Origin of the sequence: Urechidicola vernalis (assembly GCF_031846385.1) — a bacterium.
Lineage (GTDB): Bacteria > Bacteroidota > Bacteroidia > Flavobacteriales > Flavobacteriaceae > Urechidicola > Urechidicola vernalis.
In genome coordinates, this window is sequence record NZ_JAVRHV010000004.1 from 57,672 (window position 1) to 173,014 (window position 115,343).

The window sequence follows — 115,343 nt, forward strand, 5'->3', positions numbered from 1 at the left end:
AGCTAACGGATAAGACAAGATTCGGAATGTATTTTTCAATTGTTGGAGCAGTTGTAACCATTGCTATAAACTTCTTGTTTTTAGAAAAAATCGGAATAATGGCGGCAGCTTGGGCCACATTAGCGGCCTATGCAATAATGGCTGTTCTATCGTATTTTATAGGTAGAAAGTATTATCCAATAGCCTATAATTTAAAAAAGATGGCAATCTATTTAGTTGTTTCTGTGGGTATTTGTTTTTTGTCATTTACACAGTTCAGAGAAAATTATTGGGTATCAACGGCACTTATAGCCGTATTTGCAAGCATTATATATTGGAATGAAAGAAAAGAAATTCTTCAAATAATAAAATCAAAATGAAAATAAATATAATTAACAAATCAAAACACGACTTACCTAGTTACGAAACAATTGCTTCAGCAGGGATGGACTTAAGGGCTAATTTAAGCGAACCAATTGTTTTAAAACCGTTAGAGCGAACAATTGTAAAAACAGGTTTATTTATTGCTTTGCCAGTGGGAGCGGAAGCACAGGTTAGACCAAGAAGTGGTTTGGCTGCTAAAAAGGGAATTACTGTGCTAAATGCACCTGGAACTGTAGATGCTGATTACCGAGGAGAAATTGGTGTGATATTGGTGAACCTTTCTAATGATGATTTTACCATTAACGATGGAGAACGTATAGCCCAATTAGTTATTGCAAAACACGAAAGAGCAGAGTGGGAAGTAGTTGAAAATTTAGATGAAACTGAACGTGGTGCCGGAGGATTTGGCAGTACTGGAGTATAAAATGAAGTCGTCTGAAAAGTGTCATTCTGAATGAGAATGAAGAATCTTTTAGCATTCAAACGCATTTAAAATTAAAAGTTTGAGATTTTTCGACTTCGCTCAAAATGACAATTATTAAACTTGTCCAACAACCATTATTTTTTAAAGCAAAAAAGCCAGTATTTAAAATACTGACTTTTTGTTTTTCTGATGTCCTAAATTAAATTTCGAAACCTAATTTAACACCTAACTTGCTGGCAATCAACTTTGTGATTCGTGTTTTTAATTCTGGAATTTTAATTTTTTCTACTACTTCATTTCCAAAAGCGTATAATAACAAAGCCTTCGCCTCTTTTTCAGGAATACCACGAGACTGCATATAGAACATAGCACTTTCATCTAATTGCCCAATGGTACATCCATGAGAACATTTAACGTCATCAGCAAATATTTCTAATTGAGGTTTTGCATTGATAGTTGCTTTGTCTCCAATTAAAATGTTGTTGTTTTGTTGAAATGCATTGGTCTTTTGTGCTTCTTGGTCAACAATTACCTTTCCGTTAAAAACACCTGTAGAACTCTCGTCAAAAATACCTTTGTACAATTCAAAACTTTCGCAATTTGGAAATTTGTGATGAATTAAAGTATGATTATCTACGTGTTGTTTTTTATCCAATATAGAAATACCATTGATATGAGACTCAATATGTTCTCCTTCATGGAAAAACTCAACATTGTTTCGAGTCAATTTCCCTCCAAATGAGTAGGTATTTACAGAAACTATACTGTTTGCTTTTTGTTGTACGTACGTACTATCAATCATAGAAGCATTATCATTATCATTCTGAATTTTGTAATGATCTACAATGGCTCTTTTGTTTGCGAAGATTTCTGTAACAGCATTGGTTAATACAACGTTGTCGCTTAAACTTTGGTGGCGCTCAATAATTTGAACATGAGAATTCTCTCCAACAACAACCAAATTTCTCGGTTGTAATAGAATGTCCTTTTCACTTCCTGTGTAAAAGTTTACAATCTGTATCGGTTTAGGAAGCACTTTATTTTTACCAATATTAATATAGGCACCTTCCATTGTAAAGGCTGTATTTAAATTGGTGATACTATTATCTTTATCTGCTATGGTATTGAAATAATTATCTAATACCATTTTATATTTTGGCTTTTTTAAGGCAGCAGACATTAAACAAATGTCATATCCATCATGCGTAGTTTCCGATAAAAACGAACTATAAACACCGTCAATAAAAACAATTTTATAGGTCTCAATTTCGTGAACAAAGTATTTTTTAACTTCTTTAAATTCAACGGCTGCTTCAGATTTTGGAAAAATACTGTAGTCGTGTTTTAATACACTGTTTAATGAGGTGTATTTCCACTCTTCGTCTTTTTTGGTAGGGAACCCTTGAGATTCAAAAGCATTAATTGCTTCAGAGCGCATTTGATGAAATCCAGAATCTAGGTCTACTTTTCCTCGATTCTCCATCACCATAAATGACGATATTAAATTATCTTTTAATGACATAGTTTCTTACTTAATCCAGTCGTATCCTTTTGCTTCTAATTCTAACGCTAATTCTTTTCCTCCCGATTTTACAATTTTACCATCATGTAAAACGTGCACAAAATCTGGTACGATATAATCTAACAAACGTTGGTAGTGTGTAATTACGATTACGGCATTTTCTTTAGTACGTAATTTATTTACACCATTCGCTACAATTTTTAAGGCATCAATATCCAAACCAGAATCTGTTTCATCTAGAATGGCTAATTTTGGCTCTAGCATTGCCATTTGAAAAATTTCATTACGTTTTTTCTCACCACCTGAAAATCCTTCATTTAAGGAACGCGATAAAAATTTACGATCCATTTCTAACAAAGCAGATTTTTCACGAATTAATTTTAACATGTCTTTTGCAGGAAGTTCTTCTTCACCATTGGCTTTTCTTTTTTCATTAATAGCCGTTTTGATAAAGTTTGTAGTACTCACCCCAGGAATTTCAATTGGGTATTGAAAACTCATGAAAACACCTTTATGTGCTCTTTCGTCAGGCGATAATTCTAAAACTGATTCATCTTCTAAAATAACATCTCCGTCGGTTACTTCAAACGCTTCATTTCCAGAAATTACAGATGATAGCGTACTTTTACCAGACCCGTTTGGTCCCATAATAGCATGTACTTCTCCTGCTTTTACCTCAAGGTTAATTCCTTTAAGTATTCCTTTATCTTCTACTCCTGCGTGTAAATTTTCTATTTTAAGCATGTGCTTTAATATTTATGTGTTGGTTCTTAACCAACAGATCCTTCTAAACTAATTTCTAATAATTTTTGTGCTTCTACAGCAAATTCCATAGGTAACTTATTCAATACTTCCTTACTGAATCCATTTACAATTAAGGCGATTGCTTTTTCGGTATCAATACCACGTTGGTTACAATAGAACAATTGATCCTCACCAATTTTACTTGTTGTTGCTTCGTGTTCTATTTGTGCCGACTTATTTTTTGATTCTATGTATGGAAAAGTATGCGCTCCACATTTGTTACCCATCAATAATGAGTCACATTGAGAGAAGTTCCGAGCATTTTCGGCCCTACCATTAATCTGAACAAGTCCTCTATAAGAGTTTTGAGATTTACCTGCGGAAATACCTTTTGATATGATGGTACTCTTGGTGTTTTTTCCAAGGTGTATCATTTTTGTACCAGTATCTGCTTGCTGATAGTTATTTGTAACAGCAATAGAATAAAATTCACCAACTGAATTATCACCTTTTAATACACAACTTGGATATTTCCAAGTTACGGCGCTTCCAGTTTCAACTTGTGTCCAAGAAATTTTTGAATTGGTATGGCAAATTCCTCTTTTAGTCACAAAGTTAAATACACCACCTTTTCCGTCTTTATCACCGGGAAACCAGTTTTGAACTGTAGAATATTTTATTTCCGCATCGTCTAATGCAATTAGTTCTACAACTGCAGCATGCAATTGATTTTCGTCACGTGCTGGTGCTGTACAGCCCTCAAGGTAACTTACATAACTGCTTTCATCTGCTACTACTAAAGTACGTTCGAATTGTCCAGTACCTCCTTCATTAATTCTAAAGTAGGTCGATAATTCCATTGGACATTTTACACCTTTCGGAATGTAACAAAATGAACCATCAGTAAATACTGCAGAATTTAATGCAGCATAAAAATTATCAGTTTTAGGAACTACAGTTCCCATATATTTTTTTACCAATTCTGGGTATTCCTGTATTGCTTCTGAAATTGGCATAAAAATAATGCCTTTTTCAGCCAAGGTTTCTTTAAAAGTTGTTGCTACAGAAACAGAATCTACAACAATGTCAACTGCAACTCCTTGTAATTTCTTTTGCTCATCTATAGAAATCCCTAATTTCTTATACATCTCTAATAATTCAGGATCTACATCATCCAAAGACTTATTAGGATCTGCTTTTTTAGGTGCAGAATAATAACTGATGGCTTGGAAATCTGGTTTTGGATAATTTACATTAGCCCATTCAGGCTCTTCCATTTGTTCCCAAATTCGAAAGGCATCTAAACGCCAATCGGTCATCCATTCGGGTTCATTTTTCTTAGCCGAAATAGCACGAATAATATCTTCATTCAATCCTTTAGGAAAGGTTTCCGCATCTAAATCGGTATAGAAACCATACTCATATTCTTGAGTTTCGAGTTCTTCCCGTAAATCGTCTTCTGTATATTTTGACATGATAATAAATTAAAGTGAAAACGACTCGCCACAGCCACAAGTCCTATTGGCATTAGGGTTTTGAAAAACAAACCCGGTACCATTTAGACCACCTGAATACTCTAATGTGGTTCCAATTAGATATAAAAAACTTTTCTTGTCAACAACAATATGAATACCATTGTCTTCAAAAACCTTATCTTCTTCTAATTGCTCTTTGTCGAATTTTAAATCGTAAGAAAGTCCAGAGCATCCTCCGCTTTTTACACCAACACGAACAAAATCATTTGTTGCATCAAAGCCGTCTTCAGTCATTAATTCAACGACTTTCTTTTTCGCTATGTCTGATACTTTTATCATAATTATTAAAGTATAGATTAATTCTAAATTGGCTGCAAATATAGTGACAAAAAATGATATTTATCATATACTGTCAATCGAATAAATAGATGTACTAATAGACGTTTTTAATAGTAATGTTCTTACATTTTTAAGCAAGAAACTCTGTTTAATTCGGATTTTGAAAGTCTGGGTTGTTAATGAAAGTAGGGTCTGACAGCGAAAGCAGGAAGGCTTTTAAATCTGATTTGTCAGATTCTGATAATTGTACCCCGCCATTTTCAACGGCTTTCATTAAAGGGTCGATGGTAGATGAGTGTTGTAATCCTTCAGAATAATGAATGATAACTTCTTCCAAGGTAGCAAAACGACCATCGTGCATAAATGGTGCGGTAAAGGCTAAATTTCTAAGAGAAGGAGATCTAAATTTCCCGTTGTCTGCAGGGTCTCCAGTTTTGGCTCCTAAGCCTAAATCCGTAAATGTTGCGTCTAAACCGTTGTTGTGAAAAATATTATCGGTCCATAACGGATTATTAGCATTTCCATGACAATGAAAACAGTCTCCTTTCGATTCATCCATAAAAATATTGAAACCATTCAATTCTTGAGGAGTCAAAGTTGTTGTGCCGAGTAAATGTTGATCAAATCTTGAGTTTGCGGAAATTAAAGTTCGTTGAAATTGAGCAATAGCCTTTGTTACTAGAGTCGAGTCTATTTTTACATTGCCAAAGGCTTGGTAAAACAACTCAGTATATTCAGCATGATTCGCTAATTTCTCGGCATTAATTTTCCAATCGCTGTGCATTTCAATAGGGTTTACAACGGGTTCTAATGCTTGGTTTTCTAAACTAAAAGCGCGACCATCCCAAAAAAAGTTTTCGTCGTAATTCCAAGCCAAGTTAAAAATAGGCATGGAGTTTCGTGTACCTAAATCACCGTTTATACCTTCAGAAAAGCGATCGGCATCTGAAAAAGCATTTTCTGGTGCATGACAGTCTGCACAAGATTGACTATTGTCGCCAGATAAAATTGGGTCAAAAAATAATTTTCTACCCAAATTCACTCCTTCAACCGTTTGAGGATTGTCAAAAGGAATTACTGGATCAATAATATTGTCAGAGAATAATTTAGGAATTTCTAAAGGTAATGGAGTCGGTTCGTATGGAGCATAGGTTGTTATTCCGTCTTCATCACAACTCCATAAAAACAGTAAAACAGAAGTAATAAGTAATATGTTTTTAATTGATTTCATCTAAGCTAAACACGGATTTTCCATTTACATTCATTAGTTTTTGCGCATGGTAATTCATCATTAAATCTATATCGTAGGTTTCTAAATCCCAATCGTATGGATTTGTAAACCATTCTGCTATATTCATTCGAATATTTATGGTTGATTCTTGTGTGAAATTGAATCCATCCAGTGCTACATTGAAATAATTTTGTTCAAATTCTCCGGGGTTTTTTCTAGCGGTACCCATGTGATATGCGTACGGGTTTTCTGTTCCTCCACTTTCATATTTTCCTTCTAATTGCATAAAGTGATAACCGCCACCTAACATGGTTGGCCAATTCCAAGATGCTGAATTTAAGTCAGGGTAGGCACCATCTAAATTGTCGTTTTCATCAAATCCAAAAGTAAATGACATACCGGTGTAATTGTTAAATGGAATGTTCGGAGCATAAGCAATTAGGTTTGATTCGTTTAAATCTACTAAAATATATCCGTCAATTGGAATTGAAGTATTATCCGGAAGGTGTAAAACGATATCAGAAATTAGATAGCGCAATTTTGTTATACTCAATTCTTGACCAAAAGCATTTGTACAGTTCTGTTCATTAAATTTTATTTCTTTTCCGTTCCAATTATGATTAAATTGAATTGAAAGTTCACCCGATGTTGGTTGGATTGTATCATCATCACTGCAAGAAATAAAAACGAATAAAAATAATAGGACTATAAGTTTTAAAAATTTCATTCTACGTTGATCTTTATAATTAATACATCAGAAAAACCTTTGTTTTCCATAATATCTCCACTATTACTAAATGTTTCACCGACAGCAATAATGCTGCCATCTTGCAATTGGGAAATTCCGTAAGCAAAATCTATCTCACCACCTCCAATACTTTTTTGCCATTCTAAATTGCCTGATTCGTCAATTTTTAAAATCCAGGCATCATTTTGTCCTTGGTTTAGAATAAGATCACCATCTCTACTTCTAGAACTTCCTGCTAAAAGAAATCCACCATCTTGTGCAGGACTTATATGCCTTCCTACATCGAAACTAGAACCACCGTAGGATTTCTCCCAAAGTAAGTCACCATTTTCTGAAATTTTTACAAGCCAAACATCAGCCGCACCCTTGGGTTTGGATATATCTTGGTCATTACTTCTGCTATCACCTAAAATTAAAACGTCACCTTCTTTAGATTTAGCAATACTTTTAGCTTCATCAATTTGAGTCCCTCCATAGGATTTTTCCCATTCTAAAATGCCATTTGCATCAATTTTTACAACCCAAAAATCATATTCTCCTTTATTGTCGGAAATATCAACGTCATTGCTGTCTGAAGAGCCAATTAGAATGAACCCATTATCGTTTGTTTCAATCGCATCAAAAGCAGTTTCAGTAAAGGTTCCGCCAAAATAGCGCCGCCATTCTTTGTTGCCGTTTGAATCTAATTTTATTGCCCAATAATCTCCACCTGCATGCTTTTTATTTGCGTATTTGTCATTGCCATTACCTCCAGATGCAGACACATCTATTACACCGGAAACAATAAACCCATTATCTGATGATTCAATAATAGATAACGCTTGATCAATTCCTGAAAATCCGTGAGATTTTTCCCATAATATATTTCCTATTGCATCCAGTTTTAATATCCAAATGTCTGATAGTCCGTTGTTTTCTGAAACGTCTCCATCATGACTATCTGTATAACCTGCAATAGCAAAACCATTATCTGAAGTCTGAATTATTTTGAAAGCCTTTTCGGTAGCTGAACCGCCAAATGATTTAGACCATTTTAATTCATCAGAATTGTTAAACTTCAACAACCAAAAATCAAAGTCTGTACCTGTTTTCGCTGAGACATCACCATCGTTGCTTTGTGTAAACCCAGCTACTATATAGCCACCATCATTGGTGTTAATTACGTCATTTGCAACGTCGTTCAAACTTCCTCCATATGTGTTTACAAATTTTATTTGTGGTACAACAGGTTCAGGAGTTAGAGAATCGTCTTTGTCTGAACAATTGAAAAAGAAAAAAGAGATGAATAGTATGAAGCCTATTTTTCTCATTATTACGTGCCGCTTTTTCGAACTATATAAAAACCACCTTCTATATCGTTAACAATAATATTTCCGCTTTCAAAATATGGATAAACATTCCATACACCATTAAAACTTGCGTTATCATTTGCAGGGTAAGTATCAAAAAAGCCCTCTTCTGATATGTTTCCGCTTTCAATATTTGTGATATCAATAAATCTTATGCCTGCAGTATAATTTGCAATATAATAGGTGTTTCCTTTTACATAGCCATTGTGGTCTATTGCCATTGTTGGCCCGATATATGATGCATGTTCAGTCGGGTTGTCTAAGTCGGTTAAATCAAAAATTAATGTTCTTGTATTAAATCCAAAATCAATTTCATCTAATTCGTCTCCGACTATAAAATACTTCATGTCTTCAGTAAACCATCCTTGATGTGTGTATCCTTGTTGTGAATAGGTAATTTTTTTAATAATTGTAGGATTTGATTTGTCTGTAACATCGGCAATAACAACTTCATTTACGCCAAATCGTTCTCCATTACTTCCAATTAATATTTCTTTTCCTGTATAATCTAAATCTGGGCCGTTATAGGTTACAACTTGAGCATCGTGGCTATATCCTCCATCTGAAATTCCTCCGGCTGCAATCGGGTTTTTTGGGCTTTGCACATTGATAAAATGAGCACCACCACCAAATGTCTTAGTACCAACGGCATACGCAAATCCAGATTCTTCATTAATAACAATATTATGCGCGTTTCCAAAACCGGTATAATGAGCATCCACTGCAAATGTTTCCGGAGCGTTTACAACATTTCGTAATCTAGTTAAATCGAATACTTGCATACCATGGTCCTGCGCTTCACTTACAATAAACGCGTGATTATTGAACACTTTAATATCTCTCCAAGAACTATTTACCGTAGCAGTAGGCAATGTTCCTAGTATAATCGGATTCTGAGCATCGGTTATATCAATAAAAACAGTTCCTTTATTAATTCCGACTAAGGCATATTCGTTTCCAGTGGTGCGATCCGTCCATCCCCAAGAATCGTTCCCCTCTGTATTTGGCCCTCCGAGTTCTTCTGTACTAACATGTGCCATTAAATCGTAACCGTTGCAAGGGTATTCTCCAGCCATTCCGTTAATACATTCAAATAATGCTTTTGAAGGAGGATTGGTAGGAGTTTCAATAGAATCATCCGAGCAGGAATTAACAATAAACCCTAAAAGAATTAGCACGCTAAATATACAGTGGTTTAGGGGGGTATTTTTTTTCATAATGTAATTTGATTGAATTGAGCAATAAATCACAAAAATCATGCTAATGTGATAAAAATTATAGAATTTTGCACTCTGAACAAATGTATCAAAATTTAAATCAATAAAATATTTGGACCATGTTAAAAGATAAGAATGAGCAGAGAACGTCTATTTCAGAACTGGGTGAATTCGGTTTGATAAAACATTTAACAAAGTATTTTAAAATTCAGCAAGAATCGACTGAAAAAGCGATTGGCGATGACGCTGCGGTTTTAGAATTTTCTGATAAGCAGACATTGGTTACAACGGATTTATTGGTTGAAGGAGTTCATTTTGATTTGGCTTATATGCCTCTGAAGCATTTGGGATATAAGGCAGTAATGGTAAATTTATCTGATGTGTACGCAATGAATGGAACTGCCACTCAGATTACAGTTTCCATAGCACTATCAAATAGGTTTCCTTTAGAAGCGGTAGAAGAATTATATGCAGGTATACAATTGGCTTGTGATACTTATAAAGTCGATTTGATTGGAGGAGATACGACTTCTTCTACTACAGGTTTGTTAATAAGCGTTACTGCATTAGGAGAAGTGACAGAACAAGATGTTGTGTACAGAAATGGAGCCAAACCAAATGATTTATTAGTTGTTTCAGGAGATATAGGAGGAGCCTATCTTGGATTACAAGTTTTGGAAAGAGAAAAACAAGTTTTTGCGGCGAACCCAAATTCACAGCCAGATTTAGAGCAATATTCTTATATAGTTGAAAGGCAATTAAAGCCTGAAGCAAGAAAGGACATAATAAAATTATTGAAGGACTTAGAAGTGAAACCAACTTCTATGATTGATATCTCGGATGGGTTATCTTCAGAAATTCTACATTTATCGACACAGTCTGAAGTTGGATGTAACTTGTATGAGGATAAAATACCATTAGATCCTCAAGTAATTTCAACTTGCGAAGAGTTTGAAATTGATGCTACTACGATTGCATTAAGTGGGGGTGAGGATTATGAATTGTTATTTACAATTAAACAAGAAGACTTTCCAAAAATTAAAGCAAATCCACATCTAACTGTAATAGGTCACATGACGGATGAAAGTGAAGGAATAAATTTAGTTACGCGCGCAAATCAGAAAATAGAACTTACTGCACAGGGCTGGAATTCGTTCAAAAAGGACTAATTAACCGTTGGTGTTGATTCAATTATTCCATCATAAACCATTCTTGATCTTAGATTACTTACAACCTGTAAATTGGTTCTGCCATTTCTATAGATTGCCATATTAAAAGTGAATGTTTCTGTTTTGTGAACAACTTCAAAATTAATTTTAATTTTTTGCTTATTATCGTTATAGATTACCTCAAATATAGTGTCGTCTGTTGAAAATTCAATATTAGACTTATTACTTGGGGTATAGCCCGCTTGGAAGTTTCCAACAAATGGCAAGTTTACATGTAAAAAATTTTCTTCTATTAAGACTCCATCTCCAACAACTTGAGTATTAGATCCTTTGTAAGGTGTTAAGTTTGCAACTTTAAAAACAACCCTTCCGTCCTCAATCATTTTTTTAGTAGCGTTGTATTCTTCAAGTTTCTGCTTGTTTTTAGTTTCCTTTTTTGATTGTGAAAAACTATTTTGACCAATGAATAAGGTAATTGTCAGAATTAATAAGTACTTGAATTTCATTTTATATAAAGTTTAGTTGGTGATCAATTTAATTCAATGTCTAAAGTTAATTAAATTCTTGAATTAAAAAGATTTAATTGTCTTTTTTGTCTTCCAAGAGAGTAACTTTTCCATTATAAGAAATACTGTTTCTCGAACTACTCGAAATTCGAACAGTTGCGTTTCCATTACTAAACACTTCCATATGAATATCAAATGTTTCCGATTTTTCTGTAGCTTTGAATTTAATAATGATTTTGGATTTTTTATCATTAAATTCGGTACTGAATTCTGTATTAGAGTTTGTAAAAACAATTCCACCATTACCACTATAATGTGCCGTTTGAGAAACACCAAAAAAAGGTAAGTCGGATGTTGACTTTTTTCCTTCAATTTTTAATGTGTTTCCATCTCCGGTAATATTGACTCTTCTTCCTTTTTGCGTATTTACCCAGTCTGGAACAAACACAAAATTCCCACTTTCAATGATTTCTTTCGTTGCGCTGTATTCTTTCTCCTTTTGTTGTTGCTTTAATTCTTTTTTAGATTGCGCATTTATAGTTTGTATTCCAAATACCGAAAAAGATAATAGTATTAAAAAAACTTTTTTCATGATTATTATTTTTTAATTAGTCCTATAAAAGGAAATATACTTGCAAAATTAGCAGAAAGTAGATAATATATTAACGACATCATTGGTCGTCTCTATGTGAGACATATGTCCATCCCTTAGTTCTATAAATTTAGTAGTCGTATTTTTAACTTGATTTTTGTGAATTCTAATGTCTAAAACAGTGTCATTTATACCTAAAATCAGCATTTTTTTAAATGTTTCATTTTGAAGCAATTCAATTCTTTCTTCTCTTATTTTCATCCCCTCTAAAGACGCTATAATTCCTTGCTTCGAAGTTTTTAACGCTTCTGAAGTTACTTCGTTAATTTGTTTTTTTAAATGTCTTCTGTTATGCTTAGAAAACAACATTGGAATAGATACTCTAATAAATGTTTTGTGATTTTCTTTTACAGCTTTAATGGCTCTTTCCCTACTTACTTTTTTTGCGCTAGAATCAGCAAAAGCGGTTGAGTTAAGTAAACAAAATCCTTTTGTGTTTTTTGGATATAAATCTGCAAAAGCCAATGCAATATACCCTCCCATGGAATGGCCAATAAGAGTTGCTTTTCTAATATTTAAACTTTTAAGCAATTCCCTTATAAGTTTTGCATGATCTTCCATAGTGTGTACATAGCCTAAATTACCAGTCTTACCATGTCCTAACAAGTCAATAGAAATTACTTTATTTTTCTTTGAGATTTGTGGAATTAAAAATTCCCACATACCTAGATTTTCTAAAAAGCCATGCAAAAGAACAATTGCTGGTCCTTTACCCGTAGATTCATATTGAACCTGTATGTTGTTGTACTCAAAAAAACGAGACATAATTTAACTTTTTAGTCTCTTAATTACCGAAAAAGCCTTGTCGACTAAGTAGTCTTCTACTAGAATCGTAAATTCATTGGTGGTAGAAACGACTTCGTAAAGAGAGATTCCTTCCCAGGCCAAGCGCTTAAATATTTGATAGTATAAGCCCGTAATTTTTGAGTTGTTTGCAGGTAAACTGATGCTTATGGCGGAAAGGTTTTCTTGAAGGCCTATTTGGGATTCATTCTTAAAGCAATCTGTCACAATTTTCTTTTCGGAACTTGAAATAATAATGTTACTTTCATGAATTCCACGGGTAAAAGCGTAGAATATTGAAGTATTGGTCCCTAAATGTTCTAAGATTTTAGAATGACTGTCAATAATTGTACGTGAATTTTGAAAAGTAAAATCACTTAAATTAGAACGAACAGTTATGTCTCCTAAATTTTGTAGAACGCGTCGAAGTTTTAACGAACTTCCTAAATCTTTCGGAGGGTTATATCTTCTTAAAGCCATCATTATTGCTCCAGATTTTACCGGTTTATGAAGCATTACACTGACAGGACGTTGCAGTTCCTCTGCAAGGGCAGAGTAATTGATAATATTTCTAGATAGGGCTTCCTCTAAAAATGGTTGTGCAACTAAAATTTCTTCAACACAAGATGCTATTGTTCTCATTTGTTAATTATTTAACAATCTGTACAAAAATAGTATAAATATTTTATTTTTATGGGTTTAGACAGCATTAGATATACTTTTGATGGTGAAAATAAAATATAGGATATGTTAGTTTTAAAATTTGGAGGTACTTCTGTTGGTTCTGTAGAGAATATGATTAATGTTAAGAACATTATTAAAGCGGGCGGAAAGAAAGTTGTAGTTCTTTCGGCAATGTCTGGTACCACAAACGCTTTAGTTGCACTTTCAGAAATCATTAAGAATGGCGAAACAAAAGAAGGATTGACGAGTTTGGAAACCCTTTATAAAAAATATGTATCAACTATAGATGAGTTGTTTCATCAATCTGAATTAAAGCAAGAAGTCGGAAATTATATTGATGGTGTTTTTGACTTTTTGAAGGATAGTTTAAATGAGCAGTTTTCAGAATTAGTATATAATCAGGTCGTTTCTCAAGGAGAATTATTGTCAACCTATATTTTTACACATTATTTAACGCAAGAAGGTTTAAGTGCCCGATTATTACCAGCGCTAGATTTTATGAGAATTGACAGAAACAAGGAGCCGGATAACTTTTATATTCGCCAGAATTTAAATAGGGTTATAGACGAAATGATTCCCGCTGAAATATACATAACGCAAGGTTTTATTTGTTTAGATGCTGATGGAAATATTGCAAATTTACAACGTGGGGGTAGCGATTATACAGCCACAATTATTGGTTCTGTAATGAGTGCTGATGAGGTTCAAATTTGGACAGATATAGACGGTTTCCATAACAACGACCCTCGATTTGTTGATAATACGCATGCTATTTCTGATTTATCTTTTGATGAAGCCGCCGAGTTGGCTTATTTCGGTGCAAAAATTTTGCATCCACAAACGGTAATGCCAGTTAGAGAATTTGATATTCCTGTTCGTTTAAAAAATACGATGTCTCCAGCCGCATATGGTACTTTAATTACAAGTGAGATTCACGGAGAAGGAATTAAGGCTATAGCGGCGAAAGATAACATTACTGCAATAAAAATAAAGTCAGCAAGAATGTTAAATGCACATGGGTTTTTAAAGAAAGTTTTTGAAATATTTGAGAAATACGAAACAGCAATTGATATGATTACAACATCTGAAATTGCAGTTTCACTAACAATTGATGACGCTTCAAATCTAGAAGGAATTGTAGAGGAACTTAATAAGTTTGCAATAGTTGAGGTAGATCAAAATCAGAGTATTGTTTGTTTGGTAGGGCATTCGGTTATTTATCATCAAGACACCCATAAACTGTTTCAGGTATTACAAGATGTTAATGTTAGAATGATTTCTTATGGTGGAAGCAACAACAATATTTCATTGTTGGTAAATACTGACGATAAGGTGGAGACTTTAAAACAAGTTCATTCTTACGTTTTTGAATAAAGTATCGTACTTAAATTATGATTTGGTTATATATAAAAAAGGAGCGTTTAAAACGCTCCTTTTTTCTTTATGAATTCATTAATTTCTCAATTTCATCAATTTCTAACGGAATATCTGCCATTAGATTTAGTGGTTCTCCATTTTCTTGAATCACATAATCATCTTCCAATCGAATGCCTAAATTTTCATCAGGAATATAAATTCCAGGCTCAACAGTAAAAACCATTCCGGCTACCATAGGCTCTGTCAAAATTCCATAATCATGTGTATCTAATCCTATATGGTGTGATGTTCCATGCATAAAATATTTTTTATAAGCAGGCCATTTTGGGTCTTCATTTTTTACATCATCTATTGTAATTAGTCCAAGGTCAATTAATTCTTTGGTCATAATTTTTCCAACTTCTACATGGTAATCTGCCCAAATGGTACCAGGTACTAACATTTTTGCCGCTGCTTTTTTAACACGTAATACAGCATTGTAAACATCTTTTTGTCGTTCAGTAAATTTTCCTGATACTGGCACACAACGTGTCATATCACTTGCATAATTACCATAAGAAGCTCCAACATCCATTAAAATAACATCTCCGGTTTTACATTGTTGGTTATTCTCTATATAATGTAGTACATTGGCGTTGAAACCACTTGCAATAATTGGTGTGTAGGCAAAACCTCCAGATCTATTTTTTAAGAATTCATGCGCAAATTCAGCTTCCAATTCAAACTCCCATACGTCGGGTTTGGTAGCTTTTAATATTCTTCTAAACCCTTTATTTGTGATGTCACACGCTTGTTGAATCAAAGTAATTTCTTCAGGTTCTTTTACCGAACGTAATCTTTGCAAAATTGGCTGACTTCTTAAATACGTATGAGCCGAATATTTTTCTTTACACCATTTTACAAAACGTGCTTCGCGAGTTTCTGTTTCTATATTTGCTCTGTAATGTTCATTTGTGTTTATATAAACATTTTGTGTTTGCGTCATTAATTCAAATAATACTTTCTCTAAATCTTGTAGCCAATACACGGTTTTAATACCAGATGTTTCTAATGCTTTTTCTTTTGTAAGTTTTTCACCCTCCCAAATAGCAATATGCTCATTTGTTTCCTTTAGGAATAGGATTTCTTTATGTTCTTCCTTAGGAGCATCAGGAAAAATAACAAGTATGCTTTCTTCTTGGTCAACACCGCTCAAATAGAAAATATCTCTGTGCTGCGCAAAAGGCAAAGTGCTATCTGCACTTATAGGGTAAATATCGTTTGAGTTAAAAATGGCCAAAGAATTAGACTTCATTTTAGAGGCAAATTTTTGACGATTCTTTATAAAAAGATTATTGCTTATTGGATGATATTTCATATTGATTCAAAATTTAATCAGATTGTAAAATTATATAATTGTAATTAAATGAATGGTTTTATGACCAATAAAAAAGTTACTAGAATATTTTATTAATATGAGAAAAACGATAAATCAAAAAATTACATATACATTTCTATTTCTCGTATTAATTACACCTCAAATTATTGCCCAACAATTAATGTATGAGGTTCCGATATCGCAGCAGGTAAAAAACGCTTCGCTAATTATAGAGGGGGAAGTAATTGGTAAAAGATCATATTGGAATGCAGATAATACAAAAATCTTTACGATTAATACCGTTGAGGTATTTAAGGTATTTAAAGGGGAGCCAATGAAATTAGTTGAGGTAATAACCAAAGGAGGAACCATTGGGTTGAATTCGCATAGTGTAAATCCAAGCCTTAAGTTAAGAATAGGAGATGTTGGAGTTTTTATGTTAGAAACGCATTCAGTTTCTTTTAAATCAAGTAAAGGTTTTGGAGTTCCATCGTTTCAACCATATAGTTCTAAGCAAGGTTTTTATAAATATAGTTTAGAGGAGAACTTAGTTGTTAATCCATTTAGAATTCGTAAAAATATTAGTGGGGCCTTTTACAAAGAATTAAAAAATTTAACCAAAACTAACTTTGATGAGGTTAAAAAGTATGATATCGATGTTGAAATTTTTGAAAAAAATTCGAAACCATCAAAAATATTGGCAACTACAATAACAGGTTTTAGTCCTACAATTAGCACAGCAGGAACTAAATCTGTTCTAACAATCACTGGGACAGAGTTTGGTACTGAACAAGGAACAGGTGTTGTTGAGTTTAAAAACTCCGATGATGGAGGTGCTACTTTCATAGAAGCTCTCGCAACAGAAGTTTTAAATTGGAGTGACACTGAAATTACGGTCGAAATACCATCTGATGCTGGTACTGGTGTTATAAGAGTAGATCCTGATGGAAATGCTGGGCCTGTTGCATCTCAATTTACATTAACAATTTCTTACGCTCAGATCAATGTAACTTCGGATGCCGTAGATTCGGAGGTCGAAGTAGCATATCAAACTCAGCACACAAATTTACATGCGCCAACTGGTGGAATAGAGTGGAATATGAATACAGATTTTAATGAAGATGTCAATTTTCCAGGCGCTAAGGCCTCTTTCGAAAAAGCTATGGAAACTTGGCGTTGTGAAACAGGAGTTAATTGGACAATATCTAATAATCCAGTGCCGAATGATTCAGCTGAAAGTGATGACGTTAATATAATAACCTTTAGCAACGGAGATACTGGAAATTTAGGAGCTTGTACAAGTTACTTTTCTGGGTGTTTTATTAATGGGGGAACGGATGTTCAATGGTATGTTAATGAAATAGATATCGTTTTTAATAGTGCGGTAAGTTGGTATACTGGAACAGAAACTCCTGGAGGGTCTGAACATGATTTTGAATCGGTAGCAGTTCATGAGTTAGGACATGGACATCAATTGGGACATGTTATAGCCCCTGGAACTGCAATTATGCATTACGCATTTGATAAAGGAGACGCTTTTCGAATGCTAAGTTCAGATGATATAGATGGAGCTAATGATGTGCATAGTAGAAGTACTTCAATAGATGTTTGCAGTACAATTAGGTCGGAAGGTGTTATGGCTGATTACGCTGGCGTCTGCCCAACAGCAAGTTTAGATAACCATTTATTAGATGAGGGTATTTCAATATACCCAAATCCCACGGAATTAGAATTTAGAATTGAGAATTCGACACAATTGAACTTACAAAACGCTGAAGTATATGATGCCACCGGACGATTATTAATCCAAAAAGAATTGAATGGTTTAAGTGGAAGTGCTCCTTTTGACGTAACTTATTTATCACAAGGGCTCTATTTTGTAAAAATCATTGCAGATGAGGGTTCTACCACAAAAAGATTTTTGAAAAAGTAAGATATAAATTAAATTGAAATGTAAGGATTAGCCGTTTTTTAAATTCAATCTAAATAATTTAAAAAACGGTTATTTATTTTTAAGAGCAGCGCCTAAGTATTATCTTTGTTGTTCTTAATAAACAACTAGATATAAAATGAGCGGATTACTATCTTCCTCGATTGCTAGAAAAGTGTCCATGGCACTTTCAGCATTTTTCTTAATGTTTTTCCTTTTACAACATTTTGCTATTAATATTACTTCTGTTTTTAGTGAAAGTGCTTTTAATGAAATTTCACAATTTATGGGTGCAAACCCAGCAGTACAATTTGTGTTGCAACCAATCTTAATTTTTGGTGTGGTTTTTCATTTTGTCATGGGATTCATTTTAGAAATAAAGAATAAAAAAGCGCAAGGCGTAAAGTATGCGATGAACAATGGAAATGCTAACTCGACATGGGTAAGTAGAAACATGATTTATAGCGGACTTGCAATTTTAATTTTTATCATTATTCACTTTATCGACTTCTGGTTTCCAGAAATAAACACCAAGTTTATTCAAGGAGATTGGTCTGGAATGCATAATGGTGAATTACGTTTTTATCATGAGTTGCAAGAAAAGTTTGTTCCGTTATGGAGAGTGGCTTTATACAGCATTGCATTTGTGTTTTTATCATTACACTTATTACACGGATTCAATTCTGCTTTCCAGTCTATGGGAGCAAATAATAAATACACCAATGGATTAAAAACATTTGGAAAATGGTATGCAATACTTATTCCGGCTGGTTTTATTTTCATTGCAATTTTTCATCACTTAACACATTCATAAGGTATGTCTACATTAAATTCAAAAGTACCTAAAGGCGCCATTGGCGAAAAGTGGTCAAAATATAAAGAACATATTGACTTAGTAAACCCAGCAAATAAGCGTTTGATAGACGTGATTGTTGTTGGAACAGGTTTGGCTGGGGGTTCAGCTGCTGCTACTTTGGCAGAGTTAGGATATAACGTAAAAGCATTTTGCTATCAAGATTCTCCGCGTAGAGCACATTCAATTGCAGCGCAAGGAGGTATTAATGCGGCAAAGAATTATATGGGCGATGGTGATTCTAATTACCGTTTATTTTACGATACCGTAAAAGGAGGTGATTACCGTTCTCGTGAGGCAAACGTACATCGTTTGGCTGAGGTTTCTGGAAACATTATTGATCAATGTGTTGCACAAGGAGTTCCTTTTGCACGCGATTACGGTGGTTTGTTAGATAACCGTTCATTTGGTGGAGTGTTGGTTTCTCGTACGTTTTATGCGAAAGGCCAAACAGGTCAGCAATTATTACTAGGAGCATATTCTGCAATGAATCGTCAGATTGCTCGTGGTAAGATTCAAATGTACAACAGACATGAAATGTTAGATGTTGTAAAAGTTGATGGAAAAGCAAGAGGTATTATTGCGCGTAATTTAATTACTGGTGAAATTGAAAGACATTCTGCACATGCTGTTGTCATTGCAACAGGTGGTTACGGAAATGTTTATTTCTTGTCAACCAATGCAATGGGTTCTAATGCCACTGCAGCATGGAAAATTCATAAGAAGGGAGCTTATTTTGCGAATCCTTGTTATACGCAAATTCATCCAACTTGTATTCCACGCTCAGGAGATTATCAGTCTAAATTAACATTGATGTCTGAGTCTTTGCGTAATGATGGACGAATTTGGGTTCCAAAGAATATGGAAGATGTAATGGCAATTAGAGAAGGGAAATTAAAACCGACCGAAATTGCTGAAGAGAACAGAGATTACTACTTAGAAAGAAGGTATCCAGCCTTTGGTAACTTGGTGCCTCGTGATGTAGCGTCAAGAGCGGCTAAAGAGCGTTGTGATGCTGGTTATGGTGTTAACGCAACAGGAGAAGCGGTATACTTAGATTTTGCTGCAGCTATTGAAAGATATGGAAAAGAGCAAGCCTTAATTCATGGTGTTGAGAATCCATCAAAAGAAAAAATCACGGAATTAGGAACTGGAATAGTGAAAGCCAAATACGGTAATTTATTCCAGATGTATGAGAAAATTGTTGATGACAATCCATATGAAACTCCTATGATGATTTACCCGGCGACGCATTATACAATGGGTGGAGTTTGGGTTGATTATAACTTAATGACAACGGTTGAAGGACTGTATTGTATAGGTGAAGCGAATTTCTCCGATCACGGAGCAAACAGATTAGGAGCGTCGGCATTAATGCAAGGATTAGCCGACGGTTACTTTGTATTGCCTTATACAATTGGAGATTATTTGGCCGATGATATTAGAACTGGACCTATCGCAACAAATTCACCTGAGTTTGATGCAGCGGAGAAAGAAGTAAATGATCGCATCGATTTCTTTATGAATAATGAAGGAACACATTCTGTAGACTATTACCACAAGAAACTTGGTAAGATCATGTGGGATAAATGTGGAATGGCTCGTAATAAAAAAGACTTGGAAGCAGCGATTAAAGAAATAAAAGAGGTTCGTGAAGATTTCTGGAAGAATGTTAAAGTTCCTGGAGAGGCGAATGAATTAAATCCTGAATTAGAGAAAGCGGGTAGAGTTGCCGATTTCTTGGAATTAGGAGAGTTATTTGCTAAAGATGCTTTGAATAGAGAAGAGTCTTGTGGAGGTCATTTTAGAGAAGAGCATGTTACTGAAGACGGAGAAGCAAAACGTGATGATAAGAACTTTGCGTATGTTGCTGCTTGGGAATATAAAGGAGAGCCAAGTGATGCTGTTTTACATAAGGAGCAGTTAGAGTTTAATGATATTGAGTTGAAAACTAGAAGTTATAAATAAGATGAATTTAACACTAAAAATATGGCGTCAGAAAAACGCTAACGATAAAGGAAAAATGGTCGACTATAAAGTGACTGATATTTCTGAACACATGTCTTTTTTAGAAATGTTAGATGTGTTAAATGAACAATTGGTAAATTCTGGTGATGAACCTGTAGCTTTCGATCATGATTGTAGAGAGGGGATTTGTGGTATGTGTTCATTATATATTAATGGAGAAGCACATGGACCAGATAGAGAAATTACGACATGTCAATTACACATGCGTTCGTTTAATGATGGTGACACTATTTATATAGAACCATTTAGAGCGGCAGCGTTTCCTGTAATTAAAGATTTGGTTGTTGATAGAACTTCATTTGATAGAATTCAACAAGCTGGAGGTTATATTTCTGTAAACACTTCTGGTAATACACAAGATGCAAATTCATTACCAATTGCTAAAGCGGATGCAGATGAGGCTATGGATGCGGCAACATGTATTGGATGCGGTGCTTGTGTAGCAACATGTAAGAATTCCAGTGCAATGCTATTTGTTGGTGCTAAAGTATCACAATATGCATTATTACCACAAGGCCAGGTTGAGGCAGCAGATCGTGTTATGAACATGGTTGCGCAAATGGATGCTGAAGGATTTGGTAACTGTACCAATACAGGTGCTTGTGAAGTTGAATGCCCAAAAGGTATTTCATTAGAGAACATTGCAAGAATGAATAGAGAATATTTAAAGGCAACTTCAAAAGGGTAAACCTTTTATAATATTTAATAAAAGCTCATCAGAAATGATGGGCTTTTTTTGTGTATTAATCAATCAGTTATAGTCGTGCTAAGGCTTAGGATTTTCAGTGTTTAAAGAATATTATAGAACTTGCTTATACTGAAAACCTTAATAGATCACTGGAAAATTATGACATAAAAAAACCGCCCAATGGGCGGTTTTAATTTTATAATAGAATAGATTTAGAATACAAATCTTAAAGATGTACTCCAAGTTCTTCCCCAACCATAATAAACACGGTTAGAAGTGTTAATTCCATTCCAAGTAGCGTCATTACCTCTATCACCAACATGGTAGTTAGTATCTGATTCAGAAATATACTTATGGTCACCTAAGTTACTAGCATTAAAACTTAAGAAGATAGAACGAGAGTTTTTCAAGTCAAATCTATAAGAAGCACCAGCATCCATTAAAGAATAACCAGGTAATTGTAATGATCCTTTATGATCTTCATCATTGAAACTAGCAGCATCAATATTTGCATATAAATTATCGAAATACTGTTGACTAAGTCTGAATTTTAAGTTGTCTGTTGCTTTCCAAGTTAAGCCAATTCTAGCCGAAACTTGTGCAGCATCTCCTACTTTTACTCCATCTAAATATAATACTTCGTCATCAGCACCAGGAATTGGGTTTTGATTTTCATCAAAATAACTAGCAGTTACATTTCCATCATATTCCCAGTTACCTACAGATCCCATAATGTCAACAATAAAGTTTCCGAAGTTCATAGAGCCTTCTAATTCAAGTCCAGTATGTACTTGTGTAATTCCGTATAAGTTTGCAACACCTCTTACTTCAACACCACCTACATCAAATGTTTGTGAAGCGCTATCAAATCTATCTTTCCAAGAAGTTCTATATGCATTAAAGTTTAATCTGAATTTTTCAGCTCTAAATCCATATCCAAGTTCAAAAGCAGTTACTTTTTCGTTTTGGATGTCAGGATTTAAGTTGTTACCAAAGTTTAAGTAAACTGCATCAAAGTTTGGTTGTCTAGAATAGTAACCTAAGTTACCAAATACATTGTGTTGTTCGTCAATGTTCCAGTTAATACCACCTTTAATGTTTCCACCAGCAATATTTTCCCAATCAGTTTCTTGATCTCCAGGAACTTCATTAAAGTATTCAATTCTTTTGAAACTTTGGTTAGAGTAAGCCCCTTGAATAAATGCAGAAACGATATCATTACTATATTCTAATTGACCAAATACACCAGCCCAGTTTACTAAACCGTCGTTGTTGTAATCAATTTTTTCTTGATCTGTAATGTTAGCAAATGGATTCCAATCTGGAGATGCTTCAACATAATCAGAAGGATTAATTAAGTTTCCAGATGCAGGCTCATTTCTGTTGTCATAATCAATATAGTTATCTCCTCCTAAGTCATCATTTACAACTCTATAGTGATATCCTTTATATGTTCTTAAATCAACACCAGCATCCATTGTTAATGTTTCGCTTAATTCGTTGTTATAGTTAATTACAGAACCAAACCAGTTGTGAGAGTTCATAGAAGCTCTACGAGAAATTCCATTGTCTCCTCCATATCTTCCTTGCCCACCTTGGCTAGTCGGATGTCCGTTGTTACCAGTATTTGAATAAGCTCCATTAAACATTTGTCTATCACTTCCGAAATCAGCAACAGTTTCTCCTCTGTTCCATCTTTGAATTTCAGCTACACGAACAATTCCTTGTGCGTTTTTGAATTTAGAAGAGTATTGACGAGATCCATTGATACGTCCAATTTCTCCAGTTCCACCTCCACGACCCCAAGAGGCGTAAACTACAGTAGACAAAGATGAGTTATCGTTAATTCTCCAATCCCAGTTTAAAGAAGCAACTGGTTTGTGGTAAAAGTTTCTTCTAAAAGAAAAAGCCTCACCATTTTCATCATAACCCCAATCACTATTGTATCTGATATCTGGTTCACCATCTTCTCCATACTTTAAGTAATCAGAAACTGGGTTTGCCCAACTTCTTTGGTGGTGCCATTGAGGTGCTCCAGTAAAGGTGAACATTAAATCGTGCTTGTCATTAATTTTTTGACCTAAACTTAAAAAGTAGTTGTGTCCTTCAAATTGAGTTCCATCAACATATCCTTCACCTGTAGTTCTACTGAATAAGAAAGATGCAGAAAACCCGCTATCCATTAAACCAGTATTGTAAGAACCTACAAATTTTTGGTATTCGTCGTTTCCAAAAGTAGTAGAAACTGAACCTCCTTCAGATCTATCTGAAGATCTTGTTACAACGTTAATAGTACCTCCTACAGAAGAAATAGCTAATTTAGAAGACCCTAATCCTCTTTGTACTTGCATAGCACTTGTTACGTCAGATAAACCTGCCCAGTTAGACCAGTATACCCATCCGTTTTCCATATCGTTAACTGGCATTCCGTTAATCATAACTGCCACGTTACGTTGGTCGAATCCACGAATGTTAATACGTGCATCTCCCCATCCACCACCTTGCTTAGTAGCATATACAGACGGCGTAGAGTTTAATAATTCAGGAAATTCTTTCGTTCCTAAAGTTTCAATAATTTCAGCAGATCTAATTGTAGATACAGCAACAGGTGTTTGTCTGTCTTTTGCGATATCAACAACTCCGGTAACTACAATCTCGTTTAAAGATTCTGCAGATTCCGTTAACTGAATTGTTCCTAAATCAGTAGTTGCTCCTGCTCCTACAGTATAGGCTAAAGTAACATCGTTAAACCCGATAAAAGAAACAGTTACAGTACCGCTACCAGCATCAACATCGAAAGAGAACTTTCCGTTGAAATCGGTAGATGCACCTTTTGTAGAACCAACTACAATTACATCTGCTCCAGGTAGCGGTGTGTTATCACCATCTACAACTGTACCAGTTAAAGTTTGACCATACATTGCAGCAGATGCTATAAACATTACTGCAAACAATAATTTTGTAATTCTTTTCATAAATAAAAAATTTGTTTTCAAAAGTTATGCAAATATATGTCATATTTTAGGTTCTAAATTAACGAAAAAGTATAATTTTTAACAAAAAATTGTGACTATCTCAAATGTAGAAATATTTACGCTTTATATTGAAAACTAGCACATTAGTTATTAACAAGGTTATGAAAAGGAAAGGAGCAATGTTAAGTAAACATTAACAAATGTTAAAGATTAGCGATTTGCGTAAATTTTATGCGCTAATTCCTTCCCAAGTTCCACTCCAAATTGATCGTAGCTAAAAATATTCCAAATAATTCCTTGAACAAAAATCTTGTGCTCATACATGGAAATTAAACTCCCTAAATTAGAGGGTGTCAATTTTTTAATTAAAATAGTATTGGAAGGTTTATTACCTTCAAAAACTTTAAACGGCATTAGTTTTTCAATGCTATCAAATTTTCCATCAAGTTTTAAGTCTAAGTGGACTTCATCTTTTGTTTTACCTTCCGCTAAAGCTTGTGATTGGGCATAGAAGTTAGCCATCAATTTTTCGTGATGCTCTTGATTTCCGTACAATGATTCTTCAAATCCAATAAAATCAGCAGGAATCATTTTAGTGCCTTGGTGTACTAATTGCATATAGGCGTGTTGTGAGTTGGTCCCTGCACTTCCCCATACAATGCTTCCAGTTTGGTAATCGATTTTATCTCCATTTCTGTCAACCGATTTTCCATTACTTTCCATGATGGCTTGTTGTAAATAAGCTGATAATTTGTTTAGATATTGTGAATACGGAAGAATGACCTCAGTTTCAGAACCAAAGAAGTTATTATACCAAATACCAATTAAAGCCAATTGAACAGGAATATTATTTTCGAAAGCTTCATTTTTGAAGTGTTCATCCATTTCAAAAGCACCGGTAAGTAAACTGTTAAAGTTTTCGAATCCTACGGCTAAACTAATTGATAAACCAACTGTGCTCCAAAGAGAAAAACGACCTCCAACCCAATTCCACATCGGAAAAATATTGCTGTTGTCAATTCCAAATTCAGCAACTGATTTTAAATTGGTAGAAACCGCTACAAAATGTTTTGCGATGGCCGCTTCGTTGGCTGTTTGTAAAAACCATTTTCTAATGGTTTGTGCATTGGTTAATGTTTCTTGTGTTGTAAAAGTTTTAGAAACAATCACAAACAATGTGGTCTCCGGATTAAGGTTTTTAATCACTTCTTGAACATGGTCTCCATCAATATTTGAAACGAAATGTACATTTAAATGATTCTTGTAATATTTTAAGGCATCCACCACCATATCTGGACCTAAATCAGAGCCTCCAATACCAATATTTACGACATCGGTAATAGATTTATTTGTGTAGCCTTTCCAGTTTCCAGAAACTACTTCATTTGTAAAACTTTCAATTTTAGAAAGTGTTTCTCTAATCTCAGGCATTACATTTTGCTCATCAACTAAAACAGGATTGTTAGATTTATTTCTTAAAGCCGTATGTAACACAGCTCGTCCTTCAGTTTCGTTAATTTCGTCTCCTCCGAAATATTTAGAAATAGCATCCTTCAATTCAGTTTCTTCAGCCAAACTAATAAGGTGTGAAATCGTTTCTTTTGTAATTCTGTTCTTAGAAAAATCAACAGAAAAGTCATTAAATTTTAAGGTAAATTCTTCTTTTCTTGAAGGATTGTCGTTAAAAAGTGATCTTAAATGAGTTGCTTGAATATTTTGAAAGTGTGTATCTAATTTTTTCCAAGCCTCGGTTTGAGTAGGATTTATATTTTTTAACGCCATGTTTTTTTTGTTGTGTTTGTTATCGGGCGGCAATTTCGGAAGAATTTTCAGTAAAAACAATTCCATCGAGTGTTGATTTTACGTCTTTAATAGCCTCTAAATAAATTGGCTTCAAATCTTCTTTCATAGGTTTAGCTGCTGGTAATTTTTGTTTTAAGGGATCTACTTGTCTACCGTTTTTCCAGAAACGATAACATACGTGTGGTCCACCAGTGTTACCGGTCATACCAACATAACCAATAATATCACCTTGTTTTACAACTTCACCTTTATTTACCGCTCTTCTACTCATATGCAAGTATTGCGTACTATAGGTTCCGTTGTGTTTTATTTTTACATATTTTCCGTTTCCACCTTTTTGTCTAGACTCCGTTACAATACCATTTGCAGTAGCAATAATCGGGGTTCCAACTCTAGCTGCAAAATCCGTTCCTTTATGTGCTCTTACTTTATTACCGTAATAGGCAATCCGTCTTTTTAGATTATAGCGTGAAGAGATTCTATAATCAAATTGAATCGGAGCTTTTAAGAATTGACGACGGAGAACATTGGTTTCTTCATCGTAATAATCTTCAATCATATTAATTGAGTCTGCTGTAAATTTAAAAGCATAGAATGGTTTTCCTCCATGCTCAAAATAAGCGGCTTTTATTTTTCCAATTCCAGCTGAAATAGTATCGTCGATAAATTTTTCTTCGTAGACAATCTTAAATTTATCATTGGGCATAATTCTAAAGAAATCAATTGTCCAAGCATAAATGGTAGATAACTCTGTAGTTATAACCGAACTTAATCCTTGTTCATCTAGAGTTTCTGATAAGGAACTTGTAATAATACCAGCTGCCGTTTTTTCAACAATCTTGATAGGTTTTCTAACTTTATTAGCCTGAATAGAGTCTGAAAAATCGACTACAGTATATTCAATTTTATTGTGTTGATAAATAAAAACTTGTGCTTGTTCTGTGGAATCTTTTTTTGCTAAAACAGTATACGGTTTTCCTGCACGAAGGTGTCGTACATCCAGAGAGTCTTTTATTTCAGTCGCAATTTTATAAATAGTCGGATATTCAACATGATTTCTGTCTAAAATCTCTCCAAAACTTTCACCATCTTTAAGGGTGTCTTGCACCACGTGGTAATCATCAAAATTGTACCCAAACAGCACGGTTGGTTCTATTTTTTCGACAATACTGGCGGCAATTAAAGAATCGGATGGCTTATCTTCTCCACATGCCACAAATAAAAGTACACCAATAAAAAGTGCAAAATAATTTTTCAAAAGAAATACAGTTTAGGGTTCCCTGTTATACAACGTGGCAAAAGTACAATTTATTTCTCGAAGATTATGTTAAAGGAATTAGCCAAACCTTTAAATTCATCAAGGTCGGCTTTTAATGATCCAACTGCTAAATCGGCTTTAATTCTAATTGGAATCTTATTTAGATCTGCTGTGACCCAAACGGTTAAGCTTTCTTCTGCTTCAAACACACGTCCCGATTGTACCAAAGGTCTAAATTTATGGCACTTTATTTTTCCAAATTTTGAATCGATAACTTCATCACCTAAATAACGCATTCGAAAATCGTAGGTTTCGGAATCGAAGAACATCATTAATTTTAATTCGTCTCCTATTTCAAGATTTGAAATGTCATGATTTCTTAATTTGTAAAATGAAGATATCATATCCTGAACATTATCAATTTCAAAGGTTTTTTCTGTTTTACGTTTGTGATCTTTTACCAAAGCAGTTTTTGCATTTTGGTCAAAATAGATATCTCGTGATTTGTAATGACCGCCCTCGCTAATTCTTCTTCTAAAATGATATGGTAATTCGGTATCTTTATTAAACCATGTTTGGTAATCGTCTTCAACAGGGAAAAAGAATTTTGTAATACCCGTTGTCCATCCCAAACCTGTAACGTGATATGCATTCGCATCTTCATCTACATCTTTGATTTCGATAGATGCATAACCGGCATTAATCAATCCATAATGCATTCGAAATTTTAACCATTCACCACTTTGATATGCTTTTTTTTGTGCTTCAGATTTTAAAAAAACACATAGGAAAATTAATATGAAGAGGGCTTTTTTACTCATAGCGTATTAGTCTGTATGAATTATTTTTGTTTACAACTTTTAGAAGAAACAATTATTGTTCCAAAATTAAGTAAAATGCAAAGGAAATTACGTTAAGTAATGTTTAAAAATGCTCAAATATGAATTAATGCTGGTGGTAAGGTTCAGGATTAAAACTATTAAATTGAACTATAAACTTATAACAACTATATGCCAACCAAATAACCACTATCTTTGCAAAAATTTATAGCAATGAGCACATTTCAAGATTTAAACCTTAGTAAACAATTACATTATGCAATTGATGATTTAGGGTTCAAAAATCCAACACCGATACAAGAGAAATCTTTATCGGTAATTCTTTCAGGAAAGGATATGGTTGGTATTGCCCAAACCGGGACTGGAAAAACGTTTGCTTATATGCTGCCAATATTACGAGAATTAAAATTTTCGAAACAAATAAATCCTAGAGTTTTAATTTTAGTGCCTACGCGTGAATTGGTATTACAAGTTGTTGAGGAGATTGAAAAATTAGCGAAATATATCAATGTTAGGGTACAAGGCGTATACGGAGGTACTAATATTAACACGCAAAAAATGGCCATTGCCCAAGGATGTGATATTGTGGTAGCAACTCCTGGACGCTTATATGATTTGGCCTTGAGCCGCGCCTTAAAAATGAAAGCGATTCAGAAGTTGGTGATCGATGAGGTTGACGTAATGCTAGATTTAGGTTTTCGATTTCAGTTGATGAATATATTTGAATTGTTGCCAGAACGTAGGCAAAACATTATGTTTTCGGCGACTATGACCGATGATGTAGATGCTTTGATATCAGATTACTTCACGGCTCCAAAGAAAATTTCGATTGCTGTAAGTGGAACACCATTAGATAATATTGTACAATCATCTTACAACGTTGTCAATTTTTATACGAAACTAAATCTGCTTAAGCATCTATTAAATGATAGAGAGGAGTTTACCAAAGTTTTAGTTTTTGTTGCGAATAAAAGAAGTGCCGATCGTGTATTTGAGTCGTTAGATGAAAATTTCAACTCGGAATTATGTGTTATTCATTCTAACAAAACACAGAACTATAGAATTAGATCTATCAATCAGTTCGATGAAGGGATTAACAGGATTTTGGTGGCTACCGATGTAATGGCTCGTGGATTGGATTTTGAAGGAGTAAGTCATGTCATCAATTTTGACACCCCAAATTTTCCAGAAAATTATATGCACAGAATTGGTAGAACGGGTAGGGCAGAAAAGAAAGGGAATACGATACTGTTTTCTACGGAAAAAGAACAAGCAGATAAATTAACAATAGAGGTATTAATGGATCAAGAAATTCCTCTTATAGAATTTCCGTCCGAAGTTGAAATTTCAGAACAATTAACTCCAGAGGAAAAGCCAAAAGAAGTAGAAAGAAATAATCCTCATAAACGAAAAAACAGAGAAACTTTTGGTGAAGCTTTTCACGAGAAGAGCGAAAAGAATAGTAAAACCAACCAAGGAGGTTCATATAGAAGAGAGATTGCCAAAAAATACAAGAAACCTAGAACAAAGGGAGATAAAAATTACAACAGAAGAAATAAGAAGAAGTAATATGAGCAGAGAATTGACCAAACAAGAGTTGCATTATTTAGCAATGAATATTGTTGGAAAAGATTTAGAAAAAAGAGGTTTTGAATTTATTGCAATAGAAAGTAATTTAAGAAAGCAGCCTCAGTTTGTTTGTATTGATAAAAAGAATCAGCGTTATTTTGTAATAGCCAAAGCCATTTTATTACCTAATGACCCACATACATTCGATGTAATTAAAATGGAAACATTTAAAGCACATGCTCGCGAACATGATGCTAAAGTATTGTATGCAGGAGTTGGTTTAGGAAATCCAGAAGGAGATCATTTACCAATTATAAAAGACGAGGAATATTTATTAGAATATGCTGGAATTCAGTTTTTGGATGTAGAACATAATTAACTAAATCGGGCAACTGTTTAAAAAACAAATAGTTGTAGAATAAATTTGTATATTTGGAAGACTAACTAAACTTTTAAATTAAATGCATTAGCAGATAAACAGGCATGAAGTTCAACTTTATAGGCTGTTTTTTTTGCATTTTTTTACTAACCAAAATCCAAACTTATGAAATTGAAAAAGTCATTTTTCATAGCCTTGCTCTTGAGTGTAATTGCATTAGGTTATTGGGAATACCATTTACGATCACAGGGTTATATTGCTGTGATAGACGATAACAAAGCTCTTTGGGCAGAGACCTATAAAAAAGTGCAAAAAGCCTCATCTGAAGATGTGGTTTTATTAGGCTCTTCTCGTGTTCATTTTGACATTCAAGTAGATACTTGGGAAAAGAGGGCAGGAATAAAACCTATTATGTTGGCTAGTGATGGTACAACACCAACTCCTGTCTTTAAGGATATTGTAAATAACACAGACTATAATGGTTTGGTAGTAATTGGAATTGCACCTGGATTATTTTTTACACCGAATTCAAGAGATGTGTTTTTTTGGAATAGGGCGGCGGTTAGATTAGAGCATTATTATGAAGGGACTTATGCACAATATTTAAATCATAAAGTTTCGATTCCATTAGAGAATTCATTTGCTTTTTTAAATGGTAATGAAGAGGACTGGAATGATGATGTTGATTTAAAAACGATGTTAGAACAAATTAGAATAGGAGAAAGAGCACAAAGTCCTATACCTCCTTTTTACAATTTTGCGAAAGTAGATTTAGATAGAAATGTTACAATGTTTGAAAAAACAGAAACGGATACTGCATTTGCAAATACTATAATTAAAGTGTGGCATTTTTTAGGAAAAGGAGCACCTCCAGCAATTAAGGAACCAGTGATAGAGTTATACAATGAGCTCATTCCTAGGTTCGAAGCAAGAGGTGGAAGAGTCGTTTTTTTAAGAAATCCGTCAACGGGTGGAACCAGATTTGGAGAAAATATGGCAATTCCACGTAAAGATTTCTACGATGAATTTTTGAAACAGACAAATAGCAAGGGTTATCACTTTGAGGACTATGAGCAATTGAATCAATTCGATTGTCCAGAAGAATCGCATTTGTATACACCTGATGCTAAAACTTTTACTGCTGAGTTGGTAAAAATAATGATGAATGATGGATTATTAACAAATACTAAAACCAACTAATTATGTTATTTAATTCACTCAGTTTTGTTGTGTTTCTTATTTTAGTAATGGCACTATATTATGCACCATTATTTAATTGGAAGAACAAAAAGCGCATGCTTTTGTTAGCAAGTTATACGTTCTATGGGTTATGGAATCCACCATTAATTTTATTACTATGGATTTCGACAGTAGTAGATTGGACTACCGGTAATAAGTTGGTGAAAGAAGAAAACCAAAGGAAAAGAAAAATGTGGTTACTGTTAAGTATGGCAGTTAACCTTGGCTTTTTAGGGTTCTTTAAATATGGAGATTTCTTATTAGAGAACTTTGTTTCTTTAATGAATGTTGTTGGTGTTGATTTTCAGGCCCAACCGATGGATATCATTTTACCAATGGGTATTTCATTTTATACTTTCCAAACGATGTCTTATACCATAGATATTTACAAAAGGAAGATTCGGCCAGCAAATACATTTTTAGATTTTGCATTGTATGTTACGTTTTTCCCGCAATTAGTTGCTGGGCCAATTGTAAGAGCAAAAGATTTAATCACGCAATTTTATGAGCCTAAGCGAGCAACTGTAAATCAATTTTTATTTGGGTTGTTTTCATTAACATTAGGCTTGTTCTTAAAAGTAGTTCTGGCAGATGCTATGATGGCTTCAACATCTGATGCTGTTTATGATTCAAAAGACATACTTCATTTTTGGGATGCTTGGGCAGGTACCTTGGCTTTCTCAGGGCAAATTTTCTTTGACTTTGCAGGATATTCTACCTGTGCAATCGGAATAGCGTTGATGCTTGGAATTGTATTGCCCGATAACTTTATGTATCCCTATGCCTCTATCGGTTTTTCTGATTTTTGGAAACGATGGCATATTTCATTGTCTAGTTGGTTAAGAGATTATTTATACATTCCCTTAGGAGGTAATAGGCATGGAATAACTAGAATGTATGTAGCTTTAATGCTAACTATGTTGCTTGGAGGACTATGGCACGGTGCAGCATGGACCTTTGTGGTTTGGGGTGCTTTACACGGGATTTATTTAGTGATTGAAAAATTATTAAAATCGTCTATTAAAATAAAAATCAATGCATTTAATGGAATAATACTAGCCTTGCTAACCTATACCTGTATAAACTTTACTTGGGTGTTTTTTAGAGCCCGAAGTTTTGAAACTGCAGAGAATGTATTGGCATCGATGTTGTATTTAAACCCGGAAGGAAAGGCAATTATTGGAGGTTTTGATTTGCTAAAAGTTTTCGCGTTAACTGCAATCTTATTTTTCTGTCATTGGTTTATGAGAAATACAAAAGTGGAAACCGTTGCCGGGAAAACACCTACTTGGTTGTTAGGTGTGGTATGGGCAGCAATGTTTGTGTTAATTTGTATTGCACAAGGTACAGGAGAACAGTTTATATATTTTCAGTTTTAATTTATTAATAGTCACAAAAAAACCCGCCATTGGCGGGTTTTTATTTTTTATAGATATTCCTTATTCAGGCTTTTGCTCTAAAATTTCGAAGAATTCTTCTAATCTTGGTAAGATTACGATTCTAGTTCTTCTGTTTGCAGCTCTACCAGAAGCAGTATCATTTGTAGCAATTGGCATGTACTCCGATCTACCAGCAGCAGTTAAACGCTTAGGGTCTACGCCATGATCGTTTTGTAAAACTCTAACTACAGCAGTAGCACGTTTTGTACTTAAATCCCAGTTGTCTTTAATGTCTTTTCTACTAATTGGCACATCATCAGTATAACCTTCAACCATCACTTCCATTTCTGGACGTGTAGAAATTACAGTTGCAACTTTTCCTAAGATTTCTTGCGCTCTGTTTGATACAGTAGAACTTCCGCTGTTAAATAATAATTTATCAGCAATGTTGATGAATACTACTGTTTTTTCAACATCAATAGTAATGTCTTCATCTTGAATTCCATCAGCTAACTCTTTAGTTAAGTGATATTTAATTGCCATGTTAATTGAATCTTTTTGAGTCATCGCCTCACGGATTCCATTAATGTATTTATCTTTTTCACTTAATTGACCAATTACTTCTTTCATACTCTCTGTAGATGTTTGAGTAAGAACAGTTAATCCTTCAACTTGTTTCAATGCAGTTCTTTTGTCTTCTTGTAGGTCTGTTACCTGACTTTCTAAAGTGGCTACCTTGTTAGCATTTACATCTTTGTCGATTAAACATTGTTGTAAATTTGCTTTGGTATCCACCAATTCTTGTTTTGTTTTGTCATGATTGTCAGAAAGCTCAGTATATTTCTTTTGAGATACACATGAAGCCAACAAAACAGACGTTGTTGTTAATAAAATTAATTTTTTCATGTAAAATGTTTTTAGAGTTGCGCAAAGTTATTAAAAAAGAAACGTATAGCATAAGATATTATTATTTTAAAATGATTTTAACAGAGAATTAATAGTAATTTTGATTTTCGATTAAAAATTAAATAAAATGCAAAAAGGACTCTTATTCATTATGATACTGTTGATGGTATCTTGTAAGTCGGAGAAAAAGGATTTTAAAAAATTGCAAGGTTCAGCCTTTGGAACAACATATTCAATCACGTATCATAATAATATTAATCAAGATTTTAGCAAACAAATAGATAGCATTATTTATGTAATGAATAAATCGCTTTCAACTTATATGCCTAATTCTGATATTTCTAAAATAAATGACGGAGATGAATCCATTTTAATTGATGCGAATTTTAATGAAGTTTTTGAGAAATCTGATCGTATTTTTAAGCAGACAAATGGATTTTTTGACCCGACAGTTGGGCCCTTGGTAAATGCGTGGGGTTTTGGTCCGGAGAAAGCAATAAATAATTTATCTACGGAACAAGTTGATTCATTAATGCAGTTTGTTGGATTTGATAAGGTAAAAACTGAAAATGGTGCAATTGTAAAAGCAACTCCAGAAATATATTTTGATTTTAACGCCATTGCAAAAGGATTCGGTATTGATTTAATAGGACGTTTTTTAGAAAGTAAAGGATGCGAACATTATTTGATTGAATTAGGGGGTGAAATTAGAGCGCGGGGAAGTAATAAAGACGGGAATTATTGGAAAGTGGCCATTGAAGATCCTAATTCGGATGGTTCCAGAAGTTTTTCTAAAATTACCGTATTAGAAAATCAATCTATGGCTTCTTCGGGTAATTATAGAAAGTTTAAAATAGACGATAATGGGCGTAAGTTTGTGCATACGATAAATCCTACAACAGGATATGCCGTAGAGAGTGATCTTCTTAGTGCAACAGTCATTTCAAAATTGGATTGTGCAGATGTAGATGCTTATGCTACTGCTTTTATGGCAATGGGTTTAGAGCAGTCTAAGGTGTTTTTAGAGAAACATTCAGAATTGGATGCTCATTTAATTTATACAGATGCTTCTGGTGAAATTAAAACGTTTACCACAAAAAATTTAAGGTTAACATTATTGGACTAATTTTTATCTGAATCCAAGTGCCTTTGTTATTTTAGTTGAAACTGCTTCTGTTAAAAGCATTACTACAATTACGACTATAAATGCTACAATTCCGTGATAAGGACCTTTAAATTGCACTTCGTCTCCAAATGCTCTACTTAGGGCTTCTAGAATTACAAATTTAGACCCGAACAAAACAGCCCAAGCAGAAAATATTCTTAGAAATTTGGCCATAAAACCTTCCTTCTTTTTAAAGTAGTCGCCAATTTTATGCTCAATTTTTAAGGTAATAACCAATAATACTTGAAGCATTATTGCAGCGAAAAGTGAAATTGTAAAAGAGTTTATTTGGACCAAATCCCAATACTCATCAAATAGATTTAAAACAGTTAAATCTATTAGAATCGCTGTAAAATAACGCAGATATAAACGTTGCTTGTTGTTTATGGAACTTACAATGGGAGACTTTTCTTTGCTTTTAGCCATGATTATTAATTTAAAATCAAATATAATTGATTTCTTTTTAAAACTTTAAAAGCTGAAGATAGAATTAGAAGTGGGACATTTATTAAAAGACACTTAACAATAGAAAGAACCAGCCAGCCACCAATAACAACCCTCCTAACGGTGTAATAGGTCCTAAAAAACGCAATTTTTTTCCTTTTGAATCAGATAATACAAGTCCGTAAATACTAAATGAAAATAAGATGATTCCTAATGTAAAACACCAATAAATTGTAGAAGGGATACTACTAAAATTGAAACCGACTACAAATAATACAATAGCATGATACATTTGGTATTTTACACCAACTTCAAAACTATTAAGTTGATCTGTGGATAATATTTTTTTTAAAGCGTGTGCTCCAAAGGCACCAAAAATTACAGAAAACATTGCAAATAGTGCGCCGGTAAAAATTACAATCTGTGGAGTCATTGTTTTGATTTATTTATATACAACGGGTAAAATTTCACCTTTGTTTAAACGATATTTATGTATTTCTTCTGATTTCAGTTTTTTACTGTAATCAATTTCTTCAACCTTAAATCCAATACTTCTTAATTTGCCAAAATAATCCCGTCCATAAATTCTAACATGGTCGTATTGTCCAAAGATTTTAGCACGTTCTTTTTTATCAGTTATAGAATCATCTTCAAAGGTTAATTCGAGAGATAAATCTTGTGGAATTTGTAAAATTGCCATTCCTCCTTTTTTTAACACTCGAAATAGTTCTTGCATTGCTTTGGTATCATCAGGAATATGCTCTAGTACATGATTGCAAAAAATGACATCGTAAGAATTATCTTCAAAAGGCAAATCGCAAATATCTGCCTTAACATCGGCTAAAGGAGATTCTAAATCGGTAGTAGTGTACTCCAAGTTTTTCATTTTTTTGAATCGCTTATAAAAAGCTTGCTCTGGAGCAAAATGCAAAACAGATTTCTTAGAGGTAAAAAAGTCAGTTTCATTTTTTAAATACATCCAAAGTAACCTGTGTCTTTCTAAAGAAAGTGTACTTGGAGATAATACGTTTTCGCGCTGTGTTTCATATCCATAGGGTAAAAATTTGCGAAAACTTTTACCATCTATAGGGTCTGTATATGTATTTCCTTTTAAATAGAATGCGATAAATGGTCTAGCAACATAACTTAACTTAATAAGTAAAGGTCTTGGAATCGTATTTAAAATGGTTTTGAAAATTCTCAACGAACTAAAATTTATAATCCTCTCTTACTGGAGAAAAAATATCTGTGATCTTACAATCTGTTAAGGCTCTTCCTCCATGCGCTACATTTGAAGGAATTTTAAGAACCATACCAGGTTTGTAGATTTTAGTAGTTCCATTACAAGTCATTTCAAACTCACCTTCAATAACTTGCGTAGATTGTTCATGAATGTGACTGTGCATAGGTAATTCAGAACCTGCTTTTACCTCCCAAAATCCAATCGTGTAATTTTCCATGTGTACAAATCTGCCATGGAAACCTTTAACAACCTCAACTTTTTTTAATTCTGAAATTAGCATCTATTTTTTTCTAAACTCGTCTTCTTCGTTACTTTCAATTCCAAGTGCTTCATAAATATAATCGAAAGTAGAAAGTAGTTGTGGCTTACCATCAACAATGGCTACATCGTGCTCGAAATGAGCGCTCATTTTTTTGTCTAGCGTAGTAATAGTCCACCCATCATTATGATGTTTAATTCTATGTGTTCCTGCGTTAATCATTGGCTCAATGGCAACAACCATACCTTCTTTAAACTTTTTACCTCTTCCTCGTTTTCCATAATTAGGCATTTCGGGATCTTCATGCATAACTTTTCCAAGCCCGTGGCCAACTAACTCCCTAACCACACCATAGTCGTGCGCCTCGCAATAATTTTGGATTGCATATCCAACATCACCGACTCTGTTTCCTGCTTTAAATTCACGAATTCCTACATACAGACTTTCTTTAGTAATCTGTAAAAGTTTTTTAGTTTCTGGCAACACTTCACCAACTTCAAAGGTGTATGCATGATCTCCATAAAAGCCATTTTTTAAAGCACCACAATCAATAGAAATTATATCGCCTTCAACTAAAGGGTTTTTATTTGGAAATCCATGAACTACCTGTTCGTTTGGACTCATGCAAAGCGTGTTCGGAAAATCGTACAAGCCTAAAAAACCAGGTTCAGCGCCATGATCACGAATAAATTCCTCTGCCATTTTATCAAGCTGTAAGGTAGTAGCACCTGGTTTTACTTCCTTAGCAAGCATCCCTAATGTTTTTGAAACAATTTGAGCACTTTCGCGCATCAATTCAATTTCTTCTCTAGTTTTAATTACAATCATATCCAAAAAAATATCGGCAAAGATACTCAAAAAACCTAAGTATCAGCATTGCATAAAATCCAGATTTAAATGAATAACACGAACTTAAACAAGAGCGTTTCTTGTCATTGTCTTAGGTTGCTCAACACCAATTAATTTTAATATAGTCGGTGCCATATCTCCTAATACACCGTCTTTAATTTCTTTTAAATCTTTGTCTATTAAAATAACTGGTACCGGATTGGTTGTATGGGCTGTATGCGGTGATCCATCTGGATTTATCATGGTTTCACAGTTTCCATGATCTGCTATTAATAATGTAGTATAGCCATTTTCTAATCCGGTTTCTATAACATCTTTAGCACAGTGGTCTACTGCTTCGCAGGCCTTAATTGCCGCTTCCATATCACCTGTATGACCGACCATATCACCATTTGCAAAATTGAGACATACAAAATCAACATCCCCTTTTTCGAGTTCAGGAACTAAGGCATCACGCAATTCATATGCACTCATCTCAGGTTTTAAATCGTAAGTTGCTACTTTAGGTGAGTTTCTTAAAATTCTAGATTCTCCTTCAAAAGGTTCTTCTTGTCCACCAGAAAAGAAAAATGTAACGTGGGGATATTTTTCAGTTTCAGCAATTCTAATTTGAGTTTTTCCATTTTTTGAAAGTACTTCACCCAAAGTTTCAGTTAAATTGTCTTTATTAAAAATTACATTAATGCCTTTGAAAGACTCATCGTAATTTGTCATGGTAACATAGTGCAATTTTAACTTGTGTGTGTTGTATTCATGAAAATCGTTCTGATTTAACATGTTTGTTAGCTCACGACCTCTATCTGTTCTAAAATTAAAGAAAATAACTACATCATCTTCCTTAATAGTTGCAATAGGAGAATTGTTTTCTTTTAATATAATTGGCTTTATAAATTCATCAGTAATACCATTGTCATAGTTTTCTTGAATTGAAGTGGCCGCATCTTCTGAAGAAGTTCCAATTCCATTTACAATTGCATCGTATGCTAGTTTAACACGCTCCCAACGATTGTCTCTGTCCATGGCATAATATCTACCGGTAACAGAAGCCAATTTTGTGTTTGTATTTGTAATGTGATTTTCTAAATCTTCAACAAAGCCTTTCCCAGATTTAGGGTCTACATCTCTACCATCAGTAAATGCATGAACAAATGAATTTTGAACGCCAGCATTGTTCGCTGCATCAATAAGTCCTTTTATATGATTTACATGTGAATGTACACCACCATTACTTAGCAATCCTAAAAAGTGTACATTTTTATTGTTAGACTTTGCATATTCAAAAGCATCAATCAGTACTTGCTCCTTTTTCAATGTATGCTGTTCAATAGCCAAGTTAATTTTTGCTAAATCTTGGTACACAATTCTTCCGGCACCAAGGTTCATATGACCAACTTCACTGTTCCCCATTTGCCCTTCTGGTAAACCTACATGGAGTCCATCAGTTCTTAAAGACGCGTTGGCATAGGTGTTATATAAATTGTCTATATATGGAGTTTGAGCGTTGTCTATTGCTGATACTTTTGGATCTGGCGAAGTCCCCCATCCGTCTAATATCATTAAAATTACTTTTTTGTTCATAAGTACGAATGCCTTTATTATTTGGATTCCAAAGATACAAAATGCTTGAGCATCGAAAATCTTTTAATAACCTAAAAGGTTTTAGTAGAAACTTTTTATGAATTTGGTAAATTTTTATTGAAGAGATTAATGAGTTGATTATTTGTTAATCCATTTCTTAAGAGTATTAAAATTAACATAACAAAAGTTAATGTTTGTTAAACAATGTTAAACCGTGTAACGAATAAGATAAATGTGTAGTCTATTATATAAACAAACTATCTAAATTTAATTATTATGAAAAAAGTATTATTAGCAACACTATTCTCAGTTGCAATAGGATTCAACTCACAGGCATCAAACGAAGCTTACATTAATCATAAAGAGTCATTAGAAACGTATATTTCTGGAGTAAATACCTTTTGTAAAATGGTTCAGCAAGGAAATGTTGATGCGGTTTTAAACTTAATAAATACAGGCACAAACATTAACCAAAAATCTGGAGGAATGACTCCATTAATGTATGCTGCTAGACAAAACAAGGTCGAAATTGTAAAATTATTAATTGCAAGAGGGGCCAAATTAAAAATTAAATCTGAAAAAGGATTAACGGCTTTAGATTATGCCAAACAATCAAAAGCCAAGGAAAGTTATACATTGATTGCACAAGCAATGAATGCATAGTAGTTAGTAATTATTTGAATTAAGAGGTGTCCATTCTGAGCAAATGGGCACTTTTTTTATGGGTTAAATTTACGGTTATCTCTTTTATAAAGCAATTCAAAAAATGTAACTTTACTGCAACTAAAAAAGTTATGGAAACACATTTTGAATTTAATGAGGTTACTAAAAAGTTGCCTTTTCATCTACATAAATTTATAGTACGCCAACCTTATGAAGAGTATACGGCTCAAAATCATGCTGTATGGCGTTATGTAATGCGATTAAATGTAGATTACTTATCAAAAGTTGCGCATAACTCTTACGTTAAGGGGTTAGATAAAGTAGGCATTACTATTGATGAAATTCCTAGGATGGAAGGAATGAATCGAATATTGTCTGATATTGGTTGGGCTGCCGTTTCTGTAGATGGTTTTATTCCTCCAAATGCTTTTATGGAATTTCAAGCCTATAATGTTTTAGTAGTGGCGAGTGATATGCGAACCATTGAACATATTGAATATACACCTGCACCCGATATCATTCATGAATCTGCAGGGCATGCACCAATCATTGCGAATCCGGAATATGCCGAATATTTAAGAAGATTTGGAGAAATCGGTTCAAAGGCCATTTCATCAAAAGAAGATTATGATTTGTATGAAGCAATTCGATTACTTTCAATTTTAAAGGAGAACCCAAATTCAATTCAGTCAGAAATTGATGATGCCCAAAAAAATGTAATTCATATTCAAAATAATATGGGCGAGCCCTCTGAAATGGCTCAGATTCGTAATTTACATTGGTGGACGGTAGAATATGGATTAATTGGAACAGTTGATGATCCAAAAATTTATGGAGCAGGGCTATTATCGTCTATAGGCGAAAGTGAGTGGTGTCTTCAGGATAAAGTAAAAAAAATGCCTTATAATGTTGAAGTGGCGAATGTTGGATTTGATATTACAAAACCACAACCACAATTATTTGTTACGCCCGATTTTGCGCATTTAAGTTTAGTTTTAAATCAGTTTGCAAATTCAATGGCTATAAGAACTGGTGGTAAAAGCAGTGTTGAAAAGTTAATAAATTCTGAAAATTTAGGAACGATTGAATTGAGTACTGGAATTCAAATTTCAGGAATATTTACAGAAGTAATCGATAATAAAGGAGTACCTGTTTATATTAAAACCTCTGGGCCAACAGCGTTGGCATATAGAGAAAAAGAATTGATTGGGCATGGTATCAAATATCATGCAGATGGATTTGGAAGCCCGGTTGGTAAATTAAAAGGGATGAATTTGGCTATTGAAGATATGTCTCCAAAAGATTTAGAAGTTTATGGTCTGTATGAAGGAAAACAAATTAAGTTAGAATTTGAAGGCGATATAACTGTAGAAGGGGAAATAATTACAGGTCAAAGAAATTTAATGGGTAAGATTATTCTTATCTCATTTAAAAATTGCACTGTAAAACATGGTGACGAATTTTTGTTTAAACCCGAATGGGGCATTTATGATATGGCTATTGGTAAGGAGGTTGTTTCTGGGTTTTCAGGGCCGGCTGCTCTAAATTCATTTGAAGATATTGGAAAGGTTTCAACGGAGAAAACAATTAAGATTAAATATTCTGAAGAAGAAGAGTTATTATTTGATTTGTATCAACAAGTTAGAGATATGAGGCTTTCTAATAATGTTTCATTACAAGAATTAAAGCTGATTTTTCAAAACTTAGAGCAGAATTACGGTAAAGATTGGTTATTGGCTCTAGAAATATATGAACTTCTTTATGAGTTAAGGTCAGAATTTAAAAATGAGGTATTGCGTTATTTAGAAAGTATGACCAAACATCAAAAGTTAATTAATAATGGATTAAGGTTAATTCATTGCTAATGTTTTAAAATTGTATCAAAAGTTACTTATAAACTAAAAAATTCTTTTTTAATTTGCACAAAGAGTAACACAATGAGATTTTTAAATCTATTTAAACGTAAAAGAAATATGGACGAAGTTCAAGAATATTTAGAAAACGGAGCTGTAGTTATAGATGTTAGAACGATAGCTGAATACGAAGAGGGACATGTTCCAGGATCTAAGAACATTGTTTTAGATACTATTCCAGAAAGAGTAGAAGAAATTAAGGCCTTAGGAAAAACATTTATTGCAGTTTGTAGAAGTGGAGGTAGAAGCGGACAAGCAACTCAGTTTTTGTCAGATGAAGGTTTAGATGTTATTAACGGAGGGCCTTGGCAAATGGTTGATCAATTTGTTGATTAATTCTAATTGAGATAAAAAATTTAAAGGTGCGGTTTGCACCTTTTTTTTTGCATAAGATTTTTCAAAAATTAATATTACGGCTTTCTTGTAATTCTTTAATTTTTAGACGTAAGTTCTTCAAAAATTGTTGATGCTGCTCCGAATTTTCATTAAATGGTTTGTGGGCTAAACCTTTTTGAACGGTATCGATTTCATTCATTAAATTATCTGCTGAATCAGAAATCCAGACAGTTTTAAATTGCTCCCAAATATAATCGATAGCCGTTTGATTTGGATGAATCATGTCTGACTTGTAAAATCTGTAATCACGTAAATCATCCATCATAATTTCATATGCAGGAAAATAATAAAGACTGTTTCTAGGTTCTACTACCTGATGAACTGCAGAAAGTAAATGCGCCTTGCTCAAACTGTTTTCAGTAAATCCATCTTTTAAATGTCTAACTGGAGAAACCGTGTAAATGATGTTGACCTTTGGATTGATACTTTTTAAAAGTGTATTTATGCATTCCAATGAAGCATCAATATCTTCAACCGAAAGCAATTCTTTTAAGAACTTTTTTTGAGGAACTTTATGGCAATTGGCTACAAAATTATCAGATGAAATATATCTGTAAGCCCAAGCAGTTCCTAAAGTAATAACGATATGTGTTGCGTTGTTTAAATACTTATATGTTGATTGAATATTGGTATTCAATTCCTCCAATAAATTTTCTTTCGATGGAGCACTTAAATCTGAATGTGCTTCAAAACAATGCCATTGTTCATTATGAAAGAATATGTCCTCTTGGGTATATTCATATTGATTTATAGACTTTGTTATAAGATTTTCTATCGCTTTTGGATGAAATAAAATTCCAAATGGGTTCATCAAATTCTCAAATCGAAAGTAGTCTAATTTAGAGCCAATGTTTTCCGCGAAACAAGAGCCTAATAAAAGGATGTTAGCGTTATAATCTATTTGATGAATAGATACAGGTTTAACAGGTAACGAGGTCCTAAAATTCATGAGTGTAACATTTAGCAACTAAATTATACTAATTAGTATAACTAAAAAAGTTTATCAAAATGAAAGACTATATAATCGTAAAATTAAAAATTTTTAAATCCAAGTTTTTAACGTTTTACTATTGTGAAGTAAAAACGTTTAACAATATGCTCGGAATTAAATAACCTTAGCTTAGATAATCTTTAACTTGTTCTAATGCTTGCGGAATTCCTGCTGGATTTTTTCCACCCGCGGTAGCAAAAAATGGTTGGCCACCGCCACCACCTTGAATTAATTTCCCTAATTCTCTTACTACTTGCCCAGCATTTAAACCTTTATTTGCAACTATGTCTTTTGCAATATAACAGGTTAACATTGCTTTTCCATCTTTTTCTGTGCCTGCAAAGAAAAACAGATTTTCAATTTCTCCACCTAATTCAAATGCTAAATCTTTAATACTTCCTTGATCTAAATCTAATTTTTCAGCAATGAAATTTACACCATTAATTTCCTGAACATTTGCCTTTAAAGTAGCTTTAAGGTTTTTTGCTTTGCCTTTTAATAAAGATTCGATTTGCTTTTTTAATGCAGCGTTTTCATCTTGAATACTTTCTACATATTTTACTGGATTTTGAGGCCCTTTCATTGCTTTCTGAACCGCAGTATATTCTTTTTCTTGATTTAAATAATAATCTGCTACACCATCCAATGTTAAGGCTTCAATTCTTCTAATTCCAGATGCAATTGCACTTTCAGAAGTTATTTTAAACCACCAGATATCTCCAGTATTTTGCACGTGTGTTCCTCCACATAGTTCCATGGACTTTCCAAACTGAATCATACGAACAGTATCTCCATATTTTTCTCCAAACAAAGCCAATGCACCTTTATCTATGGCTTTTTCCATTGGAATGTTTCTGTATTCTTTTAAAGGGAGTTTTCCTTTAATTCTAGCGTTAACAAAATCTTGAACTTCCATGAGTTCTTTTTCCGAAACTTTTGAAAAATGCGAAAAGTCAAAACGCAAATATTTCGAGTGTACTGCAGAGCCTTTTTGCTCTACATGCTTTCCTAACACTTTTCTTAAACCTTGATGAAGTAAGTGTGTTGCGGTGTGATTACAAGCAGTTCTATATCGTTGTTTTTCATCCACTCTTACCGTAAAGAATTCCGTCGGGTCTTTTGGTAAATCTTTAGTTAAGTGGATGATTAGATTGTTCTCTTTTTTTGTATCTAAAATGTATACGGTATCACCGTTACTTTTTTCTAGGTATCCTTTGTCTCCAACTTGGCCGCCTCCTTCTGGGTAAAAAGGTGTCATATTAAATACTAACTGATACATAGTTCCTTCTTTTTTAGAAGTAACCTTTCTGTATCTCGCAATTTTAACTTTTGCTTCTAAGGTGTCATAACCGATAAAGTCTTCGGTTTCATCTTCAAATAAGACTTGCCAATCATCGGTGTCTAGAGCAGAAGCTTTTCTACCTCTTTCTTTCTGTTTTTCTAATTCCTTGGCAAATTCATCAGAATCATAAGACAAACCATTTTCTCTTAGAATTAATTCTGTTAAATCTTCTGGGAATCCATAAGTGTCTTTTAATTCAAAAACTTTAACTCCAGAAATTTTTTCTGAAGTATTGTTTTTGATAACGGCATCTAATAAATTCAATCCTTGATCTAAAGTTCTTAAGAAAGATTGTTCTTCTTCCTTTATTACGTTCTCAATCAACTGCTTTTGAGCCTTTAATTCTGGGAATGCTTTGCTCATTTGTTTGCTTAAAACAAACATCAACCTATATATAAATGCTTCTTTTTGATCTAGGAATGTAAATCCATAACGGATGGCTCTTCGTAATATTCTACGGATAACATAACCCGCTCCATTATTACTTGGCAATTGACCATCTGCAATAGCAAATGCAACGGCTCTAATATGATCTGCAATAACTCTAATGGCAATATCTGTCTTTTCATCTTCGCCATATTTAGAGTTGGTAATGGTAACTATTTCTCTAATTAATGGTGTAAATACATCCGTATCGTAGTTCGATTTTTCACCTTGAACCACCATACAAAGACGTTCAAAGCCCATTCCAGTATCAATATGTTTGTTTGGTAATTCTTCTAAAGAACCATCTGCTTTACGGTTGAATTCCATAAATACCAAGTTCCATATTTCTATAACCAAAGGATGGTCTTCGTTGACTAAATCTTTTCCGGGAACTTTTGCTTTTTCTTCAGCCGAACGAATATCTACATGAATTTCAGAACACGGACCACAAGGACCTTGCGCACCCATTTCCCAAAAATTGTCTTTTTTATTTCCGTTTAAAATTCTGTCTGCTGGTACGATGGCTTTCCAATAGTCATATGCTTCTTGGTCAAATTTTGTTCCGTCATTTTTATCACCTTCAAATACGGTAATATATAGGCTTTCCTTGTCAATTTTATAAACTTCAGTCAATAACTCCCAAGCCCATTCAATTGCTTCTTTCTTAAAGTAATCTCCAAAACTCCAGTTTCCTAACATTTCAAACATGGTATGGTGATACGTATCCATACCAACTTCTTCCAAGTCATTATGTTTCCCAGAAACTCTTAAACATTTTTGTGAATCTGCCACTCTTGCATCCGTCACTTTTTTCTGACCTAAAAAGTACTCTTTAAAGGGTACCATTCCTGCATTGGTAAACATCAATGTAGGGTCATTTTTTAATACCATTGGCGCAGAAGGCACAACTTTATGACTCTTTTCTTTAAAGAAATTTAAGTAGAGTTGTCTAATTTCTTGTGATCTCATAAAAACGTTAATTAATGTTTAAAAAAATACTGCGCTAAAAGCAGTATGAAAACATTTTGTAATTTTGTTTGTTGCGGAAAAACAATATTAAATAAGGTGTTTCCGTTGAAAGTACAAAATTAAGATATTTTAGCGGTATGGCGAAAGTTAAATACTATTACGATGCGGAAACATTATCGTATAAAAAAATAAAGCTTAGAAAGCGATCTGTATTTACCAAGTTGTTTGGTTCTGTAGTTGCTTTTGGTTTAGCTATGATCCTTGGTTTTGGGGTGTTTTCTTATTTTTTCGAAACTCCAAAAGAGAAGGAATTGAAACGTGAATTGGAGTTTTTAAAATTAAGCGAAAACTTACATAAGAAAAGGATTGATCAGTTTGAGAAAGTATTAGAAGACTTACAGGATAGAGATAACAATATTTACCGCACTTTTTTTGAATTAAACCCCATACCAGAAGAGCAAAGAACAGCCGGGTTTGGTGGGGTAAATAGATATAAAAACTTAGAAAATTTTGAAACCTCTGAGTTGGTTATTGATATTACACAAAATATGGATGTGTTATCGAAACAATTAAAAATTCAATCAGAATCTCTAGATGAAATTGTAAAATACGCTAAGAACAAAGAAGATTTATTGGCGGCAATTCCGGCTATACAACCGATTAGAAGCGATGATTTAACTAGAATGGCTTCTGGTTATGGATGGCGTACGGACCCTTTTACAAAGGCTAGAAAGCGTCATTACGGAATGGACTTTACAGCGCCACAAGGAACTCCGGTATATGCTACGGGGCCGGGTAGGGTAACACGGGTAGACTCCAGAGCATCTGGATTTGGAAAGCATATTCGTATTGACCATGGTTTTGGATATTTGACTTTGTATGCACACTTAAGTAAATACAACGTAAAAAGAGGTCAGAAAGTAAAACGTGGAGATTTAATTGGATTTGTTGGAAATACCGGTAGATCAGAAGCACCGCATTTACACTACGAGGTATGGAAAAACAAACATAAAATCAATCCTATTAATTTCTACTACGGAAATTTATCACCTAAAGAATTTGAGCGCATGCAAAAAGCGGCTCAGATTGAAGGGCAATCGTTGGATTAATTTATAGGAAATAGAATCTTTTAACTATCTTCGTAAGAGAAAAACATCACTATATACATGCATATTGATTTACCTGAAAAAAGATACTACAAAATAGGAGAGGTGGCTAAAGCCTTTGAGGTAAACAATTCATTGATACGTTTTTGGGAAAAGGAATTTGATATTTTGAAACCCAAAAAAAACGCTAAAGGAAATCGTCTTTTTACACAAGAAGATTTAAAAAACCTGAAATTGATTTATCATTTGGTTAAGGAGAAGGGATTTACCTTAGACGGAGCCAAAAAGAAAATGAAACAAAACCCAGAAGGAGAAATAAACAGGCAAGAGATTATTTCTCATTTAGAAAACATTAAGCAAGAATTGATTAATATTAAAAATCAATTATCTTAAAATAGATGCGTCAACTTTTTATAATTATTACGTCCTTTTTACTACTGTTATTTCAGTCTGAGAAAGAGGAGGTTTCTAATGCTCCTTATGTTTATGTATTAGGAGTTGCGCAAGATGCAGGATATCCTCAAATAAATTGTGAAAAACAATGTTGTAAACGGGTGTATGAAAATCCCGAATATAGACGAATGGTTTCTTCAATTGCAATTGTTGATCCAATTTCTAAAGAAGAATGGATTTTTGATGCTACTCCAGACTTTTCTGAACAAGTTAAATTGCTGAACGATCATACGAATAGACACGGGGATTTACCTGAAGGTGTTTTTTTAACCCATGCACATATGGGGCATTATACGGGATTGATGTATTTGGGAAGAGAAGCGATGGGTGCAAAAAACATGAATGTTTTTGCCATGCCTAGAATGAAGTCTTACTTGGAAACGAATGGCCCTTGGAGTCAATTGACTTTATTAGGCAATATCGCTTTGAATTCTATAAATAATATGAAAGCAGTTCAGTTAAATGAACGTGTTGCTGTTACACCTATACTAGTACCTCACAGAGATGAATTTTCAGAGACCGTCGGTTATCTAATAAATACAGGTAAAAAACAAATTTTATTTGTTCCAGATATTGATAAATGGCAGTTGTGGGAGCACAGTATTACAGATTTAATTAAGCAAGTTGATGTTGCATTGCTAGACGCTACGTTTTATAAAAATGGTGAGATTAATAGAGACATGAGCGAGGTTCCGCATCCATTTGTTGAGGAGAGTATGGAGTTGTTCGAGAACTTATCAAAAGAGGATAAGGCAAAGGTGCATTTCATTCATTTTAACCATACCAATCCTTTATTAATTGATAACAGTGAAGCAGTTCGAACTGTAGTTAAATACGGGTTTAAAATTGCAAAGCAAGGGGCGGTAATAATCCCTTAATCAAAAAAACAGATGAATAAAAAAGCCCGAACCAATGGTTCGGACTTTTTTATATTTTGAATATAGAGCTACATTTCTAATGCAGTTTTAATATCATTATTCATCAATAATTCAACAGGATTTTCTAAGGCTTCTTTAACCGCTACTAAGAAACCAACAGATTCACGTCCGTCAATAATTCTATGGTCATAAGATAAAGCTACATACATAATAGGTTGAATAACCACTTCTCCATTAACAGCCATTGGTCTGTTTACAATATTGTGCATTCCTAAAATTCCACTTTGTGGAGGGTTGATAATAGGCGTAGACAGCATAGAACCAAATACACCACCATTAGTAATGGTAAATGTTCCGCCAGTCATTTCGTCAACGGTTATTTTTCCGTCTCTAGCTTTTATAGCCAATCGTTTTACTTCGCTTTCTACACCTCTAAAAGATAAGTTTTCAGCATTTCTTATTACCGGAACCATCAATCCTTTAGGGCCTGAAACTGCAATTGAAATATCTTGAAAATCGTGTGAGATTTTAAAATCTCCATCAATCATAGAATTCACATCTGGATACATTTTCAAAGCTCTAACAACCGCCAATGTAAAGAAACTCATAAAACCTAAACCAACACCATGTTTTGCTTTAAAGGCTTCTTTGTACTCGCTTCTTAAATCAAAAATAGGCTGCATGTTTACTTCGTTGAAGGTAGTTAGCATTGCTGTTTCGTTCTTTACAGAAACCAAACGCTGAGCAACTTTTCTACGCAACATTGATAATTTTTTGCGATCACTATTTCTATTTCCATGTGCAGGAGCAGTTCCCATAGACGGCACTGCTTTAATAGCATCATCTTTAGTTACACGTCCATCTTTTCCAGTTCCTTTAACTTCAGATGCAGCAATTCCTTTTTCAGCCAAAATCTTTTTTGCGGCTGGTGATGCACTACCAGTAGCATAAGTATCAGATTTAGGCGCTTCCGTTTTTGGTGCGGCAACTTCTTCTTTTACTTCTTCCTTTTTAGGTGCTTCAGAACCTTCCGGTTTTTTAGCGTCCATATCAATTAAGCAAACTACGGCTCCAACAGCCACAGCATCGCCTTCTTCGGCCTTAAGCGTAATAATTCCACTTTCTTCAGCAGGTAATTCTAAAGTTGCTTTGTCTGAATCTACTTCAGCAATAGCCTGATCTTTCTCTACATAGTCTCCATCTTCAACCAACCAAGTTGCAATTTCTACTTCTGTAATCGATTCTCCCGGAGATGGGACTTTCATTTCTAAAATCATCGTACTATAATTTTACGTTTTGAATTTTTTATTTTTCAGTAGTGTCAAAAACACTATCAATAACTCGTTGTTGTCTTCTTTTATCTCTTGCGCCATTTCCTGGTGCTGGTGCTGCAGCAAAATCTCTAGCAGCCACTTTTAGTGGAGCCAATTCAAATCGCTGTAGCATGTAAGTCCATGCTCCCATATTTTTAGGCTCTTCTTGTGCCCAAGTATATGTTTTTACATTCGGATAGCGATCCATTATTTTTTGAATCTTATCGTGATGTAAAGGGAATAATTGCTCAATTCTAACAAGAGCAACATTTTCGTTTTCTAATTTCTCTCTTTCTGCTAATAAATCATAATAGAATTTACCAGTACAGAAGACCATTTTAGTTACTTTTTCTGGATTTATTGTATCATCAATGACTTCTTGGAATTGACCTCCAGCCAATTCACTTATAGATGAAACGGCTTTTGGATGACGCAATAAACTCTTAGGCGTTAAGACAATTAATGGTTTTCTAAAGTCACGTTTCATTTGACGACGTAACAAGTGGAAGAAGTTTGCAGGTGTTGTACAATCTGCAACAATCATATTGTCTTTAGCGCACAATTGTAAATAACGTTCCATACGGGCAGATGAGTGCTCAGATCCTTGACTTTCGTACCCATGAGGTAATAAGACAACAATTCCGTTTTGCATTTTCCATTTGTCTTCCGCAGCAGAAAGGTATTGGTCAAAAATAATTTGAGCTCCATTACTAAAATCACCAAACTGAGCTTCCCAAATAGTTAAGGTATTTGGGTTGGCCATTGCATAACCATAGTCAAAGCCTAATACGCCATATTCAGATAATAAAGAGTTGTAAATATACATCTCTCCTTTATTGTCTTTGTTTGTGTTTAACAAGTTGATGCGCTCTTCAGAGATCTCATCACGCAATATAGCATGACGGTGACTAAAAGTTCCACGTTCTACATCTTGTCCAGAAATACGAATATCAAAGCCTTCTTCTAATAAACTTCCATAGGCCATAGTTTCTGCCATTCCCCAATCTAAGGCGTCTGTTTCAAAAACCATTTTTGCTCTACCTCCTAAAATTCGTTCTGCTTTACGAACAAACTTTACACCTTCTGGAACTGTAGAAACTACTTTGGCAATATTTTCTAAGTTTTCTTTTGGGTATGCAGTCTTAATAGGACTTAACATGCCATCTAAACGTTGTCTATTAAAATCGGACCAACGTTCTTCCATAAATTCACGAACCTTTGAAGAGTCAGACTCTTTCGCTTTCGTAAATTCCGTTTCCATCATTGCTTTAAAATCTGCAACAATCTTTTTACCATAACCGGTATCGATTGTATTTTCAGCAATTAATTTATCGGTATATATTTTTAAAGGATTGCTATGTTTCGAAATTGCTTTATACAATTTAGGTTGTGTAAATCTTGGTTCATCTCCTTCGTTATGACCATATTTACGGTAACCTAATAAATCTATATAAACATCCTTTTTAAATTTCATTCTATAATCTAGCGCTAGTTCAATAGCATGAACAACCGCTTCCGCATCATCAGCATTTACGTGCAATACTGGCGACAATACAACTTTTGCCACATCTGTACAATAGGTACTTGATCTAGCATCTAAATAGTTGGTTGTAAATCCGATTTGATTATTTACAACAATATGAATCGTACCACCAGTTTTATAACCGTTTAATTGGCTCATTTGAGCAACCTCGTAAGCAATTCCTTGCCCAGCAATCGCAGCATCACCATGGACTATAATTGGTAATATTTTTGAATCATCACCTTTGTAATCCTTATCAATTTTAGCACGTGTAATTCCTTCTGCTACAGAAGCAACGGTTTCTAAATGCGACGGATTTGGCACCAAATTCATTTTGATGGTTTTTCCGTTTTGATAAGTTTTGTCTAACGTAAGACCTAAGTGGTATTTTACATCACCGTCAATATTCGCATCTTCAAAATCTTTTCCTTCAAACTCGCTAAACAACTCGTTCATTGGTTTTCTAAACACATTGACCAAGGTGCTTAATCTACCTCTGTGCGCCATACCAATAACTGCTTCTTTAACACCGTAATCTTCTACGGCATTATATAAAGCAACACTAATAGCCGGAATTAAAGATTCACCTCCTTCTAATGAGAAACGTTTTTGACCAACATATTTTGTTTGTAAAAAACTCTCAAAAGTAACGGCATGGTTTAACTTAGAAAGAATGTATTTTTTTGCTTCTACAGAAAATCGAGGATGATTGTCGTTAAAGTTTAATTTAGACTGCCACCATTTAATCACTTCCGGATTTCTGATATACATATATTCTACACCAATAGAAGCACAATAAATTTGCTCTAAGTGTAAAACAATATTCTTTAGGGAAGTGGTTCCTAATCCTAAAACTTCTCCTGCATCAAAATTAGAATCTAAATCAGCATTTGATAGCCCAAAATTTTCAAGCGCTAACGAAGGGGAGTACTCTCTTCTGTTTCTAACAGGGTTGGTTTTGGTAAATAAATGACCACGAGTTCTATACCCATTAATCAAATCTAAAACTCTAAATTCTTTGCTAACTTGTTCCGGAACTTCAACGGCTATTTCTTCGCCATTAATTGAGTAGTTCTCATTGGCCAAATCGTATCCTTGGAAAAAACTTTTCCAACTTGGTTCAACCGCGTCTGGATTTACCAAGTATTGGTCGTATAAATCAGAAATAAACTCTGAGTGTACGGCATTTAAAAACGAAAATTTATCCATAATTTTTTTCGTACAAAAATGTTTTAATTAAAACAGGGTCAAAAATACAACGATTTCGTAAAACCACCATTTATTCTGTTGATATTTAACGGATCTTTTTAAGATTTTATAATCAATTCTGATTCAATTTAAATTCCTAAAGAAAGGAAGTAATAATTTTTTAAAAATTGTTTGGCAGAAGTATAAAAAGATATATATTTGCACACCGAAATTAAAAATCGGTACATTCCTCCTTAGCTCAGTTGGTTAGAGCATCTGACTGTTAATCAGAGGGTCCTTGGTTCGAGCCCAAGAGGGGGAGCAAAAAATGACAAGCCTTTACAGAAATGTAGAGGCTTTTTTGCGTTATAACATTTCCTGCCTAGGAATTTATTGAATTTCTCAAATTCATTCATTTTCAACTCCTTTTGACAACTTGTCAACTTTTTTTGAGGGAAAAGTACCCCACTTGGTACTCCAATAAAAATTCTAGGTACCCCATTTAAAATAAACCAACTAAAAATTAAAATTATGAATAAGAATAAACTGAATATATTATTATATACGGATAAAAGTAAATTAAGTAAAAAAGGTGAATGCCCTATAAAATGTAGATTAACTTATCTAAAGATTAGAAAACAATTCTCAACAGGACTTTTTGTAAATCCAAAATACTGGAATTCTAAGAAACAGAAGGTTCTAGAAGATTCTGAACAATCTGATTATTTAAACACGCAACTGAGCCTGATAATGAATAAAATTAATCAGGCTTTTTTATTGCTTCAAATTCAAGAATCTAACTTTTCTGTAGAAGACATTTACAGCACATATAAAGGAGAGAAATTAGCCAAAGAATACAATGTAGTTGAATACTTTGAAATGTTCTTAAAGCGTCTTAAAAGACTTATAAACATTGAAATTAAGGCTGTAACATACAAGAAATACAACTATGTAAAGGAAAATGTGAAATCATTCATTAAATGGAAGTACAAACGCTCAGATTATCCATTAAAAAAGTTAAAACAACAGTTTTTGGATGACTTTGATTATTACTTAAAAGTTGAGAGAGGACAAAAGCAAGTTACTATTAATAAGGAGATACAAAGATTTAGGAAACCTATTAAAGTAGCAGTTTCTGAAGGATATCTAGAAAGAGATCCATTTATGTTGCATAAAAATAAGAAGGTGATTAAAAAGATTGTGTTTTTAACTACGGAAGAATTACAGAAATTTGAATCACACGTATTTGAACAATCTACTTTACGATTAGTACAAGACCTATTTATTTTCTCTTGCTATACAGGGTTAGCCTATAATGAATTGAAGCAGTTGTCTAAGAAGCATATTGTGAAAGGTTTTGATGGAATGAATTGGATTGAAATGACTAGGGAAAAAACACAAGGAAATATATCTGTTCCAATACTTTCAAAGGCTTCAGATTTAATTGTTAAATATAGAAATGATGAGGTTGACCAAATATTTCCTGTTATGAGTAATCAACAGTATAACTCTTATTTAAAGGTTGTAGGAAGCATTTTAGGTTTTGACAAAGTATTAACTACTCATATTGCTAGAAAAACCTTTGCTAGTACAGTATTGTTATATAATGATGTTCCAATTGAAATAGTAAGTAAATTATTAGGGCATAGTAGTATTTCCATAACTGAAGAAAGTTATGGTAAAGTGATAAAAAAGAGAGTGAGTGATGAAGTGAAGAGGCTGGGGTCTATTTAGTTAAGTATAAATTTAGTACTTTTGTTATATAATATCTAACTAAACTACAAATTCCACTTCATAGAAATGGTGATTAATTGAAATCTCCTGGTTAGAACATTTTATCGACCTCATTTAAATCGTTATTAAAAAAGTATTTATTCAACCCCTCTGATACATTTTGTTAGACAGTATTTGCTGTTTGTTCAAGTCGATTATTAACTAAAACTAAATAAAATGAAAAGAGTAATTTTAATTTCCATGGCGTTATTGATGTGTAATGTTTTGGTAGGGCAAAGAAATGATAATTCTAAATACTGGATTACATTTGAGTACAAAGCAAAAGAGGGTATGGTGCAAAAGTTTATGGAGGCTGCGGCTGAAAAGACTACTAAGTTTAATAGTAACCCTGATCATTCTATGATGACTTATCGTGTAATTACTGGTAGAAATTCAGGAACATTTGTTAGGGTTCAATCTAGTAAATCACCTGCTGATTTTGATAAAGATCGTTCGGCTGAAGGAGAATATTGGAATGAAAATGTAGGTAAATACATTGGGGAAAATATTGGGAGAAAACACTGGGTACTGCTAGATAGCGGTTCTTACAATAGTGATCCAGAAAATACAACCCCGAAAAAATTTGTAGAATGGAGGTCTTTTGATGTGAAACCCTCTGGAATTCTTCATTTTAGAAGATTTATGTATCGAATTGCAAAAACTCTTGAAAAGAGAGAAGTTGAAGGAACAAGATTTTTATATCGACTAGTAAGTGGTGGAAATAGAAATTTATTTGTTGTTGTAATGCCATTTGACACTTTTAAAAGATCTAATCAACAAGAGTTTGAAAATTCTTTTAGAGATGATTATAACGAACTACATGGCTATGGAACTTTTGATGAAGATCAAGCAAATTTTGATAATTCACTTGAAAATTGGGGAGAAATGATTGAAACACTTCAATTAGAGCCTTCTATGACCACAGGAATGATGAATAAATAGATTCATTATTAAAAAATGGATGACAAAAACCTTACGAATAAATTCTACTAGAATAATAAGGTTGGCTTCAAATAAATTGACCCTATATTTTGTCTCTATTTACGATTTAGAGATTAAGTAAATATGAATTATACTAATTAAAAATTAAATACTATGGACGTTTTTGAAAATGCAACTCAATTTTTTCACAATTGTGAATCCGCTAAAGGATGGGAATTTTGTAAGGAATATGTGGATGATAATGCCATATTTACTTCTCAAAATCAAGCTCTTTCAGAGGTGAATGATGTTAAAACATATGTTGATTGGATTTATAATTTAAGCACAATTACAATGCCTGGCTGCACGTATAAAGTACATGCATCTGCATTTGATGAAAATAAGAATACAGCAATTTTTTTTGGTACTTTTAGTGGTACACATTTAGGAGAAGGTGGTCCTGTACCTCCAACAAATAAATCAACAAACACGGATTACGTATATGCACTTAAAATGAATGAAGCTGGTAAAGTTGAAAAAATGACTAAAATTTGGAATGCACCATATGCTTTGCGTGAACTTGGTTGGATGTGATAAATTAGGCCGTTTAATATAACATTGATTTAATGCGTAACCAATTCTTATATGACAATTGACATTAAAGGAGTTAAGTTTATAAAAAGCATTTGGGTTGTCTATTGTTTAATTGAAATATTTTTAATCGATATAAACCAATTAAATGCTCAGCAAATTCTCGACAGTACTTTTGCTTATAAAGTTGAGAATCCTGTTTATCCGTTAAATTCTGGACCGATTATTCATATTGATGAATATCATAATAATGACATGTCCATTAATGTTAGGATGTTTCCCCTATTAAAATTACTTCGCCATGATGGTTATCGCATTCAATCATATAATGATTCCTTTAGTACAGAATTATTAAATGAAGTAGAAATATTAGTAATTATTGGTGCTCTTCATAAATCAAATATTAATAATTGGAAGTTGCCTACGCCTTCAGCACTTACCGATTCTGAAATGAATGTATTACTTGAATGGATAGATAACGGAGGGAGTTTATTATTAGTTGCAGATCATATGCCGTTTCCAGGAGCCATTCAAAAGTTCTCATCTAAATTAGGGGTTAATTGGTATAATGGTTTTGTTATAGATTCTATAAATTGGGGAATGACCGTATTTTCAAGAAGGGATAATACCTTATTAAAGCACCCTATAATTGAGGGTAAAAACAAGGGAGAAAAGGTAAATTGGGTTGCTACTTATTACGGAAGTGGGTTCAAAATAGAAAATGACTCAATTATTGGTCTATTATCTTTTAATAATCCAAATATTGTATCGTATCAAACAGAACAGGCTTGGAAGATATACCCTGAAACACCTATTGTTTCTTTTAAAAACTTATACCAAGGTGCAATTTTGAAAAAAGGGAAGGGAAGAGTTGCTTTTATAGGTGAGGCAAGTTTATTTTCAGCTCAGTTAGTCGGAGAACAGCAGAACCCGGTTGGATTAAATTTTCAGAATGAAAATCAAAACCTTCAGTTTGTTCTTAACATTTTCCATTGGCTATCTAAGGAAATAGATTGAATATGAATTTTTTTATTTAATAGAGTAAAAGACTTAAATAGCACATTTTCATAGGATGAGAAAGAATAAAAAAACCTGAGTACTGATAACGATACTCAGGTTATAAATAAATCAACCCCAAAGATTCATTTACACTATAAAGATAATAGAATTTATTATTCAAATTGAATTAACTTTGCAGTTGGTGTAAAACGGACATTAAATTGTTGAAAATTAATGACATATGATATTTAAGAGTGTGGAGTTAACATTATATATTTATTGAGAATAGTATTTTTGAAATCTAAATCATGCCCAAATATTTGTAAATTTAATTGAAACTTATATATTTGGAAAAGTAGACATTTACAGTCTACTTCTTTTTCATAGCAATTTTCCCATCTAAGTAATTAGGTGGGTTTTTTATTATCGATTGATTATACATTGTAATTTTTAAGAAATTCTTCAAATGTCATGGGATTTAAATTTCTAGACAACAAGTGATTTTTGTAGGTTGAGTAGTTCTTTTGAGCAACAATTAGAACTTTATTTGAAGAATCAAGTTCTGCCTGAAATAATTTTTGCACTGTGATTGAATTTGAGAATTAATATTAAATACTATTCTCATAACAATTATTAAGGGTTTGAAATTAAGCAAAGTAAGCGGTAATATCAAAAAAAACTTGAACAAAATATAGTAAGATTATAATGTCCAAGTTTTATATTAATCGTCCCCACAACGATTGATTTTATAAAAATAGCAAAAAATATGGGTTCAGATATTAAAAATATATATGCTGTAATAGATTATAAATGTTTGGTTTATAATTTTTAGTACATGGTAAATAAGAATATTTAGGAACTATAATAATTGAAAGAAAAGACTTGTTTTCTATTTAGTTCAGAATTTCCATATTGAGATAGTAAGTGAATTGTTAGGGCATAGTTCTATTTCAATAACAGAAGAGAGTTATGGTAAAGTGATTAAAAAGAAGGTTTGCAATGAGGGTTTTGAGGATTCTACAAATCCTGTCATCCCGACTAAATACTATCTCAAGAATTTCGTGGAAAGTTTAATTTTCAAAGAAATTCTTGCGAATGCTACATGAGAATTCATTAATTTTAAAGTAAAATTAATGCCATGAAAAAAATTATATTCTGTACCGCTCTTTTATGTTCCTTATTAATTAACGCTCAAGATTCCAATATCAATTCAAGCTCTGATGAGAATCAAAGAACATTTTTAGTTGAGCCTTATTTAATGTTTCCCAATATGAGCGGAGTAAATCAAATTAAAAGATTACCAGCCGTGGAAGTTGATGCAAATCCAGGAGATATTTTTGGACAGTTGAAATTTGGTGGGATGTTGTATTTTGAAACTACAAAGAATGATTGGACGTTAAGTTCTGATTTTCTCTATATGCATTTGGCCATGGGTGTAGAAGAAGGATTGCTTGTACAAAGTGGTGAGCTTGTATTGAAAGAGTTGTTGTTTGAAGTTTCCGGTTTAAAGAGAGTAACCAATTGGTTAGAAGTTGGCGTTGGAGTTAGAATGATAAGTTTAAAAGAAGACATGGAGTTACAACTAAAAGTTGGTGCAATTGGTCAAATAACAGGAGGGTTAACTGAAACATGGTTTGATCCTGTCGTTATTTTAAGATCTAATGGGTCATTTAACGAACAATGGTTTTATAAGTTACGGGGAGACTTAGGAGGTTTTGGAATAGGGTCTGATTTTACATGGCAAATTCAAGCGTACGTTGGCTATAATTTTTCAGAGAAATTTCACTTAAGTTTAGGGTATAGAAATATTGATATTGATTACGAAAATGGTGCAGATACGGACTATTTTAAATATGACATGAGCACTTTCGGCCCTAATCTCAGGGCTGGATTTAGTTGGTGATTTTTTTTAATCAACTTTTATCGTAAATTGGTTGCAATCAACTGACAAACGTTTTTAATGAAAAAAAATACCCTCAAAAAAATTGGGATAGTTGGGGCTATATCAATTTTAATTTTCACAGGATATATGTATGTGAAAATTTCTATCAATGATTCTAATAGAGAATCAACCTGTTTTCAATTACTTGCCAATAAAATAGAATCTGGAATTACACCTGAAGAAATAGCTGAAGCAGATTTATCAAGATTGCAATATTTAGTTGAATACAGTTTGGTTGCAAGAATGCAGATGTTGGAAGTTTCGAACCGATTACGCGTAGATAAAGATGCTCCTATTCCGAGTAGAGACTTACTTATTTTAAAGCAAGGAACCGAAGATTATTTAAGTATAAGAGAAGAATTGTTAGAAATAGCAAATTCTTACGAATGTGGGTTGGAAGTTTCCGATAAAACATTAGAGAAATACGGAATAGATGAAGAATTGAAACTAAAAGGTCTTTTGGTTTCTCTTAGTGCAGCACTAACCTTATATGACAACTACTTAATAGGGGTGGTTTTATTTGAGCAAGATGCTAGAATACGCAAACTAATAAATGATCCCGATGCGGGGTTTGGGTTAGTGGCCAACTTGCTAAACGAAATGACGTTAAATGCAAACTCTATAGAATCGAGACATAGAATTAGAAGAGTAATTGAATATTATGAGAGTTCTTTGGATACATTAGATTTTCTCGGTGAAACTGAGGCGGATTTTGCTTATTTGAATCAATTGATAGCATCTAGTCCGTCATATAATTATGTAAAGAAGTTTAGGGCTACAGAAATTGCTTCTAAAAAATTCATTGCGTTTGAAAGAATTGCCCAAGATTTAATATCAAAATCTTCTGATGATGGATTTGATATGGTCAGTGGATTATTCGGAAATACAATGGGGCTTTTTGAATCTAGAAAGGGAAAATTATATAAGAATGATAGTGTCAAAAATCATATTATTGAAAATTTAAAACCATTAGATATTTTATTGGAAAAAACACCTTTTAGGTTAACGGATAAATTAATACCAGGTCATTTTGGGCATGTTGCTATTTGGACTGGAACCAAATCAGAGTTAATAGAATTGGATCTATGGAACAACCCTTATGTAAAGAAGTATAAAGATGAATTAAGTAATTCGAATGATTCCAATTCCAAAAATGAACATCAAATTATTGAAGCATTAAGATCAGGAGTACAATTAAGTACTTTAGAAGAGTTTATGAATATTGACGATTTTGTCATATTAAGACCAATATTTAATGAGAATGAAGGTGAAGAACTAACAAAAGAAGCCTTATTAATGGCCTTTAGACAAGTAGGTAAAAAATATGATTTTAATTTTGATGTAAATACTACTGATAAAATAGTATGTTCCGAATTGGCATACGTGTCTTTTCCTTCAATTGATTGGCCAACTGAAAAAACTTTGGGAAGGCATAATATCAGTCCAGACAATGTTGCCAAATTAGCTTGGAATAGTTTACCGTTAGAACTGGTAATGTTTTATCATGATGGACAATTAATACCTGAAGAGGCCCAGTTGGAAAAAATGAAAGAATTAATGACTAATTAATTTAATTTAGAAACTTCACCAAGGCTATTACTTTTAAACCGTTTATACTTTTTTTTATCTCTTACAAGAAGTAATAATTCAGTGGCAGCATCATTTAAATCTGTCGTTAACAATTTTCCTTTATACCTTTCTGTAATAGTTTCTTGAGGTGTGTGAGCAACCACATGTAATTTTGCTTTATATTTTCTTAACATGGCATTTAGTTGCGGAGCTAAAGTATCTTGATATACATAGCCTCTATACCAAAATGGACTATCTGGATGGTAAAAATGATTTCGAATAGTTTCCCATTCATCAACTTCATATTTCGTACTATCCGCATGTTCCTCCATTAAATCTAAAAAGGCCTCTTTTTGTATATATTCTGCGGTTGTCTTGTTAAAGTCGTTTATAGAAGGATTCCCAAGATCTACGATACCACCATGGGCCAATATTGCATTGTCAATTTTAATAACTGAAGCTTTCTTGCTAAGCCATGTTCCTAAAAGAGATTTATTTGGATGAAATAGATAATCGTAAGTTACACCATGTGCAAAGGGTATTGAAGCTTCCTTTCTGCTGAGATATCTCAAATCTTTACTCATTACCATTATTTCGTGGTTTCCTAGAACTACATGAACTTTTCCGCCTTTTAATCGTGCTTTTTCTTCCAACTCATAAATAAACCATAGCACCTTTGTTACGTCATCTCCTCGATCGAAAAGATCGCCTAAAAATACGAGATGCGCTTTACCTCCAATCCATTCTAAATCGGAATTTATGAGATTCGATTTTTGAAGCAAATTGGTTAGTTGATTGTATCTACCATGTACATCTCCAACGACATAAATTGAATCTACATTTCTATAAATAGCATTTTCTAATTTGCTTTTTGGTCTAAGTTTAATCGTTTGTTTTTCAGAATTTTCACCGCCTATTTCCAAGAATATCGGTTCATCTATGGTGTGGTTTACATTAAATGAATGCGAACGCGAACTTGATGTTTGTCCTTTCTTAATTACCGTATTGTCTAAAGTTCGCAATATAATATGTCCAGAATCTTCTTTGTTGGTTATCCATTTTATTTGAAGCCCGTCTTTATATTCAATAAAAAGACCATTGGTTCCAGAATAGTCGAGTTTATTTTGAATAGGTTTAGTATTTGTAAAACTGATAAGTCCTATCGCTACTAAACAGGTAATTAATAAAACAACTCTCTTTGGGTATTGCATATTTTTTATTTAGAATAGGTGTGTTCGTGCTCTGCTCTGCAGGCTCTAATTATTTCATCTCTAACCCTATTTGGGTCATTTAGTATGTCGTAAAAATTGTTCAAATATTTCGTAATGTAATTTCTACTTTTGTCTGTAAGAAAAGGAACGTCGATTAGTGTTTTTTCTAATTGAGGCCTAATTTTTTTGTAAAATACTAAGGTTTCTGAATAATTATTTATCCTACATAGACCTCTAAAGACTCTTGTTCTTACACTAGAAATTTTAACCACATCTGGTGGTGTAGCATAAGACGTGTTTACCCATCCTGAATAATCGAAATCATACGGAATTCCAATAGGTAATTCCTTTTCTTTACCTGCAAGAACTTTCATATTATGCCTATTGGGAACCGCCCAGTCTAGATTGCCAATTAAATATTGAAAAAAAACCATTTTATCTAATGTTTCTTTTTGTAGGGCTTCTTGATTTACTATTCTGCCGTCAAATTCTTTCAATCCATTTCTTTTGGCCAGATCGTCTATATCTTCTATTAAAAAACCTAATTGATGAGTAGTTCGATTATTTCTTAAAGTATCTATATATGTTATTTCACAAAGTCTAGTTTTGAAACTATATGGGGTAATGACCTCGAATAATTTGTAGGCTAAATATTCCTTTAATGCGTTTTGACTGTAATTGTTAGAGTTGATACAATGGGTTACTAATTTTAGTTTGTCTTGCCCTTCAAAAACTGTATTTTTGGTTTGTTTCTTTTTAAAATTTAGCCGTAACGGAGGGAATTGACATACTTCTTTCTTAGCTCTTGTTACGCCCCGTACTCTAATTTTAATTTGATGTAATTCTTCTGTGCCGTTTTCATTTTTAACAATTAATTGCGCAGGCCTTTGTTCTCTTTCTTTAAGGTCATTGGTTATTTCTCTTAACGAAGTGCTAATGACAATTTTTAGTGGCTCATTAGTTTCAAATAAAGGTGTATCATTCTGTCCAATCAAATCAATAAATGAAATGGAAAATAAAATTAAAATGGTATGAAGTTTAAGTGATTTCACATTATTTATTGGCTTTGTCTACTCCTTTAGATTTGATTATTTCAAAGGAATCGTGATCCATTTTTAAATTTCCCACTAAAGGGTTGCTCATCATAAAAATAAAATAAATTAAAACCGCAACAAATACATTATATAAGGACAAAAAAACCAGAGATACACGGTTTAAATCATATACAGAATAAAATATCCATAAAAATATCATACCAAAACATAATATATAAATAAGATATGGAGTCATTGTTTGTTGCGAATAAATTCTAACCTGCATAAGTTGGGTAATATGATTAATGTCTTTAATAACATCTGTTTTAATATTTGAACTTATCGAATCATTTGCGGGTAATTTATATGCCATTTGAATTGCATCTACCATTGCATCTGAAGATTTCGAATGGAATGGATTGGCTTTTAGTTCTAACCAGTTGTCGTTTAAAGTGTATTTTATATAATCTATTAATTTGGTTTTTATACCCTCCGATTGAACTGAAGGGTTTATATTTAACTTTATGATTACATTGATAATTAGAGATGCCTCTAGTTCCATTGAATCACGTAATTTGTTTTGTTCAATCCGTTCATTTGCATAACTCAGAGAGAGTAACAAAGCAATTAAACCGGCTGTTACTCTGAATAAGAGACGCCCAATTCGCTCGTGTTGTTTGGTTAGTTGTATTGCAATTAGTTTTTTTGAAAAGGTTACTGTTAGTAATCCAATTGCAACTGTTAAAAGTGAAACAATACATATTCCGAACCACGTGGGTAACTGAAATAGAAAATCCATACTTCAAAATTAAATTTTGCTAATTGAAGTAAATATAAGAATAATTGAGAAGATAATATTTTAAAAGCAAATCGGTGCTTTAACTATGATTTTGAATAAAAGAGTTAAATAATGAAGCGGTATTTATTAATACTCCGTTTTTCCTTCCTTTGCATCCCATTCATTAAAAATTTCAATGGCTTCAGATTGTAATATTTGTACAAACTTGATGCGTCTATCTCCAATTTTCTTATCTAATTCTTCATAAATAAATTGATCATCAAAATCTATTTTAGCGGCATCCACCTTATCACAGCCGTAAAATACTGCTTTTGGTCGTGCCCAATAAATAGCACCTAAACACATAGGGCAAGGTTCGCAAGAAGTGTAAATAATACAATCATCTAATTGAAATGATCCAAGTTTGTCACAAGCAGCTCTTATGGCTGTAACTTCAGCATGTGCTGTTGGATCATTTGTAGATGTAACTTTATTAAAGCCTTCTGCAATAATTTCTCCGTTTTTCACAACTACAGCACCAAATGGGCCTCCAGCATTAGAATTCATTCCTTCTTGCGCCAAAGCAATGGCTCTTTTCATAAATTGAATATCATTTGTTGTCATAGCCTTAAATTTATTGCGAAAGCAAAGATAGGAACTAAACCTTTATTATGTTGCAATTAATATATAATTTAGATTTATGAAGTTAACCAAACAGCAACTAGGGCTTTTACTAGGGCCAATTGTCTTTATTTTAACAATTTTATTTTTTAACCCTAAGGGATTGTCACCTGCTGGAGTTGCAGTGTTGGCGGGGGCTTTTTGGGTTGCAATTTGGTGGATTACCGAGGCAGTACCAATTGCGGTAACTGCTTTGTTGCCTATTGTTTTGTTTCCGCTCACAGGAGCTGTTAACCTTAGTAATGTAACTGCGTCATACGGACATAAATATATTTTCTTATTCATTGGAGGGTTTATTCTTGCAATAGCGATTGAAAAATGGAATTTGCACAAAAGAATAGCCTTAACTATTATAAGAATAGTAGGAACCAATGTAAAACAGATCATCCTTGGTTTTATGGTTGCAACCGCTTTTTTATCAATGTGGATATCAAATACGGCAACCGCCGTTATGATTTTACCAGTTGGTTTGGCAATTGTATCTCAGTTAAAAGATAATCCTGAAACTGTAGAAGATGAAAATGAAATATTTGGAAAGGCTCTGATGTTGGCCATAGCCTATAGTGCCTCAATTGGGGGTATTGCAACTTTAATTGGAACCCCTCCAAATCTTGTAATGGCAGGTGTAATGCAAGAAAACTACGGGATAGAAATTTCATTTGCTCAGTGGTTTTCATTTGGTTTTCCGATAAGTATTTTTTTACTCGTGTTATGTTGGGTGTATCTTACCAAGTTTGCATTTAAATTTAAACAGAATGATTTTCCTGGAGGAAAAAAAGAGGTAGAGAAACAAATACATGCTTTAGGTAAAGTGTCATTTGAAGAAAAAATGGTGCTAATTGTTTTTGCCACAACTGCAATATGCTGGATTAGTCGCTCTTTTTTATTAGTAAAAATAACTCCTATAATTGACGATACGATTATTGCCATTATTGCAGCTATAGTGCTTTTTGTAATTCCAACGAAGGACAAGAAACGAGCTTTGTTAAATTGGGAAGACGCCGTTAAACTGCCCTGGGGTATTTTATTGCTTTTTGGGGGAGGCATGGCCTTGGCAAAAGGTTTTGAAACAAGCGGATTGGCTGTGTGGATGGGAGGTAAAATGACTTCTTTAGAGGGTGTCTCTCTATTCGTTTTAATTCTTATTATCGTATTTATAGTCAATTTTTTAACAGAAATAACTTCTAATTTGGCTACTACAGCCATGTTGTTACCTGTGTTGGTTTCGTTAGCGGCCGCAATACAAGTACACCCTTATTTTTTAGTTATATCTGCAACATTGGCAGCTTCTTGTGCCTTTATGCTACCAGTGGCAACACCTCCTAATGCTGTGGTTTTTGGATCGGGATATTTAAAAATAAAGGATATGGTAAAAAAGGGCATTTGGTTTAATTTAATTTCAATTGCGGTTATTACTATTGCAGTGTATGTAAGCCTGCCTTTACTTTGGGACTTGAGTGAATTCTAGTCCCTAGAGAAGCACGATGTTTAGGAAGTCCTATATATTTTTATATATTTGCTGCTCCCAAATACTTTAAAACTTGCTTTTTAGCAGGTTTTTTTACGAATTAATTCCCCGCATTAAATTATCGATTAACTGAATGAAGTATATACTGCTATTAAGTATTCTTGCGCTTAATTTTTCCGGATTTAGTCAGGAAATAGGTTCTATTAAAGACGGAGAACATATCATTAAAATACATAAAACAAACAATCAGTTTTCTTGTTTTTATTCCGATGCCAGCCTTTCTGTTTCTACGGATTTAAAATCATTTCAATTCCCGAATATTGAACAAGTTTACAATATAATAATGGATGGTTTTGAAAACGAGAATAATCATAAAACGTATGTTTTAACCAATAAAGATACGATTGTGAAATTCGAGTTCAATAGAATAAACGGAGAAGTACAATTAAAAATAAAGCATAATAACTTGCTGAATAATACTATTGGTAGCACATCTGCATTGAGTAAAACTCAAATCCATGAACTCTTTGGGAGTTCTATCCCTAATTAAAATAGATTTTAATATTATACGCATTTTGTAATTAGGTGGGATTATTTTCTAATTAATTTGATATTGAATTGAGTATATTTGTGTTTGACACTAAAATAACAATTCTTATGAAAGACTTTTTCAACTTTGATTTTTCAAACTTTAAAGGCGATTTATTTGGCGGGTTTACTGCTGGTATTGTTGCTTTACCTTTGGCATTAGCGTTTGGGGTCAGTTCTGGTTTAGGCCCAGTTGCGGGTCTTTTTGGAGCAATATTTGTTAGTTTTTTTGCGGCAATGTTTGGTGGTACAAATACACAAATATCTGGTCCAACTGCTCCGATGACGGCAGTTAGTATTGTTATGATTGCTGGTTTAGTTGCGGCGAATGATGGAGATTTAAATCGTGCCTTACCCGCTATATTAACCGTGTTTATTTTGGCTGGAATTTTTCAAATACTTTTAGGTATTTCCGGTTTAGGTAAATATATAAAGTATATCCCATATCCGGTAGTGTCAGGGTTTATGACAGCAATTGGGGTTATTATTTTAATCACACAAATATTACCATCGGTTGGTTATTATCCTGATGAGGACCTTAAATATGTGAATGGTTTTAAGCCTCAGGCAGAAGAATTAATTCTTGAAAATATATTAAGAGAAGAAGCAGGAGAAGGTGTATTGGTTTTAGAGCATTTTGAAGGAACGATAAGAAGGTCTAAGGAGGTTAGTCAGGAAAAAATTTTAAAGGAATCAAAAATTTTGGCAAATGCCGAGGCATCTGGAGTTATAGGTGCATTAAAATTGATGCCGAGGGCGTTTAACAATATTAATTGGTTAGAGTTTCTCTTGGCCTTAGGAACAATCATTATTATTTATGGTTTTAAAAAAATTACAACGGCAATTCCAAGTACACTTGTTGCTTTAATTGTCATGTCGCTTGTTGCAGTTGGTTTTGGGTTTGATTATAGACCCATAGATGAAATTCCAAGCGGACTCCCTATTCCTCATTTTGAAGTATTTACTCAGTTTAATTTTGAATCGATAACACCGTATATATTTACTGCTTTTACCTTGGCTCTTTTAGGTGCAATTGACTCGCTTCTTACGTCAGTTGTGGCAGATAATATGACCAAAACAAAGCACAACCCAAACAAAGAATTGGTAGGGCAAGGTGTTGGGAATAGTTTGGCAGGCTTGTTTGGAGGTATTCCTGGTGCGGGAGCAACAATTAGAACAGTAGTTAATATAAATGCTGGTGGAAGAACAAGGTTGTCAGGTATGTTGGCAGGCGTTTTATTGTTGATTGTTTTATTGGCACTAGGTCCAGTGGCTTCAATGATTCCGGCCGCTGTTTTGGCAGGAATTTTAATTACTGTTGGTATCGGAGTAATGGATTATAAAGGGCTAAAAGCCGTTCCATTTACACCAAGGTATGAAGTGGTAATTATGACAATTGTCTTGGTGTTGGCTTCTGTTTGGAATCTAGTATATGCTGTGGGGATTGGGCTGACTATGGCGTCTTTAGGGTTTATGAAAAAAATGGGAGATTTAACAACAGAACATTCAGATGTAAAATCTTTAAAAGAGGAAAAAGCATGGTCTGATGAGAAAAATTTTCCAGAAAATTTGAAATCAGAAGTTTTTGTGAAACATATTAAAGGGCCTTTGTTTTTTGGGTCTACGAGTGAGTTTCAAGAACTTGCAAAGCAAATACCAGAAAAAGCATCAACTGTAATTATTAGAATGGATCGGATGCAATATGTAGATCAGTCCGGACTATATACTTTAGAAGATGTTTTAATTGATTTAGTTAAAAAGGATGTGCAAATACTCTTTGTTGATGTTTTAAAGCAACCGAGATACATGTTAGAAAGCATCGATATTATTCCTGATTTAATTCCTGAGACACAAATTTTTGAATCTTTTGATGAAAGTATCTCTTGGTTAAAAGCGAATTTACCTTAGCGTAAACGTGAAAAATGTAGACTGAATAAACTGTAGTCAAATACGAGTTGTATTGCGTAAAAACTATTAAGAATTTGATTCTATAATTAATTATAGAATTATAATTGGTAACTGTTGAGATATGATTTATTGGATGAAGGTAATTTTTAAAGATTCGTCTCCTTAAAAATTAGTTATATTAGCACCTTAACTAATTAAATATTTTCAAATGCTTACTTTTTTATCCTTCTTAGGTTTCACATTATTGGTTGCCGTAATTGCTTATTTTGCTACTAGAAAAACAGACGAAAAATCATCTGATGGTTATTTCTTAGGAGGAAGGAGTTTAACAGCAGGAGTTATTGCAGGTTCATTATTATTAACGAACTTATCTACTGAACAAATAGTTGGGCTAAATGGCTCTGCATACGCAAACGGACTTTCTGTAATGGCCTGGGAAACTTTAGCAGCCATGGCCATGGTTGTAACAGCGTTATTTTTATTGCCAAGATATTTAAAAGGAGGTTTAACAACTGTACCTCAATTCTTATCACGACGTTTTGATGTTATGACTAAAACCTTAACTTCAGGGTTGTTTTTAACAGGTTATGTTGTGGTTTTGCTTCCAGTAATTTTGTATTCTGGTTCTGTTGCAATTAGCGGGATGTTTGATGTACCAGAGATGCTTGGAGTTACCAAAACACAATCTATTTGGATTTGTGTTTGGGGAATCGGAATCGTGGGGTCAATTTATGCCGTATTTGGTGGTCTGAAAGCGGTTGCGGTATCAGATTCTATCAATGCAATTGGATTGTTAATTGGAGGAATTCTAATTCCAATTTTTGGATTGATAATGATTGGAGATGGAAGTATGTTAGATGGAATTTCAGTTTTAACCAATGACAACCCAGAGATGTTTAAATCAATGGGAACTGAATCAGACCCTGTACCATTCCATACCATATTTACAGGAATGATGCTGGTGCAATTGTTTTATTGGGGTACTAATCAACAAATTATTCAAAGAGCCTTAGCAGCTAAAAATTTAGAAGAAGGCCAAAAAGGTGTGCTTTTGGCATCCTTCATAAAAATATTAGGACCACTTATTGTGGTATTACCTGGTATTATTGCATACCACATGTTTCAAGGAAATTTAGAGGTTGTAGATGATGCGTATCCTATGTTAGTGAAAAAGGTTTTGCCTGCATCGTTTGTTGGATTTTTTGCAGCAGTGCTGTTTGGGGCTATTTTAAGTTCATTTAATAGTGTTTTAAATAGCTCGGTTACCTTGTTTGGAATAGATATCTATAAACAACATATCAACCCTGAAGCAGATGAAAAAACGGTAGTTAAATACGGAAAGCGTTTTGGAGTAATTCTTGCTATTGCTGCGATGTTTATCGCTCCGTTAATTGCAAACGCTGGAAGTTTATTCGATTATTTACAAGAGATCAATGGAATTTATAGTATTCCTATTTTAACCATTATTGTAGTAGGTTACTTAACAAAAAGAGTTCCTGCAATGGCAGCCAAAATTGGATTGTTATCAGGCTCATTATTATATATCCTAAGTCAATTTATAATGCAGCCTTATTTTCAGGAAAAAGCCATTGTGGCTGCAAAGGCTTCTGGAATAACGGATGTGACAGAATTAACATTAATCGAGGCAAGTGCATATCCTCATTACTTAGATGTAATGGCTATCTTATTTGTTTTAAATGTTGTAATTATGTTGGTGATTGGTAAATTAAAACCAAGAGAGACAGACTTTGTTCAAGAATACACAGAGCAAGTAGATATTACGCCATGGAAGTATGTAAAACAGGTAGGGGCAATAATTACTATTATTGTAATTGGTGTCTATGTTTATTTTGCTTAAAGATTAAAGAAAACATTTTAATATTCAAAATTGAATGATTCAATTAAAGGAGGTAAGATTCATATTTTCAATTCTATGTGTATTAGCATCACATATTTTGATAGCGCAAGAATTACCTCCAATAAAGAACTTTTCTCCTGCAGATTATAATTCAGAAAATCAGAATTGGTCGATTTCTCAATCTGCTAATGGTTATATGTATGTAGCTAATAATAGTGGATTATTGGAGTTTAATGGTGCAAATTGGAAACTTTATGGTTCTCCAAATGGTACAATTATTAGATCAGTTAATGTAATTAAGGACCTTATTTTTACTGGCTGTTATATGGAATTTGGTTATTGGAAAAGAGACCAATTTGGCAATCTTAACTATTATTCATTAATAGATAAAATAGGTGTTCCGTTAATAAAGGACGAGCAATTTTGGAGTATTTTAGAATTCGATGGTTGGATTCTATTTCAATCACTAGATAGGATTTATTTGTATAACCTTGAAGAAGAGTCTTTCAATGTTATTTCTGCTAAATCGTCGAGGGCAGGAATTTTTAAAGTTGCAAATAAGATTTATTTTCAGAAAATAAACGAAGGTTTATATAAAATTGAAAATGGCAAGGCGCTTTTGGTTTCTGACAATGAGGTTATTAAAAAAGACGTTTTAATAGGTGCTTTTATAAATCAGAATAAAACACTTCTTCTTACTGAAAATGGGATGTTCTATCATTTAATTGGAGATAAAATTGAAAGATGGCAATTTCCTGCCGAAGATGAACTAGTATCAAAAAATGTGTATTGCAGTATAAAATTACAAGATGAAAGTCTTCTTCTTGGAACTACGTCAAATGGAATTATTCATTTAGAAAGTGATGGGTCTCTTATTAGAAAAATAAATAAAGAACAAGGCCTTTATAATAATACAATTCTATCTGTTTTTGAGGATGGGGAGAAAAATATTTGGCTTGGTTTAGATAATGGAATTAGTGTTTTAAATTTATATTCTCCATTTACTGTGTACAATGATTTAAAAGGATTAATTGGCGATGTTTACGCAACCAAAATATATGCTGGATACTTTTATATTGGGACAAATCAAGGGTTGTTTTATAAAAAACTAGGCTCTAGAGATGAGTTTAACCTTATTGATAATACTAAAGGTCAGGTATGGTGTCTAAAAGAGTTAAAGAACACCTTGTTTTGTGGTCACAATAAGGGCACATTCGCTGTTGAAAAAGATAAGGTTACCCAGGTTTCAGAGTTTGCAGGAACATGGGAAATTAAAGAAATAGGAGTTAATGATTCTTTGTTAATTCAAGGGAATTATAATGGACTAAGCATATTAGAGCGTAAAAACGATAAATGGGCATTTAGGAATAAAATTGAAGGTTTTGATATTTCTAGTCGGTTCTTTGAATTTATTAAGGAAGATGAGATCATTGTTAATCATGAAAATAATGGGACGTTTATTTTAGGCTTAGACAAAGAATTACAAAATATTGAAATTAGGAAAAATGAAGAGGCTTATGGTTTTGGATCTAGTTTGATGAGGTATAATGATGAAATAATTTATTCTACCAATGGAAATAAAAACATTTATTCTTACGACCCTAGTTTAGAAAAATTTGTTTGGAATGAGTTGTTGACTACTATTTTTTATAATGAAGGAAATAGCGCAATAGGGACTCTTATCTCAGATCCAATTTCCAAAAATATTTGGGGCTTCTCTGACAGGAATATAATTTGTTTACTTAGAGGAAAATTTAATGAAGAGCCACGAGAAATAGATATTCCTGTTTCTAATTTATTTAGAAAGAACCTTGGTGTTGTTGGGTTTGAGAATTTAACTTATTTAAAAGAGGATGTTTTTTTAATTGGAGGGTCTAATGGTTATGTGAAATTGGATTTAAATAAATTCGAAACCCAAAAGAAAAAAGTTAGCATAAATTCAATAAGCAAGGAGTTTAGGAATTTACCTATTGAAAATGTTTCTCTTAATGAAGTCCCGGAATTTAAAGCAAATGAAAATAATTTAAGATTTGCATTTAATGTACCAGAATATAATAAATATTCGAATGTTGAATATCAATATCAATTAATCGGAATTTACGATGACTGGAGTTCGTGGTTTGAAGAACCGAATGTTTCATTTGAAAACCTTCCTTATGGAGATTATGTTTTTAATGTTAAAGCGAGGATTGGGAACGTAGAAACTGAAAACATAGAATCTTTTTCTTTTAATATTGAAAAGCCTTGGTATTTTTCGATTTCTATGCTTTTTGTCTATGTATTAACTTTTTCTTTTCTTTTAGTTTTTATACATAAAAATTATAAAAAGCATTATACAATAAAACACCATAGAGAGATTAAGGAAAGGGAACGAAAATTGAAAATTGAAAACTTGAATAGCGAAAAGGAACTAATGAGAGTCAGAAACGAAAATTTAAGACATGACATTGATAATAGGAACAGAGAACTAGGCGCTTCTACAATGAGTTTAATAAAAAAGAATGAATTTCTAAATGCTATTAAGAAGGAACTTTCAAATGTAAGAACAATATCAAGCATAGGAAAGGTGATATCTTTAATTGATGACGATTTAAATAGTTCAGACGATTGGAAGCTATTTGAGAAATCATTCACGAATGTTGAAAAAGATTTTTTCAGAAATTTGAAAGAAATCCATCCGACATTGTCTCCAAATGATCTTAAATTGTGTGCTTACTTGAAATTAAATCTCTCTTCTAAAGAAATTGCACCGCTTTTAAACATTTCCGTTAAAAGTGTTGAGGTGAAAAGATATAGGTTAAGAAAAAAACTAGATTTATCTCAAAAATCTAGTTTAACCAATTATTTATTCGAAATATAAACACTACAAAATATATTTATTCCAATACATTACCACTACAAAATATTTTTTAACTGTTCTTATTTTAAAATTTCTAGTTTTATTATTTTTAGTTAAGTAATTAAAAATCAATAAAATAAATTTATTTTTTACAATGCAAAAACAACATTGTATGTTTTTTGTAGGGGCGAATAATTAACTACAAAATATATTTACTGCTAAATTTACACCTTAACTAATTATCAATTATAAAGGGAAGTATGAATTCGAAAATTTTATTTTTTGGATTTTTTATAACCTCAATTCTTGGGTTTTCTCAAAATGTTTCAGTTAGTGGAGTAGTATCCGATGAATCGACTGGAGAACCATTGCCAGGAGTGAGTGTTATAATTAAAGATTCAAATACAGGAACAAGTACTGATTTTGACGGGTTATTTTATTTAGATGATGTACCTATTAATTCAGTTTTGATTGTGTCATCCATTGGCTTTAAAGAGGTCGAAGTTGTTGTTTTAAACGCTGAACCTCTAAATATAGCCTTAACAGAAGATACAGCAACGTTGGATGAGGTTGTTGTTATCGGTTACGGATCACAAAAGAAAAGAGAACTAACCGGGGCAGTCTCGACTGTTAGTTCTCAAACACTTGATAAGCTAAAGCCAGTTAAGGTAGAACAGGCTTTGCAAGGAACTGTAACAGGTGTTAATGTAACAACTCAGTCAGGAGCTCCAGGAGCGGGATTAGATATAAGGATTAGAGGTATTTCTACAAATGGGTCAGGAGGTCCTTTAGTTATTATCGATGGTTATCAGGGAGATTTAAGTATTTTAAATCCTAATGACATCGAAACAATTACTGTTTTGAAAGATGCACAAGCCGCTATTTATGGAACAGTTGGTGCAAACGGTGTAGTATTAGTAACTACTAAACAAGGTAGGAAAAATGCTAAAACCAAATTTAATTTCAATTCTTCAGTAGGTTTTCAGGAGGCAACGAGAGAAATTTCACTTTTAAATGAAAGAGAATACGCTTTATTACTAAATGAAAGTTATGCCGCTGGCGGTCAGGAAATTCCTTTTGATGATGTGTCAGGTTTATCTGAAGGAACGGATTGGCAAGGAGAAGTTCTTAATTCTGGAGTACCGATTATATCTCATGATATTAGTGTTTCTGGTGGATCTGAAAAAATATCTTATGCCTTAAGTGGTTCTCATGTTTATCAACAAGGGATTATTGCACCAAAGAAATCAGACTTTAGACGAAATACAGCTAGACTCTATTTGGGAGCTGAACTTTTTCCTAAACTACATATGAAAACAAATATAATTTATACTTATCTCGATAGAGATGCTATAAACGACAGTGGTTTAGGGTCAGTATTATTTAATGGTCTAAATTCCCCTCCTAATTTGGATCCTTATGATAGCGAAGGAAACTATTCATTAATTCCGAATACTACAGGTTTAGGTATAGAAATAATAAACCCATTAGCGCAAATTGATAATACCTATAATGATTATGATCTAAATAAATTGAACGGATCATTTACGTTAGATTATGATTTTACAGAAGATTTGAAATTGACTGGAAGAATCGGATTCAACAATGGTAATAGTAAAGGGAAATCCTTTTCGAAGATAGTGGATTATGGTGGAAAAGTTTTTGATGTTACTAAAAGTAGTGTGTCACAGAATAGGATTACGGATAATGATTATTCGTTAGATTTCTTTTTGTCCTATGACAAGTTGATTAAAGAAGATCATAAGTTAAATGCTACTGTAGGTACAACAATTTATAAACAATGGGGTAGTGGTTTGTTCGCAACAGGCTATGATATTCCGAATAATTCATGGGAATTTGCAGATATATCTTTAGCGACCGGAACTGTAGAAGCCAGATCCGTTGGTTCTTATGAATATGATGAAAGAAGATTATCTTATTTCGCAAGAGTGCAATACGATTATAAAGGAAAGTATCTTCTTTCAGCAATGTTTCGAAGAGATGCTTCATCTCGCTTTGGCCCAGAAAATAGAGTAGGTTATTTTCCTTCTGCAACCTTTGGATGGGTAGCCTCTGATGAAAGTTTTTTAGAAGATTCAAAATACATCGACTTCTTTAAGATTAGAGCAAGTTATGGAGTTTTAGGAAATGATAATATTGGGAATAATGGATATGTTGGTTCTTTGGATGGCGAAGGTGTTTATGTTTTTGATGGAAACCTTGTAACAGGAACAGCGATTGGTCAATTGGCTAACCCTGAACTTCAATGGGAAGAAGCGAAGAAGTTTGACGTCGGTATTGATTTAAATTTTTTAGAAAATAAAATATCAATTGTCGCAGATTATTTTATAAATACAAGAGACAATTTATTAATTCAAAATATTCCGGTATCAGGTATCGTAGGAGTAAATGGACCTGGCGGGGCTTCACCAACTATTAACGCCGGTGTGGTTAGAAATTCGGGTTTTGAATTTGCCGTTACTTATAAAGATGACTTTTCGGACGATTTTAGTCTGAATACATCGTTTAATATTACCACTCTAGACAATGAGGTTTTAGAAGTAAATAATAGTACTGGATTTTTAGAAGGTGGTTCATTTGGTGTTGGGCAACCCGCTCCATCTAGAATGGAAGTAGGATATCCAATAGGGTATTTTTACGGATACAAGACCTATGGAATATTTCAGAACGAAGCCGAATTATTTCAACACCCTTCTCAATTATCTCTCGGAGCAGAAGCTGCGCCAGGCGATTTAAGATATGTGGACCTGAATGAGGATGGAGTTATAGATGCTAACGATAGAACATATTTAGGGGACCCTATTCCAGATGTAACTATGGGATTCAATATTAGTTTGAATTATAAAGATTTAGATTTTGTTTCATATGTTTTTGCTTCTGTAGGAAACGAGATGGTAAGAAATTATGAAAGAGCATTATCCGATGTAAATAGACTTAACTATGTATTAGATCGATGGACTGGAGAAGGCACAAGTAATGAGGTGCCAAGAGTAACTACAGCCGCAACTGCAAACAATGTATTTTCAGATTTTTATGTTGAGGATGCATCTTATGTAAGAATTCAGAATATCCAACTTGGTTATACGATTCCTGTTGATTACACTGAAAAAGTGGGAATTGAAAAGTTGAGATTATACGCAGGGGTGAACAACCTATACACATTTACTAAGTATAAGGGATATGATCCAGGGGCCTCAAATGGTGCTCCAATTGGAGGTGGAATAGATTATGGTTTTTATCCAATACCTAGAACATATTTGTTAGGACTTAATTTAACTTTTTAAACGATTAGTATGAAAAATTTAAAAAATATTTTAATGTGTTTGGTTTTGTCGACGCTCGTATTTAGTTGCGGAGATGATTTTGTTGATCGAGAGCCAGTTTATAATATTGATTCAGAGAATTATTTTAACGGTGAAACAGATTACTATAATGCATTAATTGGCGCCTACGATTTATTACAGGCTTCCTATGTAAATGTTATACTTGGGGAAATCGCATCGAATAATTCTCTTTGCGGTGGCGAAAGTGCAAATGATGTAATTGGTTTTCAGCAGGTCGATGATATGATACATACTCCTGTTAATAGTAATGTTAAAGATATCTGGAATTGGATGTTTGCAGGTGTTAATAGAGCAAACTACATTCTAGAATTTCAAGATAAAACAGATTTTGAAGGGAAGCAAATTATACTTGGAGAAGCTCGATTTTTAAGGGCTTACTATAATTTCGAATTGGTTAAGTGGTTTGGAGGTATTCCATTAAAAGAAACTCGCTTTGTAACTGGTGATGAAATCAATATCCCTAGATCTTCAGTCAGCGAAGTATATGCTCTAATCGAAAGTGATTTAGAATTTGCGATTTCAAATTTATCTTATGAAGCTCCTCAAATTGGTAGAGCTACCAAAGGTTCGGCACAAGCACTTTTAGGTAAGGCGTTTTTGTATCAGAAGAAGTATACAGAGGCTGTTGCAGTATTTGAAAGTTTAATTAACAATGGACCGTATGATTTAGTTCAGGATTATGACACTTTATTTGAAGAAATTGGAGAGAATGGAATCGAATCTGTTTTTGAAGTTCAATATACAGATGTAGAAGGTGCCGGATTCGGATGTCTTCAATGTAGTGAAGGAAATGTAGCTGTTGGATTCAACGGGATTAGGAATTATACTGGCCCTGAATTTTCGTCTGGTTTTAGTTTTAATGTACCCACTCAAGAGGCTGCGGATGCATTTGAAGATGGCGACCTAAGAAAGGACGTTGCCATATTAGATATTGAGGAATGGGCACAATCAACTGGGGCAACATATGGAGTTGGTTATGAACATACTGGTTTTTTTAATAGAAAATATATACCTAGAACCAGAAGTTCGGATGCTCAGAATGATTTAAACCTAACAAATCCAAACAATTATAGATCGATACGATTTGCAGATGTGTTATTAATGGCTGCTGAGGCAAATAATGTTGGCGGTATTAATAATGCACGCGCTTTGAGTTATTTAAACAGAGTTAGAAGTCGAGCAGGACTAGATGCCTTAAGTGTAAATGATCAAGAAGAGTTGACAAACTTAATTTATAACGAAAGAAGAGTAGAGTTACTAGGTGAAGGTCATCACTTTTTCGATTTAGTGAGAACGGGAAGAGGTAGTAATATTACTGGATTCACATCAAATAAGAACGAATTATTTCCGATTCCGTTGGAAGAAATTGAATTTTCAAACGGCAATTGGACTCAAAATCAAGGATACTAAAAACAACAATTATGAAAGCAATAAAATATATTTCAACTTTTCTAATCGCTCTTTTTATTTTTTCAAATTGCGAAGATGACAACGAAGATTATTTAATAAAAATAGACGATCCAACTAATGTTACAGCATTGGTTACAATAAGTCAAGATAATTCAGGCTTAGTAACGATAGTGCCTACTGGTGATGGCGTATCAAAATACAATATAGATTTTGGAGACGGTTCCGAAAAATTATTGAATATTTCTCCAGGTAATTATAGCAACCATATTTATAAAGAGGGCAGTTATGAGTTAATACTTACCGCTTTAGGTTTAAGTGGAAATGAAGTTTCGGTAACAATTCCGGTAACTGTTTCATTTAATGCGCCTGAAAACCTTGAGGTCGCTATTGAAAATGATCCGCTAATATCTAAACAAGTAAATGTAACTGCTACAGCAGATTTTGCCATGAATTATGAAGTTTATTTTGGTGAAGATATGGAAGCGGAGCCAGTTGTTGCGAATATTGGAGAAATGGCATCCTACACTTATACTACTGCTGGAACTTATACCATTAAAGTAGTAGCAATGGGTGGGGCAATTCAAACCACAGAATACACAGAGGAATTTGAAGTTACGGAAATATTAAACCCATTAGAATCTGCACCAGAACAACCTGCTCGTATGGAATCAGATTATATAGCAGTTTATAGTGATGATTATACCGTTGTAGATGGTTCTAATTATAACCCAGATTGGGGTCAATCTAGTCAAGGAAGTAGTTTTGAAGAATTTGATTTAGAAGGAGACAAAATGCTTCAATATATAAACTTGAGTTATCAAGGGATTGAATTGGGTGCAAATATTAACGCAAGTATGCAGGAATTCTTGCATATCGATATTTGGACAACTAATGTAAACTCTATTGATATTTATCCTTTGCCAGAGGGAATTGCAGCAGAAGATGAAAAGTTTGTATCTAAAGAATTAGTAAGTCAAGAATGGACCAGTTTTGATATTCCGTTATCAGAATTTACGGATCAAGGGCTGACGTTAGATAATTTGAAACAGTTTAAATTTGTTGGAACTCCTTGGGCAGAAGGAACAGTATTTATAGACAACATATATTTCTATAAAGCACCAGCTGATTGCGAGGCAGAAGTTGCGGAAAATATAGATCCTTCTATGGGTAACATTAATTGGACATTTATGACTGCTGATGCCGCACATGCATTTGAACCATTTGGAAATATTTCATCTGGAATTGTACCAAATCCAATTAGTGATGATATTAACTCAAGTTGCAACGTGCAACAATATTCAAAAACTGCTGGTTGTGAAACTTGGTCTGGAGTTGGGAAAGCACTTTCAAATCCAATTGATTTAATTACCAATGTAGATAGAATATTTACAATGAAAGTTCTTGCCGAAGATCATCCAACTGAAGTTACGTTGAGATTAGAATTTGAACCTTTTCCAAATGTAGATCCTTTTGCAGAGGCGGTTCAAACTATTTCTGCTGTTGGTGTATGGGAAGAGTTAACATTTGATTTTTCTGCCCATAATGATAAAACGTTCAAAAGTATAATTGTTTATTTTGATAGAAATAATGCATGTGATGATGCGGTTTATTATTTCGATGATATTGTTCAAAGCGGAGGAAGTACCCCGCCTCCAATGATGGGAGATATTATGGATTTTGAACCTGGAAGTTCTGAGTTTACTTGGGCCGGATTTGGAGATGCAAATTTTGCAGCTATTCCAGCTTCTGTAATAATGAATCCAGATGCGAGCGGAATAAATACTAGTATGAACGTTGTTGAGATTGAAAAAACGATAGGGGCTCAAACTTGGGCGGGAGCGAGTACCGATTTAAATGGTACTGCAGATTTTTCAACGGCTACTACAATCGATGTTAAAGTTTGGTCACCTAGACCGAACACTCCTATACTATTTAAAATGGAAGATTCGACATCTCCACTTGATGGAAATGGAAATCCAACCGTATTCGTAGAAGTCATTGCGAATTCTACAATGGCAAATACTTGGGAGACTGTTTCTTTTGATTTGACGTCTGATAGTAGTTTTAGCACTTCTATTTCTTATGATAGAGTAATTCTATTCCCAGATTTTGGGAATTCAGGAAATGGAGAGAAATTTTATTTTGATGATATAACTATTATGATAGATGAAGGCGGGGCTACAATATCAACTACGCAAATCGATTTGCCAGTAGATTTCGAAAGTTCAACTATAGATTATACTTTGACCGATTTTGGAGATAATATTTCCTCGATAGTGGTAGACCCAACAAGCGCTAGTAATACCGTAGCACAAGTTATTAAGCCGGTAGTGGCACCGCTTTGGGCCGGAACAACAATTGGAACAGAAGCAGGATTTGCTTCTAACATCCCAATATCTTTAACGAATTCAAAAATGACCGTAAGGGTTTGGTCTCCCGATGCAGGAACACCTATTCGTTTAAAAATTGAGGACGCTAACGATCCTACACATACTTGCGAAACTGAGGTGAATACAACTGTTGCAGGCGGATGGGAAACATTGGAATTTGATTTTACTAATCAAGCTCCAGGTACGGAATCATTAAGTGTAGGATTATCGAACGGTTGGATTTATAATAAGGCGTCTATCTTTTTCAATTTTGGAACGGACGGGGCAACAGCTGGTGAGAAAACCTATTATTTTGATGATGTAATTTTTGTTCAATAAGTAAAAAAATAAAAATGAAGATATTTAGTTTAAGATATATCTGCTCTTTTTTAGTAATGTTAACATTTTTTTCTTGCGAAGAGGATGATGCTATAATTGGAGATATTACGGCAGCAACGAATGTTGTTGTCCAAGCCGAAATTGTTGGGGCATATGATAATTTTCCAGATGGGGATGGTTCAGGCCTAGTGATTTTTACCATCACTGCAGAAGACGCAATTACCTATCAAATAAATTTTGGTGATGGATTGAAAGAATTAGTTCCAACGGGTAAGATTACCCATAGGTATTCAGGTAACCCAGGAGTAAACACATACACTGTTACTGTAAATGCAATAGGTACCGGTGGACTAGCGTCAACAGTTTCGATATCAATAGATGTTTTTAGTTCTTTTGATAATCAAGAAGTTAAAGATCTATTGACTGGGGGGCAAGGAGCATCAAAGACGTGGTATTTAGATGCAGAAAAAGTGGGGCATTTAGGAGTAGGGCCGGCATATGCAGGAATTGACGGTGCATGGTGGTGGCCAAAATGGTACGAGGCACAACCATATGAAAAATGTAATGACGATGCTTCTAGTTGTTTTTGTAATGATGAATTGACTTTTTCTCTAGATGCAGAAAATCAATTGACTTATGTGTTAGATAATATGGGCGCAACGTTTTTTAATAAGGCTCATTCAGGTTTAGGAGGCGATGACGTCTGTCTAGATTATGATTCTTCTGGAACAAGTATAGTATCATTAGCACCGTCTTCAGTTGATTGGTCTACAGTGGAGGATCCTGATTTTGAATCTACAGAGACTGTTATGAATTTTTCAGATGATAAATTTATGGGATATTATGTAAGTTCAAGTTCTTATGAAATAATATCTATTTCAGAGACTGAAATGTATGTGAGAACTATAGATGGATTAGATTCTGCATTGGCTTGGTATTTACGTTATACAACGACACCTGGATCTGGTTCTGAAGAATTGGATGTTATTTATACAGATCTAGTATGGCAAGACGAATTCGAAATGGATGGTTTACCTGATACTGCAAATTGGACATATGATCTTGGCGCAGGTGGCTGGGGTAATAATGAATCTCAATTTTACACCGATAGATCAAATAATTCAAAAGTTGAAAATGGAGCGTTGATTATAACAGCGAAGCGAGAAGATTTTGGAGGAGAAAACTTCACATCAGCAAGGTTAAAATCTCAAGGTTTGCAAGAGTTTCAGTATGGAAGAATAGATATTTCGGCTAAATTGCCAGAAGGAGGGGGTACTTGGCCTGCATTATGGATGTTAGGTGCAAATTTTGAAACAGTTGGATGGCCAACTTGTGGAGAAATTGATATTATGGAACATGTGGGTAATAATCCAGGTTATGTTCAAAGCGCAATTCACACTCCTTCTAGTTTTGGAAATACTGTTAATAAAGGAGGTGCAGATATATTAAATCAGAGTTCGGAGTATCATTTGTATTCAGTGAATTGGTCTCCTAATCAAATATCATTTTTGGTGGATGATGAAATAATTTACACTTATAATCCGGGTATCAAAGATTTGGCTACATGGCCATTTGATGCGCCACAATTTTTAATATTAAATATTGCAATGGGAGGAACCCTTGGAGGAACTATTGATCCTGGGTTCGTAGAATCGACTATGGAAATAGATTATATTCGAGTTTATCAGTAAGATTAGTATTTATTTTAAAAAGGTCGAAATGCTTCGTTGTTTCGACCTTTGTTATTGAAAAATATTAGTTTACCTTAAAGGGTAAAATAGGACCATAATAATTTTAGTAGGTTAATTTAAACTAAAGTTTAAGAATAATTGGAAAGAGAAAAATGAATTCAAACAAAATATATATTGGTAACAGAGAGTTAAATATGGACTCTAAAGAAATTAAAGGCGAATTATTACGATTTGAAAAAGAGAGCTTTTACAAAATAAGTAATTACGACGCCATGAGACCTTTTTTTATGAGTATTGTTAGTGACTCAGACCATTGGATGTTTATTTCGAGTAAGGGAGGGCTATCAGCAGGTAGAAAAAATAGCGAGTCATCTTTATTTCCATATTATACTGATGATAAAATTACAGAATCTTCGGAAGTTACAGGAAGCAAAACGATATTAAGAACCTTAAAAGAAGGCAAAACTTATTTATGGGAGCCTTTCTCAGATTATTATCAAGGCATTTACAAAATTGAAAGAAATTTATACAAGAATAGTTTTGGGAACAAGGTAATTTTTGAAGAGGTAAATCTTGATTTAGGATTAACCTTCAGATACCAATGGAATTCTAGTGATACGTATGGCTTTGTTAAAAAGTCAATGCTAATAAATAACACGGACTCCACAATACAAATAGAAATTTTAGACGGACTTCAAAACATCTTACCTTCGGGTCTATCTTCTGCTTTGCAGAATGCTTCAAGTAATTTGGTGGATGCCTATAAACGAAGTGAATTACAATCGGAAGTTGGGTTGGGTGTTTTTGCACTGAGTGCCATAATTGTTGATAGAGCTGAACCAAGTGAAGCCCTGAAAGCAAGTATAGTTTGGTGCGCAGGCCTTTCTAATGCAAAGTATTTAGTTTCTTCATTACAACTTAATAATTTTAGAAAAGGATTTGCAATTGAACAAGAGGTGGATGTAAAAGCGGAAAAAGGAGGGTATTTTGTTAATGCTCAAATTAATTTGGATGCAGATGAAAATAAGGAGTGGATTACCGTTGCAAATGTAAATCAGTCTGTATCTGAAGTTAATGAAATCATAGCCTTACTGAAATCAGAAACAGATATTGAGGCATTATTGCAAAAAGAAATAGATGAAGGGGCTAAAAAATTAGTAGCCTTAAATGCGGCTTCAGATGGATTACAAATGTCTGCGGATAAAATGCGTGATGCAAGACATTTTTCGAACACTTTATTCAATATCATGCGTGGGGGTATTTTTGATTTCAATTATCAAATAGAAAAAAATGATTTTGTGAAATATCTTTACAATGCCAATATTGAAGTATATCATAACGCGCAGGAAATTCTCAAATCGTTTAATGAATTTTTTGATTTAGGGTTCTTAATTAGCACTGCTAAAGATTCGAATGATTTCGATTTTAAAAGGCTATGCTTTGAATATTTGCCTCTAAAATTTAGTAGAAGACATGGTGATCCAAGTAGGCCTTGGAATCGTTTTTCTATTAACACCAAAAACGAAATTGATGGTTCGAAAATATTAGATTATCAAGGAAATTGGAGGGACATTTTCCAGAATTGGGAAGCGTTGGCTCATTCTTATCCAGATTTTATTGATAGTATGATTCATAAATTTTTAAACGCATCTACATTTGAAGGATACAACCCATACAGAGTAACAAAAGATGGATTTGATTGGGAGGTTGAAGATCCGCATGATCCTTGGGCGTATATTGGGTATTGGGGAGATCATCAAATTATATACCTTTTAAAGTTTTTAGAATTTATAGAGGATCATTATCCTGATAAATTGGCAGCTTATTTTTCAGAGAATATCTTTGTGTATGCCAATGTTCCATATAAAATAAAGTCGTATCAAGAGATTTTAAGAAATCCTAAAGATACCATTGTATTTGATCAAAATTTACACGATAAAATTGCATCATTAAAAGCAGAAAAAGGAGCGGATGGAGCTTTATTATTAAATAAAAAAGGACAGGTTGCTAGAGCAACAATGATGGAGAAGTTATTAGCAACTGTGCTTGCAAAACTGAGTAATTTTATTCCGGAAGCGGGAATATGGATGAACACGCAAAGACCAGAATGGAATGATGCGAATAATGCATTGGTAGGTAATGGTGTTTCTATGGTAACGCTTTATTATTTAAGAAGATTTTTAAGTTTTTTTGAAAATGTAGTGGCGAAATCTGAAACAAATAATTATGAAGTCTCAATAGAATTACAAGAGTTTTTCTTAGCAATTTATAAAACGTTCGAATCTAGTCAAGAATTATTACGAAACGATATTTCTGATTCCGATAGAAAGACCATTTTAGATGGTTTAGGTAACGCAGGTAGTGAGTTTAGGGAGAGTGTTTATTCCAATGGTTTCTCAAATAATAAAATCTCGATTTCTAAAAATGAAATTCTAGATTTCGTTAAAATTTCGAACAGTTTTTTAGAACACAGTATTAGAGCAAACAAAAGAAAGGATAATTTATACCATGCCTATAATTTAATGACTGTTTCAAGTTCTTCAACAGTTACTGTTTCCTATTTAGATGAAATGTTAGAAGGCCAAGTTGCGGTATTGAGTTCTAAATATCTTAAACCAGAAGAAGTCTTAGATGTTTTAAATGGACTTAAGAATAGTGCATTGTTTAGACCAGATCAATACAGTTATATTTTATATCCAAATAAGCAATTACCTGGATTTTTCGAGAAAAATTGCATTCCTGAAAATAGGGTTAAAGATTCAGAATTGTTACAAAAATTATTAGCAGATAAGAACCTACAAATAATTCAAAAAGATGTTGAAGGCAGCTATCATTTTAATGGGTCATTTAACAATGCCAATAGTTTAAAAGAAGCACTAGAACAATTAGATTCTTCTTTATACGGTTCACTTAAATCTAAGGATCAAGAATTATTGTTGGAGATTTTTGAAGAGGTTTTTAATCATAAAGCATTTACCGGTCGTTCGGGTACGTTTTATGGATATGAAGGATTAGGTTCTATCTATTGGCATATGGTTTCTAAATTGGTTTTAGCAATTCAAGAAACCTGTTTAACGGCGATCCAATCGAATGCAGATGAAGTTGTTTTAGGAAAGTTGCTTGAGCATTATTACGAAGCAAATGAAGGTATTGGTGTGCATAAATCTCCAGAATTATATGGAGCATTTCCTACAGATCCATACTCTCATACACCAGGTGGTAAAGGAGCTCAGCAACCAGGAATGACAGGTCAAGTAAAAGAGGATATTTTAAGCCGTTTTGGAGAATTAGGAATAGGTGTAAAAAACGGTCGATTGTATTTTGATCCGAGGTTATTGCGCAGAAGTGAACTATTAAAAGAATCTAAAAAATTCTATTTTTTAAATGTAAAAGGAGAAGAGCAGCAATTAGAATTAGATAAAAAATCACTTTGTTTTACTTATTGTCAGGTACCAATAATTTATAAACAAAGTCAAGACATAGGCGCTAAAGTTTATCTGAATTCAGGAGAAGTAATTTCTTATGAATACCCAGTTATAGATGAATTAGTAACAAAGAAAATGTTTGAAAGAACTGGTGAAGTAGAAAAAATAGAAGTGTCAATTAACTAAATTTAAAAGCGCCTATCATGAAAAAAATACTAGCTGTACCTTATGTTTTACTGTTTATATTTTCGTTGATTGGTTGCTCGAATAATCCTAAAAAAATCAATACTGTGAAAGACAAAACCGCACAGGAAATTCTTGGAAACCCAAATTATTTAGCCATGTCATATGGAGGCTATAGACATTCAGATCATGGAATAGAACCCTCTATTGATGAGTTGAAAGAAGATATGAAATTGTTAAGTGCAATTGGAGTAGGAATTTTAAGAACATATAAACTACACTTGCCTCATGCGAGTAACCTAGTCAAAGCCATCGAACAATTAAAACAAGAAGATCCTTCTTTTGAAATGTACGTAATGCTAGGGATTTGGATAGATTGTAAGAATGCTTGGACGGATCAACCACTTAATCATAACGAGGAAAGCCCACGAAATGCTGTTGAAGTTTCAAAAGCCGTTGAACTAGCAAATGATTATCCTGATATTATTAAAGTATTAGCAGTAGGTAATGAGGCCATGGTTAAATGGCAATCTGGTTATTATGTGGAGCCATGGATTATATTAAAATGGGTTAAACATTTACAATCCTTAAAAAGTAATGGAGAATTATCGAGTGATTTATGGATTACAAGTTCTGATAATTTTGCGTCATGGGGCGGTGGAGAAAATCAATACCATGTGCCAGATTTAGATACTCTAATTAAGGAAGTGGATTTTATATCAATGCATACGTATCCAATGCATGATACGCATTACAATCCGCAATTTTGGGGAGTATTAGAAGAGGAGGGAGGTTTTTCTGAATTAGCAAAGATTGATGCATCAATGCAACGCTCTTTAGAATATGCAAAAAATCAATATGATGGCGTTAAAAACTATATGCAAAAATTAGGAGTTGACAAGCCAATTCATATTGGAGAAACTGGTTGGGCAACTGTGTGTAATAGTTTATATGGTCAAAACGGAGCAAAAGCAACGGATGAATACAAAGAAGCGATTTTTCATGATTTAATGAGAGCATGGACCAATAAAAATAGTATTGGATGTTTTTATTTTGAAGGGTTTGATGAACCTTGGAAAGATGCTAATAATCCCAATGGATCTGAAAATCATTTCGGATTATTTACCGTAGGAGGAAAAGCAAAGTTTGCGTTATGGGATGCTGTTGATAAAGGTGTTTTTGAAGGACTTACTAGAAATGGAAATCCAATAACAAAAACATTTAATGGTGATAAGTACGCGTTATTGGAAACGGTTCAGGTTCCCGGAATTATTCAGTTACATAATCAACATTAAAAATGATTGTTGAAATGAAAAAACAAATATACATAGTAACATTAATTTTGTTTGGACTTTTGTCTTGTGTTCAAAAACAAACAAAAGATAAAATAGAAAGTAATCAAAGTAGGATTTTTCACTACGACAATCAGCCATATTTAATAAAAGGGATTTGTTACCATCCTGTACCAAAAGGTTCAGATCAACGAAGTTTTGAAACAATCGATCAAGATTTAGAATTGATGGTAGAGGCAGGTATAAATACGATAAGGGTTTACGAGCCAATTGATGATACCGTAGTTTTAGATAAAATAAATAGCGCAGGTCTCAAAGTGATAATAGGTTTTGGTTACAATCAAAATGGGAATTATGATATTTTGTCGGGGTCATTTATTGACTATGTAAAGAAATATAAGGATCATCCTTCCATTTTAATGTGGGAATTAGGGAATGAATACAATTATCATCCAGAATGGTTTGATGATGATATTGCAAACTGGTATAAGGCATTAAATGAAAGTACCGATTTAATTCATAAAGTTGATAAAAAGCATAAAGTTACGACTGCTCACGGAGAGTTGCCAGATGAACTAGCCTTAAAAATGACTGACAATATTGATGTTTGGGGATTAAATATTTATAGATGGGACAATCCTTCAGAACTATTTGAGCAATGGGAAAAAGTAAGCGATAAGCCAATGTATCTATCTGAAGCGGGTGGAGATAGTTATATGACAATTACCAAGCAAGGTTATGAAAAAGGATTAAATGAAAAGGCACAGGCAGGTGCAAATGCAAAAATCTTGGAAAGTGTTTTTAATAATAAAGAAGTTTGCTTTGGAGTAACCATGTTCTCTTTTACTGATGGTTGGTGGAAAGCAGGGAACATAAACACCCAAGATATAGGAGGATGGGCTCCGAATAGTTCCGGAGTTCCTTATGACGGAACTCCGAATGAAGAATTTTGGGGAATAGTAGATATAGACAGAAATAAGAAAGAAACATATGTTGTAATTAAGAATAAATACAGACAGACTTTAACGGAATACTAATTAACTAAAAATAGAACTTATGGGTAAACATGTAGTAGAAAAAAATAGTCCGGTGTCATTTGGACAAAAAGTTGCATTCGGAATAGGAATGTTTGCCAACCAAATGTTTCCCGCAATATTGGGTATTTTTATGGTAGTCTTGATACAAGATCTAAAGTTTTCAGGGCTCATGTGGGGAATGATATATCTTTTTCCAAGGTTATTTGACGCCATTTCAGATCCAATCATGGGATTCATTTCAGATAACACGAAATCTAAATGGGGAAGAAGAAGACAATATGTACTCATGGGAGGGATTTTAATGGGTATTGCCTATATTTTTATGTGGCAACTATTTAAAGAAAGTACAGTTCAATACAACTTCTGGTATTTCTTTCTTTGGTCTATCGTTTTTTATTTAGGTTTAACTCTTTTCAGTGTTCCATATGTGGCAATGGGCTATGAAATGAGTGACGATTTTCACGAGCGGACCAGTATTATGGCTATTGCTCAATGGATAGGGCAATGGGCTTGGGTTATTGCTCCATGGTTTTGGGTTATTATGTACGATCCAGAATGGTTTCCATCCGCAGATGTAGCCGTAAGAGAGTTGGCAATATGGGTGGCGATTCCCTGTGCTGTTTGTGCTATTGTCCCTGCCCTTTTTATCAAAAGTAAATCTACTATAAATGAAGATTATGAGCCTTTAAGTTTTGGTAATATTAAAGGAAGTTTGAATAAAATATTTGAAAGCTTTGTAGAAGCATTTAGGATAAAAGAATTTAGAAAATTATGTATTTCAACATTCCTTATTTATAACGCTTTTATGGCGGTTTCATCACTAACACTTTTCGTGATTGTTTATAAATTATTTAATGGTGATACAGAGGCATCTGGTATTTGGGTGTCTTTATTTGGGTGTTTAGGTGCGCTAGGGACTACGTTTATTGTAATTCCAATTGTTGCATGGCTCTCAAAAAAAATAGGAAAGAAAAAAGCGTTTATGCTTTCCCAGGCTATTTCAATAATTGGGTACGCGATGCTATACTTTCTATTCGTCCCAGGAAAACCTTGGATGTACATCATTGCATTACCTTTTTTCTCATTTGGAATAGGAAGTTTATTTACCATCATGATGTCTATGACTGCTGATGTTATAGATATTGACGAATTAAATTCAGGAAAACGTAGAGAAGGAATTTTTGGAGCTATTTATTGGTGGATGGTAAAAGTAGGCTTTGCTATTGCTGGAGCACTAGGAGGAGTTATTATTTGGTTTGTAGGTTTCGAAGCAGGGGTTCCAACTACTGAACAATCAGAAGCTATAAACGGTTTGCATTTATTCTTTTGCTTCTTCCCTGTTCTGGGAACCATTGGAGCAATGTGGGTGATGAAAGATTATGATGTTGATGAAAAACGTAGTTCAGAAGTTAGATCAGCTTTGACAAAGAGAAAAGAGTTAAATAAAAAATAAAAAGATTAATGTCGTACAGAGCAGAAAAGATATTATCCTTATCAGGAATTAAAACGAAAGAAACTTCAGAAGAAGAATTAAAATCAATTTTTCAGAAAGTATTAAATAATGGAATGCATGGTTTATGCTTTAGCCCATATGAAGAAGGGCAAGAGCCAGGAGATCTAATCACGGAAGAGCAGATTAGACGACGCATGGAAATTATAAGCCCATATACTAAATGGATACGCTCATTTTCTTGTACAGATGGAAATGAAATGATACCGGTTATAGCAAAAGAATTTGGTATTAAAACAATGGTAGGAGCTTGGCTAGGAGATGATTTGAGTATAAATAAGAAAGAAATTTCAGGTCTTATTGAACTGGCCAAAGAAGGTTATGTAGATATTGCAGCAGTCGGTAACGAAGTTATGTATAGAGGCGATCTAACAGAAGAAGAATTGCTTGCATATATAAATGGAGTTAAAAAAGAAATACCAGATGTTACAGTTGGATATGTAGATGCTTACTATGAATTCTCTAAAAGACCAAAAATTACAGAAGCTTGCGATGTTGTTTTAGCTAATTGTTATCCATATTGGGAGGGATGTAGTCTTGAATATTCTTTGGTGTATATGAAAGATATGTTCCAACAAGCCAAGAAAGCTGGAAACGGTAAAAAAGTAATTATTACTGAAACCGGTTGGCCTTTTAAAGGTGAAAACTTTGAAGGAGCTATTCCGTCTTATCAAAATGCATTAATTTATTTTATTAATTCGATTAACTGGAGTGCTCAAGATGATATTGATTTATTTTATTTCTCATCTTTTGACGAATCTTGGAAAGTTGGAGATGAAGGAGAGGTCGGTGCTTATTGGGGAATTTGGGATAAAATAGAAAGACTTAAGGCTTAATTTATTTAGACTTATTTCTCTGCAATTAGTTGTGGTTATTCTTACTTTTGAAATTTAACAATTTTTATACTTTTTAAGTTTCATGAAACACTACTTTTTGCTATTTTTTTTATTTCTAGGCAGCACACTTTTTGCTCAAATAATATCAGGTAAGATATTGTCTAAATCGGGAGATCCATTGAAAGGTGCTCATGTAAGTATCTTGGGATCGTCAGTTGCCACTGTATCAGATATTGACGGTAATTTTTCATTAGAAAACTTGAATGTAAATGGGATGTTACAAATTTCTTTTTTAGGATATAAATCATTTACAATTTTGGTGGCTGAAATTGAGGGCGCTCTTCAGATTGTTTTAGATAAAGATTATTTAAATTTAGAAGAGGTTGTCGTTACAGGAACTCTAATTCCTATTTCAAATAAAAATTTGAGCGTCCCTATAAGTACAATTGGACCTAAGGAGATATCAACATTCGGTGTTTCCGGAAGTGCAGCCTTGTTAGAAAGAACACCTGGAGTGTACGTTGATGCTTCAGCAGGAGAAGTATTTACAAGGGTTTACACTCGTGGAATTTCCATTTCGGCAGAAGATGATTTAGGTTGGTATTATGTAGGATTACATGAAGATGGTTTGCCAGTTTCGGCAGTCCAATTTTCATCATTTTCACCAGATTTATTTCATAGAATAGATAACTCTATTAAAAGAGTTGAAGTGGTTCGAGGAGGTTCAGCAGCAATTTCCGGAATGAATACACCTGGAGGGGTCTTTAATTTCATATCAAACCCAATAAGTAAAATTCAGCAAGGAGCAATTTCATTAAATACAGGCGTACATAATAATGGTAATTTTTACAATAAGATTGATGCCACAATTTCAGGACCTTTAAGCGATAAGTTTGGATATAGTGTTGGTGTCTCTCATCGTTTAGATCAGGGAAACAAGAACATTGACTTTAACATGGCTAATGGAGGTCAATTAAAATTACGAACAAGTTATACATTTGAAAAAGGGAAAGTAGAGTTGTACGGAAAATATTTGGATGATCAGGTGAATAGAACGACTGGTGTAACGGCAAATAATTGGGAAAATCCAGAAGCGGCTTATGACCAATATTTTAAATCTACGGCGCAATTAATTTCAAATTCAAATAGTATGATTCCTGATGGAGTTGGAGGATATTACGAATTTGACCCATCAAACGGAATTCATACAAAAGATATTACGGGTGGGTTTTTATTTGAATCTGAGGTTTCAGAAAATTGGAAAGTAGTAAATCATATGCGGTATTCTTCAAAGTCAGCTAATTGGCAAACAAGTTTGTCAAGCGCAAAATTACCTTTAAATGGCTTCCTGCCATATTTTATTAGTGGGGCTGGATTTCCAGTGGGCCAAGTAATTTTTGACAACGCAGAAACAGGCCAAGAAATGGCTAGAGTTAATAATGCTGGTATTTTTGGAGACCCACCAAGTTTTGATTATTTAACCGATGGAACAATAGCTAATGATGCTGTTTTAGGTGTAGGAGCATGGTACAAAGACGATCATAGCGATGAGTTTATGAATCAATTATCGTTTCGAGGAGACCTGAATGACCATATTTTAAACGGAGGTGTTTTTATTGCAAATACTAATATTAGTACATTAACAAGAGCAAGTTTTGCCTATGCTTCATATGCAGCAGAGCCAACAGCCATGACCGCTCGAATTGAAAATCCAGGAGCCCCAATTGTTCAACTTTCGGATGAAAATGGATACAGTAATTATGGAGGATTATTTTATGGAAAAGGAGAAGCAAATGTAAATCAATTGCATTTGTTCGTTCAAGATCAATGGAAAGTAAATGATAAATTGATGATTGATGCAGGTCTTCGTTGGAACTCTATTGTTCATTTTGGTTCTAAGGATAGAGGGGCGCCGTTAATGAAAGATGGAGGTTATGATGGGAATCCGTTAACAGATTATGACAATGGAATTTTAATTCCGACAGGGGAAAAAGATGAGTTCGATTATAATTACAATAATTTTTCCTATTCGTTAGGAGTTAATTATGAGTTTAATCAAAATTTCAATCTTTTTGGAAGATTCTCTAACGGAGAAAAAGCGCCTGAACTCGATTATTATTTCGATAATTTTTCAAATGTTCCAATTAATGAAAAAGGACCAAGTCAACAAGTTACACAAGCAGAAGCAGGAATTAAATTTAATAGTAAGTCACTGACAATAATTCCTACACTTTTTTATAGTGAATTGAGTAATGTAGGGTTTAGTACTTTTGTTTTTGATGAGGATACCAATGGGATATTTTACACACCAATGCAATTTAATAGTACTGAAACTTTTGGACTAGAAATAGAAAGTATCTATCATCCTACAGCCGATTTTAATGTGCGATTCAACGGAACTTTACAAAATGCAAAAGCGAAAGATTTTACAGTGTATAATGCGAACGGAACTGTTGATACTGGTGACGATGAAATTATTGCTTATAACGGAAACAAATTGCCGTTTAACCCAAGTGTTATGTTCAATTTAACTCCTGAGTATACTTGGAACAAAACAGCGGTTTATGCCGATTGGCGTTTTATGGGAGAGCGTGAAGGTAATATTGCCAACGCTTTTCAATTGCCTTCCTATAGTGTTTTTAATTTTGGTGCTGTATATAAATTTACCTCTCAATTTAATGTTGGACTTCATGTTAAAAATGCTTTTGCATCAGAAGGTTTATTAAATTTTTATGGACCTAATTCCTTCGGAGCGAGTAAAGATGATGCAACCAAAGAATATATTAACAATAATCCAAACGCTGATTTTATTGTAACTCCAGTGCAAGCAAGATTGGTTCATTTAAATTTAAACTACACGTTTTAAGATGAAAAAGATAAGTTTAGTTATAGTTGTTTTAATGTTGGGAGTGCTCGGGTTCAGTCAAGAAGCAACCATTTCTGTAATGACGTATAATATTCGATTAGATGTTGCCTCAGATGGTGAAAATGCATGGCCAAATAGAAAAAAAGGATTGGTAAATCAAATACAATTTTATGAACCTTCAATATTCGGAATTCAAGAAGGACTTCCACATCAATCAGCATATTTGGATGAAGAATTAGCCGAGTATGAACATTTTGGTATTGGAAGATATGGTGAAGGAAAAGGAGAGCAGTCGGCGATTTTCTATAAAAAAAATGATTTTGAAGTTTTAGAATCTAGTACCTTCTGGTTGTCTCTAACACCCGATAAACCTTCTAAAAATTGGGACGCTGCATTGCCTAGAATTTGTACCTATGGCTTGTTTAAAGAAAAAGAATCCGGAAAGAAATTTTGGGTGTTCAATACGCATTTTGATCATATAGGAGGGGAGTCTCGTTTAAAAGCAATTGACATGATTGAAGCAAAAATTGAAGAAATGAATTCAGACAACCTACCAGTTGTTTTTATGGGTGATTTAAATGTAGAGCCTAATAGTAAGGTGATTTCAAAATTAAAGAATTTTATGTTAGATTCTTATGAATTGAGTAAAACTCCAGCTTTCGGGTCCTATGGCACTTTTAATGGCTTTAAGTTTAAAGAAGAAGTAGGCCCTAGAATTGATTATATTTTTGTTTCAAATACAGAGAACATAAAAGTTATGAAGCATGCTGTTTTAACGGATTCTAAAGATTTGAAATATTACTCCGATCATTTTGCTGTATTAGCCTTGTTATTAATAAATAACTAATCTTATTGTTATTAGCATTGGTATTATAATTTTATATTTGGGTCGAATAGAAGAATGTATTAGAAAGAATGACCCTAAAAAATAATTTAGAACATATAGCATTACATAAAAAACAAGTAAGTCTTTTTGGCTTACTTGTTTTTTTGCTGGTGTCTTGTGGTTCGAGTGAAAAGACAGAATATACAGAGATTAAAGATGGTAAAATTGTTGAAGCAAGTTTTGTAGGGTCAGAAACCTGTAAATCTTGTCATCAAGAAACATTTAATAAATGGCAAGGATCGCATCATGATTTGGCCATGGATGTAGCAAATGACTCGACCGTTTTAGGGAATTTTGATAATTCTAGAATTACGCATCAAGATATAACCAGTACTTTTTTTAAAAAGGATGATGGCTATTATGTAAATACACAGGGTTTAGATGGTTCTTTTTCAGATTATAAAATTGAGTATGTTTTTGGAGTAACCCCCTTACAGCAATATTTAATAAAGTTCGAAAACGGAGAATACCAATGCTTAAGTACTGCATGGGATTCAGTTAAAAATGAATGGTTTACGCTGAACGATCAAGTAGATATCAATCATGGAGATAGACTACATTGGACGGGTAGTGCTATGAGTTGGAACACCATGTGTGCTGATTGCCATTCCACAAATCTTCAGAAAAATTATTCGAGTAAAACGGATTCTTATAAAACTACTTTTAGCGAAATAGATGTGAGTTGTGAGGCCTGTCATGGCCCTTCAAGTTCGCATGTTTCGTTTTATGAAAATCCGACAGACGAATACCATCCACCGAGTATTTATATGAACTCCGAAATGACTTCAACAGAACTCGTAGATAAATGTGCGCGATGCCATTCTAGAAGAAGTCAGTTAACAAAGTATTTTGATTATAAAGGGAAATTCGAAGACCATTATGCACAAAGTATGTTAATTGACCCTATATATGAATTGGATGGTCAAATACGCGATGAGGATTATGTGTATGGTTCTTTTATTCAAAGTAAAATGTATCACAATGGTGTGTCTTGTAAAGACTGTCATGATGTGCATACTTTAAAATTAAAGAAGGAAGGCAATGATTTATGCATGCAATGCCATACGCCCAATTATAATGAACCATCTCATCATTTTCATGGTGTAGGTTCAAATGGTGCTCAATGTATAAACTGTCATATGCCTGGTAAAACATATATGGGTAATGATTTTAGACGTGATCATAGTTTTAGAGTACCTAGACCAGATCAAACGGTAGCCTATGGTGTGCCAAACTCCTGCACCGGATGTCATGACGATAAAACGGCACAATGGGCAGCAGATGTGGTTATAGAGAAATTTGGGACAGAAAGAGCAGATCATTTTTCAGATTATTTATTAAAAGGAGCGCATGGAGATTTATCTGCGTATGAATATTTAATGGCAAATGATAATTATCCTGATATTGCAAGAGCAACTGCGGTAAATAGGTATGCTAGTTATCCATTAAATACACAGCAAATTCAAAAGTTGGTAGGGTATTTAAATGATTCTTCGTCAACGGTAAGAAATGAAGTAGTTAGAGGAATGGAAGTATTGAATAATTCAGAAATGTCTCCAAATATAGCTGCGATGCTCCAAGATTCAGTAAGGTTGGTTCGTATTTCTACAGCGCAATATTTTAACATGATGGGGATTGATATTAGTGCCAACCCTAATTTTAAAAAGGCAAATAAAGAATTTTTAGAATCGATGAATATTAATGCAGATTTTTCAACGGGTCAGCATCAAATAGGATTGTATTATCAAGCAAAAGGGAAAGAAATAGAAGCGATTAAATCATACGAGAGAGCTGTAAAAATTGACAGGTTTAACAACCGTTCTCGTATGAATTTGGCCTTGCTGTATTACCAACAAGATAAAGTAAAAGAAAGTGAAGCGTTGTATTTAAAAGTGGTTGAGCAAGAACCTGAATTTGGGTACTCTTATTATATGCTTGGCTTATTATATAATGAAACGGGTAATATTCAGAAATCTATGGAATACATGGAACAAAGTTTAGGAAAACAACCTGTAAATCCAAATGCATTTTACAATTACGCCTTGATGTTGCAACAAGAAAATAAGTATAATAAATCTCTAGAAATTGTACGCGACGGCTTGGATTTAATGCCAAATAATGAGCGCTTATTATACGTTAAATTGATTGCCGAAATGAATACGAACAATGCAAACGCAATTAAAACTTGTGAGTTGTTGTTAAGAATTGCTCCTAATAATCAGAATTATCAGCAGATTTATAATAGATTACGAGGAACTAATTAGAGACTTCTTTGGTAATTATTTTACCAGCTCTTAAATATTTTACAGTATAAGAACCTCCTTCTTGCAGTGTCACTATTTTCTCACGTAAAGAGATTATAGCTTCTTCACTATCAAGTTTCACTCCTGCTATTTCTAATAAAATATCTCCACCAACCAATAATGGTTTTCCTTCAATTGTAGCATTTATATAACCCCCGGTCAATCCTAATTTATCTCCCAATCCTTTAGAAGCCACAGTTTGAACTAAGACTCCGGCATCTTGCGGAATATTAAAAATATCGGCCAATTCATTTTGTAATAAAACAAATTCCATCCCAGACCAAATATTTGGTTGGTCCATTAATATTTTTTGCGCTACGTTAGAAGAAGCTCCGAATCCAATACCATCAAAACCACCCGATTGTGACATGATAAAACTAGCAATAGCGATAACCTCACCATTCATATTAAACATAGGCCCACCTGAATTACCAGGGTTAATTGCAGCATCTGTTTGAATAAATTCTACTGGTAAAAAATCATCATTTAATCCTTCCTTTGCCATTTTACCACTTACGATTCCTCTAGAAAGTGTTTGTTCAATCCCTAATGGAGTTCCTATAACAAAAACATCTTCGCCAATTTTCACATCATCAGAATTTCCAATTTGGGCGATGTGCTTTTTCTTTAAATCGAATAAAGAATTAATTTTAATCAATGCCACATCTGCCATAGGACTTGAACTTAATACATCTGCTTCGTAAACATCTCCATCTGGAAACTTTACCATCACCTTTTCAGCATTGTGTACTACGTGCGATGCAGTCCAAATAAGTCCATTATAAGAAACCAAAACTCCTGAACCTAATCCTTCAGATGTTTTTACTTTTTGCTTATCTCCTAATCCTGCACTTTCTGAACTAATTGTTTTTATAACAACAACAGATGAATGAACTAAATCATACAATTCTGTTAATGATTGAGAATAAGTATGTGTGCCTATAAGAAAGGCAATAAATAGGATGGTGATTTTTTTCATAATAATGTTGTTGATTTTGAAGGAGCAAAATTAAAATTTATTTACCTAAGCCAAAAATTAAACCGCCTGTAAAATTTAGTTGTAATAAACTTCCACCAGTCGAAACTGCACCCCCTCCTGGACCAATATAAATACTACCCCATTGAATAGGCATAAGCAACTGTCCTTGTAATCTAAATCCAAGTCTTTTTGAGAAATAATAACGCAACCCACCAGAAATACCAATAGTAAATTTGGTATTAGAACTATAAGACGAGTCATCTGGATTGAAAGATGTCCATCCCAATGATGCTCCGGCAAATGGCTTAGCATCTCCGTAGCCAAAGGAATGTATAGCACCTAGTTGAAAGTGATTTGCTTGGATATCTGTAATATGAACTTCTATTGGAAAATATTGATAATCTTCAGTTCTAATACTTGCATTTTGCTGCGCCCAAAAGAATTCAGCTTCAACATCTGGACTTATTTCCATATTTACCGTAATTCCATATTGATCTGAATCAGTCATCTTCACATAACCTCCATAGTAATGGTATTTGGCTCCAACCTGATACCCATACTGCGGTGTAATTTCAAATTTTTGTGCTTGTACAGAAAAAGAAATTAGAAATAGACCGGCGATAAATAAGTAGATTGATTTTTTCATAGTTTTAGTTTTTAGTAGTACAAAAATATTGATTTTAAAATTGGTTATTCCAAATCATGCGGATATATCACTTTCCAATCATTTTTCATATCAATAATTGTCCATCCTTTTTCTTGAGCCTCATCCAAACCTTTGTCTAAACGACCAATGTGCGAATCTCTATCATAGGCCCATTCGCGTTCGGCATCGGTGTGATGTAGATATAATTGGAAACTTTTATAAGAATTAGAATCCGTCCATTGTAGCATTTGTAAATCACCATCAGAGTTACCCGAAGCAAAAACAGGTTTACGACCAATATATCTGTTTATACCAACTGGTTTCCCTCCTTTGTCATCAATAAAGTTCATTTTTGGCAAACGTCTAATTACAGGGTTTCCGTTGTTGTAATCAAACTCGGTTACAATGCTAGATCCCACAACCTGATCTTGTGGTATGCCATACACTTCTTCCGACCAAGGACGCATAAATTCAATACCACCTCCAGAAACGATAAAACATTTAAAATCATTGGCACGCAAATAATCTAACAATTCGAGCATTGGTTGATATACCAATGCATTGTAAGGTTTGTCAAATCTCGGATGCTTGGCAGTTGCCAACCATTGTTTTACATCTTCTTCAAATTCATCTGTGGTAATTCCTCCATGAGTTGCCATAACCAATTCAATCAATCCATGTTCACCCTGTTTTAATAAAGCAGGCATATCATCTTCCAAAACGGCTTTAAATGGTTGTTGATCTTTCCATTCTGGATGTTCGGAAGCCAAAGCTTTCACTCTGTCTATTGCAAAGAACAATTGGAAATAGGCAGGTTGCTCTGACCAAAGATTTCCATCATTATCAAATGTAGCAATTCTATCTACAACTGGAATAAAGTTCTTACTTTCTTTATTGGTAATATCATTAACATAATTAAGGATGGCTTTTTTTGAAGCCACATCGTTCCAACTTGGTAATGGAGTTGTTGTTTTTGAATCAATATCAGCATTTACACTTGTTGTGCAAGAAGTGAAACTAATAAAAAGGATGGCGAATGATGAGTAAATTATATTTTTCATATCAATTGAAATTAAAAACCAGTTATCTAAATTAATAAATAACTGGTTTTGATAAAATTATAATGGAATTAATTCTTTTTAGCACTTTGCATTTGCTCTAAAACTTTATCTAAACTGAAACTTCCTACTTCTTGTCGTTGTGGGAACTCCTTAAATGTTGATAAAAACTCAGCAATTTTTGCTTGAGCAGGAACTAACATAAACATACGTTCTGCCAACCAATGATTATAATCTTCAGAATCATGTTGTGCTCTTTCAAAAGGGTCACCATATAAATCCATAAGCATTGGGAACCTTAATTCGGTATATTTTTTTTGCCATACATTAAATCCATGGTTTTCTTGAATTTTAAAGTGCATTTTCCATCTTTTATATCTGAATGCATTTAAACTTCCATCATCGTCAAAATAGAAAATTTCATTTCTGGGACTTTCATCAGTTTCTCCTGTTAAATACGGTAAGAAATTATAACCATCTAAATGTACTTTATAGTCTCTTCCCATTGCAGAATGTCCTGTTAATAATTTCTCTTTCACATCAGATTCTCCAGCTGCGGCTAAAAAAGTAGGTAGCCAATCTTCTCCAGAAATAATAGCATTACTAACTTGTCCTGGTTTAATTTTTGCTGGCCATTTAATTAAACAAGGAGCTCTAAATCCACCTTCCCAAGTAGTCGCTTTTTCACCTCTAAAAGGTGTCATCCCTCCATCCGGCCAAAAAATAATTTCTGCACCATTGTCTGTTCCGAAAATTACTATGGTATTTTCTTCAATGCCTAATTCATCTAAAGTAGCGGTTAATTCTCCTACGATATCATCCAATTCGACCATACCGTCAGCATATACACCTAGTCCAGTTTTTTCTTTATACTTATCTTGTAAATGTGTCCAAACATGCATTCTTGTAGAATTATACCATGTAAAAAACGGTTTTCCTTCTCCAGCAGATTTTTTCATAAAGGCAATGGCAGCATCTTTTGTTTCATGATCTACAGTTTCCATTCTTTTCTTAGTCAATGGCCCTGTATCTTCAATTTTACCATCTGATGACGATTTAATCACGCCCCTCGGACCGAATTTTTTCTTAAATTCAGCACCTTCAGGGTAATCAGGATGCTCAGGTTCTTCTTCTGCATTTAAATGGTAGAGGTTCCCTAAAAACTCATCAAAACCATGATTGGTAGGTAAATGCTCGTCCAAATCACCTAAATGATTTTTTCCAAATTGACCCGTTGCATAACCGTGATTTTTAAGTAGCCCCGCAATTGTCGGGTCTAAAATATTTAATCCCTCTTTAGCACCAGGTAAACCAACTTTGGTTAATCCAGTTCTATAAGGAGATTGTCCCGTTATAAATGCAGACCTACCTGCGGTACAAGATTGTTGGGAATAGTAATCGGTAAATACAATACCGTCTTTTCCAATTTTATCAATGTTTGGAGTTTTATAACCCATCATTCCCATATTGTAAATACTTGGGTTAGACCATCCAATATCATCTCCCCATATCACAAGGATGTTTGGTTTGTCTTGTGCAAAGACAGAGATGCTTAATAAAAGAAGCATTCCTAAAATTGATATTTGTTTTATATGTTTCATAGTTTTTGATTTATATTTTAATGTTCACCGGGGCTAGCTAATTTTTCCATTACTTTTTCCAAACTAAAACTTGCCGCCTTCATTCTTGGAGGGTAGTCTTTAAAAGTCATTAAAAATTGACCAACAATATCTTGTGCCGGTACTAATAAATAGGCCCTGTCCAACAACCAGTCATAATAGGTGTTAGAAGTTATAGGTGCAATTTCATAAGGGTCTCTTCTTAAATTAAGAATTAAAGGAATTCTTAAAGGAGTAAATGGGTTAGCCCATAACCCTAGGGTTCCATCCATTCTTTGCTCCATGAAAATTAATTTCCAATCGTCATATCGCATAGCAGTTAAATCACCATCATCAGAAAAATAAAAGATTTCGTGTCTTCTGCCTTCTTTTTCTTTACCCGTAATATGCGGTAACATATTGTAACCGTCTAAATGTACTTTAAATGTTTTCCCATCAATCGTTTTTCCTTTAAGCAATTCATCCTTTACATTTTCATTTCCGGCGGCAGCCAAAAATGTTGGCAACCAATCCATACCAGATATGATAGTGTTAGAAACTGATCCCGCCTCAATTTGTCCAGGCCAACGAATCATAGATGGCGTTCTCCAGCCACCTTCCCAGTTGGTGTTTTTTTCACTTCTAAAAGGAGAAGATGCAGCATCTGGCCAAGTGTTTTTATGTGGCCCGTTATCTGTTCCGTACTGTACAATTGTATTATCGGTAACACCTAATTCATCTAATAAATCCAATAATTCTCCAACATGCATGTCATGCTCAACCATCCCGTCTCCATAAACGTCTTGACCAGATATTCCCTTATGTTCTTCTTTTACATGTGTTCTAAAATGCATTCTAGTTCCGTTCCACCAAACAAAAAATGGCTCTCCAGATTTAACAGCATTTCTTATAAATACTTTTGCTGCAGCAATAGTTTCATCATCTACAGTTTCCATTCTCTTTTTAGTCAAAGGTCCTGTATCTTCAATTTTTCCATCCGAATAAGAGTGAATTACCCCTCTTGGTCCATATTTTTTTCTGAAGTCTGGATATTTTGCTGGATCTGGATAATCTTCATTTTCTGGCTCCTCTTCAGCATTTAAGTGGTATAGATTTCCAAAGAACTCATCAAATCCATGATTGGTTGGTAAGTGCTCATCACGATCACCTAAATGGTTTTTTCCGAATTGTCCTGTTCTATAGCCTAATGGTTTTAGTAATTCTGCAATAGTTGGGTCCTCAGAAGAAATACCTTCTTTTGCTCCTGGTAAACCAACTTTGCTTAATCCTGTTCTAAAAACACTTTGACCCATAATAAATGAAGAACGACCTGCAGTACAAGATTGCTCAGAATAATAATCTGTAAATATCATACCTTCTTTAGCAACACGATCAATATTTGGAGTTTGGTACCCCATCAACCCCATTGTGTAGGCACTGATATTAGACTGCCCAATATCGTCTCCCCATATGACGAGGATGTTAGGTTTGTCTTGTGCAAAAATTGAAATACTCATTAAAAAAAGTACTCCCAGAATAGATGTTTGTTTCATAGTAGTTTGTTTTAATTAGAAAAAAGAAGTCGCAGTCTGCGACTTCTTAAGTTACAATTTATTTTTTAATTCTGTGGTTTAACACTTAGAGATTGAACGACTTTGTCCACTCCAAGAGAACTTCCTTGAACAGGAGGGAATTCTTTAAAGGTTTCTAAGAATTTCCCAACATAAGCTTGTGCGGGAACAAATGTCCACATATTATCTGCAAACCAACGAATGTATAAGGCAGACTCCATAGATACTTCAAACGGATCGGCTCTTAAGTTAATCAAGATTGGCCAAGATGGTGTTTTTCTATAAGCTTCGTTAATGGCGCCTTCCATTATAGTAAAGTGTAATTTCCAATCTTTATAACGCAAGGCATTTAAGTTACCACCAGCATCGAAGTAGAAAATTTCATTTCTTGGCGATTCAGCAACATCTCCCTTTAAATAAGGCATCATATTGTAACCATCTAAATGTACTTTGAAGTCTTTTCCATTAGCAGAATGACCATTTAATAATTTTTCTTTGATATTAGAATCACCAGCAGCAGCTAAAATTGTAGGTAGCATATCTTCGTGAGAGAAAATACCATTTTCTTTTGTTCCTGGTTTGATAACTCCTGGCCAACGGATAGCACATGGTGCTCTAAATCCACCTTCCCAAGTAGTTCCTTTTTCCCCTTTAAACGGAGTTGTTCCGCCATCAGGCCAAGTGAATTTCTCAGCACCATTATCTGTAGAATACATGATGATGGTGTTGTCAATAATTCCTAGTTCCTCTAGTCTTGTAAGAACACGTCCAATTGATTTGTCATGTTCTACCATTCCATCAGGATACAATCCAATTCCAGTTACACCTTGGCTCTCTTCCTTTAAATGCGTCCAAACGTGCATACGTGTTGCGCTCAACCAAACAAAGAAAGGTTGCTTGTTTGCATGTGCTTTCTCTATAAAGGCAATTGCAGCATCTGTAAATTCATCATCTGCAGTCTCCATACGCTTTCTTGTTAAAGGTCCCGTATCTTCAATTTTACCATCAGAGTAAGAATGAATCACACCTCTTGGTCCAAATTTCTTATGGAACTCTGGGTCTTTTGGGTAATAATATGTTTCTGGCTCTTCCTCAGCATTTAAGTGGTATAAGTTTCCGAAGAATTCATCAAAACCATGATTTGTTGGTAAGTGCTCATCTCTATCACCCAAGTGATTTTTTCCAAACTGCCCAGAAGTATAACCGTGTGGTTTTAATAATTCTGCTATTGTAGGTTGATTGTCTTGGATTCCTTGTTTTGCACCTGGCATACCAATGGTTAACAACCCCGTTCTAAAAGGATGTTGCCCTAAAATAAATGCGGCTCTACCAGCAGTACAGGATTGTTGCGAATACCAATCTGTAAACATGGCGCCTTCATTAGCTATACGGTCAATGTTTGGTGTTTGATAACCCATCATTCCGTGGTTATAAGCACTAATATTGTCCCAACCAATATCATCTCCCCAAATCACCAAGACATTTGGTTTTTCTGTTTGGGCATTTGCAATTGCTCCGACTAAAAAGAGTAAGGAAGCAAATACAATAGATTTAAAATTCTGTGTAGATTTTGTTTTCATAAATAAGCATTAAAGTTAATAATCTGCAATACTCAATAACCTCATAACAGGAAATTGATCTAAGTAAAAGTCATAGAGGGTTGCAATTTTTTTCTAACTCAAAAATAATGAAAATTAAATGGAACTACAATTTGTGGATTTTAATTTATAGTTATAGAAAAGTTATGGATTGATCCAGTTGGGTTGTATTACTTTTTCGTTCGTAGAACTTTTGTCTAAAACCTGCTTTCTTATTTGCCTCCAAAGTGTTTTATTTAAGTTTAGACTGACAGTAGTAATTCCAACCTTATCAATTTCTGAAGTCAAATTTGAACTTTGTATATGCCCTCTTAAATTCGATGTTGTAGAATTTTCTAGAGGTAGTTCATCAATCCATCTATATAGTTTTGGTAAAATTTCTTTTGCTGACTTTGATGGAATTGACTTTATGAATACATCGAAATAATACTTTTCAGATTGTAAATAGTCCGCTTTTCTTTTGTTGTGAATCTTGAGTGAAACTTTGATTAGTTTTATTAAAACGTACACTAAAATAATTCCAATGAGCAGATACAAAGAGAATTGTTTCAATGATAATCCCAAAACAGTAATAGCGCTCTGCTCTTCTGATTCTGCGGTGGATTTATCCTTTTCTAATTGCTCTTTTACCGAAGCCAACATGCCTAAATCTGGATTTGCTTGCACGTTTATAACAACTTCTGGTAGCGTTTTTTTATAAAGTTTCTTTTTATACGGATTGTACCAAGTCAATTCCTTTTTTGGAATTATAATTTCACCTTCTTTTTCAAATAGATATCGAACACCTTCAGTTCGAGTTGCGCTGATAGCTGTTTTTGTTTTATTATTTGCTACTTCAGACCGGGTTGGATACAAACTCACGTTTGCGATGGTATCCCATTTTACTGGCGGAATCAATTCTGAAACCGTATTTGAGGCATTTCTATAAATGGAGCGCTCCAATACATCTCCTACCTTTACGTTTTTTAAATCTCCTTTCCAATTTTCAGTTGCTGACATCCATGTTGTGACCAACCAACTATCTGCATCAAAATTTGGAGGGATTGATTTTACGTTAATCGTTCTTGGATTTGTTCTAACGATATGTTTTACTCCTTTATATCCTCCAGGGTCTGGAGTTTCAACTTCAATTTCTAACGATGGAAATTCGATCGGTTCATTTTCATGAGGAAATACGTTGAAATACAACTGAACACCAGCATAAGTTTTTCCATTTACTTGTTTAGAAGTACTTAAAGATCTGAAATAAACTGTAAAGGCACCATTTACTTTTATATTCCCAGGGTTTACCCCTTTTGTAAACCAAGTAGAAGTAAAAACCGAAACAGTTACTTGAACGGGTTCGCCAACATACACTGAGTTTTTACTTAATGAAACAGAACTAGATAAATGCCCTTGAGCAAAAGTGCCGATTCCAATTAAGAAGATTAATAACGCCGTATATTTTCTAAAACCTTTTACCATTGTTTTATGTTTTTAGTTTGTTTTAGATTTTTCTCTTTGGCTTGATGTTTAAATTTTCGCTTTAAGAAAAGAGAAGGATCATCATCTACTTTTCGCATCAATACTTTTTGTGAATTGTCTTGTTTTCCTGTTTCAAAATTATCCGGTACTTCGTCTAATTCCTTTCCTTTTCTAACATCTGTATTTACGGTTTCCTCTAAGCGTTCTTTTTCCATTTGCTCTTTGGTGGCTTCTTGTCCGCCGCCGCTCAAATCTTCAGGGCTTTTATTTTGCTCATTTTGCGCTTGCCCTTTTTCAGTGGCTTCTTCTGCATCTTCTGGATTTACCTCATTTTCACCCCCTGACAAATGTTGAGAAACCTGCATATTACTTTTTGCATTCTCCATATCAGGATCTAATTCAACGGCATTTCCAAAAGCAATTTCTGCAGCAGCATAATCGCCATTGGCAAAATAGGCAACACCTAAATTATAAGCACCCATAGCGGTGGTATCCTTACTAAACGCGGTAATGGCAGCGTCGTAATCATTCGCTTTATAGTACGCAACTCCTTTTTGGAGAGGGTCGTCAAAAGTGTCTCCCGCCAAGGCGTATTCTTCTTTGTCGATTAATTGCTGACCTTGATAGTCCTTCGTAAACCAAAAGTCTTTAAAAGAAGTATCTGAGGAACAAGAAGAAAATGTCATCATAAATACTAAGGAATAAAGTACCCATCCTTTTCTGAAAGAGAGAAAGACCATAAAAACAAAAGGAATGATCAATACCAATCCATGGTCTTCCCAGTCGTCTTCTTTTTCTTCGTCTTGTTCTTTAAATTCTATGTTGTCGGCAATTTTTTTCGCTAACAATTCCATATCAGAATTATCTAAAGTTAAAGCATGCACCGTAATGTTTTCAATGGCATCCAATCTATTTAGAATATCAGTATTTAAGGAGGAATGCACGTTTTTACCTTGCTCTTTCAGAAATCCGCGACCATTAAAATTAGGAACATCAGCCCCTGTTGTTGTATTAAAAGGTACAATTTCTATCTGTGTATTTCCGGTTGTAGCGAAATTTTGTAAAAGATTAAAGGTTTCTTCATCAAAGTCGTCAGAAAATAAAATCAGCGTTGCAGGCGCAGTAGTTACATTTATAATAGTGTCTGTTACCTCCAAGGCTGCTTGTAAATTGGAGCCTCTAAACGGCATTACATTAGGAGATAATGTACTGATATGAGATTTTATAATTCTGTAATCGTTGGTTAACGGAACAATGGTGTGTGCCGATCCAGCATAACCAACTAAGGAGATTCTCGCTCGTGGATTTGCATCTATTAAATCTGATATTTTAAATTTAGCGCGTTCCAATCTGTTGGGTTGAATGTCCGTAGCCAACATGCTTTGCGATAAGTCCAAGGCAATTACCACAGGAGTTTCTAATATTTTACCCGGAACTTCAACTTCTTTCCAAGTTGGACCTGCCAAACCTAGAATTGCCAAAGCCAAAGTGAGCATGGTGAAAAACTGCATCCATTTTTTAAGATGTTCACTCCCTTTTTGAATTACATATTTTCTAAGATGAGGAGCAATGGTACTTTTCCATTTAATACTATTTCTATTGGTGATTAAATTCAATATAAGAATGATGACAACTGGAATTAGAAGCCACAAAAATAGCGGTCTCAAAAAATGAAACTGACCCCAATCGATATGTGTAAATTCCTTAATTGAGTTCATCTTTTTTGAATTGTTTTCCAAATGCAAAGGCACTTGCTAAGAAGGAATGTATCAGCGCCAAGCCAATGGCTAACCCTAACGGGTAATGATATAAAAACGTCGTGGGTTTGTATGATTCCTCTTCGTATTCTATAGGTTCTAATTTGTCTAATTCTTCATAAATTTCATTCAATCTATCCGTATCTATAGCTCTGAAATATTGCGCATCGGTGAGTTCTGATATTTCTTCTAGTGTTTTTTCATCTAAATCGGAACCTGGAGCATTTGGATCTCCAATTCCGATAGTGTATACTTTAATGGAATCTTTTTTAGCCATATCCGCGGCGTCTAACGGAAGTATATCCGTACCGGCATCTACACCGTCAGAAAGTAAGAGCATTACTTTAGATTGAATGGTGTCTTGTTCAAATAAGTCAATTCCTTTTACAATTGCTTTTCCAATATTGGTCATTTGGCCTGCCATACCAACATCGGCTTCTTCTAATAATTGATCAACGGTTGCCAATTCTGATGTAAATGGTGCTTGTACATAAGCGCTTGATCCAAAGAAAATAAGACCCATTCGGTCACCTTCTCTTTTTTTGATAAAATCGTGCATTACATGTTTAACAGCTTCCCAGCGTCGTACACGCTTACCATCAATTTGCCAATCGGTTTGTGCCATGCTAAACGAGATGTCAGCAACGACTAAAAAACTGCGAGAGGTTTTTACTTTTAATTCTGGTTTACCTACAATTTGTGGTGATGACAAGGCCGCTAATAGTGAAACCCAAATCAATATTAAAAATAGCCAAGAAATAATATTTCGTCTTTTTATTTCAGCCGATTTTCGCGCTTTTTCACCTGTGTATTTTTGAGCCTTATCAAAATCTGGAAGCAATAATGAAGCGCTTTTAAGGCGTAATGGTGGTAATAACCAATACAGTAAAAATGGCAATGGAAAGAGCCAAAAAACAAACTTGTATGCTATTTCAAAATTTTCAGGCATGCGTTTTAATCCATTTTTTTGAAAAGGTTAAAAATTGTTTGGTTTGCGCTGAATCAGTATTGTTTTTATATAAGCACTCCATTAAAAAAGAATCTAGTTCCTCAAATTGTGTATGCTTTGTTTTGGACTGTAAAAATGATGTCCAATCCTTACCTGATAAATGCGCAACTGTACCTCGGCCATAGGACTGAATTGCTACTATTTTTAATTGGGTGGCAATTTGTTGATTGATATCTGATGAATCAGGAGCCAGCTTTTTTAATTTTTTCAAAGCGGTTCTTTTGTATTTGTTTTTACGATACAGTAGCATACCGCGAATTGCAATTACAAGAATTGAAATTATTAGAACCCATAACAAAACAGTCCATCCGACCGTTTCAAAAGAAAATTCAATCGGATCTGGTTCCATAATTGGTTTCAATTCTGGAGTTTCTTGCGTAAGTTTCGATATGGATTTTGTCAATATCATTTTTTGCTAGAAAGCATGTTTTTTAGTTGGTCATCTACCGGCTGAACAGTATCAAACTTTAAAACTGGAATGCGATGCTTTTTCATTTCATTCTCAAAATTTTGAAAATCTGTATCAAACCCTTCACTAAACTCTTGTTGAATACTTCGGTTCTTACCGTCAACATTTAATTGTTTTTTAGTATCTCCAATAACCATTTTAGTTTTAGGGATATCACGCTCCATTGGGTCGAATACCTTTGCTAAAATCACGTCGTTGTTTTGAGCCATCTGCGCTATGTTTTTTATGACATCCTTAGAGTATCTTCTAAAGTCACTAATCACCACAATTAGAAAATCATGCGTAACAATATTTCTAATTTTTTTGAATACAACAGAAGATGCTTCTGCGTGATTCACAGGTGTGGAATCTAACAACTCGTGATTACGTTGAACGATATGTTCAAAAAATCGAAGTATGTTTTTTCTATTTCTTTTAGGAGAAATAATGTCAATACCGTTATCTGCAAAAACGACACCGCCAACTCTGTCTCCTTCTTTTAAAATTCTAAAAGCAGTCAACGCGGCTAATTCGGCCGCAACTACAGATTTCATTTTATTTTGTGTACCAAAGAACATAGACTTAGATTGATCAACGACAATCAATGTTGGTTTTTCTTTTTCTTCACTATAAACTCTTGAGTGTGTTTTTTGAGTTCTTGCTGTCACCTTCCAATCAATATTTCTGATATCATCACCAGCCACATAGTTTCTTACTTCTTCAAAATCCAATCCTCGACCGCGTAATTTAGAAGCGTGTTTACCCCCTAAAACACTGCGTACTTTTTGCTTTTTCGCTAAAAAACTAAACCCTTGGGCGCTGTGTTCTTTCGACAATAAGTCTTGTAGTGATACAAAAATAGGATTGCTATTTTCAAGTGATCTTTTCATAAACAAATTATAGAATTAAGCAATTACCGCCACTTGTTTCAATAGTGCATCAATCACTTCATCGGCAGAAATTCCTTCGGCATTTGCTTCATAACTCAACATAATTCTATGGCGCAAACAATCATGTACAACTGCTCTAACATCATCTGGGCTCACAAAATCATTTCCGCTCATCCAAGCATGGGTTCTAGAGGCCCTATCAATGGCTATTGTAGCTCTAGGACTGCCTCCAAAATCTAACCAACTATCTAATTGCTCGTTGTATTTAGATGGATAACGTGTTGCAGAGATAATATCTACAATGTACTTCTCCATATTTTCTGAGATAGTCACGTTGTTAATTTCTTCTCGGGCATCAAAAATAATTTGAGGAGATAATTTTTCTTTTTTCTCCTTGTTCTTTTTAGATTGCATTTGCTCTCCACGATTCAATCGCATGATAGCTAATTCAGAAGCGTCATCTGGATAATCAATTGTAACGTGCATTAAGAATCGATCCATTTGCGCTTCCGGTAAAGGATAAGTTCCTTCTTGTTCTACTGGGTTTTGAGTTGCCATTACCATAAATAAAGGCTCCATTTTATAGGTCTTCCCAGCAACAGAAACTTGTCGTTCTTCCATGGCTTCTAGCAAAGCAGATTGTACCTTAGCAGGAGAACGATTGATCTCATCTGCTAAAATTAAATTGTTAAAAATAGGCCCTTGTTGAAAGATGAATTTATCTTCAGTTTCAGGTTGGTAAATTTCTGTTCCGGTAATATCGGATGGTAATAAATCTGGTGTAAATTGAATTCTACTTAGTCCGCAATCTAATTCTTTCGCCAAGGATTTGATGGCCCTTGTTTTGGCTAATCCTGGTAACCCCTCTAGCAATACATTTCCATTCGCTAAAAGAATTAATATTAATCTGCTTACTAATTTATCTTGTCCGATAATGGATTGAGACATACGCTCTTTGAGTGTATTTATTTGTTGAAGTGTATTCATTACAATTGTTTTAGTGCATTAAATATAGGTAAATTAATCTTACTTTTTTATAGTAAAATTTCCATTTCAAAGGTTAAATAGAAAACTCCCTTTTCAATCAGATAAATACCTAATTGTAATAATTAGGTAATTAACCTAGAAAACATTGATCGTTAAAATACTAATGACAAAGTTGTTTTATTAAAAGTTGATGAAATAAACTATATTAGCATTTATAACTACCTAAATTTAAAATTATGAAAAAGAAGGTATTACTCCTTTGTTTTGTATTGTTTGGTATTACAATGCACTCTCAAGTTCTTATCTCCTTGTTATTAGGGGATAAATTAAATTCTGACGGACTTGAGTTTGGATTAGAGGGTGGATTTAATTTTTCTTCGATAAGTGGTTTAGAGACCAAACAAATGACTTCGGATTTGAATCTTGGTTTCTACTTTGATATTAGGGTTAAGAATAATTGGTATTTAGATACTGGAGTTTTGGTAAAATCACAAATTGGAGTAGAAGATTTATCGACCAATGATTTGAATTTTATTGGGGCAACAATTCATGAAGATTTGGAAGGGCAATATGATCAAGTTGTTCGTGGATTTTTGGTTCCTGCACAAATGAAATATGAATTTGAAGATCATATTTATGTTGAAGGGGGATTGCAATTTGGGTTAGTAACTAAAGCTTATGTGGAATTTAATGGAATACAAGATGAGTTGGAGGTTCGAATTCAAGAAGACAATAGAGACGCAATGAATAGAATTGATGTTGGAGCCATTGCAGGATTTGGATATCAGTTAAAGAAGGGAGAAGGAATGACTATTGGGGCAAAATACTCCTATGGATTTGTGAATGCTTATAAAGAAAAAGATGGAACCAAGCACAATTCTATTTTTGTGAAAGTGAATATTCCAATAGGAAAAAATAAGGGAAAGGAAAAACGTGCAGAAAAGGAAAGATTGGAAAAAGAAGAAGAAAAGAACTTAAAAGAAAAGAATGAAAAAGATTCCATTTAAATTATTAGTATTTGGTTTATTGTTATTCTTTGCAACGTATTCGTCTGTTGCACAATATTCATCAATTGATGTTGGAAAAAAACACCAAGAATATAGAGATAGTATAAAGAACACGAAATATGATTATATCTTTCCTATATGGGGTCAGAAGGTCTATGAAAAAGGGTTCGATATTCCATTCCCTGCCGGTTTAATGGCCAATTTTGTTTGGATGGATCAGAATATTACTATTGATAACATGCAATTAGGGTTTAAAAGCGACAATTATGATGTCCCTTTAACTCCTGTTGATTTTATCGAGTTTGGAGAAAACTCGAATACGTCTTATGCTTATAACGTAAGACCTGATTTATGGGTATTGCCATTTTTTAATGTATATGGTTTGTTCGGTGGAGGTTCTTCAAATACAAAAGTGAATTTAGTAGCCCCCATTGAATTAGGTTCTGAAGTTGAACAGAATATTACTACAAAAGGGTTTGGAGTAATGTTTGCTGGAGGTGTTCGGAAAATGTGGTTTTCTGTAGATGCAAATTGGACTTGGAATAAACCGGAATTATTAGACGACCCTGTTCGAGTAAAAGTTTTAGGAGTGCGTGTTGGTAAAACGTTTAAGTTTAAAAACAGACCCCAAAGTAATTTTGCCTTTTGGATTGGAGGAATGCGTACTAAAATGGACGCTGAAACAAGAGGTCAAATTTCGCTAGGAGAGGCATTGCCAGGATTAGAAGATAGGGCAGACCAAATTGTTTCTGATTATAATGATTGGTACGCCGCCAATTATGATGATTTAAACTTTGCTCAGAAAAAAGTAGTAGACGAGGTCTTTGACCCAATAGTTGATGCTATTGATCAGGTGGATGGTACCAGTATTATTCGTTATGGAATGGATAAACAAGTACAACAACTTTGGAATGGTGTTGTTGGTGGACAGTATCAATTGAATAAAAGATGGCAATTTAGAGCAGAAGGTGGAATTATTGGAAATAGAAAATCATTCTTAGTATCTGCAAACTATAGGTTTTTATTGTAATCAATTCACTACTTATTTTCTTCCAATTAAATTAATAATATAGCATATTGCGAAAAAAGTAAAAGCAACTAAACTAATTGGAGGCATTCCTCCATGCCAATCTGATGGTTTCAACCATCCCTCATACCCCATAAAGAATATATGAGCCAACGAGAATAACAAGGCTACAAGCAAGAATTTTCTAGAGGTAATAAACCGCATGAATTTTGCATCTTCTTTCATAGTTGTTTTAAAGGATAAATTATACGCCCACAATACCACAAAAGCAAAAATACCACCTAACATACTTAATCCTGCAAACAACGTAAGGCTACCATCTTCTTCAAAAAATTTTCCGAAAATCTCAGGTTTAAAAATCATAAAACTCATAAGTACATGAACTAGTACATATAAGAAACCTGTCATTCCAAGTGTCTGCCGAGCGTTTAACCAACCTTCGCTAACATTTAGGCCTAAATTTTTTAAAGGCCCAATGGAAAAATTAAAGGTTAACATGATAAATGCAGCTAAAGAAATTGCTTTATTTAGAATGAAAAAAGGAAAGTCATTCCAAGGAACATTGCCAAAAACATGATAACGCGTAATTGCATAAAGCAATGAAAAAATACTTGTAGTTAGAATTATTTTTCCAGCGAAATTCTGTTCTTGAGGTAGCGAAGTTTTCATAAATTATCGAATTCGTAGTCGTTTTTCGAACTTAATTTTAATTACGGATAATCTTTTCATAATTGCCATTAATTTTTCATCTCTATTTTTTTTATATACTTCATTGATAGCAAGGATCATTCTCTTAGCTTCTCTTACCGCAATAATTCTTTCATTTCTAGATTTGAATTGGCTTTCATTTTTTTCAAATTCTAATGCTTGTGTAATTAATTCTAATGTACTCATATAGTTCTATTTGCAATTTTGTTCAATAAAAATATCAAAAAAAATGAACAAAAAAAAATATTGCTCTAAAAATAACAATTTATTAATGTACTATATGCGTATAAGAACCTAACCCCAAAAACCAACAACGCGCTCAATCAACCAAAAAGCAGCAACGCTTCCTATGGCATAAGGCGTAACTTGTTGGATCCAACTAGGCCAAGATTTTTTTAATCTTTTCATGAGAAAAATAAATCCAAGAACGGCTAGGATAAATAGTATTTGCCCTACTTCGACACCTACATTAAAGAATAAAAGCGCTAACGGAATTTCTGCCTGAGGAAGACCAATATCGGCTAAGGCGCCAGCAAATCCAAATCCATGTAGTAAGCCAAAAGTGAAGGCAACAACCCAAGGATATTTCATAGTTAATCCTGTTTCACCTTTATAATGTTTCGTTAACTCTACGGCTAGAAAAACGATACTTAAGGCAATTACTGCTTCAACAGGCGGTCCAGGCAATCCTACGACTCCCAATGCAGATAATGATAACGTAATACTATGCGCAATTGTAAACGCCGTCACTGTTTTTATCAGTTTTCTAAATCCAACAGTAATTAGTAATAATGCTAAAACAAAAAATAGATGGTCTATACCTATTAAAATATGTTCAACACCTAATACTAAGTAAGTTTTAACCACTTCATATTTTGAAGGTTCTTTAGGGATGGTATACCTCGGGTTAGAAGGTTTGATCATGACAGAATATTGATTGCCATTTTGCAGTCGAATTGTCAATAAAATATCAATCAAGGTTTTTTCTTGCCCATCAAATCGAATAAGTCCACCTTCTATAGGTTCTGTAATTTTAAAATCAAAAGTTCTTCTAAGATTACCGGACATTAAGTTCTGTTGCTCCCCTAATTTTTCCCAAGTTTCTGGAACTCTAGGATAAATTTTTGGAATAGCATCTCCCATCGCTGGTACTTTCCAAGTAACCTGATATATGGAATCGTTTACCTGAAGTACGCTAAAATAACCTGGTCTAACTTCATGTGCACTTACCGTCAAGCCAATGAATAGGAAAAGAAATAATAATCTAGTTTTCATCCATCAACTCTTTTGATTCCAAATCATAAACAACCTCATAATTTTCCAATAGGGAGTTTAATAATTGATTTTTGAATTTATTATTCGCTTCAAAGTTATAATCCAATACTACATTACGCTGTGTTTCTTTAAATGAATAATATCCTGCAGGTATTTTTTCATGGACTTTTACCAGGTGTACTCCAAAACCTGAATTAATTGGTCCTTGCCAAGTTCCAATTTTTAAGGTGTCTATTGTATTTGCAAATCGAGTTCCAAAATCGATGGCAATTTTAGTACCTGAAGTGTTCTCATATTTTTTTGGCAGAGAAAGCCCATCTGCTTTTTCAGGAATATTATTAGATGAAATTATTTTTTTAGCGTCCGCAGTTGCATCATCTCGTTTATCGGGACTAAAATAGAGTTGTTCTAGCGTGAAGATTGCAGGTTTTTTATAATCATCTTTGTTTTCTTCATAGTAATCTTTTAGCATTTTTTCGGTAGGTTGAAGGGTCTCAGCCAATTCATCCGAAATAAATTGCATTTTCTGAGCCAAACGTCTCTTTACAATTTCATCATTATGATCTAGATTCATTTTTAAAGCCTCTCTATAAAAAATCTCCTGCTCTAAATATTCACTTATCAATCCTTGTACTTCATTCAATGAAGGTTCTCGATTTCTCTTTTGGCCCCATTTAGCAACCAATTCATTTACTAAATCATTGTCTATTAGAATTTCTTCTTTGTCTTCAGAAGGATTGATAACATAAAACAAGGCAAATAATAAGGTGCCAATTAATAAAAAATGGAATAAAGGTTCTTTGATTAATTTCTTCATGAAAAGGGAGATTATAAGTCAAAATTATAGGGACAATTTACAAGAAATTATCCCTAGTATAAAAGTAGTTTATTTTTTTATTTAGGCGTATACCAAATTGGAGAAGTATAGGCTCTTTCTTGCGCCATCATTTCAACCGTGTCTGGCATATCCGTTGAGAATCGTTTAGCGTCAAATGCTTGCCATGTAGGAGTTGGAATTTCTAGAACACGTACATAGTAAAAGGCTCTTAGATTTGAATCAAAATCTGGATCTGTCCAAAGCGTTTCAAACTGAGTACTTCCTATTGAGTTTGTGTAACTTGCGTTTTCTATATTAACTGTGTTTCCTACAGGAGTCTTACATCTA

Annotated in this window: 93 protein-coding genes and 1 tRNA gene (2 of these 94 cut by a window edge); 45 read left to right on the forward strand and 49 right to left on the reverse strand. The window is 33.8% G+C overall.

The annotated features are described in order from the left end of the window. A protein-coding gene (locus RM519_RS08945; protein ID WP_311593374.1) for a lipopolysaccharide biosynthesis protein crosses the window boundary here: on the forward strand, positions 1 to 359 show its final stretch. Its footprint begins 1,099 nt before the window's first position; 359 of the gene's 1,458 nt are visible here — the last part of the coding sequence; the start codon falls outside the window, past its left edge; it ends in the stop codon at positions 357 to 359. After that, positions 356 to 787 carry a dUTP diphosphatase gene (gene dut, locus RM519_RS08950; protein ID WP_311593375.1) on the forward strand — a complete coding sequence of 144 codons (432 nt, stop codon included), beginning with the start codon at positions 356 to 358 and terminating at the stop codon, positions 785 to 787. The genes RM519_RS08945 and dut overlap by 4 nt, the downstream gene beginning before the upstream one ends. 199 nt (positions 788 to 986) lie before the next feature. Here dut and sufD read toward each other — a convergent pair whose 3' ends face one another. The 8 genes from sufD to RM519_RS08990 all read right to left on the reverse strand — a co-directional run bounded on the left by sufD (position 987) and on the right by RM519_RS08990 (position 9,412). Then, positions 987 to 2,309, reverse strand: a complete 1,323-nt coding sequence (sufD, locus tag RM519_RS08955) for a Fe-S cluster assembly protein SufD (RefSeq protein ID WP_311593376.1) — start codon at positions 2,307 to 2,309, stop codon at positions 987 to 989. A gap of 6 nt (positions 2,310 to 2,315) precedes the next feature. Further along, positions 2,316 to 3,053 carry a Fe-S cluster assembly ATPase SufC gene (sufC, locus tag RM519_RS08960; protein WP_311593378.1) on the reverse strand — a complete coding sequence of 246 codons (738 nt, stop codon included), beginning with the start codon at positions 3,051 to 3,053 and terminating at the stop codon, positions 2,316 to 2,318. Positions 3,054 to 3,079: 26 nt separating this feature from the next. Beyond that, complete coding sequence (gene sufB, locus RM519_RS08965) at positions 3,080 to 4,528, reverse strand: Fe-S cluster assembly protein SufB (protein ID WP_311593379.1); 1,449 nt, start codon at positions 4,526 to 4,528, stop codon at positions 3,080 to 3,082. Positions 4,529 to 4,537: 9 nt separating this feature from the next. Beyond that, the gene (locus tag RM519_RS08970; protein ID WP_311593380.1) at positions 4,538 to 4,867 is read right to left on the reverse strand and encodes a HesB/IscA family protein; all 330 of its coding nucleotides are present in this window, start codon (positions 4,865 to 4,867) and stop codon (positions 4,538 to 4,540) included. Positions 4,868 to 5,015: 148 nt separating this feature from the next. After that, a complete protein-coding gene (locus tag RM519_RS08975) occupies positions 5,016 to 6,098 on the reverse strand; it encodes a cytochrome-c peroxidase (RefSeq protein ID WP_311593382.1) in 1,083 nt (360 codons plus the stop codon). Next, entirely contained in the window at positions 6,085 to 6,825 is a 741-nt protein-coding gene (locus RM519_RS08980; RefSeq protein ID WP_311593383.1) for an MbnP family protein, read from the reverse strand. Before RM519_RS08980 ends, RM519_RS08975 begins: the two co-directional genes overlap by 14 nt. Next, complete coding sequence (locus RM519_RS08985) at positions 6,822 to 8,156, reverse strand: hypothetical protein (protein WP_311593384.1); 1,335 nt, start codon at positions 8,154 to 8,156, stop codon at positions 6,822 to 6,824. The genes RM519_RS08980 and RM519_RS08985 overlap by 4 nt, the downstream gene beginning before the upstream one ends. A 2-nt stretch (positions 8,157 to 8,158) precedes the next feature. After that, a complete protein-coding gene (locus RM519_RS08990) occupies positions 8,159 to 9,412 on the reverse strand; it encodes a choice-of-anchor B family protein (protein WP_311593385.1) in 1,254 nt (417 codons plus the stop codon). Positions 9,413 to 9,531: 119 nt separating this feature from the next. Here RM519_RS08990 and thiL point away from each other — a divergent pair, with 119 nt between their 5' ends. After that, positions 9,532 to 10,581, forward strand: coding sequence for a thiamine-phosphate kinase (thiL, locus tag RM519_RS08995; protein WP_311593386.1), 1,050 nt, complete (start codon positions 9,532 to 9,534; stop codon positions 10,579 to 10,581). On the opposite strand, the gene RM519_RS09000 is transcribed toward thiL, so the two are convergent. The 4 genes from RM519_RS09000 to RM519_RS09015 all read right to left on the reverse strand — a co-directional run bounded on the left by RM519_RS09000 (position 10,578) and on the right by RM519_RS09015 (position 13,164). After that, the gene (locus RM519_RS09000; protein ID WP_311593387.1) at positions 10,578 to 11,087 is read right to left on the reverse strand and encodes a DUF4251 domain-containing protein; all 510 of its coding nucleotides are present in this window, start codon (positions 11,085 to 11,087) and stop codon (positions 10,578 to 10,580) included. The genes thiL and RM519_RS09000 overlap by 4 nt on opposite strands. A 73-nt stretch (positions 11,088 to 11,160) precedes the next feature. After that, complete coding sequence (locus RM519_RS09005) at positions 11,161 to 11,679, reverse strand: DUF4251 domain-containing protein (protein WP_311593388.1); 519 nt, start codon at positions 11,677 to 11,679, stop codon at positions 11,161 to 11,163. Between the two features lie 48 nt (positions 11,680 to 11,727). Beyond that, the gene (locus RM519_RS09010; protein WP_311593390.1) at positions 11,728 to 12,504 is read right to left on the reverse strand and encodes an alpha/beta fold hydrolase; all 777 of its coding nucleotides are present in this window, start codon (positions 12,502 to 12,504) and stop codon (positions 11,728 to 11,730) included. 3 nt (positions 12,505 to 12,507) lie between these two features. Continuing rightward, positions 12,508 to 13,164, reverse strand: a complete 657-nt coding sequence (locus RM519_RS09015) for an endonuclease V (RefSeq protein ID WP_311593391.1) — start codon at positions 13,162 to 13,164, stop codon at positions 12,508 to 12,510. A 105-nt stretch (positions 13,165 to 13,269) separates the two neighbouring features. Here RM519_RS09015 and RM519_RS09020 point away from each other — a divergent pair, with 105 nt between their 5' ends. Next, the gene (locus RM519_RS09020) at positions 13,270 to 14,580 is read left to right on the forward strand and encodes an aspartate kinase (protein WP_311593392.1); all 1,311 of its coding nucleotides are present in this window, start codon (positions 13,270 to 13,272) and stop codon (positions 14,578 to 14,580) included. A gap of 67 nt (positions 14,581 to 14,647) precedes the next feature. Here RM519_RS09020 and RM519_RS09025 read toward each other — a convergent pair whose 3' ends face one another. Continuing rightward, positions 14,648 to 15,940, reverse strand: coding sequence for an aminopeptidase P family protein (locus RM519_RS09025; protein WP_311593394.1), 1,293 nt, complete (start codon positions 15,938 to 15,940; stop codon positions 14,648 to 14,650). A gap of 97 nt (positions 15,941 to 16,037) precedes the next feature. Between RM519_RS09025 and RM519_RS09030 the strand changes: the two genes are divergently transcribed. From RM519_RS09030 to RM519_RS09045, 4 genes are all read left to right on the forward strand, one after another. Continuing rightward, positions 16,038 to 17,873: a T9SS type A sorting domain-containing protein gene (locus RM519_RS09030; RefSeq protein ID WP_311593395.1), complete on the forward strand. Its 1,836-nt coding sequence runs from the start codon at positions 16,038 to 16,040 to the stop codon at positions 17,871 to 17,873. A 136-nt stretch (positions 17,874 to 18,009) separates the two neighbouring features. Next, entirely contained in the window at positions 18,010 to 18,684 is a 675-nt protein-coding gene (locus RM519_RS09035; protein ID WP_311593396.1) for a succinate dehydrogenase cytochrome b subunit, read from the forward strand. A gap of 3 nt (positions 18,685 to 18,687) precedes the next feature. Next, positions 18,688 to 20,691, forward strand: coding sequence for a fumarate reductase/succinate dehydrogenase flavoprotein subunit (locus tag RM519_RS09040; RefSeq protein WP_311593397.1), 2,004 nt, complete (start codon positions 18,688 to 18,690; stop codon positions 20,689 to 20,691). 1 nt (position 20,692) lies between these two features. Next, positions 20,693 to 21,439 (forward strand): succinate dehydrogenase/fumarate reductase iron-sulfur subunit, encoded by a 747-nt coding sequence (locus tag RM519_RS09045; RefSeq protein ID WP_311593399.1) that lies wholly within the window; start codon positions 20,693 to 20,695, stop codon positions 21,437 to 21,439. 212 nt (positions 21,440 to 21,651) lie between these two features. Here the strand turns inward: RM519_RS09045 and RM519_RS09050 are convergent, their stop codons facing one another. The 4 genes from RM519_RS09050 to RM519_RS09065 all read right to left on the reverse strand — a co-directional run bounded on the left by RM519_RS09050 (position 21,652) and on the right by RM519_RS09065 (position 28,296). After that, complete coding sequence (locus tag RM519_RS09050) at positions 21,652 to 24,414, reverse strand: TonB-dependent receptor (RefSeq protein ID WP_311593400.1); 2,763 nt, start codon at positions 24,412 to 24,414, stop codon at positions 21,652 to 21,654. A gap of 210 nt (positions 24,415 to 24,624) precedes the next feature. After that, positions 24,625 to 26,196 (reverse strand): glucose-6-phosphate isomerase, encoded by a 1,572-nt coding sequence (pgi, locus tag RM519_RS09055; protein ID WP_311593401.1) that lies wholly within the window; start codon positions 26,194 to 26,196, stop codon positions 24,625 to 24,627. A 19-nt stretch (positions 26,197 to 26,215) separates the two neighbouring features. Next, the gene (locus RM519_RS09060) at positions 26,216 to 27,475 is read right to left on the reverse strand and encodes a M23 family metallopeptidase (RefSeq protein WP_311593403.1); all 1,260 of its coding nucleotides are present in this window, start codon (positions 27,473 to 27,475) and stop codon (positions 26,216 to 26,218) included. Between the two features lie 50 nt (positions 27,476 to 27,525). After that, positions 27,526 to 28,296, reverse strand: a complete 771-nt coding sequence (locus RM519_RS09065) for a DUF3108 domain-containing protein (RefSeq protein WP_311593404.1) — start codon at positions 28,294 to 28,296, stop codon at positions 27,526 to 27,528. 231 nt (positions 28,297 to 28,527) lie between these two features. Here RM519_RS09065 and RM519_RS09070 point away from each other — a divergent pair, with 231 nt between their 5' ends. The 4 genes from RM519_RS09070 to RM519_RS09085 all read left to right on the forward strand — a co-directional run bounded on the left by RM519_RS09070 (position 28,528) and on the right by RM519_RS09085 (position 32,880). After that, a complete protein-coding gene (locus RM519_RS09070; RefSeq protein WP_311593405.1) occupies positions 28,528 to 29,883 on the forward strand; it encodes a DEAD/DEAH box helicase in 1,356 nt (451 codons plus the stop codon). A 1-nt stretch (position 29,884) separates the two neighbouring features. Beyond that, positions 29,885 to 30,262 (forward strand): DUF8840 domain-containing protein, encoded by a 378-nt coding sequence (locus RM519_RS09075; RefSeq protein WP_311593406.1) that lies wholly within the window; start codon positions 29,885 to 29,887, stop codon positions 30,260 to 30,262. A 165-nt stretch (positions 30,263 to 30,427) separates the two neighbouring features. Further along, positions 30,428 to 31,462, forward strand: a complete 1,035-nt coding sequence (locus RM519_RS09080; RefSeq protein ID WP_311593407.1) for a hypothetical protein — start codon at positions 30,428 to 30,430, stop codon at positions 31,460 to 31,462. A gap of 2 nt (positions 31,463 to 31,464) precedes the next feature. Continuing rightward, positions 31,465 to 32,880 carry an MBOAT family O-acyltransferase gene (locus RM519_RS09085; RefSeq protein ID WP_311593408.1) on the forward strand — a complete coding sequence of 472 codons (1,416 nt, stop codon included), beginning with the start codon at positions 31,465 to 31,467 and terminating at the stop codon, positions 32,878 to 32,880. 60 nt (positions 32,881 to 32,940) lie between these two features. Here the strand turns inward: RM519_RS09085 and RM519_RS09090 are convergent, their stop codons facing one another. Then, positions 32,941 to 33,786: an OmpA/MotB family protein gene (locus RM519_RS09090; protein ID WP_311593409.1), complete on the reverse strand. Its 846-nt coding sequence runs from the start codon at positions 33,784 to 33,786 to the stop codon at positions 32,941 to 32,943. Positions 33,787 to 33,913: 127 nt separating this feature from the next. On the opposite strand from RM519_RS09090, the gene RM519_RS09095 reads away from it, so the two are divergent. Continuing rightward, entirely contained in the window at positions 33,914 to 34,912 is a 999-nt protein-coding gene (locus RM519_RS09095; RefSeq protein WP_311593410.1) for an FAD:protein FMN transferase, read from the forward strand. Between the two features lie 3 nt (positions 34,913 to 34,915). Here the strand turns inward: RM519_RS09095 and RM519_RS09100 are convergent, their stop codons facing one another. The 6 genes from RM519_RS09100 to gpmI form a co-directional block, all read right to left on the reverse strand. Next, entirely contained in the window at positions 34,916 to 35,377 is a 462-nt protein-coding gene (locus RM519_RS09100; protein ID WP_311593412.1) for a hypothetical protein, read from the reverse strand. 82 nt (positions 35,378 to 35,459) lie between these two features. Next, positions 35,460 to 35,828, reverse strand: a complete 369-nt coding sequence (locus tag RM519_RS09105) for a DUF423 domain-containing protein (protein ID WP_311593414.1) — start codon at positions 35,826 to 35,828, stop codon at positions 35,460 to 35,462. A 9-nt stretch (positions 35,829 to 35,837) separates the two neighbouring features. Next, the gene (locus RM519_RS09110; RefSeq protein ID WP_311593415.1) at positions 35,838 to 36,599 is read right to left on the reverse strand and encodes a class I SAM-dependent methyltransferase; all 762 of its coding nucleotides are present in this window, start codon (positions 36,597 to 36,599) and stop codon (positions 35,838 to 35,840) included. Positions 36,600 to 36,603: 4 nt separating this feature from the next. Beyond that, positions 36,604 to 36,918 (reverse strand): cupin domain-containing protein, encoded by a 315-nt coding sequence (locus tag RM519_RS09115; protein ID WP_311593416.1) that lies wholly within the window; start codon positions 36,916 to 36,918, stop codon positions 36,604 to 36,606. Beyond that, positions 36,919 to 37,725, reverse strand: a complete 807-nt coding sequence (gene map, locus RM519_RS09120; protein WP_311593417.1) for a type I methionyl aminopeptidase — start codon at positions 37,723 to 37,725, stop codon at positions 36,919 to 36,921. It lies immediately after the preceding gene. 84 nt (positions 37,726 to 37,809) lie between these two features. Further along, positions 37,810 to 39,324 (reverse strand): 2,3-bisphosphoglycerate-independent phosphoglycerate mutase, encoded by a 1,515-nt coding sequence (gene gpmI, locus RM519_RS09125; protein ID WP_311593418.1) that lies wholly within the window; start codon positions 39,322 to 39,324, stop codon positions 37,810 to 37,812. A 276-nt stretch (positions 39,325 to 39,600) separates the two neighbouring features. Here gpmI and RM519_RS09130 point away from each other — a divergent pair, with 276 nt between their 5' ends. From RM519_RS09130 to RM519_RS09140, 3 genes are all read left to right on the forward strand, one after another. Then, positions 39,601 to 39,987 (forward strand): ankyrin repeat domain-containing protein, encoded by a 387-nt coding sequence (locus tag RM519_RS09130; protein ID WP_311593419.1) that lies wholly within the window; start codon positions 39,601 to 39,603, stop codon positions 39,985 to 39,987. Between the two features lie 131 nt (positions 39,988 to 40,118). Next, positions 40,119 to 41,852, forward strand: coding sequence for an aromatic amino acid hydroxylase (locus RM519_RS09135; protein ID WP_311593420.1), 1,734 nt, complete (start codon positions 40,119 to 40,121; stop codon positions 41,850 to 41,852). Between the two features lie 72 nt (positions 41,853 to 41,924). Further along, the gene (locus tag RM519_RS09140) at positions 41,925 to 42,236 is read left to right on the forward strand and encodes a rhodanese-like domain-containing protein (RefSeq protein WP_311593421.1); all 312 of its coding nucleotides are present in this window, start codon (positions 41,925 to 41,927) and stop codon (positions 42,234 to 42,236) included. 61 nt (positions 42,237 to 42,297) lie between these two features. On the opposite strand, the gene RM519_RS09145 is transcribed toward RM519_RS09140, so the two are convergent. Then, entirely contained in the window at positions 42,298 to 43,245 is a 948-nt protein-coding gene (locus tag RM519_RS09145; RefSeq protein ID WP_311593422.1) for a GSCFA domain-containing protein, read from the reverse strand. 166 nt (positions 43,246 to 43,411) lie between these two features. Further along, entirely contained in the window at positions 43,412 to 46,024 is a 2,613-nt protein-coding gene (gene alaS, locus RM519_RS09150; RefSeq protein WP_311593423.1) for an alanine--tRNA ligase, read from the reverse strand. Positions 46,025 to 46,161: 137 nt separating this feature from the next. Here alaS and RM519_RS09155 point away from each other — a divergent pair, with 137 nt between their 5' ends. From RM519_RS09155 to RM519_RS09165, 3 genes are read left to right on the forward strand one after another with little or no spacing between them, the layout of a single operon-like run. Continuing rightward, on the forward strand, positions 46,162 to 47,133 hold the full coding sequence (locus RM519_RS09155; protein WP_311593424.1) for a M23 family metallopeptidase: 972 nt from the start codon (positions 46,162 to 46,164) through the stop codon (positions 47,131 to 47,133). A gap of 57 nt (positions 47,134 to 47,190) precedes the next feature. Beyond that, complete coding sequence (locus RM519_RS09160) at positions 47,191 to 47,523, forward strand: MerR family transcriptional regulator (RefSeq protein ID WP_311593425.1); 333 nt, start codon at positions 47,191 to 47,193, stop codon at positions 47,521 to 47,523. A gap of 5 nt (positions 47,524 to 47,528) precedes the next feature. After that, entirely contained in the window at positions 47,529 to 48,461 is a 933-nt protein-coding gene (locus tag RM519_RS09165; RefSeq protein ID WP_311593426.1) for an MBL fold metallo-hydrolase, read from the forward strand. Positions 48,462 to 48,529: 68 nt separating this feature from the next. Here the strand turns inward: RM519_RS09165 and odhB are convergent, their stop codons facing one another. Together odhB and RM519_RS09175 are read right to left on the reverse strand one after the other, a co-directional pair. Beyond that, on the reverse strand, positions 48,530 to 49,738 hold the full coding sequence (gene odhB / locus RM519_RS09170; protein WP_311593427.1) for a 2-oxoglutarate dehydrogenase complex dihydrolipoyllysine-residue succinyltransferase: 1,209 nt from the start codon (positions 49,736 to 49,738) through the stop codon (positions 48,530 to 48,532). A gap of 28 nt (positions 49,739 to 49,766) precedes the next feature. Continuing rightward, positions 49,767 to 52,505 (reverse strand): 2-oxoglutarate dehydrogenase E1 component, encoded by a 2,739-nt coding sequence (locus RM519_RS09175; RefSeq protein ID WP_311593428.1) that lies wholly within the window; start codon positions 52,503 to 52,505, stop codon positions 49,767 to 49,769. A gap of 227 nt (positions 52,506 to 52,732) precedes the next feature. Between RM519_RS09175 and RM519_RS09180 the strand changes: the two genes are divergently transcribed. From RM519_RS09180 to RM519_RS09210, 7 genes are all read left to right on the forward strand, one after another. Next, a tRNA-Asn gene (locus RM519_RS09180) sits at positions 52,733 to 52,806 on the forward strand. A gap of 209 nt (positions 52,807 to 53,015) precedes the next feature. Further along, positions 53,016 to 54,218, forward strand: coding sequence for a site-specific integrase (locus tag RM519_RS09185; protein WP_311593429.1), 1,203 nt, complete (start codon positions 53,016 to 53,018; stop codon positions 54,216 to 54,218). Positions 54,219 to 54,434: 216 nt separating this feature from the next. Beyond that, entirely contained in the window at positions 54,435 to 55,199 is a 765-nt protein-coding gene (locus RM519_RS09190) for a hypothetical protein (protein ID WP_311593430.1), read from the forward strand. Between the two features lie 153 nt (positions 55,200 to 55,352). Continuing rightward, entirely contained in the window at positions 55,353 to 55,772 is a 420-nt protein-coding gene (locus RM519_RS09195; protein ID WP_311593431.1) for a hypothetical protein, read from the forward strand. Positions 55,773 to 55,823: 51 nt separating this feature from the next. Further along, positions 55,824 to 56,786, forward strand: coding sequence for a motility-associated ABC transporter substrate-binding family protein (locus RM519_RS09200; RefSeq protein WP_311593432.1), 963 nt, complete (start codon positions 55,824 to 55,826; stop codon positions 56,784 to 56,786). 1,120 nt (positions 56,787 to 57,906) lie between these two features. Next, complete coding sequence (locus RM519_RS09205) at positions 57,907 to 58,671, forward strand: porin family protein (protein ID WP_311593433.1); 765 nt, start codon at positions 57,907 to 57,909, stop codon at positions 58,669 to 58,671. Between the two features lie 57 nt (positions 58,672 to 58,728). Next, on the forward strand, positions 58,729 to 60,279 hold the full coding sequence (locus RM519_RS09210) for a YiiX/YebB-like N1pC/P60 family cysteine hydrolase (protein WP_311593434.1): 1,551 nt from the start codon (positions 58,729 to 58,731) through the stop codon (positions 60,277 to 60,279). On the opposite strand, the gene RM519_RS09215 is transcribed toward RM519_RS09210, so the two are convergent. From RM519_RS09215 to RM519_RS09230, 4 genes are all read right to left on the reverse strand, one after another. Continuing rightward, positions 60,276 to 61,490, reverse strand: a complete 1,215-nt coding sequence (locus tag RM519_RS09215; RefSeq protein WP_311593435.1) for a metallophosphoesterase — start codon at positions 61,488 to 61,490, stop codon at positions 60,276 to 60,278. The genes RM519_RS09210 and RM519_RS09215 overlap by 4 nt on opposite strands. Positions 61,491 to 61,495: 5 nt before the next feature. Further along, on the reverse strand, positions 61,496 to 62,542 hold the full coding sequence (locus RM519_RS09220; RefSeq protein WP_311593436.1) for a hypothetical protein: 1,047 nt from the start codon (positions 62,540 to 62,542) through the stop codon (positions 61,496 to 61,498). Position 62,543: 1 nt separating this feature from the next. Next, complete coding sequence (locus tag RM519_RS09225) at positions 62,544 to 63,323, reverse strand: bestrophin-like domain (RefSeq protein ID WP_311593437.1); 780 nt, start codon at positions 63,321 to 63,323, stop codon at positions 62,544 to 62,546. Between the two features lie 126 nt (positions 63,324 to 63,449). After that, complete coding sequence (locus RM519_RS09230) at positions 63,450 to 63,926, reverse strand: nucleoside deaminase (protein WP_311593439.1); 477 nt, start codon at positions 63,924 to 63,926, stop codon at positions 63,450 to 63,452. Between the two features lie 76 nt (positions 63,927 to 64,002). Here RM519_RS09230 and RM519_RS09235 point away from each other — a divergent pair, with 76 nt between their 5' ends. The 17 genes from RM519_RS09235 to RM519_RS09315 all read left to right on the forward strand — a co-directional run bounded on the left by RM519_RS09235 (position 64,003) and on the right by RM519_RS09315 (position 96,117). Then, positions 64,003 to 65,451, forward strand: coding sequence for an SLC13 family permease (locus RM519_RS09235; RefSeq protein WP_311593440.1), 1,449 nt, complete (start codon positions 64,003 to 64,005; stop codon positions 65,449 to 65,451). A 133-nt stretch (positions 65,452 to 65,584) separates the two neighbouring features. Beyond that, entirely contained in the window at positions 65,585 to 66,001 is a 417-nt protein-coding gene (locus tag RM519_RS09240; RefSeq protein ID WP_311593441.1) for a hypothetical protein, read from the forward strand. A 107-nt stretch (positions 66,002 to 66,108) separates the two neighbouring features. Beyond that, a complete protein-coding gene (locus RM519_RS09245; protein WP_311593442.1) occupies positions 66,109 to 67,947 on the forward strand; it encodes a SulP family inorganic anion transporter in 1,839 nt (612 codons plus the stop codon). Positions 67,948 to 68,155: 208 nt separating this feature from the next. Then, the gene (locus RM519_RS09250; RefSeq protein ID WP_311593443.1) at positions 68,156 to 69,805 is read left to right on the forward strand and encodes a solute:sodium symporter family transporter; all 1,650 of its coding nucleotides are present in this window, start codon (positions 68,156 to 68,158) and stop codon (positions 69,803 to 69,805) included. 34 nt (positions 69,806 to 69,839) lie between these two features. Next, positions 69,840 to 72,665 carry a triple tyrosine motif-containing protein gene (locus tag RM519_RS09255; RefSeq protein WP_311593446.1) on the forward strand — a complete coding sequence of 942 codons (2,826 nt, stop codon included), beginning with the start codon at positions 69,840 to 69,842 and terminating at the stop codon, positions 72,663 to 72,665. A gap of 239 nt (positions 72,666 to 72,904) precedes the next feature. Next, positions 72,905 to 75,949, forward strand: a complete 3,045-nt coding sequence (locus RM519_RS09260) for a SusC/RagA family TonB-linked outer membrane protein (RefSeq protein WP_311593447.1) — start codon at positions 72,905 to 72,907, stop codon at positions 75,947 to 75,949. Between the two features lie 9 nt (positions 75,950 to 75,958). Further along, complete coding sequence (locus tag RM519_RS09265) at positions 75,959 to 77,419, forward strand: RagB/SusD family nutrient uptake outer membrane protein (RefSeq protein WP_311593448.1); 1,461 nt, start codon at positions 75,959 to 75,961, stop codon at positions 77,417 to 77,419. Between the two features lie 11 nt (positions 77,420 to 77,430). Continuing rightward, positions 77,431 to 80,127, forward strand: coding sequence for a hypothetical protein (locus RM519_RS09270; protein ID WP_311593449.1), 2,697 nt, complete (start codon positions 77,431 to 77,433; stop codon positions 80,125 to 80,127). Positions 80,128 to 80,141: 14 nt separating this feature from the next. Next, positions 80,142 to 81,818: a family 16 glycosylhydrolase gene (locus RM519_RS09275; RefSeq protein WP_311593450.1), complete on the forward strand. Its 1,677-nt coding sequence runs from the start codon at positions 80,142 to 80,144 to the stop codon at positions 81,816 to 81,818. Positions 81,819 to 81,970: 152 nt separating this feature from the next. Continuing rightward, positions 81,971 to 85,429, forward strand: coding sequence for a hypothetical protein (locus RM519_RS09280; RefSeq protein ID WP_311593451.1), 3,459 nt, complete (start codon positions 81,971 to 81,973; stop codon positions 85,427 to 85,429). Between the two features lie 17 nt (positions 85,430 to 85,446). Next, the gene (locus RM519_RS09285) at positions 85,447 to 86,721 is read left to right on the forward strand and encodes a glycoside hydrolase family 17 protein (RefSeq protein ID WP_311593452.1); all 1,275 of its coding nucleotides are present in this window, start codon (positions 85,447 to 85,449) and stop codon (positions 86,719 to 86,721) included. Between the two features lie 14 nt (positions 86,722 to 86,735). Continuing rightward, positions 86,736 to 87,755: a glycoside hydrolase family 2 TIM barrel-domain containing protein gene (locus tag RM519_RS09290; protein ID WP_311593453.1), complete on the forward strand. Its 1,020-nt coding sequence runs from the start codon at positions 86,736 to 86,738 to the stop codon at positions 87,753 to 87,755. A 19-nt stretch (positions 87,756 to 87,774) separates the two neighbouring features. Next, positions 87,775 to 89,208, forward strand: a complete 1,434-nt coding sequence (locus RM519_RS09295) for an MFS transporter (RefSeq protein ID WP_311593454.1) — start codon at positions 87,775 to 87,777, stop codon at positions 89,206 to 89,208. Positions 89,209 to 89,216: 8 nt separating this feature from the next. Further along, positions 89,217 to 90,101: a glycoside hydrolase family 17 protein gene (locus tag RM519_RS09300; protein ID WP_311593455.1), complete on the forward strand. Its 885-nt coding sequence runs from the start codon at positions 89,217 to 89,219 to the stop codon at positions 90,099 to 90,101. A gap of 82 nt (positions 90,102 to 90,183) precedes the next feature. Then, on the forward strand, positions 90,184 to 92,967 hold the full coding sequence (locus RM519_RS09305) for a TonB-dependent receptor (RefSeq protein ID WP_311593456.1): 2,784 nt from the start codon (positions 90,184 to 90,186) through the stop codon (positions 92,965 to 92,967). Position 92,968: 1 nt separating this feature from the next. Beyond that, a complete protein-coding gene (locus RM519_RS09310) occupies positions 92,969 to 93,814 on the forward strand; it encodes an endonuclease/exonuclease/phosphatase family protein (protein WP_311593457.1) in 846 nt (281 codons plus the stop codon). Between the two features lie 68 nt (positions 93,815 to 93,882). Further along, a complete protein-coding gene (locus tag RM519_RS09315) occupies positions 93,883 to 96,117 on the forward strand; it encodes a multiheme c-type cytochrome (protein ID WP_311593458.1) in 2,235 nt (744 codons plus the stop codon). Here RM519_RS09315 and RM519_RS09320 read toward each other — a convergent pair. The 12 genes from RM519_RS09320 to RM519_RS09375 all read right to left on the reverse strand — a co-directional run bounded on the left by RM519_RS09320 (position 96,110) and on the right by RM519_RS09375 (position 110,161). After that, positions 96,110 to 97,135: a S1C family serine protease gene (locus tag RM519_RS09320; protein WP_311593459.1), complete on the reverse strand. Its 1,026-nt coding sequence runs from the start codon at positions 97,133 to 97,135 to the stop codon at positions 96,110 to 96,112. The two genes, RM519_RS09315 and RM519_RS09320, sit on opposite strands and share 8 nt — an antisense overlap. A gap of 37 nt (positions 97,136 to 97,172) precedes the next feature. Further along, complete coding sequence (locus RM519_RS09325; protein ID WP_311593460.1) at positions 97,173 to 97,781, reverse strand: outer membrane beta-barrel protein; 609 nt, start codon at positions 97,779 to 97,781, stop codon at positions 97,173 to 97,175. A 44-nt stretch (positions 97,782 to 97,825) separates the two neighbouring features. Then, positions 97,826 to 98,842: an HAD family hydrolase gene (locus RM519_RS09330; RefSeq protein ID WP_311593461.1), complete on the reverse strand. Its 1,017-nt coding sequence runs from the start codon at positions 98,840 to 98,842 to the stop codon at positions 97,826 to 97,828. Between the two features lie 68 nt (positions 98,843 to 98,910). Next, positions 98,911 to 100,440 (reverse strand): arylsulfatase, encoded by a 1,530-nt coding sequence (locus tag RM519_RS09335; RefSeq protein ID WP_311593462.1) that lies wholly within the window; start codon positions 100,438 to 100,440, stop codon positions 98,911 to 98,913. Positions 100,441 to 100,457: 17 nt separating this feature from the next. After that, positions 100,458 to 101,990 (reverse strand): arylsulfatase, encoded by a 1,533-nt coding sequence (locus RM519_RS09340; protein ID WP_311593463.1) that lies wholly within the window; start codon positions 101,988 to 101,990, stop codon positions 100,458 to 100,460. Positions 101,991 to 102,055: 65 nt separating this feature from the next. Next, positions 102,056 to 103,588, reverse strand: coding sequence for an arylsulfatase (locus tag RM519_RS09345; protein ID WP_311593464.1), 1,533 nt, complete (start codon positions 103,586 to 103,588; stop codon positions 102,056 to 102,058). Positions 103,589 to 103,750: 162 nt separating this feature from the next. After that, complete coding sequence (locus RM519_RS09350; RefSeq protein ID WP_311593465.1) at positions 103,751 to 105,070, reverse strand: BatD family protein; 1,320 nt, start codon at positions 105,068 to 105,070, stop codon at positions 103,751 to 103,753. Beyond that, positions 105,064 to 106,788, reverse strand: coding sequence for a VWA domain-containing protein (locus tag RM519_RS09355; protein ID WP_311593466.1), 1,725 nt, complete (start codon positions 106,786 to 106,788; stop codon positions 105,064 to 105,066). The genes RM519_RS09350 and RM519_RS09355 overlap by 7 nt, the downstream gene beginning before the upstream one ends. Then, positions 106,775 to 107,776 (reverse strand): VWA domain-containing protein, encoded by a 1,002-nt coding sequence (locus RM519_RS09360; RefSeq protein WP_311593468.1) that lies wholly within the window; start codon positions 107,774 to 107,776, stop codon positions 106,775 to 106,777. The genes RM519_RS09355 and RM519_RS09360 overlap by 14 nt, the downstream gene beginning before the upstream one ends. After that, positions 107,769 to 108,245, reverse strand: coding sequence for a DUF4381 domain-containing protein (locus tag RM519_RS09365; protein WP_311593469.1), 477 nt, complete (start codon positions 108,243 to 108,245; stop codon positions 107,769 to 107,771). The genes RM519_RS09360 and RM519_RS09365 overlap by 8 nt, the downstream gene beginning before the upstream one ends. Further along, positions 108,242 to 109,174 carry a DUF58 domain-containing protein gene (locus tag RM519_RS09370; protein ID WP_311593470.1) on the reverse strand — a complete coding sequence of 311 codons (933 nt, stop codon included), beginning with the start codon at positions 109,172 to 109,174 and terminating at the stop codon, positions 108,242 to 108,244. The genes RM519_RS09365 and RM519_RS09370 overlap by 4 nt, the downstream gene beginning before the upstream one ends. Positions 109,175 to 109,189: 15 nt before the next feature. Further along, on the reverse strand, positions 109,190 to 110,161 hold the full coding sequence (locus tag RM519_RS09375) for an AAA family ATPase (protein WP_311593471.1): 972 nt from the start codon (positions 110,159 to 110,161) through the stop codon (positions 109,190 to 109,192). A 236-nt stretch (positions 110,162 to 110,397) separates the two neighbouring features. Between RM519_RS09375 and RM519_RS09380 the strand changes: the two genes are divergently transcribed. Further along, a complete protein-coding gene (locus RM519_RS09380) occupies positions 110,398 to 111,168 on the forward strand; it encodes an outer membrane beta-barrel protein (RefSeq protein WP_311593473.1) in 771 nt (256 codons plus the stop codon). After that, positions 111,149 to 112,198: a hypothetical protein gene (locus tag RM519_RS09385; RefSeq protein ID WP_311593474.1), complete on the forward strand. Its 1,050-nt coding sequence runs from the start codon at positions 111,149 to 111,151 to the stop codon at positions 112,196 to 112,198. The genes RM519_RS09380 and RM519_RS09385 overlap by 20 nt, the downstream gene beginning before the upstream one ends. A gap of 12 nt (positions 112,199 to 112,210) precedes the next feature. Here RM519_RS09385 and RM519_RS09390 read toward each other — a convergent pair whose 3' ends face one another. The 5 genes from RM519_RS09390 to RM519_RS09410 all read right to left on the reverse strand — a co-directional run. Next, positions 112,211 to 112,864, reverse strand: coding sequence for a hypothetical protein (locus RM519_RS09390; protein ID WP_311593475.1), 654 nt, complete (start codon positions 112,862 to 112,864; stop codon positions 112,211 to 112,213). Positions 112,865 to 112,867: 3 nt separating this feature from the next. Further along, on the reverse strand, positions 112,868 to 113,089 hold the full coding sequence (locus RM519_RS09395) for a hypothetical protein (protein ID WP_311593476.1): 222 nt from the start codon (positions 113,087 to 113,089) through the stop codon (positions 112,868 to 112,870). 108 nt (positions 113,090 to 113,197) lie between these two features. Beyond that, positions 113,198 to 114,178, reverse strand: coding sequence for a HupE/UreJ family protein (locus RM519_RS09400; RefSeq protein ID WP_311593477.1), 981 nt, complete (start codon positions 114,176 to 114,178; stop codon positions 113,198 to 113,200). Next, positions 114,168 to 114,995, reverse strand: a complete 828-nt coding sequence (locus RM519_RS09405) for a peptidyl-prolyl cis-trans isomerase (protein WP_311593478.1) — start codon at positions 114,993 to 114,995, stop codon at positions 114,168 to 114,170. The genes RM519_RS09400 and RM519_RS09405 overlap by 11 nt, the downstream gene beginning before the upstream one ends. A gap of 77 nt (positions 114,996 to 115,072) precedes the next feature. Then, positions 115,073 to 115,343, reverse strand: partial view of a DUF3604 domain-containing protein gene (locus RM519_RS09410; protein WP_311593479.1) — the 3' end only. It continues 1,667 nt past the right edge of the window; only the last 271 of its 1,938 coding nucleotides appear in the window; the start codon falls outside the window, past its right edge; it ends in the stop codon at positions 115,073 to 115,075.

Coding starts and splice junctions, on each gene's coding strand:
- RM519_RS09270 (WP_311593449.1), top strand. CDS start 77,431: ATGAAAGCAATAAAATATATTTCAACTTTTCTAATCGCTCTTTTTATT.
- RM519_RS09250 (WP_311593443.1), top strand. CDS start 68,156: ATGCTTACTTTTTTATCCTTCTTAGGTTTCACATTATTGGTTGCCGTA.
- RM519_RS09405 (WP_311593478.1), bottom strand. CDS start 114,995: ATGAAGAAATTAATCAAAGAACCTTTATTCCATTTTTTATTAATTGGC.
- RM519_RS09025 (WP_311593394.1), bottom strand. CDS start 15,940: ATGAAATATCATCCAATAAGCAATAATCTTTTTATAAAGAATCGTCAA.
- RM519_RS09315 (WP_311593458.1), top strand. CDS start 93,883: ATGACCCTAAAAAATAATTTAGAACATATAGCATTACATAAAAAACAA.
- RM519_RS09140 (WP_311593421.1), top strand. CDS start 41,925: ATGAGATTTTTAAATCTATTTAAACGTAAAAGAAATATGGACGAAGTT.
- RM519_RS09295 (WP_311593454.1), top strand. CDS start 87,775: ATGGGTAAACATGTAGTAGAAAAAAATAGTCCGGTGTCATTTGGACAA.
- RM519_RS09335 (WP_311593462.1), bottom strand. CDS start 100,440: ATGAAACATATAAAACAAATATCAATTTTAGGAATGCTTCTTTTATTA.
- RM519_RS09200 (WP_311593432.1), top strand. CDS start 55,824: ATGACAATTGACATTAAAGGAGTTAAGTTTATAAAAAGCATTTGGGTT.
- RM519_RS09340 (WP_311593463.1), bottom strand. CDS start 101,990: ATGAAACAAACATCTATTCTGGGAGTACTTTTTTTAATGAGTATTTCA.
- RM519_RS09390 (WP_311593475.1), bottom strand. CDS start 112,864: ATGAAAACTTCGCTACCTCAAGAACAGAATTTCGCTGGAAAAATAATT.
- RM519_RS09045 (WP_311593399.1), top strand. CDS start 20,693: ATGAATTTAACACTAAAAATATGGCGTCAGAAAAACGCTAACGATAAA.
- RM519_RS09255 (WP_311593446.1), top strand. CDS start 69,840: ATGATTCAATTAAAGGAGGTAAGATTCATATTTTCAATTCTATGTGTA.
- RM519_RS09320 (WP_311593459.1), bottom strand. CDS start 97,135: ATGAAAAAAATCACCATCCTATTTATTGCCTTTCTTATAGGCACACAT.
- RM519_RS09305 (WP_311593456.1), top strand. CDS start 90,184: ATGAAACACTACTTTTTGCTATTTTTTTTATTTCTAGGCAGCACACTT.
- RM519_RS09155 (WP_311593424.1), top strand. CDS start 46,162: ATGGCGAAAGTTAAATACTATTACGATGCGGAAACATTATCGTATAAA.
- RM519_RS09280 (WP_311593451.1), top strand. CDS start 81,971: ATGAATTCAAACAAAATATATATTGGTAACAGAGAGTTAAATATGGAC.
- RM519_RS09020 (WP_311593392.1), top strand. CDS start 13,270: ATGTTAGTTTTAAAATTTGGAGGTACTTCTGTTGGTTCTGTAGAGAAT.
- map (WP_311593417.1), bottom strand. CDS start 37,725: ATGATTGTAATTAAAACTAGAGAAGAAATTGAATTGATGCGCGAAAGT.
- RM519_RS09005 (WP_311593388.1), bottom strand. CDS start 11,679: ATGAAAAAAGTTTTTTTAATACTATTATCTTTTTCGGTATTTGGAATA.
- RM519_RS09310 (WP_311593457.1), top strand. CDS start 92,969: ATGAAAAAGATAAGTTTAGTTATAGTTGTTTTAATGTTGGGAGTGCTC.
- sufC (WP_311593378.1), bottom strand. CDS start 3,053: ATGCTTAAAATAGAAAATTTACACGCAGGAGTAGAAGATAAAGGAATA.
- RM519_RS09205 (WP_311593433.1), top strand. CDS start 57,907: ATGAAAAAAATTATATTCTGTACCGCTCTTTTATGTTCCTTATTAATT.
- RM519_RS09070 (WP_311593405.1), top strand. CDS start 28,528: ATGAGCACATTTCAAGATTTAAACCTTAGTAAACAATTACATTATGCA.
- RM519_RS09015 (WP_311593391.1), bottom strand. CDS start 13,164: ATGAGAACAATAGCATCTTGTGTTGAAGAAATTTTAGTTGCACAACCA.
- odhB (WP_311593427.1), bottom strand. CDS start 49,738: ATGATTTTAGAAATGAAAGTCCCATCTCCGGGAGAATCGATTACAGAA.
- RM519_RS09185 (WP_311593429.1), top strand. CDS start 53,016: ATGAATAAGAATAAACTGAATATATTATTATATACGGATAAAAGTAAA.
- RM519_RS09325 (WP_311593460.1), bottom strand. CDS start 97,781: ATGAAAAAATCAATCTACTTATTTATCGCCGGTCTATTTCTAATTTCT.
- RM519_RS09065 (WP_311593404.1), bottom strand. CDS start 28,296: ATGAGTAAAAAAGCCCTCTTCATATTAATTTTCCTATGTGTTTTTTTA.
- RM519_RS09395 (WP_311593476.1), bottom strand. CDS start 113,089: ATGAGTACATTAGAATTAATTACACAAGCATTAGAATTTGAAAAAAAT.
- RM519_RS09400 (WP_311593477.1), bottom strand. CDS start 114,178: ATGAAAACTAGATTATTATTTCTTTTCCTATTCATTGGCTTGACGGTA.
- pgi (WP_311593401.1), bottom strand. CDS start 26,196: ATGGCGTTAAAAAATATAAATCCTACTCAAACCGAGGCTTGGAAAAAA.
- RM519_RS08970 (WP_311593380.1), bottom strand. CDS start 4,867: ATGATAAAAGTATCAGACATAGCGAAAAAGAAAGTCGTTGAATTAATG.
- RM519_RS09165 (WP_311593426.1), top strand. CDS start 47,529: ATGCGTCAACTTTTTATAATTATTACGTCCTTTTTACTACTGTTATTT.
- RM519_RS09355 (WP_311593466.1), bottom strand. CDS start 106,788: ATGAACTCAATTAAGGAATTTACACATATCGATTGGGGTCAGTTTCAT.
- RM519_RS09105 (WP_311593414.1), bottom strand. CDS start 35,828: ATGACTCCACAGATTGTAATTTTTACCGGCGCACTATTTGCAATGTTT.
- RM519_RS08975 (WP_311593382.1), bottom strand. CDS start 6,098: ATGAAATCAATTAAAAACATATTACTTATTACTTCTGTTTTACTGTTT.
- RM519_RS09350 (WP_311593465.1), bottom strand. CDS start 105,070: ATGGTAAAAGGTTTTAGAAAATATACGGCGTTATTAATCTTCTTAATT.
- RM519_RS09000 (WP_311593387.1), bottom strand. CDS start 11,087: ATGAAATTCAAGTACTTATTAATTCTGACAATTACCTTATTCATTGGT.
- RM519_RS09380 (WP_311593473.1), top strand. CDS start 110,398: ATGAAAAAGAAGGTATTACTCCTTTGTTTTGTATTGTTTGGTATTACA.
- alaS (WP_311593423.1), bottom strand. CDS start 46,024: ATGAGATCACAAGAAATTAGACAACTCTACTTAAATTTCTTTAAAGAA.
- RM519_RS09210 (WP_311593434.1), top strand. CDS start 58,729: ATGAAAAAAAATACCCTCAAAAAAATTGGGATAGTTGGGGCTATATCA.
- RM519_RS09375 (WP_311593471.1), bottom strand. CDS start 110,161: ATGAATACACTTCAACAAATAAATACACTCAAAGAGCGTATGTCTCAA.
- RM519_RS09100 (WP_311593412.1), bottom strand. CDS start 35,377: ATGGCTAAAAGCAAAGAAAAGTCTCCCATTGTAAGTTCCATAAACAAC.
- RM519_RS09240 (WP_311593441.1), top strand. CDS start 65,585: ATGAAGTATATACTGCTATTAAGTATTCTTGCGCTTAATTTTTCCGGA.
- RM519_RS09360 (WP_311593468.1), bottom strand. CDS start 107,776: ATGCCTGAAAATTTTGAAATAGCATACAAGTTTGTTTTTTGGCTCTTT.
- RM519_RS09235 (WP_311593440.1), top strand. CDS start 64,003: ATGAAGTTAACCAAACAGCAACTAGGGCTTTTACTAGGGCCAATTGTC.
- RM519_RS09085 (WP_311593408.1), top strand. CDS start 31,465: ATGTTATTTAATTCACTCAGTTTTGTTGTGTTTCTTATTTTAGTAATG.
- RM519_RS09330 (WP_311593461.1), bottom strand. CDS start 98,842: ATGAAAAATATAATTTACTCATCATTCGCCATCCTTTTTATTAGTTTC.
- RM519_RS09230 (WP_311593439.1), bottom strand. CDS start 63,926: ATGACAACAAATGATATTCAATTTATGAAAAGAGCCATTGCTTTGGCG.
- thiL (WP_311593386.1), top strand. CDS start 9,532: ATGTTAAAAGATAAGAATGAGCAGAGAACGTCTATTTCAGAACTGGGT.
- RM519_RS09225 (WP_311593437.1), bottom strand. CDS start 63,323: ATGGATTTTCTATTTCAGTTACCCACGTGGTTCGGAATATGTATTGTT.
- RM519_RS09040 (WP_311593397.1), top strand. CDS start 18,688: ATGTCTACATTAAATTCAAAAGTACCTAAAGGCGCCATTGGCGAAAAG.
- RM519_RS09090 (WP_311593409.1), bottom strand. CDS start 33,786: ATGAAAAAATTAATTTTATTAACAACAACGTCTGTTTTGTTGGCTTCA.
- sufD (WP_311593376.1), bottom strand. CDS start 2,309: ATGTCATTAAAAGATAATTTAATATCGTCATTTATGGTGATGGAGAAT.
- RM519_RS09010 (WP_311593390.1), bottom strand. CDS start 12,504: ATGTCTCGTTTTTTTGAGTACAACAACATACAGGTTCAATATGAATCT.
- RM519_RS09265 (WP_311593448.1), top strand. CDS start 75,959: ATGAAAAATTTAAAAAATATTTTAATGTGTTTGGTTTTGTCGACGCTC.
- RM519_RS09275 (WP_311593450.1), top strand. CDS start 80,142: ATGAAGATATTTAGTTTAAGATATATCTGCTCTTTTTTAGTAATGTTA.
- RM519_RS08990 (WP_311593385.1), bottom strand. CDS start 9,412: ATGAAAAAAAATACCCCCCTAAACCACTGTATATTTAGCGTGCTAATT.
- RM519_RS08980 (WP_311593383.1), bottom strand. CDS start 6,825: ATGAAATTTTTAAAACTTATAGTCCTATTATTTTTATTCGTTTTTATT.
- RM519_RS09215 (WP_311593435.1), bottom strand. CDS start 61,490: ATGCAATACCCAAAGAGAGTTGTTTTATTAATTACCTGTTTAGTAGCG.
- RM519_RS09035 (WP_311593396.1), top strand. CDS start 18,010: ATGAGCGGATTACTATCTTCCTCGATTGCTAGAAAAGTGTCCATGGCA.
- gpmI (WP_311593418.1), bottom strand. CDS start 39,324: ATGAACAAAAAAGTAATTTTAATGATATTAGACGGATGGGGGACTTCG.
- RM519_RS09190 (WP_311593430.1), top strand. CDS start 54,435: ATGAAAAGAGTAATTTTAATTTCCATGGCGTTATTGATGTGTAATGTT.
- RM519_RS09175 (WP_311593428.1), bottom strand. CDS start 52,505: ATGGATAAATTTTCGTTTTTAAATGCCGTACACTCAGAGTTTATTTCT.
- RM519_RS09075 (WP_311593406.1), top strand. CDS start 29,885: ATGAGCAGAGAATTGACCAAACAAGAGTTGCATTATTTAGCAATGAAT.
- RM519_RS08985 (WP_311593384.1), bottom strand. CDS start 8,156: ATGAGAAAAATAGGCTTCATACTATTCATCTCTTTTTTCTTTTTCAAT.
- RM519_RS09135 (WP_311593420.1), top strand. CDS start 40,119: ATGGAAACACATTTTGAATTTAATGAGGTTACTAAAAAGTTGCCTTTT.
- RM519_RS09145 (WP_311593422.1), bottom strand. CDS start 43,245: ATGAATTTTAGGACCTCGTTACCTGTTAAACCTGTATCTATTCATCAA.
- RM519_RS09345 (WP_311593464.1), bottom strand. CDS start 103,588: ATGAAAACAAAATCTACACAGAATTTTAAATCTATTGTATTTGCTTCC.
- RM519_RS09260 (WP_311593447.1), top strand. CDS start 72,905: ATGAATTCGAAAATTTTATTTTTTGGATTTTTTATAACCTCAATTCTT.
- dut (WP_311593375.1), top strand. CDS start 356: ATGAAAATAAATATAATTAACAAATCAAAACACGACTTACCTAGTTAC.
- RM519_RS09285 (WP_311593452.1), top strand. CDS start 85,447: ATGAAAAAAATACTAGCTGTACCTTATGTTTTACTGTTTATATTTTCG.
- RM519_RS09300 (WP_311593455.1), top strand. CDS start 89,217: ATGTCGTACAGAGCAGAAAAGATATTATCCTTATCAGGAATTAAAACG.
- RM519_RS09160 (WP_311593425.1), top strand. CDS start 47,191: ATGCATATTGATTTACCTGAAAAAAGATACTACAAAATAGGAGAGGTG.
- RM519_RS09365 (WP_311593469.1), bottom strand. CDS start 108,245: ATGATATTGACAAAATCCATATCGAAACTTACGCAAGAAACTCCAGAA.
- sufB (WP_311593379.1), bottom strand. CDS start 4,528: ATGTCAAAATATACAGAAGACGATTTACGGGAAGAACTCGAAACTCAA.
- RM519_RS09245 (WP_311593442.1), top strand. CDS start 66,109: ATGAAAGACTTTTTCAACTTTGATTTTTCAAACTTTAAAGGCGATTTA.
- RM519_RS09370 (WP_311593470.1), bottom strand. CDS start 109,174: ATGAAAAGATCACTTGAAAATAGCAATCCTATTTTTGTATCACTACAA.
- RM519_RS09385 (WP_311593474.1), top strand. CDS start 111,149: ATGAAAAAGATTCCATTTAAATTATTAGTATTTGGTTTATTGTTATTC.
- RM519_RS09195 (WP_311593431.1), top strand. CDS start 55,353: ATGGACGTTTTTGAAAATGCAACTCAATTTTTTCACAATTGTGAATCC.
- RM519_RS09115 (WP_311593416.1), bottom strand. CDS start 36,918: ATGCTAATTTCAGAATTAAAAAAAGTTGAGGTTGTTAAAGGTTTCCAT.
- RM519_RS09130 (WP_311593419.1), top strand. CDS start 39,601: ATGAAAAAAGTATTATTAGCAACACTATTCTCAGTTGCAATAGGATTC.
- RM519_RS09290 (WP_311593453.1), top strand. CDS start 86,736: ATGAAAAAACAAATATACATAGTAACATTAATTTTGTTTGGACTTTTG.
- RM519_RS09095 (WP_311593410.1), top strand. CDS start 33,914: ATGCAAAAAGGACTCTTATTCATTATGATACTGTTGATGGTATCTTGT.
- RM519_RS09030 (WP_311593395.1), top strand. CDS start 16,038: ATGAGAAAAACGATAAATCAAAAAATTACATATACATTTCTATTTCTC.
- RM519_RS09080 (WP_311593407.1), top strand. CDS start 30,428: ATGAAATTGAAAAAGTCATTTTTCATAGCCTTGCTCTTGAGTGTAATT.
- RM519_RS09050 (WP_311593400.1), bottom strand. CDS start 24,414: ATGAAAAGAATTACAAAATTATTGTTTGCAGTAATGTTTATAGCATCT.